The 88,500-nt window shown below is 35.6% G+C and carries 79 protein-coding genes; 40 read left to right on the forward strand and 39 right to left on the reverse strand.

All coding sequences use genetic code 11. The features are described from left to right. Window positions 1–263 precede the first annotated feature (263 nt). From ABD792_RS08610 to ABD792_RS08640, 7 genes are all read left to right on the forward strand, one after another. The gene (locus ABD792_RS08610; RefSeq protein WP_345005503.1) at window positions 264–1,592 is read left to right on the forward strand and encodes a glycosyltransferase family 2 protein; all 1,329 of its coding nucleotides are present in this window, start codon (window positions 264–266) and stop codon (window positions 1,590–1,592) included. Between the two features lie 5 nt (window positions 1,593–1,597). Continuing rightward, window positions 1,598–2,707, forward strand: a complete 1,110-nt coding sequence (locus ABD792_RS08615; protein ID WP_345005504.1) for a glycosyltransferase family 4 protein — start codon at window positions 1,598–1,600, stop codon at window positions 2,705–2,707. 818 nt (window positions 2,708–3,525) lie between these two features. Further along, entirely contained in the window at window positions 3,526–4,653 is a 1,128-nt protein-coding gene (locus tag ABD792_RS08620; RefSeq protein WP_345005505.1) for a glycosyltransferase, read from the forward strand. Next, window positions 4,650–6,029 (forward strand): O-antigen ligase family protein, encoded by a 1,380-nt coding sequence (locus ABD792_RS08625; protein WP_345005506.1) that lies wholly within the window; start codon window positions 4,650–4,652, stop codon window positions 6,027–6,029. Before ABD792_RS08620 ends, ABD792_RS08625 begins: the two co-directional genes overlap by 4 nt. Before the next feature lie 210 nt (window positions 6,030–6,239). Beyond that, on the forward strand, window positions 6,240–7,055 hold the full coding sequence (locus ABD792_RS08630) for a transglutaminase domain-containing protein (protein ID WP_345005507.1): 816 nt from the start codon (window positions 6,240–6,242) through the stop codon (window positions 7,053–7,055). 34 nt (window positions 7,056–7,089) lie between these two features. After that, complete coding sequence (locus tag ABD792_RS08635) at window positions 7,090–8,103, forward strand: glycosyltransferase family 4 protein (protein ID WP_345005508.1); 1,014 nt, start codon at window positions 7,090–7,092, stop codon at window positions 8,101–8,103. Between the two features lie 224 nt (window positions 8,104–8,327). Then, a complete protein-coding gene (locus tag ABD792_RS08640; RefSeq protein WP_345005509.1) occupies window positions 8,328–9,719 on the forward strand; it encodes a sugar transferase in 1,392 nt (463 codons plus the stop codon). 317 nt (window positions 9,720–10,036) lie between these two features. Here the strand turns inward: ABD792_RS08640 and ABD792_RS08645 are convergent, their stop codons facing one another. After that, a complete protein-coding gene (locus ABD792_RS08645) occupies window positions 10,037–11,167 on the reverse strand; it encodes a lipoprotein N-acyltransferase Lnb domain-containing protein (RefSeq protein ID WP_345005510.1) in 1,131 nt (376 codons plus the stop codon). Window positions 11,168–11,215: 48 nt separating this feature from the next. Next, the gene (locus tag ABD792_RS08650) at window positions 11,216–12,286 is read right to left on the reverse strand and encodes a putative type IX sorting system protein PorV2 (protein ID WP_345005511.1); all 1,071 of its coding nucleotides are present in this window, start codon (window positions 12,284–12,286) and stop codon (window positions 11,216–11,218) included. 370 nt (window positions 12,287–12,656) lie between these two features. Here ABD792_RS08650 and ABD792_RS08655 point away from each other — a divergent pair, with 370 nt between their 5' ends. Next, complete coding sequence (locus ABD792_RS08655; RefSeq protein ID WP_345005512.1) at window positions 12,657–13,409, forward strand: CDP-alcohol phosphatidyltransferase family protein; 753 nt, start codon at window positions 12,657–12,659, stop codon at window positions 13,407–13,409. Window positions 13,410–13,417: 8 nt separating this feature from the next. Next, window positions 13,418–14,194 (forward strand): TerC family protein, encoded by a 777-nt coding sequence (locus ABD792_RS08660; RefSeq protein WP_345005513.1) that lies wholly within the window; start codon window positions 13,418–13,420, stop codon window positions 14,192–14,194. Here the strand turns inward: ABD792_RS08660 and ABD792_RS08665 are convergent. The 7 genes from ABD792_RS08665 to ABD792_RS08695 all read right to left on the reverse strand — a co-directional run bounded on the left by ABD792_RS08665 (window position 14,191) and on the right by ABD792_RS08695 (window position 19,032). Beyond that, window positions 14,191–14,376 (reverse strand): type II toxin-antitoxin system antitoxin, encoded by a 186-nt coding sequence (locus tag ABD792_RS08665; protein ID WP_345005514.1) that lies wholly within the window; start codon window positions 14,374–14,376, stop codon window positions 14,191–14,193. The genes ABD792_RS08660 and ABD792_RS08665 overlap by 4 nt on opposite strands. Window positions 14,377–14,388: 12 nt before the next feature. Next, on the reverse strand, window positions 14,389–14,874 hold the full coding sequence (locus ABD792_RS08670; RefSeq protein WP_345005515.1) for a hypothetical protein: 486 nt from the start codon (window positions 14,872–14,874) through the stop codon (window positions 14,389–14,391). A gap of 2 nt (window positions 14,875–14,876) precedes the next feature. Then, complete coding sequence (locus ABD792_RS08675) at window positions 14,877–15,737, reverse strand: SPFH domain-containing protein (RefSeq protein ID WP_345005516.1); 861 nt, start codon at window positions 15,735–15,737, stop codon at window positions 14,877–14,879. A 390-nt stretch (window positions 15,738–16,127) separates the two neighbouring features. Beyond that, window positions 16,128–16,868, reverse strand: coding sequence for an LPS export ABC transporter ATP-binding protein (lptB, locus tag ABD792_RS08680; RefSeq protein ID WP_345005517.1), 741 nt, complete (start codon window positions 16,866–16,868; stop codon window positions 16,128–16,130). Window positions 16,869–16,941: 73 nt separating this feature from the next. Next, window positions 16,942–17,289, reverse strand: coding sequence for a carboxymuconolactone decarboxylase family protein (locus ABD792_RS08685; protein WP_345005586.1), 348 nt, complete (start codon window positions 17,287–17,289; stop codon window positions 16,942–16,944). Further along, complete coding sequence (tatC, locus tag ABD792_RS08690; RefSeq protein ID WP_345005518.1) at window positions 17,282–18,115, reverse strand: twin-arginine translocase subunit TatC; 834 nt, start codon at window positions 18,113–18,115, stop codon at window positions 17,282–17,284. Before tatC ends, ABD792_RS08685 begins: the two co-directional genes overlap by 8 nt. Next, window positions 18,115–19,032 (reverse strand): KpsF/GutQ family sugar-phosphate isomerase, encoded by a 918-nt coding sequence (locus ABD792_RS08695; RefSeq protein ID WP_425568137.1) that lies wholly within the window; start codon window positions 19,030–19,032, stop codon window positions 18,115–18,117. Before ABD792_RS08695 ends, tatC begins: the two co-directional genes overlap by 1 nt. Window positions 19,033–19,285: 253 nt before the next feature. Between ABD792_RS08695 and ABD792_RS08700 the strand changes: the two genes are divergently transcribed. The 4 genes from ABD792_RS08700 (at window position 19,286) to ABD792_RS08715 (ending at window position 23,720) form a co-directional block, all read left to right on the forward strand. After that, entirely contained in the window at window positions 19,286–21,490 is a 2,205-nt protein-coding gene (locus ABD792_RS08700) for a RecQ family ATP-dependent DNA helicase (RefSeq protein WP_345005520.1), read from the forward strand. A gap of 177 nt (window positions 21,491–21,667) precedes the next feature. Then, on the forward strand, window positions 21,668–22,600 hold the full coding sequence (locus ABD792_RS08705) for a peptidylprolyl isomerase (protein ID WP_345005521.1): 933 nt from the start codon (window positions 21,668–21,670) through the stop codon (window positions 22,598–22,600). Between the two features lie 67 nt (window positions 22,601–22,667). Next, complete coding sequence (locus tag ABD792_RS08710) at window positions 22,668–23,213, forward strand: YfiT family bacillithiol transferase (protein WP_345005522.1); 546 nt, start codon at window positions 22,668–22,670, stop codon at window positions 23,211–23,213. 3 nt (window positions 23,214–23,216) lie between these two features. Then, a complete protein-coding gene (locus tag ABD792_RS08715; RefSeq protein WP_345005523.1) occupies window positions 23,217–23,720 on the forward strand; it encodes a GNAT family N-acetyltransferase in 504 nt (167 codons plus the stop codon). 30 nt (window positions 23,721–23,750) lie between these two features. Here ABD792_RS08715 and ABD792_RS08720 read toward each other — a convergent pair whose 3' ends face one another. Beyond that, complete coding sequence (locus tag ABD792_RS08720) at window positions 23,751–24,308, reverse strand: thioredoxin family protein (RefSeq protein ID WP_345005524.1); 558 nt, start codon at window positions 24,306–24,308, stop codon at window positions 23,751–23,753. Window positions 24,309–24,353: 45 nt separating this feature from the next. Here ABD792_RS08720 and ABD792_RS08725 point away from each other — a divergent pair, with 45 nt between their 5' ends. Next, window positions 24,354–24,689, forward strand: coding sequence for a tRNA-binding protein (locus tag ABD792_RS08725; RefSeq protein ID WP_345005525.1), 336 nt, complete (start codon window positions 24,354–24,356; stop codon window positions 24,687–24,689). A 293-nt stretch (window positions 24,690–24,982) separates the two neighbouring features. Here ABD792_RS08725 and ABD792_RS08730 read toward each other — a convergent pair whose 3' ends face one another. Beyond that, on the reverse strand, window positions 24,983–25,381 hold the full coding sequence (locus tag ABD792_RS08730; RefSeq protein WP_345005526.1) for a PUR family DNA/RNA-binding protein: 399 nt from the start codon (window positions 25,379–25,381) through the stop codon (window positions 24,983–24,985). Window positions 25,382–25,536: 155 nt separating this feature from the next. Then, on the reverse strand, window positions 25,537–27,303 hold the full coding sequence (locus ABD792_RS08735) for an ABC transporter ATP-binding protein (protein ID WP_345005527.1): 1,767 nt from the start codon (window positions 27,301–27,303) through the stop codon (window positions 25,537–25,539). A gap of 517 nt (window positions 27,304–27,820) precedes the next feature. Here ABD792_RS08735 and nusB point away from each other — a divergent pair. From nusB to yajC, 3 genes are all read left to right on the forward strand, one after another. Beyond that, window positions 27,821–28,765, forward strand: a complete 945-nt coding sequence (gene nusB, locus ABD792_RS08740) for a transcription antitermination factor NusB (protein ID WP_345005529.1) — start codon at window positions 27,821–27,823, stop codon at window positions 28,763–28,765. Window positions 28,766–28,845: 80 nt separating this feature from the next. After that, complete coding sequence (locus ABD792_RS08745; RefSeq protein WP_345005530.1) at window positions 28,846–29,310, forward strand: DUF1573 domain-containing protein; 465 nt, start codon at window positions 28,846–28,848, stop codon at window positions 29,308–29,310. Between the two features lie 42 nt (window positions 29,311–29,352). Beyond that, entirely contained in the window at window positions 29,353–29,652 is a 300-nt protein-coding gene (gene yajC / locus ABD792_RS08750; RefSeq protein ID WP_345005531.1) for a preprotein translocase subunit YajC, read from the forward strand. A 297-nt stretch (window positions 29,653–29,949) separates the two neighbouring features. Here the strand turns inward: yajC and ABD792_RS08755 are convergent, their stop codons facing one another. Then, a complete protein-coding gene (locus ABD792_RS08755; RefSeq protein ID WP_345005532.1) occupies window positions 29,950–31,683 on the reverse strand; it encodes a M14 family metallopeptidase in 1,734 nt (577 codons plus the stop codon). A gap of 357 nt (window positions 31,684–32,040) precedes the next feature. On the opposite strand from ABD792_RS08755, the gene ABD792_RS08760 reads away from it, so the two are divergent. From ABD792_RS08760 to ABD792_RS08785, 6 genes are all read left to right on the forward strand, one after another. Further along, window positions 32,041–32,478, forward strand: a complete 438-nt coding sequence (locus ABD792_RS08760; protein WP_345005533.1) for a GNAT family N-acetyltransferase — start codon at window positions 32,041–32,043, stop codon at window positions 32,476–32,478. Window positions 32,479–32,522: 44 nt separating this feature from the next. Continuing rightward, window positions 32,523–32,714 (forward strand): hypothetical protein, encoded by a 192-nt coding sequence (locus ABD792_RS08765; protein ID WP_345005534.1) that lies wholly within the window; start codon window positions 32,523–32,525, stop codon window positions 32,712–32,714. Between the two features lie 28 nt (window positions 32,715–32,742). Beyond that, window positions 32,743–33,549, forward strand: a complete 807-nt coding sequence (gene proC / locus ABD792_RS08770) for a pyrroline-5-carboxylate reductase (RefSeq protein ID WP_345005535.1) — start codon at window positions 32,743–32,745, stop codon at window positions 33,547–33,549. A 1-nt stretch (window position 33,550) separates the two neighbouring features. After that, entirely contained in the window at window positions 33,551–34,321 is a 771-nt protein-coding gene (gene proB, locus ABD792_RS08775; RefSeq protein WP_345005536.1) for a glutamate 5-kinase, read from the forward strand. A gap of 308 nt (window positions 34,322–34,629) precedes the next feature. Continuing rightward, window positions 34,630–35,829: a glutamate-5-semialdehyde dehydrogenase gene (locus tag ABD792_RS08780; protein WP_345005537.1), complete on the forward strand. Its 1,200-nt coding sequence runs from the start codon at window positions 34,630–34,632 to the stop codon at window positions 35,827–35,829. A gap of 166 nt (window positions 35,830–35,995) precedes the next feature. Beyond that, the gene (locus tag ABD792_RS08785; protein WP_345005538.1) at window positions 35,996–36,469 is read left to right on the forward strand and encodes a hypothetical protein; all 474 of its coding nucleotides are present in this window, start codon (window positions 35,996–35,998) and stop codon (window positions 36,467–36,469) included. 312 nt (window positions 36,470–36,781) lie between these two features. Here the strand turns inward: ABD792_RS08785 and ABD792_RS08790 are convergent, their stop codons facing one another. From ABD792_RS08790 to pepT, 4 genes are all read right to left on the reverse strand, one after another. Next, entirely contained in the window at window positions 36,782–37,378 is a 597-nt protein-coding gene (locus tag ABD792_RS08790) for a YdeI/OmpD-associated family protein (RefSeq protein WP_345005540.1), read from the reverse strand. Window positions 37,379–37,389: 11 nt separating this feature from the next. Continuing rightward, window positions 37,390–38,883 carry a sulfatase gene (locus tag ABD792_RS08795; RefSeq protein ID WP_345005541.1) on the reverse strand — a complete coding sequence of 498 codons (1,494 nt, stop codon included), beginning with the start codon at window positions 38,881–38,883 and terminating at the stop codon, window positions 37,390–37,392. A gap of 104 nt (window positions 38,884–38,987) precedes the next feature. Next, a complete protein-coding gene (locus ABD792_RS08800) occupies window positions 38,988–39,587 on the reverse strand; it encodes a magnetosome magnetite crystal formation protein family (RefSeq protein ID WP_345005543.1) in 600 nt (199 codons plus the stop codon). Between the two features lie 183 nt (window positions 39,588–39,770). Then, window positions 39,771–41,009 (reverse strand): peptidase T, encoded by a 1,239-nt coding sequence (gene pepT, locus ABD792_RS08805; RefSeq protein ID WP_345005544.1) that lies wholly within the window; start codon window positions 41,007–41,009, stop codon window positions 39,771–39,773. 137 nt (window positions 41,010–41,146) lie between these two features. Here pepT and ABD792_RS08810 point away from each other — a divergent pair, with 137 nt between their 5' ends. From ABD792_RS08810 to guaB, 8 genes are all read left to right on the forward strand, one after another. Next, on the forward strand, window positions 41,147–42,175 hold the full coding sequence (locus ABD792_RS08810; RefSeq protein ID WP_345005546.1) for a quinone-dependent dihydroorotate dehydrogenase: 1,029 nt from the start codon (window positions 41,147–41,149) through the stop codon (window positions 42,173–42,175). Window positions 42,176–42,184: 9 nt separating this feature from the next. Further along, on the forward strand, window positions 42,185–42,802 hold the full coding sequence (locus tag ABD792_RS08815) for a LysE family translocator (protein ID WP_425568134.1): 618 nt from the start codon (window positions 42,185–42,187) through the stop codon (window positions 42,800–42,802). A gap of 126 nt (window positions 42,803–42,928) precedes the next feature. After that, window positions 42,929–43,792, forward strand: a complete 864-nt coding sequence (locus ABD792_RS08820) for a hydroxymethylglutaryl-CoA lyase (protein WP_345005548.1) — start codon at window positions 42,929–42,931, stop codon at window positions 43,790–43,792. 158 nt (window positions 43,793–43,950) lie between these two features. Next, on the forward strand, window positions 43,951–45,129 hold the full coding sequence (locus ABD792_RS08825; RefSeq protein WP_345005549.1) for a porin: 1,179 nt from the start codon (window positions 43,951–43,953) through the stop codon (window positions 45,127–45,129). A 106-nt stretch (window positions 45,130–45,235) separates the two neighbouring features. Further along, the gene (locus ABD792_RS08830; protein WP_345005550.1) at window positions 45,236–45,763 is read left to right on the forward strand and encodes an FMN-binding protein; all 528 of its coding nucleotides are present in this window, start codon (window positions 45,236–45,238) and stop codon (window positions 45,761–45,763) included. After that, entirely contained in the window at window positions 45,764–46,252 is a 489-nt protein-coding gene (locus ABD792_RS08835; RefSeq protein WP_345005551.1) for a hypothetical protein, read from the forward strand. A gap of 217 nt (window positions 46,253–46,469) precedes the next feature. After that, entirely contained in the window at window positions 46,470–49,235 is a 2,766-nt protein-coding gene (locus ABD792_RS08840; RefSeq protein WP_345005553.1) for an outer membrane beta-barrel protein, read from the forward strand. Window positions 49,236–49,361: 126 nt separating this feature from the next. Next, window positions 49,362–50,834, forward strand: coding sequence for an IMP dehydrogenase (guaB, locus tag ABD792_RS08845; protein WP_345005554.1), 1,473 nt, complete (start codon window positions 49,362–49,364; stop codon window positions 50,832–50,834). A 76-nt stretch (window positions 50,835–50,910) separates the two neighbouring features. Here guaB and ABD792_RS08850 read toward each other — a convergent pair whose 3' ends face one another. The 3 genes from ABD792_RS08850 to ABD792_RS08860 all read right to left on the reverse strand — a co-directional run bounded on the left by ABD792_RS08850 (window position 50,911) and on the right by ABD792_RS08860 (window position 53,275). Beyond that, window positions 50,911–51,495 carry a phosphatase PAP2 family protein gene (locus ABD792_RS08850; protein ID WP_345005555.1) on the reverse strand — a complete coding sequence of 195 codons (585 nt, stop codon included), beginning with the start codon at window positions 51,493–51,495 and terminating at the stop codon, window positions 50,911–50,913. A 158-nt stretch (window positions 51,496–51,653) separates the two neighbouring features. Continuing rightward, complete coding sequence (locus ABD792_RS08855; RefSeq protein ID WP_345005556.1) at window positions 51,654–52,988, reverse strand: alpha-L-fucosidase; 1,335 nt, start codon at window positions 52,986–52,988, stop codon at window positions 51,654–51,656. Window positions 52,989–53,038: 50 nt separating this feature from the next. Further along, the gene (locus ABD792_RS08860; protein ID WP_345005557.1) at window positions 53,039–53,275 is read right to left on the reverse strand and encodes a hypothetical protein; all 237 of its coding nucleotides are present in this window, start codon (window positions 53,273–53,275) and stop codon (window positions 53,039–53,041) included. Between the two features lie 221 nt (window positions 53,276–53,496). Between ABD792_RS08860 and ABD792_RS08865 the strand changes: the two genes are divergently transcribed. From ABD792_RS08865 to ABD792_RS08880, 4 genes are read left to right on the forward strand one after another with little or no spacing between them, the layout of a single operon-like run. Then, window positions 53,497–55,452: a peptidylprolyl isomerase gene (locus ABD792_RS08865; RefSeq protein ID WP_345005558.1), complete on the forward strand. Its 1,956-nt coding sequence runs from the start codon at window positions 53,497–53,499 to the stop codon at window positions 55,450–55,452. Further along, window positions 55,452–56,306 carry a peptidyl-prolyl cis-trans isomerase gene (locus ABD792_RS08870; protein WP_425568136.1) on the forward strand — a complete coding sequence of 285 codons (855 nt, stop codon included), beginning with the start codon at window positions 55,452–55,454 and terminating at the stop codon, window positions 56,304–56,306. The genes ABD792_RS08865 and ABD792_RS08870 overlap by 1 nt, the downstream gene beginning before the upstream one ends. Window positions 56,307–56,346: 40 nt before the next feature. Continuing rightward, the gene (locus tag ABD792_RS08875; RefSeq protein ID WP_345005560.1) at window positions 56,347–57,723 is read left to right on the forward strand and encodes a peptidylprolyl isomerase; all 1,377 of its coding nucleotides are present in this window, start codon (window positions 56,347–56,349) and stop codon (window positions 57,721–57,723) included. Between the two features lie 4 nt (window positions 57,724–57,727). Beyond that, on the forward strand, window positions 57,728–58,681 hold the full coding sequence (locus ABD792_RS08880) for an AAA family ATPase (RefSeq protein ID WP_345005561.1): 954 nt from the start codon (window positions 57,728–57,730) through the stop codon (window positions 58,679–58,681). 126 nt (window positions 58,682–58,807) lie between these two features. On the opposite strand, the gene ABD792_RS08885 is transcribed toward ABD792_RS08880, so the two are convergent. Both ABD792_RS08885 and ABD792_RS08890 read right to left on the reverse strand, forming a co-directional pair. Further along, complete coding sequence (locus ABD792_RS08885) at window positions 58,808–59,404, reverse strand: SCO family protein (protein WP_345005562.1); 597 nt, start codon at window positions 59,402–59,404, stop codon at window positions 58,808–58,810. Next, entirely contained in the window at window positions 59,394–60,539 is a 1,146-nt protein-coding gene (locus ABD792_RS08890) for a hypothetical protein (protein WP_345005563.1), read from the reverse strand. The genes ABD792_RS08885 and ABD792_RS08890 overlap by 11 nt, the downstream gene beginning before the upstream one ends. Window positions 60,540–61,014: 475 nt before the next feature. Here ABD792_RS08890 and ABD792_RS08895 point away from each other — a divergent pair, with 475 nt between their 5' ends. From ABD792_RS08895 to mqo, 3 genes are all read left to right on the forward strand, one after another. After that, complete coding sequence (locus tag ABD792_RS08895; protein WP_345005564.1) at window positions 61,015–63,282, forward strand: aconitate hydratase; 2,268 nt, start codon at window positions 61,015–61,017, stop codon at window positions 63,280–63,282. Between the two features lie 271 nt (window positions 63,283–63,553). After that, window positions 63,554–64,327, forward strand: coding sequence for a nucleoside triphosphate pyrophosphohydrolase (gene mazG, locus ABD792_RS08900; RefSeq protein ID WP_345005565.1), 774 nt, complete (start codon window positions 63,554–63,556; stop codon window positions 64,325–64,327). Window positions 64,328–64,497: 170 nt separating this feature from the next. Further along, on the forward strand, window positions 64,498–65,850 hold the full coding sequence (mqo, locus tag ABD792_RS08905; RefSeq protein ID WP_345005566.1) for a malate dehydrogenase (quinone): 1,353 nt from the start codon (window positions 64,498–64,500) through the stop codon (window positions 65,848–65,850). A gap of 75 nt (window positions 65,851–65,925) precedes the next feature. Here the strand turns inward: mqo and ABD792_RS08910 are convergent, their stop codons facing one another. From ABD792_RS08910 to ABD792_RS08970, 13 genes are all read right to left on the reverse strand, one after another. Continuing rightward, window positions 65,926–68,001, reverse strand: a complete 2,076-nt coding sequence (locus ABD792_RS08910; RefSeq protein ID WP_345005567.1) for a DUF349 domain-containing protein — start codon at window positions 67,999–68,001, stop codon at window positions 65,926–65,928. Between the two features lie 108 nt (window positions 68,002–68,109). After that, window positions 68,110–68,850 (reverse strand): shikimate dehydrogenase family protein, encoded by a 741-nt coding sequence (locus ABD792_RS08915; protein WP_345005568.1) that lies wholly within the window; start codon window positions 68,848–68,850, stop codon window positions 68,110–68,112. After that, window positions 68,843–69,862, reverse strand: a complete 1,020-nt coding sequence (locus tag ABD792_RS08920) for a DUF368 domain-containing protein (protein WP_345005569.1) — start codon at window positions 69,860–69,862, stop codon at window positions 68,843–68,845. The genes ABD792_RS08915 and ABD792_RS08920 overlap by 8 nt, the downstream gene beginning before the upstream one ends. Further along, window positions 69,862–70,782, reverse strand: a complete 921-nt coding sequence (locus ABD792_RS08925; protein ID WP_345005570.1) for a polyprenyl-phosphate transporter — start codon at window positions 70,780–70,782, stop codon at window positions 69,862–69,864. The genes ABD792_RS08920 and ABD792_RS08925 overlap by 1 nt, the downstream gene beginning before the upstream one ends. Window positions 70,783–70,984: 202 nt before the next feature. Then, entirely contained in the window at window positions 70,985–72,373 is a 1,389-nt protein-coding gene (locus tag ABD792_RS08930; RefSeq protein WP_345005571.1) for a tetratricopeptide repeat protein, read from the reverse strand. Window positions 72,374–72,526: 153 nt separating this feature from the next. Next, on the reverse strand, window positions 72,527–73,717 hold the full coding sequence (locus ABD792_RS08935) for an aspartate aminotransferase family protein (protein ID WP_345005572.1): 1,191 nt from the start codon (window positions 73,715–73,717) through the stop codon (window positions 72,527–72,529). A gap of 2 nt (window positions 73,718–73,719) precedes the next feature. Next, complete coding sequence (locus tag ABD792_RS08940; RefSeq protein WP_345005573.1) at window positions 73,720–75,510, reverse strand: OstA-like protein; 1,791 nt, start codon at window positions 75,508–75,510, stop codon at window positions 73,720–73,722. A 152-nt stretch (window positions 75,511–75,662) separates the two neighbouring features. After that, on the reverse strand, window positions 75,663–76,163 hold the full coding sequence (locus ABD792_RS08945) for a hypothetical protein (RefSeq protein WP_345005574.1): 501 nt from the start codon (window positions 76,161–76,163) through the stop codon (window positions 75,663–75,665). Window positions 76,164–76,467: 304 nt separating this feature from the next. After that, window positions 76,468–77,754 (reverse strand): adenylosuccinate synthase, encoded by a 1,287-nt coding sequence (locus tag ABD792_RS08950; protein ID WP_345005575.1) that lies wholly within the window; start codon window positions 77,752–77,754, stop codon window positions 76,468–76,470. A 12-nt stretch (window positions 77,755–77,766) separates the two neighbouring features. After that, window positions 77,767–78,219: a Fur family transcriptional regulator gene (locus ABD792_RS08955; RefSeq protein ID WP_199115104.1), complete on the reverse strand. Its 453-nt coding sequence runs from the start codon at window positions 78,217–78,219 to the stop codon at window positions 77,767–77,769. Window positions 78,220–78,245: 26 nt separating this feature from the next. After that, entirely contained in the window at window positions 78,246–80,459 is a 2,214-nt protein-coding gene (locus tag ABD792_RS08960; protein ID WP_345005577.1) for a RelA/SpoT family protein, read from the reverse strand. Between the two features lie 69 nt (window positions 80,460–80,528). Further along, a complete protein-coding gene (locus ABD792_RS08965; protein WP_345005578.1) occupies window positions 80,529–81,101 on the reverse strand; it encodes a non-canonical purine NTP diphosphatase in 573 nt (190 codons plus the stop codon). 69 nt (window positions 81,102–81,170) lie between these two features. Next, window positions 81,171–81,857 carry an SIR2 family NAD-dependent protein deacylase gene (locus tag ABD792_RS08970; protein ID WP_345005579.1) on the reverse strand — a complete coding sequence of 229 codons (687 nt, stop codon included), beginning with the start codon at window positions 81,855–81,857 and terminating at the stop codon, window positions 81,171–81,173. A 207-nt stretch (window positions 81,858–82,064) separates the two neighbouring features. Here ABD792_RS08970 and ABD792_RS08975 point away from each other — a divergent pair, with 207 nt between their 5' ends. Then, complete coding sequence (locus ABD792_RS08975) at window positions 82,065–82,721, forward strand: TrmH family RNA methyltransferase (RefSeq protein WP_345005580.1); 657 nt, start codon at window positions 82,065–82,067, stop codon at window positions 82,719–82,721. A 72-nt stretch (window positions 82,722–82,793) separates the two neighbouring features. Beyond that, on the forward strand, window positions 82,794–83,168 hold the full coding sequence (locus ABD792_RS08980) for a VOC family protein (protein ID WP_345005581.1): 375 nt from the start codon (window positions 82,794–82,796) through the stop codon (window positions 83,166–83,168). Between the two features lie 47 nt (window positions 83,169–83,215). On the opposite strand, the gene ABD792_RS08985 is transcribed toward ABD792_RS08980, so the two are convergent. The 4 genes from ABD792_RS08985 to ABD792_RS09000 all read right to left on the reverse strand — a co-directional run bounded on the left by ABD792_RS08985 (window position 83,216) and on the right by ABD792_RS09000 (window position 88,342). Then, on the reverse strand, window positions 83,216–83,992 hold the full coding sequence (locus ABD792_RS08985; protein WP_345005582.1) for a carboxypeptidase-like regulatory domain-containing protein: 777 nt from the start codon (window positions 83,990–83,992) through the stop codon (window positions 83,216–83,218). A 215-nt stretch (window positions 83,993–84,207) separates the two neighbouring features. Further along, complete coding sequence (locus ABD792_RS08990; protein WP_345005583.1) at window positions 84,208–85,983, reverse strand: DEAD/DEAH box helicase; 1,776 nt, start codon at window positions 85,981–85,983, stop codon at window positions 84,208–84,210. A 214-nt stretch (window positions 85,984–86,197) separates the two neighbouring features. After that, on the reverse strand, window positions 86,198–87,430 hold the full coding sequence (locus ABD792_RS08995) for a M48 family metallopeptidase (RefSeq protein ID WP_345005584.1): 1,233 nt from the start codon (window positions 87,428–87,430) through the stop codon (window positions 86,198–86,200). Between the two features lie 114 nt (window positions 87,431–87,544). Then, window positions 87,545–88,342 carry a TrmH family RNA methyltransferase gene (locus ABD792_RS09000; protein WP_345005585.1) on the reverse strand — a complete coding sequence of 266 codons (798 nt, stop codon included), beginning with the start codon at window positions 88,340–88,342 and terminating at the stop codon, window positions 87,545–87,547. Window positions 88,343–88,500: the final 158 nt, after the last annotated feature.

The following is an 88,500-nucleotide window of genomic DNA, read 5'->3' on the forward strand; positions in this document are numbered from 1 at the left end:
AGAGTAAAAAGAGGGACTTTAGTCCCTCGTGTAACAAACCTATGGACTTTCAGTCCATAGTGGTTTAGTCTTTTTGGAAAGTAGGGAAGCTGTTTGGAACTCCCCTTTCTTTCGCTTCGTGAAATTCATTCCCCTCTTTGGGAAAAGAGGGGAGCTTTAAAAAAAAGAGAATTCGTGGTTGTGCGTGTGCTGCTTTTACTATTTTTAACCACTAATACCACATAGAAAAGAAAAGCAAATGATTAAAAGAATACAATAGACTGATGTTGTTTGAGTTTTTAAAATATTTACAACCTACGCATTATTTTGGTTTACCAAGTGCAGGGCATAAGATGGTTTATCCCGATCCGGGGAGTTTGCCAAAAGCGATCTTAAATCAGTTAGAGCGCGATTTGGGTTTTGTGGATGATCGGTCTGTCCAATACGATTTGGCCTGGCAAGCCATCCATAAAGGTTATATTGGTAATGTAAATGCTTTAAGTGGTATAGAAAAGGTATCGGTGCAGGATGAATACCGTTTTATTAGAAAGTATTTTAATAGGGTTTGGGTAGCTTATGTGCTATTACTGCGTATTTTTAGTTTTAAGAACCCAATAAAGGAACTAAGCGCATGGATGGCAACCCGACATGTAAAACGCAGTGCCTATTTAAAGCAGCCTTTGCATTACCCGGATTGGGAGGGGGTTGCATCGAAGTTGCTGGAGTCTAACCCCATGGTTAGTGTTATTATTCCAACGCTTAACCGATATGATTATTTAAAAGATGTGCTGACAGATTTAGAGCAACAGGATTATAAAAACTTTGAAGTGATTGTGGTGGATCAATCGGAGCCTTATGACGTTGCTTTTTACAAGGCTTTTAAACTGAACTTAATGGTGAGTTACCAAAAGGAAAAGGCACTGTGGTTAGCTCGTAACACCGCCATTAAACAAGCACAAGGTGATTATTTATTGTTTTTTGATGATGATAGCCGGGTAGGAACGGACTGGATTAGGATGCATTTAAAATGTTTGGATTTTTTTAAAGCTGAGGTTTCCTCCGGGGTATCTATTTCTAAAGTGGGGGCAGAGGTGCCGGCGCATTATCGGTTTTTTAAGGTAAGCGATCAGTTGGATACGGGTAATGCCCTGGTAAAAAGAAAGGTGTTTGAACGTGTTGGATTGTTTGACCGTCAGTTTGAAAGGCAACGTATGGGGGATGGTGAGTTTGGTTTGCGTGTGTATTTGATCGGTTTTTTAAACGTGTCCAATCCTTACGCCAAGCGATTGCATTTAAAGGTAGATCGTGGTGGTTTGCGGGATATGGGTAGTTGGGATGCTTTTAGGACTAAGGCCTGGTTTGCGCCGCGTCCCATACCTAGTGTGCTGTATTTTTTTAGACGTTATTTTGGGAAAACACGATCCTGTTACGCTTTAATGCGTAGTGTGCCATTTTCTATCATGCCATACCGTTTTAAAAAGAATAAACCGATGTTGGTGTTGGGAGCCTTGGTGTCGGTATTTATTTTCCCTTTGGTAGTATTTCAGGTCTGTAAGTCCTGGTACTTATCGGGGAAAAAATTGAAGGCGGGACCACTAATCGAAAGCCTGTAATGCATTTGAAAGCTAAACATATTGTTTTGGTGTGTTCGGAGTTTCCTCCGCAGCCAGGCGGTATTGGTACGCATGCGCATCAGGTGGCACACCATTTGTACCAATCTGGATATGGGGTAACTGTTATTACGGATATGCGATCGAAGTCTGGGGAGATAGAACGGGATTTTGATGCTGGTTTGGCATTTAAAGTTAAACGGGTTAAGTGGCGAAGTTGGCGTATATTTATGTATTTAGAACGTTTGTTAACCGTTTTTAAGCATGTTAAAGGGGCAGAGGTGGTGTTAGCTTCTGGTAAGTTCTCCTTGTGGAGCGTAGGGTTTTTTAGTTTGCTTTTTAATAATAAATACATTGCTGTAGTACACGGTACAGAGGTTAACTATAAACCTATTTTATTGAAGCAATCCGTTACTATGGCCTTGGGTCGTTTTAATGAGGTAATAGCCGTATCGCATTTTACCAAGGAACTTATTTCCAAGCTTGGGATCGATCGTGTTACTGTGATCCCTAATGGTTACGATCCCAATGTGTGGCAACCTAAGGCAGCACGCGCCATAAGTTTGGTTGGTAGTCCTAAATTAATTACTGTGGGACGGGTTTCGGAACGTAAAGGGCAATTGGAAGTGATAAAGAGTTTGCCGACATTATTGGTGTTCTATCCTAATATACATTACCACTGTATAGGGCTAGCAGATGCGAATACTGATTGTTTGTATATGGCCAAACAGTTAGGTGTTATGGAACATGTAACATTTCATGGCGTTTTGGACATGGCGGTTTTGCCTGCTTATGTGGCTGATAGTGATATATTTGTAATGCTGAGTTCGGAAACAGATCAAGGTGATGTGGAAGGTTTTGGTATTGCCGTTATTGAAGCCAATGCCATGGGGATACCAGCTATTGGAGCTAGAGGAAGCGGTGTTGAGGATGCTATTAATGATGGTGTTTCTGGGTTGCTAGTGCCTACAAAGGATGCGACAGCTTTGAAGAGGGCGGTCGATGATATATTGCAGCATAAAGATCGGTTTGGGACTGGTGCTTTGGATTGGGCTGAGCAACATCAATGGAGCCATGTTATTAGGCGGTATGTTGATGTTGTGGAAGCAGAAAGTTAAAAGTTAAAAGTGAAAAGTTATAAGGTTTTTGCGTCTTTTATCTAGTGTCTAGTGTCTTTTATCTAGTGTCTTGGGTATTAATAATAGTCAACAGTCAATAGTCAATAATCAATAATCAATAATCAATCAGAAGAGATGCTTCGTTTCATTGCATTTTGCTCTGCATGACAGGGAGGTGTCAATCATAAGGAGGCAATGTCCGACTGAAGAATCTGTTGTTGGGAAGGGCAAAGTTGAAGGTGTTAGGTGATGGGTCTTAGGTTTTGGGTAATGGGGGTAATAATAGTCAATAATCAATCGTCAATCAGAAGAGATGCTTCACTTCGTTACGCTCTGCATGACAGGGAGGTGTCGTCATTCAGAAGGAGGCAGTGGTCGACTGAAGAATCTGTTGTTGGGAAGGGTAAAGTTGAAGGTGTTAGGTGATGGGGCTAAGGTTTTGGGTAATAGGTATTAATAATAGTCAACAGTCAATAGTCAATAGTCAATAGTCAATAGTCAATAGTCAATCAGAAGAGATACTTCACTTCGTTACGTTCTGCCTGACAGGGAGGTGTCGTCATTCAGAAGGAGGCAGTGGCCGACTGAAGAATCTGTTGTTGGGAAGGGCAAAGTTGAAGGTGTTAGGTGATGGGTCTTAGGTTTTGGGTAATGGGGATTAATAATAGTCAATAGACAATAGTCAATAGTCAATAGTCAATTAGAAGAGATACTTCACTTCGTTACGTTCTGATGACAGGATGCGTGATATATAAGTTTAAAAATAATTTTTAAGTTTAAATAAAAATAGCACCTTTGTTCTAATTCAAAGACAATAGATGAAGTTGGCGATTATTTCACATACAGAGCATTATACAACCGATACTGGGGTTTTAGTAGGTTGGGGGGCGACGGTGAATGAGATCAATCATTTGTTGGAGGTATTCGATACCATTTACCATATTGCTATGCATTACGATACTCCTGCTCCATTGAGTGCATTGCCCTATGTTTCTGATAAAATCGTTTTTGTGCCTGTTCCGGCTACAGGAGGGCGTACTATAGGGAGTAAGCTTCATACTTTGTTTAAGGCACCGACAGTAGTAAAAACACTTAGTAGGGTACTGAAGGAAGTGGATTGTTTTCAGTTACGTACTCCAACAGGAATAGGGGTTTATTTGGTTCCTTATTTAAGTTGGTTTGTAAAAAAACCGGGTTGGTATAAGTATGCGGGTAACTGGAACGAAAAGCATCCGCCCCTGGGGTATGCTTTACAGCGTTGGATGTTGAAGTTACAAGGAAGGAAAGTCACTATTAATGGTAAATGGCCCCATCAGCCCAATAACCATATGAGTTTTGAAAACCCTTGTTTAACTATGGATGATATAACCATTGGAAAAAAAATAAGGGCACAAAAAACCTATGCGGATAGCCTGAACTTTTGCTTTGTGGGACGTTTGGAAAAAGAGAAAGGTGTTGAGCGGATCCTTAATGCATTTAATGGTTTGTCGAAGGCCGATAGTTTGCGGGTGGGAACTGTACATTTGGTTGGTGAAGGGGTTGATATGCCATATTTTAAAGCTTTGGCTGCCCAGAGTTCAATTAATTACCTGTTCCATGGTGCACTGCCAAGAGCAGATGTATTTGAAATATATAAAGCTTGTGAGGTCTTTGTGTTACCCACAACGGCTTCGGAGGGATTTCCAAAAGTGATTGCTGAAGCCATGAACTTTGGGTGTTTGCCAATTGTGTCTGAGCTATCTGCAATTGGTCATTATATTAAAAATGAAGAAAACGGGTTTTTGTTGGATACGGTTACAACAGAGCACCTTATCGAGAAATTGCAGCGGGTTTTACATTTGAGACCTCCGATCTACAAAAAAATGCTGGGTACTTTTGATGCTGTGGTTTTGAAGTTCACGTATACCTATTATAACGAACACATTAAAAAGTTACTGTCGCTTTGAGTCCACGCGTACGGACATACCATGATTATTATATCCCCTTAGTGTTGGCGCATATAGGTATAGGGATTATGCTTTATGTTTATAAACCGTTATCGAAAATTTATTTTTTTGTTCTGTTGGGCTATTTTATGATTCGTATTGTTTTGTCTCCAGGTTTTAAAAAGGCTCAGCAGGTATTTTTAGCTTGTGCTTATTTTGCGGGTGCTGAAGTGTTGTTTCGTATGACCGACGGTGCTATTGCTTATGAGGCTTCCAAATACCTAGTTATTTTGTTTATGCTGCTAGGTATGTTTTTTAAAGGGATTAACGGTAAAGGTTATCCTTACTTTCTATATTTAATCTTATTGGTGCCGTCTATATTGATGGCATCAACTACTTTAAGTTTTTTTGCCAATTTTAGGACGAATATTGCTTTTGTATTAAGTGGTCCTGTGTGTTTGGGCATAGCTGCTTTATTTTGTTATGATCGAAAGGTGACTAATAAGCAATTATTGGATATTGTCATGTATGTGTCATTGCCTATTATAAGTATGACTGTCTATTTGTTTTTGTATAATCCGAGTATTAAGGACACTTTATCGGGTACTGCATCAAACGGTGCTATGTCTGGAGGTTTTGGACCAAATCAGGTGTCGACAGCTTTAGGGTTGGGGATGTTTGCTATGGTGGTGCGTTTGTTTATGAAGTCTCCAACATTGTTTTTAAGAGTACTAAATATAGTAGTCCTGGGGGGAATGACCTTTCGGGCTATTGTAACCTTTAGTCGGGGAGGGGTGGTTGCAGCCGTTATTGTAATTGCCGCTTTTTTAGGTAGTTTGTTTTACAGATCGTCGTATAGAATGAAAAACCAGATCTTGGTTTCTTTTGTTTTAATGTGTATTACTATTGCCATTACCTGGATGATAAGCTCGGATCAAACGATGGGGTTGATTGATAAACGCTATGCTAATGAAAATGCACAAGGGATAAAGAAGAAGGATATTACTACTGGACGTATCGATTTGTTTAAGGAGGAAATAGATGGCTTTTTAGGTAGTCCGTTTTTGGGTATAGGAGCCAGTCGGGTTAAGGATATTCGAGTTGAAAACAGTGGAACTTCTTTGCCCTCGCATAATGAGATAGGGCGTCTATTGTCCGAGCATGGCCTTTTGGGAATTGTTATCATTATGATTTTAATAATCAAACCCATGGGTTATAGAACAAGTAATAAGCGCAATTACTTTTTTTATGCTTTTTTGGCCTTTTGGTTTGCTACCATTAATCATTCGGGTATGCGTATTGCTGCTCCTGGTCTTTTATATGCTTTTGCCCTACTAAATGTGGTGCCAGAGGCGTATTATAGAAAATCATTAAAAAAAGCAGTAAAAAAACCTTAAGTTTTGGTAAGCAAATAAAAAAGAATATAATAACTTTATTTTAAAACGATTGATTTTCAGTTTGTTGGCTGGTTTAGTTGTGCAAACTATGTCATTCTGACGAAGTATGAGGAAGAATCTCATCATTATGAGATTTCTCATTTCGACTTCGCTCAGTGCAGGCTTAGTTCGTTTTTTTTTCTTAAATTTAAAGACACCCTACAGAAAGCTATGTTGAAACTGATACAAAAAATGCGTTGGATCGTTAAACGGCATCCCTATTTGTATTATACAAGGTTTAAATTATTGTCGAAAAAGGCAGCAGCAGACGAAGCTTGGGATTACAGTTACAATACCATTAATCAAAGAGAAAGTCTACCATCCTATTTCCAAACCATTAATTTAAAGATATTTGAAGATACTCCGTTTTTGAGTGATTTTGATAAGACATTGCATCTTGCAAAGTGGTTGCGCATGCATATTAAAGGCGGGTCGGGGCTTAGTTTGTCTTCCGAAAAAGCACTAAAAAAGATGCTTGAGGGTGAAGGAGGCGTGTGTAGTGATATTGCCCAGGTATTTAATAACTTTTGTGTGTTAAACGATATTCGGGTACGAGAATGGGGTATCACGTCGTTACCGTACAAGAACAAGTTTGGAGGACATGCAGTCAACGAATTTTATTCAGACCGACATAATAAATGGGTGTTAATAGATGTCGCTAAATCTTTAATGTTTTATGAGGGTGATTCAGAAGAACCCTTGTCGGTTTTGGAGCTGTTTGAAAATAATAAACAAAAGAAACGGATTGTTTTCAGATCGTTCTTAAACTCAAACCCCATAGATTATACGTTAATTAAAGATTATTATTTAAATACTGAACGGATGCCATTTTTAATATGTAATTACTGTAATAACACGTATGATTGGTATTTGGATAAATTTCAACCCTACCTTCCTATTTTTGTCATTCATTTTTGGCTATATCTGGCAAAGAAAAGTTATTATTATTTGTTTCCTTTGCAGCGTTATAAAAATAAGCTTGCGTAAATTCGCTTGAACCCGACACCCGACACCTAATTCTATGATACATATCCTTTATGTAGGAAATAAGTTGGCAAGCAAAACACGAAATGCATCTGGTATAGATCATTTGGGACCTCTATTGGAAGCTGAAGGCTATAAGGTTTATTATGCTTCTTCCAAATTAAATAAATTAGTGCGATTACTGGATATGCTTTGGGCTTGCTGGTGCTATAGGCGTAAAGTCCATTTGGTGTTGATAGATACTTATAGTACGTTGAATTTTTGGTATGCGGTATGTGTGTCGCAATTATGCAGGTTGCTTAAACTAAAATATGTACCTATACTTCATGGCGGTAACTTACCAAAGCGTTTGGAGACCAATCCTTACTTAAGCCGCTTGCTATTTGGTTATGCTTATAAGAATATTGCTCCCTCCGTTTATTTAAAAAAAACTTTTGAGGTGCATGGTTATACTAATTTGGAACATATTCCTAATGTGTTGTCGCTTGCAATGTATCCTTTTAAAGCAAGGCACTTTGAGCGTATTAATATGTTATGGGTGCGCTCTTTTGCTAAAATATACCACCCGGAGTTAGCAGTTAGGATATTGAAAAACATACAGGAACGAGGGGGGGGGGTATCACTGTGTATGGTTGGGCCTGATAGTGGTGATGGGAGTTTGCAGGCAACACAAACTTTAGCAGAAACGCTTGGTGTAAATGTGAATATTACAGGTAAACTGACCAAGGAAGCGTGGGGCGCTCTGTCTGAGAATTATAATGTGTTTATTAATACATCCAATTTTGATAATATGCCTGTTAGTGTTATGGAGGCTATGGCTTTAGGACTTCCTGTGGTTTCTACCAATATAGGTGGTATGCCATTTTTAATAGATCATAAGGTTAACGGCATTTTAGTACCACCCAATAATGAGGAAGCGTTTGCCGATGCATTACTGGATATTTGCTCCAGACCCCAAAAAGCTTTACGAATGGCCGAGAAAGCCCGTATGACTGTTGAAGCTTTGGATTGGGAGCAGGTAAAGCTACAGTGGTATAATGTTTTAAAGTAAACGTGTTTGCGTGATTTTTACTCCGTAATTCAAAAATGGTTTGTTATTAGTTTATGGTTAATGGTGCTTTTTTATAATTGTAGCTATAGTAAATAACTATTAACTTTTAACAAAAAAAAGAGACTGTTTTTGCTTTAATCCAAAAAGTTTAAATGAGTTAGGTAATAATAGGTTCTAATCAAATTAACTTATTATATTTATGTTGCTATTAATCTCATCTTATCATGTCTAACCAAAATATTCATTTTAACATTTCTGAGCGTAAGGTTTTATTGAGGGTGTTCGATATTTTATGTATTCTTGGTGTGCTCTACTTAGTTGGAAATCTATTTGCGTTCGATTACTTTATTATTACCAGAGCCAGTTGGACCTGGGTGTTGGTATTGGTGCTGTACATTTCTATTTTTGGTACGGTGTTCGAATTGTACGATCTCCAAAAATCCAGTAAGCTGGAAAGGGTATCGGCAAATATTGTTTTAACTGTATCTGTTACTGTATTGTTTTACTTTTTAACACCTTTTTATACGCCTTTTTTGCCAGATAACAGACTGCAGATACTTTATTTTTATTTTGCCATTCTGTTTGCTTTATTTTTTTGGCGCTTGTTGTACTTGGTTTTTATTGTGTCTCCTCGATTTTATAAGAAAGTCTTGTTGGTAGGTGAAATTTCTAATATGGAAGCTATTATCCATGCCTTTAATGTGGCGGATCCAAATTATAAAATTGTGGGATTTGTTAATTGTGAAATGGAACGGAGCGATGGTGTTAAGTTTTTAGGGGTAAAGGAGTATAGTCCCTATGAAATTGACAGCGTTGTTAAGGAAGAAAATATCTCGGAGATTGTAGTGGCTAGTTATAATTCAGAAACTATAACTCCTAGTATTTACCGCATTTTGATATCGCTTTTAGAAACGGGTTTTCCCATACGCGAGTATACGCAAGTATATGAGGATATGACATATAGGGTGCCCGTACAGTTTGTTGGTAAAGATTTTTATAAGTACTTCCCGTTTAGTAGAAGTAACCAGAATAAGCTGTATTTGTTCTTTCATCGCTTTTTTGATATTGTTATATCCTTAATAGGGTCTGTGTTTACAATAGCTTTGGTTCCGCTTATCTTTTTGGGTAATCTCATAGCCAATCGGGGGTCACTTTTATATACACAGGTGCGTGTTGGTAAAAATGGGGAAACCTTTAAAATTATCAAGTTTAGAACGATGATCGAGAATGCAGAGCCTTCTGGAGCGGTTTGGGCAATGAAGAATGACCGAAGGATAACCATGTTTGGTAAGTTTTTAAGGAACTCCAGAATTGACGAATTGCCCCAGTTTTTTAATATCTTAAAGGGGGATATGAGCTTAATTGGCCCGCGACCAGAACGCCCTTATTTTGTAAAAGAACTATCGCAACTATTGCCTTTTTATGAAACGCGCCATATTGTGAAGCCTGGTGCTACAGGTTGGGCGCAAGTGAATACCAGATATGGATCGTCTGTAGATGACAGTTTACTTAAATTGCAATACGATTTGTATTATATAAAACACAGGAGCTTTTTTCTGGATATAAACATTCTTATAAAAACCATTACTACCATGATCTTTTTTAGGGGGCAATAGGGAAATTAAAAGCTAAAAGTTAAAAGTGAAAAACTAAAAGTTAAAAGTTTGGGTTTTGGAGCGAATGCTTTAATTGAAGTGATTTTCAGTCAACAAATAATAATCAACAGACAATAATCATTCGTAAATTAGAAGTTGGGAGTAGTGTTCAATACCCAGTTTTCGGTAATCAGTGACCAGTAATAGGTGTGGCGTGTTTCGTGTGCGGTTTTGAAAGTGTTAGAAAGGGTTTACTATTAGTTAACAATTTACTTAAATAATACGGGAGGATTGATTGGGTTTAATTTTATAGTTTATTTTAACCAACAACCAAACAGCTATTTATAATAATGAACCAAAAACACATATCTAATCATTAGGGCGATTAGGAGCGGTATTAGTCCAATGGCAAAAACCTGGACACCTACAATCCAGTGTATGGTTAACAAGCATAGGAGTATAATTAAAAACTTTAAATATTTTATAAACCAAGTGCTTGCCTGCTTTTTTAAAAGTTGTGGGATTACCAGTAAGTTAAGTGCAAAGGCCCAAAGTAGGTTGTAATTTTGGTGTGTTCCGGTATGGTCGGTTGCAAACCAAAGTAGTAGTATAAAAACACCAATAATGCCTGTAAGGGCAAATAGTGTAACATTTAACCAAACACGGGGCTTGTTGGCTCTATAGTCTTTATAGGTAAGCCAAATGATGAGTAGCGCGAGTATACCAAAAATAAATAAAGGGCTCGTGAAAAAAGCATTGGATTGTAACGCAGGTTTTTGCTTATATAAAACATGGCTTTCTTTTACTAAAGGTTTGCCACTATCCTTAATGGTTGCATTTTGGAAGAATTTATAAATGTTCTCTGGTAAAAACATATGGTCTTCTGACTGCGCTTTTTTGTCGATTACAGAGCCTAAGGCTATGTCGATTCCCAGACTCCCCCAGGAATTTTTGTTGAGGTTGTTTTGAATTAAAGTTCTAAAACTAGCTTCTTTAAAATCTTTTGGAGTATTAAGCTCAACGCTATTGTTTGTGGCTATATTGATAACATCCTTGATCTTTGTAGCGCAGTTGTCATAGAAGAAATCATATAGGTAGTTTCTGTTTTCGGGTTTATTGTTTTCTAATAAATAATTGTAAAGAGTCTGCTTTTCCTTTTGCGATAAATTTAAAACCTGCTCTTTAATGCCTCTATTGTAATAACTGTAAAGTCTAAGGAAATCGTAAAAAGCACTGTCTCCTATAGAATAATTTAACTTGCCTTTGGCAAAGTTTAAATAGAAATTTGGGGCTTCAAAATCGAAGCGGCCATAATCGAAGGTTTGATCGATGTTAAAAGTAGGATCTTTAACCCGAAAGGCATTGTGTCCAAATGCATCATTTAAAGAGGGACCAGGGGCAACCGTTAACACGCTAATTTGGGCTTTTGGGGACAGTTTAATTTGTTGCGCATTTAGTAGGTTAAACATGCAAAGTAATAGGATGGGGAAAAGCTTTTTAAACATGGTCCTGTAAGATTATCTAAAGATACTGAAATCGAGTTTTAAAGAAAATACATTGGAGTATAAAGCTACGCTTTGGTCTCCAATATCGGTAAAGGCATAATCTATTTGAATGCCTTTGTAATTAAAGCCTACACCAAAACTGGGCTGAAAGCTGAGTTGCTCTGAATTTCCTATTTGCTCTTCGTACTGAAAGTTTCCCATGCCGGCTCTTAAGTATATCATGTCTATGTACCCAAATTCAAGGCCCAATGCTGGATTGATACTCGCAAATGAAGAAGAGATAACGTCATTATTTTCTTCGAACCGTACATTTAAGTTAATAGCGGTTAGTAGTGTGTAATCGTAGTGGAAGGTAAAGTATTTTGAAATACCTATTTGTAGTTTGGGAATGGTAATTTCGGTGGTTTCTGGAAGTTCTTGGTTTTGACCTTCTATGGCATTCTGTACTTTGGCAAATTCTTCTTTGTCAATGCTCCAAGCATTAAATGTGGTCGTGATATCTCGGGCCATAACACCAAATTTCCAGTCATTATCGGTTTTAAACTGTAAACCAGCATCGAAACCAAACCCCCATGAGGAAGCAAAATCACCAATAATACGCCTTATTACTTTAGCATTAACACCAAAACTAAGACCTTGTACGGGGAGGTCTCTGGCATACGAAAAGGTTAATCCATAATCGGCGGTAGAGAAGAGACTTATTCTGTCGTAATTGATATTGCCTTGGTCGTCTATGAGTTGCGTTGTATTTAAAATGTCGTCTACAGCAAAACGAATAAGTGAGAGTGCTAGACTACTGCGACTGTCCAATGGTTTCGCAAATGCGACATAATCGTAGTTTGCAATGTTTGCAAAATAGCTGGAATGCATCAAGGCCAATTGATTGTCTTCAAGATGCAATAGTCCAGCGGGATTCCAATATCCTGCATTTACATCGTTTGTATGCGCCGTAACAGCACTACTCATCCCTAAAGCAGCTGCATCAACCCCAATATTCATAAACTCATTGGAATATTTACGGGTAGTTTGCGCAAATAGGCTTAGTGAAAGCACGCAAAGCAGTATGGTTAAGTAAGGTCTCAAATATAATTTTTTACAAATATGCACATAATTTATAAGCTATAAACTTGAAATGTTAAGAGTTATTGTTTTATTCTTTGAAAGTTATGAAGTTAGAAGCTGGAAGATAGAAGTTAAAAGTGAAAAGTGAAAAGTTAAAAGTTAGAAGTTAGAAGGGGTCAAGTATGGGTAATGGGTTTTAGGTTTTGAAGTACTGTTGTCTGTCATTCCTGCGTATGCAGGAATCGACTATTAGAGTTAGTGCCTCCAATCCTTGGGAGCATACTTTTGAATCTCAGAAGGTTAGGAATTGTTGTTGGTTTTATTTAAAAACTGGAAATAAGTATTTAATATAGTTTACTATTTTTACAAAACTAAAATTATAAAACACTTTATGAAGCGTTACATTCCTAATGCCCTTACACTGTTAAATTTATTATGCGGGAGTATTGCAGTTGTTTTTGCGGTTACCAATAACTTTACGATTGCGGCGTTGTTTGTATTTACTGGTATCTTTTTTGATTTTTTTGATGGTTTTGCCGCTCGAAAGTTAGGAGTGCAGAGTCCGCTGGGCGTACAATTAGATTCGTTGGCCGATATGGTAACAAGTGGCTTGGTGCCAGGTATTATTATGTATAAATTATTGAGTATTGCTATTGATAGTCCTGAGATTGTAGCTTTGTCTGCCGAGTGGGATAACATGCTACATGGTGATGACTTTAGAGTGTCTGTTGTGCCCTTTTTAGGGTTGTTGATTACTTTGGCCTCAGCTTATAGGCTAGCAAAGTTTAACTTGGATGAGGAGCAGCAAAGTTACTTTAAGGGATTGCCAACACCAGCAAATACCTTGTTGATTATTTCTTTACCACTTATTATGGAGTATCAGAATAATGACGTTATGAATGCTGTTATTTTGAACAGCAGGTTTTTAATAGGGCTGACCTTATTGAGCTGCTATTTATTAAATTCATCTATTAAGCTGTTTGCGCTAAAGTTTAAGGATTGGAGCTTTAAAGCCAATGCATCGCGATATGTGTTTATGGTTTTGTGCGTTGTACTTTTAATTGTTTTGCAATTTGCTGCTATTCCAGCAATTATTCTACTATATATAGGTATGTCTCTTTTGGACACCGTAATGCCCAAATAATTTAGTTTATGTTAGAAAACATTTTTACGTTGTTAATGCTTGTGCTTTTACAAGCAGTTTTAGGATTTGACAACTTGTTGTACATTTCTTTGGAGAGTAAACGTGCTCCTGAGGATAAACAGGCTTATGTTAGAAAAGTGGGTATTTTAATGGCCATAGTCCTACGCATTATTTTACTGTTTGTACTGATTGAACTTATAGGGTATTTCCAAGACCCTGTGTTACAGTTTGCTTTTGAAGGTGTGGCTGAAGGGCAATTTACGATTCATAGTTTTATTGTGCTGGGAGGGGGTATATTTATTATTTATACTGCAATGAAAGAGATTTGGCATATGATTGGGACTAAAGATGTTAGTCATGCCATTGAAGGAGAAAGAAAGTGTTCGGTTAGTAAAGTTATAAGCATGATTGTTGTTATGAATGTTGTGTTTTCTTTTGATTCTATATTAAGTGCCCTAGCGTTGACAGATGTGTTTTGGGTTATGGCAACAGCTATTGTTATTGGTGGTTTGTTAATGATTTGGTTGGCAGATAAGGTATCTGATTTTTTAGCGAAAAATAGAATGTATGAAGTGCTGGGCTTGTTTATTTTGTTTATAGTGGGGATTATGTTGGTTACTGAAGGAGGTGAATTGGCGCATTTAACACTTTTTGGGAACCATGTCGAGCATATGAGCAAAACAACTTTTTACTTTGTGATAGCTATATTGGTCGTTACCGATATCGTACAAAGTCGCTATCAAAAAAAGCTGTTGAAAGAGCAAGAGGAGAAAATGAAGAATTAGCTTTTATCAGGGGTGTTAGAGCTGGAGCTCTTTTTGGGATTACGTTTTGCTTTTTTAAGACTTTCGTTGAGCATCCATTCTATTTGACCATTTGTGCTTCGGAATTCATCTGCTGCCCATTTTTCAATGGCCTTGAGCATGTCTTCATTAATTCGTAAAGCAAAAGCCTTCTTTTTGGCCATAATTAAAAAAGTTTATCTTAAATAGTTTGCTATAACACTATTGGCTTCATGTTTTTTTTGAGTGCCAATGAGTATTTTTTCTCCATTAACAAGTATTAATTGAATTCCTATATTCCCTTTTACGTTTATAGCAATTCCGTTTTTTCTCTTCCAAAGCCAAGTGCCTTTTAATCCCCAGCCACCGTATTCGGACAGGGCATTGTATTTTCTTGTTTTTGCCTGCTTTATGGTTTTCCAAAGTATGGTTTTCCTTTTTAAATGGAAAGGGAAAAATTGATAATGTATGCCGATGTCATCAATTCTGGTTTTTAATTTAAACAGGAATATGATACCAATAGCTATTAAAATTGTACTAATGATGCTGATATATTCAAGGAGCTCTATCTTGTTTTTAAAAAACGCATTGGTAACCATAATGATAGGGAAAATAGCAGAACTGCCTAATAATACAATTAGCCAGTTTTGTGTAAATCGTTGTTCTTCAATAAAAATCCTCATTATTAATGATTTAAGGTGCCAGTGTTTAATACGGGAGATGCGTCTTTATCGCCACAAAGTATAACCATTAGGTTGCTTACCATGGCTGCTTTGCGTTCTTCATCTAAATTTACAATTTCTTTTTTGCTTAGCTCTTCAAGAGCCATTTCGACCATGCTTACCGCGCCTTCAACAATTTTGTGCCTAGCAGCAACAATAGCTGTAGCTTGCTGTCGTTTAAGCATGGCATTTGCTATTTCTTGAGCATAGGCCAGATAGCCAATTCTTGCTTCTAAAACTTCAATGCCCGCAATGGATAACCTCTCGTAGATTTCTTTTTCTAAGGCTTCACTAACTTCATTAACGCTGGAGCGCAGGGTGATATCTTCGTCTAAACCATCGTCTGCAAAGTTATCGTATGGATACATACTTGCCAGTTTTCTAACGGCAGCATCGGTTTGTACCCTTACAAAGTTTTCATAGTTATCAACATCAAAAGCAGCTTTGTAGGTGTCCAGAACACGCCAAACCAATATGGTGCTTATCATTACGGGATTTCCTAGTTTGTCGTTTACCTTTAAGCGTTCACTGTCGAAGTTACTGGCTCGTAATGAGATTCTCTTTTTTGAATAAAATGGATTTACCCAGTAAAAACCATTTTTTTTAACGGTGCCAACATATTTGCCAAAAAGTAAAAGTACTCTGGAGTTGTTAGGTTGTACCATTATAAAACCTAAGGCGATTAATGCTGCAAGAATGATTGATAAAATAAATAGTGGGTCTTTTTTGCTAAAAACCATATAAAATCCGCCAATTAAAAGCGTAAAACAAATAAACAGCATTAGATAACCGTTTGCCGGAGTAATAACCTTTTCTTCTTTCATGATTATATGTATTTAATATGATATTATTATGATATCATAAAGATATATAATTTTTTGAATATGCAAAGCTTTAAAATGAAAATATTAAGAATGTTAGTTAGGAGCGTTCAATTGCTAAAGAATGCTCTGGTCTTAGATTCTTTATGCAATAAGAAGCAGAAAGAATATTAATGTTGTTTTGAGGGATACCTTTTGGTGAGATTAGTGTATCGAGAAGTACTTTTTTAGACTTTTTGCCTTAAAAACAAAAGTCTAGATAAGTTTAGAGTGTAAAGATGTGAATTCCTATTTGTAAAGGAATGGTGGTTTTAGAATAATGTAAACACATTGCTTAACAAACACAATAAGGCTTAATATGTTTGTGAATTATGTTCTATATACTATAAAAAACTAATCCCGAATCTTCTTTTTGCGTAGTTCGAAGTTTTGTCCTAGGTATACTTTTCTAACCATATCATCGTTGGCCAACTCTTCGGGTTCTCCAGCTTTTAAAATGCTGCCTTCAAACATTAAGTAAGTTCTATCTGTAATAGCCAGGGTTTCCTGTACGTTATGGTCGGTAATTAGTATGCCAATATTTTTCTTGGTTAATTGGGCTACAATACGCTGGATGTCCTCTACGGCTACTGGATCTACACCAGCAAAAGGCTCGTCCAACAAAATAAAGTTGGGGTCGGTAGCCAAGGCGCGTGCTATTTCTGTACGACGGCGTTCCCCACCAGACAACAAATCGCCACGGCTTTTACGAATATGCCCTAAACCAAATTCTTCTATTAAGGATTCCATTTTGTGGTGTTGTTCCTTTTTGCTAAGCTTGGTAAGTTGCAGTACGCTTAAAATATTATCTTCAATACTCAACTTTCTAAACACGGAAGCTTCTTGTGCTAAGTAGCCAATGCCATTTTGAGCGCGTTTGTACATAGGATACTTGGTAATGTTTTTATTGTCTAAATAAATGGTGCCACCATTGGGTTTTATTAAGCCAACAATCATATAAAAAGAAGTGGTTTTTCCTGCTCCATTAGGACCTAATAAACCAACAATTTCCCCTTGGTTAACTTCCAAAGAAACATCTTTTACAACTTTTCGTCCGCTATAGGACTTCATTAAATTTTCGGCTCTTAAGATCATAGATTATGTAATGAACGCTAAAAATAGTAAAATCGTACAGACTATCGTAGCGGAGATTAAATTTATATTTTGTTTAACGTTGTTGTTCCAGAGCGTCCCAAAATTCATAAGCACGCCGTAAATGTGGTATTACAATGGTGCCGCCAACCAATGTAGCGATGCTTAGGGCTTCCACAACTTGTTCTTTTGGAATGCCTTGCTTGTAGCACGTTTCCATATGGTACTTAATACAATCGTCGCAGCGTAATACCGTTGAGGCTACTAATCCTAAAAGCTCCTTGGTTTTAATATCTAAAGCACCTGCAGCATAAGCATTGGTGTCCAAATTAAAGATACGCTTTATAACCTTGTTATTGTCTGCCAAAATTTTATCGTTCATTTTTGAACGGTAATCATTGAATTCGGAAACAATATCAGGCATGTTGCTTGGCTTTTCGCTTTTCATTTCGTACAACTATTTTGGAAATGTAAATACTTACTTGGTAGAGGATCAAAATAGGAATGGCTACAATAACCTGACTGGCAATGTCCGGAGGCGTTATAATAGCTGATAATATTAATACAACAACCAAGGCATATTTTCTGTATTTTCTTAAAATATCTGGTGTTACCAATCCTATCTTAGTTAAAAAATAGATGATAATGGGCAATTCGAAAATGAGCCCAGAGGCTAAAACAGACGATCTTACCAAGCCTATAAACGAACCGATATCGATTTGGTTATCTACCGACTCGGAAATATTGTAATTAGCTAAAAAGTTTATAGATAAAGGTGTAATTACGTAATAGCCAAATACGACCCCTATAAAAAATAGTAAGGATGAAATAATGATGAAACCTCGAGAATGTTTGCGTTCGTTTTCATGCAGTCCAGGGCTAATAAACTTCCACAATTGGTAAATGGTATATGGAAATGAAACAATAAAACCAGCTAATATGGCAGTCCAAATATCGGCAGAAAACTGTCCGGCCATAGTTCTGTTTTGTAAGATCAAAGGTATTTTGTCATTACAAAAGCTGGTTTCTATACCAATGAATGTTGCAATTTCACATAAGTAATGGTAGGTAGGGAAGCTCATTTCTTTGGGCGCAAAAATAATCTGATCAAAAATGAATCGACTAAATATAAAGGCCAAACTAGCTACGATTACGATCCCTAAAACAATCCTAATTAAATGCCACCGTAAATCTTCAAGATGGTCTAAAAAAGACATCTCATTAATATTCTTCTTTTGTTTTTTTGCCATTATATAATTCCTTCTTTAATTAAATCGTGAATGTGAACAACGCCTGCATATAAACCATTTTCTTCTACAAGCAATTGCGATATATCGTTGTTTTCCATGAGTTCCTTGGCGTCTATGGCCATGGCGTCGGCAGCTATGCGTTTTGGGTTAGCACTCATAATATCCTTAGCCGTAAGGGACGAAAAGTTGTCTGCCTTGCTAAGCATTCTTCGTAAATCGCCATCGGTAATAATACCTATAATTTTATTATTTTCGATTACAGCTGTTACACCTAGCATCTTTTCTGATATTTCTATAATAACCTCTTTAATACTGGTGTTAGCAGTTACTTTTGGTTTTTGGTTAACAGATGAAATATCGTGAACTCTCAAGTATAATTTTTTGCCCAAAGCACCTCCTGGGTGGTATTTGGCAAAGTCCTTACTTGAAAATCCACGTAATTCCAATAGGCATACAGCAAGGGCATCGCCAATAACCAATTGGGCCGTTGTACTGGTTGTAGGGGCTAAGTTGTTGGGGCAGGCCTCTTTTTCCACAAAGGTGTTTAGAATGTAGTCGGCTTGTTGTCCTAAAAACGATTCGGTATTACCCGTAATGGCGATCATTTTATTATTAGCACTTTTAATAAGTGGTACCAATACTTTTATTTCGGGGGTATTGCCACTTTTGGAAATACAAATTACAACATCATCTTTAAGAATAAGGCCTAAATCGCCATGAATGGCATCGGCTGCATGCATAAAAATAGCCGGCGTACCCGTAGAGTTAAGTGTCGCTACAATTTTGTTGGCAATAATGGCACTTTTTCCTATGCCGGTAATAATAACACGTCCTTTAGACTTGTATATGAGTTCTACAGCTTCGGCAAAATCATTAGTCACTAAACTCGATAGGTTTGAAATGGCTTTGCTCTCCATGTCAATTGTGTGCTTAGCTGTATTGATAATCGTATTTTTGCTGTTCAAAATTTATTAATTTTTTTAGTTGATGCTTTTAAAGATTTTGTTACCTTTAGTCTTGCTCAAATTGCACGTAGGTGTAATTTGAAAATTCGTTACAAAACTAACGAAAAAAAAATGAGGGCTCTCTAATTACACAACTAAAATGATTAATAGCATATTGGAATATTTGTTGTGTTTTTAATAAGTAAATTAATTTTTTATAAAATTCATGTTAATAGCAAAAAGTGACCTGCATTCAGCACTAAAAAAATATTTTGGTTTTAATAAGTTCAAAGGGCTTCAAGAGGATGTAGTAGAAAGTATCATATCGGGAAATCACACTTTTGTGATTATGCCAACAGGAGGGGGGAAATCGTTATGCTATCAATTGCCAGCTTTAATGCAGGAAGGTACTGCCATAGTAGTATCTCCTTTAATTGCTTTGATGAAGAATCAAGTAGATGCCATTAGGGGAGTTTCTAATGAAGAAGGGATTGCCCACGTATTAAATTCTTCGTTAAACAAGACAGAGGTTAAGCGCGTAAAGGAAGATATCGTTAACGGTGTTACAAAATTGTTGTATGTGGCTCCTGAATCGCTAACCAAAGAAGAGAATGTTGAGTTTTTACGATCGGTAAAGGTGTCTTTTATGGCTATTGACGAAGCGCACTGTATTAGTGAGTGGGGGCATGATTTTAGACCAGAGTATAGAAACTTACGCCATATCATTGCTCGTATTGGAGATAATATTCCCATTATAGGTTTAACAGCAACGGCTACTCCAAAGGTACAAGAAGATATTATCAAAAATTTAGGGATAGGAAACGCAAAAACTTTTAAGGCTTCTTTTAACCGTCCTAATTTGTATTACGAAGTGCGTCCGAAAACAAAAAATGTAGACGCCGATATTATACGATTTATCAAACAGCATGAAGGAAAATCGGGAATTGTATATTGTTTGAGCAGGAAGCGTGTAGAGGAATTAGCTCAGGTACTTCAGGTTAACGGTATAAAGGCCGTGCCCTATCATGCAGGATTAGATGCCAAGTCGAGATCGAGTTATCAGGATAAGTTTTTGATGGAAGATGTCGATGTGGTTGTGGCTACAATTGCTTTTGGAATGGGAATCGATAAGCCAGATGTACGTTTTGTAATTCACCACGATATACCAAAGAGTATAGAAAGCTACTACCAGGAGACGGGCCGTGCTGGTCGCGATGGGGGTGAGGGCCATTGTTTGGCTTTTTATTCTTATAAAGACATAGAAAAATTAGAAAAGTTTATGTCTGGTAAACCAGTGGCCGAACAGGAAATTGGACATGCTTTATTACAGGAAATGGTGGCTTTTGCAGAGACTTCCATCTCCAGAAGAAAATTCATTTTGCACTATTTTGGAGAAGAGTTCGATAATGAAACGGGCGAAGGTGGCGACATGGATGATAATGTAAGGCATCCGAAGAAGAAGCATGAAGCTGAGGATGATGTAAAGTTGTTGTTGGAAACCATTCAAAAAACAAAGGAAAAATACAAATCGAAGGATTTAGTACATGTTATAACAGGTAAAGAAAATGCCCTTATAAATTCGCATAAGACCAACGAACAGGCTTTTTTTGGACAAGGTAAGCACCATGATAAAAAATATTGGATGGCCTTGCTAAGACAGGTTTTGGTAGCGGGTTATCTTAAAAAAGACATAGAGACTTATGGGGTTATTAAATTAACCAAAGAAGGGCTTGATTTTATAGAGAAACCAGAATCTTTTATGATGACTGAAGATCATGTTTATGATAACGGGCAAGATGATGGAGCAATAGTAACCTCTGCTAAAGGAGGAGGCGCCGTGGCAGATCAATTGCTAATGAATTTACTTAAGGATTTGCGTAAGAAGAATGCCAAAAAGTTGGGAGTCCCTCCATTTGTCATTTTTCAGGATCCATCGTTAGAAGATATGGCGCTTAAGTACCCTGTAAGTATGGGAGAGCTGGCCAACGTGCATGGTGTAGGTGATGGGAAAGCTAAAAAGTATGGAAAGGATTTTGTGGAACTTATTGCCAAATATGTGGAGGAACACGATATTGTTCGCCCCGATGACCTGGTTGTTAAGTCCACGGGAAGTAATTCTGCACTCAAACTATATATCATTCAGAATATAGACAGAAAATTACCTCTTGATGATATTGCTGATTCTAAAGGAATGGAAATGCAAGATTTTATAAAAGAAATGGAAGCCATTGTCTATTCTGGAACAAAATTGAATATTAGCTACTGGATTGATGAAATACTGGATGAGGATCAACAGGAAGAAATTCATGATTATTTTATGGAATCAGATTCTGATAGTATAGATGCCGCAATCGATGAATTTGATGGCGATTATGATGATGAGGAACTGCGATTGTATCGTATCAAATTTATTAGTGAAGTTGCTAATTAGTATTGAGTGTTCTGTTTTAGTAAGCAGTTTTAGAAGTTTAAAATAAAAGTAGTGGCAGTAGTTGGCTAGTGCGTTTTAAGGGTTGGTCTTTTTGGGTATACTTGAAACTTCTTGTTCTGTATTTCAAACTTCTAACAGACTTTCTTATCTTTGCCCTTTCTTAAAAAATAGAGCATTATGCAAGACGGATTATACGCAAAATTTAACACATCTAAAGGAGAAATTATCGTTTCTTTAGAATATGAAAAAACACCGGGAACCGTAGGTAACTTTGTTGCTTTGGCCGAAGGGAATCTTGAAAACTCAGCAAAACCCCAAGGAACACCATATTACAATGGTTTGAAATTCCACAGAGTCATTCCAGATTTTATGATCCAAGGTGGATGTCCACAAGGAACAGGAACCGGAAACCCAGGATATCAGTTTGACGATGAGTTTCATCCTGATTTGAAGCATGATGGTCCAGGGATATTATCTATGGCAAATGCAGGTCCAGGAACCAACGGAAGTCAATTTTTTATCACACACGTGGCAACACCTTGGCTAGATAACAACCATACCGTTTTTGGTAGGGTTACCGAAGGTCAAGATGTTGTGGATACTATAGGGCAAGGCGATGTTATTGAAAGCATAGAAATTGTAAGGTTAGGAGCAGATGCAGAGGCTTATAATGCTATTGAAGCCTTTAGGACCTTTGAAGGATCAAGAGAAAAGCGATTGGCTCAAGCCAAAGCTGAAGCTGAAGCTGAATTGGATAAAATTGCTGCTGGTTTTAATAAAACGGATAGTGGTTTACGTTATCAAATTATTCAGGAAGGTAATGGAACTAAAGCCGTAAAAGGAAAGACCGTATCGGTACATTATAAAGGGCAATTAACAGATGGTACAGTTTTCGACTCTTCGTACAAGCGTAACCAACCAATTGATTTTCCTTTGGGAATGGGACAGGTTATCTCTGGATGGGATGAAGGTATTCAATTGTTGAAAGTAGGAGATAAGGCGCGTTTGGTAATTCCAAGTAGCTTAGGTTATGGTAGTCGTGGTGCTGGTGGTGTGATACCCCCAGACGCTACACTAATTTTTGATGTTGAATTAATGGCCGTAAAATAATAGTTATAACGGTTTAAATTATATAAACTAGAGCACTTCAATTGAAGTGCTTTTTTTATATTTATATATGACAAATAAAGAACTTGAACATTTAAAGTATCCCATTGGGAAATTTGAGAGCCCAGCTATTATAACAACAAGTCAGGTAGAAGCATGGATTTCTGTTTTGGATCGTTTCCCTGACAGGTTGGAATCTCTTGTAGGTGATTTAACAGACGAACAATTGGATACTGCTTATCGTCCAGAAGGATGGACGGTACGCCAGGTAATACATCATCTAGCGGATAGCCACCTAAATAGTTACATTCGTTTTAAATGGACGTTAACAGAGGATACACCAGTAATAAAACCCTATAACGAAGCACGGTGGGCAGAACTGCCAGGTGCTAAAGATGCGCCTATTGCTATGTCGTTATTACATTTAAAAGTCATTCACTATAAATTGGTGTATTTGCTTAAGCAGTTGTCTGAAGAGGAATTGGGCAGAATATTTATTCACCCTGAAACCAATACGGAGGTGCCTCTTAATAGAAACATAGGTGTTTATGCCTGGCATAGCAACCACCATTACGCACATATTGAAAATTTACTGAAGCGTAATAATTGGCTTTAAATTATGGGAGCAATTCGACCTGTGCGCATTGAGGATAGCAAGGAGCTTTTGGGAATTTATAATTATTATGTGGTAAACTCTATAGTGACCTTTGATTTAGAGCCTTTGACATTACGTGAATTTGAAGAAAAAGTACGAACTATCATTACTTCTTATCCCTTTATTGTTTTTGAAGAAGAGGGGATAATTTTAGGGTATGCCTATGCTAGTAAATGGCGTAAAAAACCTGCTTACAATTTTACGGTAGAATCTACTGTATATGTTAGGCAAGATGCACATGGTAAACAGATAGGCTCCAAGTTATATGCAGAGCTGTTACGTTTATTAAAACAGGGCAGCTGTCATGTGGTAATAGGAGGTTTAACCTTACCCAATGAAGCCAGTGTAAAGCTTCATGAAAAATTTGGTTTTGAAAAAGTGGCCCATTTTAAAGCTGTGGGCTTAAAGTTTGGCAGGTGGCTAGATGTTGGCTTTTGGCAATTACAACTAGACAAAGAGACTGTTTAGATTTAAAATCGAATTATTAAACAGTCGTCTTTAAGGTTTCCATTTAATATTACAACCTATACTTGGCATTTGTGGCCTTGTGTTGGTCTCTCCCTGTAACAAGCAATCCATAGCATGTCTTAAATCAGAACCTGTTACTGGAAGACCGTTACCTGGTCTAGAGGCATCCAATTGTCCCCTGTAGTTTAGTTTTAAGTCTGTGTTAAACACGTATAGGTCTGGGGTACAGGCAGCATCATAGGCTTTTGCTACTTCTTGACTTTCATCGTATAAGTATGGAAAAGGATAACCTTCGGCCATGGCATGCTTTTTCATTTCGTTAGGGCCATCTTGGGGATAATTGTTTACGTCGTTACTGGAAATAGCAATAAAGCTAATGCCCTTCTTTGTATAGCTATTTGCTATTGAAACCAATTCTTTGTTAACATGAATAACAAAAGGGCAGTGGTTGCAAATAAACATAATAACGGTGCCATATTTGCCTTTAAGGGATTCCAAGGACATTAACGTGTTACTAACTGTGTCCAGTAATTTGAAGGAAGGTGCTATGGTGCCAAGAGGCAGCATGTTTGATGGTGTACGAGCCATAATAACTGTTTTAGCAAAGTTCGTGATTATTTATATTTTTGAAAAATGAATGATTTAATATCTTTTGAAGATTTCACCAAAGTAGATCTTCGTGTGGGAACCATAATTGAGGTAAATGATTTTCCCAAGGCAAGAAAACCAGCTTACCAGTTAACGATTGATTTTGGAGATTTGGGAGTGAAAAAAACATCGGCACAGATTACGACTTTGTATGACAAGGCTACGTTGTTAAACCGACAAATAGTGGCTATAGTTAACTTTCCTAAAAAGCAAATAGCTAACTTTATGAGTGATTGTTTGGTGTTGGGAGCCGTTAATGGAAAGGATGTTATACTTTTAAGACCTGAAGATAGGGTGAAGAATGGAACGCCTGTTTCTTAGGTGTCTGAGTTCGATTTTAAAACGATTGATTTTTAAGACATTGCCTTGCTCTTTCTCTTTAAAAGTTAATAATTCTCAAAGTAATTTATTTATCCTTTTAAATCCTTCTACAAACATAGGATGACAACATGTTAAAAATTAAGCACTTAATCATGTTTAATCTTGAACTATTAATAGAAACTCAGGTTTGGTATAATGGGTTTTGTTTTCTAGGCTTAAGGAAACATACATAAATATAAAAGCCGTTATCAAAATGATAACGGCTTTTGTTGGTTGTGTTAATTTCGGGTCGGTTATATATCGTCAAAATCTATGTCTGTAAAGCTTTCAGCTGGCTTGTGGGCATTTTCATTATTTGTGTTTACATTATTATACCCGTCTTGGTCATAATCTTTTTTAAAGTCCTTTTGATGACGTTCGCTAATAACTTCATCGCCTTTTTCCCTGATAATATAATCGGTCATTTCGGCTAGAATGGATTTAAACTCAGAGAAATCTTCTTTATAAATATAGATTTTATGCTTTTTATAATGAAAAGAGCCATCGTCATTAGTGAATTTTTTGCTTTCTGTAATGGTAAGATAATAATCATCTGCTTTTGTCGCTCTTACATCAAAGAAATATGTACGTCTTCCTGCTCTTAATACTTTTGAAAATATCTCCTCTTTCTCCATCATGTCATTATTGTTCATAGTTGTATTTAAATTTATCTATTATCATTAAGTTCCTCAAAAATCTAAAAAAATAGCATATTAACCAACAAATTATGAAAATTCTTTTATTTAAGTTGTTATTTAGTCAATTTAAAGTGTCTATAAATGTATATTTTATAAGCCTTTTTGAGGCATTAACCCATGTTGACCCCAGATTCGCTTAGTTGTTTTAAATACAGGTGTTTGTAGTAACCTTCTGTATTTATAAGGGTGTTGTGAGTGCCCGATTGTACAATTTCTCCATTATCGAGTACAATAATTTTATCGGCGTTTTTAGCAGAAGAGACCCTATGGCTAACAATAATTGTTGTCTTGTTTTGTGAAATCTTATTTAGGTTTGTCAATATTTTTTCTTCTGTTTCGGTGTCAACGGCTGAAAGGCAATCATCAAACAATAAGATTTTAGGCGATTTTATAATGGCCCGGGCAATAGAGACACGCTGTTTTTGTCCGCCGGAAAGTGTTATGCCGCGTTCTCCTAAAACGGTATCGTAACCATTATTAAATTTGATGATGTTTTTGTGTACGTGTGCTTTCTTAGCAGCATTTACCACATCATCATCGGTAGCATCTTCTTTTCCAAATTTAATATTGTTTTTTATGGTATCTGAAAACAAAAAGGCATCTTGGGGCACATATCCAATACCATTTCTTAAAGAGGTGAGGTTGTGTTGTATAATATTAGTTCCATTAATTGTAATGACTCCATGGTCAATATCATAAAGGCGGCCAATTAAATCCAGTATGGTAGATTTTCCCGATCCGGTTTTTCCTAAAATGGCAAGGGTTTCACCCTGTTTAACAGTAAAACTAACATTCTTTAAGGCCTGTATGTTGGTGTCGTCGTAGGTAAAGGATACGTTTTTGAAGCTAATATCTCCATCAATATTTGTCTGTTCATTAACGGTGTTCTTTATTTCGGGCTCAATATTTAAAAATTCATTAATTCGTTTTTGGGAAGCTTCGGCCTGTTGTACTATTGAAGTCACCCAACCTACCGTGGCTACCGGCCAGGTAAGCATGTTAACATAAATAATAAATTCGGCAATAGTACCCAAGCTTTCAATTTCACCATTAATATATTGCATGCCTCCTATATAAATGACCAATAAGTTACTGGCGCCAATAAGTAGTATCATCATAGGGAAAAACAGCGCTTGTACTCTTGCTAAATTAAGATGCTTGTTTTTATTCTCGGCGGCCAATGAATTAAAGTTTTTGGATGTTTCTGGTTCAATGCTATATGCTTTTATGACAGAAATACCACTAAAGGATTCTTGGGTGAAAGTAGATAGCTTTGAAAGGTATTCTTGTACTATGGTACTACGCTTATGGATTTCCTTACTTAATTTATAAATTGCTACCGATAGAATTGGTAAGGGCATAATGGTATAAAGGGTAAGTTTAGGCGCTTCGCTAAACATATATATTAATGCTATTACAAATAGTGTTATGGTATTAATGCTGTACATAATGGCTGGGCCGGCATACATACGCACACGGCCAACGTCTTCACTAATACGGTTCATTAAATCGCCAGTCCTATTTTTTTTGTAAAAATTTAAGGATAACTTTTGGTAATGCCCGTAGACTTCATTTTTTAGATCATATTCTATATAGCGGGATACATTAATAATGGTTTGCCGCATAAAAAATGTTAGTATGGCCGCAATAATAGCGGCTCCAATAATATAAAAGATGATCTCACCCAGTTCGGCACGTATACTAGTGGATATAGCATCGTTTCCATCTTCATGCTTTTCTACAATTACAAAAATTTCGCGGACAAGGCGTGGTGTGAAAAGTAAAAATATTCTAGCCACAATGGTAATAATAATTCCTAATAAAAGATACGTTTTGTATTTAAAAAAGTATTTATTTAAATGTTGTAATTCTTTCATTGGTTTCAATCGTTAGTTGAAACTATGCACTTCTAGTGCAAGACTTTCGGTTTCTAAAATTTTTATAAGCCACAAATTCACGAATGATTGTGTCAAAAATATTTGCGTATCCGTGGCAAAACAGACTCTAGTCTACATTAAACCTATAAACTTACTGTCCATAGTGGTTTAATTATATTGCAAAACTAATTTAAGAAAGCAAAGATACAGGATTAAAACAATACACAGTGCTAATATATGTTAAGGGAATTGTAATACTTGTATTGACTATGTAGCTCTTTTAGGGGGCTACTTTCTTAAGAATACCTTTCCTATTCTACATTTTTATTATGCTTGTTAATTGTTGTGCTTTTAAAAAGGTGTTCTATTAAAACCGAAAGGTGGAATTTAAACAGCCTCTAAGATTGGATCTAAAATAATAAGCTGTATTTTGTATATAATATTTTAAAATAGTTTTATTTTTGCAGCTCGAAAATACAACTAAGTTTTTGCTTTTTAATTTAAGTTCATTGTTATTATGCTAAACAGAAGACATATTCGTGTAAAAGTAATGCAAACCATTTATGCCTTTAAGGGCGGTGAGAGTGATGATTTTAGTAAGGATCAGAAATTTTTATTGTTTAGTATAGATAACATGTACAACTTGTACTTATTGGTGATTTCCTTGTTGCTCGAAGTTCTAAAGCGCGCAGAAAGTGATCTTCAAAAAAAACAGCGTAAGCATTTAGCGACTAAGGAAGATAAAGACCCGAATAGAAAGTTTGTAAACAATGAGGTTTTTAAAATACTTCAAGAGAATGTTGCACTAAAGGATGAATTAGAGACACATAGCGTTAATGACTGGCAGTTGGATAGCGAGTATGTAGATGTAATCTTTAAGGCCATTGTTAATAGTGATTTGTATAAAGAGTATATGCAAACAAGGGTCTCTGATTTTAAAGAGGACAAACTATTTATTATAGATGTCTTTAAAGAGATAATAGCGCCAAACGATAAGCTTTACGACTATATAGAAGATAAAAACCTTACTTGGCTGGATGATTTGCCAACGGTTAATACTACCATCCTAAAATTATTAAGAAAGGTAAAAAGAAATGTAGCAGAAAATCATTTTACACCTAAATTATATAAGGATATAGAAGATAAGCAGTATGCCATCGATTTGTTTAGAAAAACTCTTTTAAACAGAACGACTATAAACAAAGAAATTGAGCTTAAAACCCAAAATTGGGATTCTGAGCGTATTGCTAGTATCGATTTTGTATTGTTGCAAATGGCTATAGGTGAATTAAAATTTTTCCCTTCCATTCCTGTAAAAGTAACCATTAACGAATATCTGGAAATAGCCAAGGAATATTCTACACCTAAAAGTAGTATTTTTATAAATGGTATCCTGGATAAGCTAGTAAAAGAATACACTGAAGCAGGAACCTTAAACAAAGTAGGGCGTGGCCTGATGTAGGTTTTTTGTTAAGAAATTAATAAAACTTTTTAATGGATTAAATAATTCCTATTTTTATACCCGAACTAAAACGATCTATTATGAAAAAAATAATATTAGGAGTAAGTGTATTCTGTTTAGTGGCGTTTGCATCGTCATGTAAAGAAGATGCCTCAAAAAAGATTAACGAAAATAACGTAGCCGAAGCTGCTGTAAGAGATGCCAATGCATCCAAATTTCCAGTTATTGAGTTTGATAAAACAGAGCATGATTTTGGTGAGATTGATGCTAAAACACAGGTAGAAACTGTTTTTAAATATAAAAACACAGGAGATGCCCCTTTAGTAATTACCGATATAAAAAGTTCTTGTGGTTGTACTGTGCCTAAAGATTGGAGTAGAGAGCCATTGGCTCCTGGGGCAACTGGACAGTTCTCGGTAAAGTTTAACGGAAGCGGAACCAATAAGATATCAAAGACTATTACGGTTACTGCCAATACAGAGCAAGGAAGGGAAACTGTAAAAATTACGGCTTTTGTAAAGCCAGATCCAACAAAAACAAAGTAAAACAATCAGCTGAACAATTAATTCAGCATAATATTTAAAATAATGACCGAAGGAGGAGGAATAGGTAGTTTTTTACCATTTATATTAATGTTTGTGGTTGTGTATTTCTTTATGATTGCACCACAAATGAAGCGTGCAAAAAAAGAGAAAAAGTTTAATGCCGATTTAAAGCGTGGTGATAAAGTAATCACTAAAAGTGGTTTGCATGGTAAAATTTTGGAGTTAAACGATAAAGATGGTAGTTGTATTTTAGAAACTATGTCGGGTAAAGTTAAGTTTGAGCGCTCTGCACTTTCAATGGAGTTGAGTGCCAAATTAAATGCGGCTCCAGCTACAAAATAAAGAATAACTATTCCTGTTTAAAGACCGCTTAATGTGGTTAATTATTCATAAAAATTAAGAGACTGCCTTTGATTAAAGGCAGTCTCTTTTTAATTAAAAAGAATTCCTCGACGCTCAGCGTCGGGGTTTCCGTGTATACCCCTACGGTTCTGCCTCGGGGATAGTTCGTTTCAAGAAATTCTTTATTTTGGGTGGTATTAATAACGGCTTCATAATTCCTAATGTAGAAAAGGAGTAATTATTATGGTTAAAAGAAATTAATTGAAGACTAAATAAAAGTCAGGTAATTTGAAGTCATTAGTTAATTCTGTATACAGGATACTGTAAATGCGCTTTTTCGTAATGTTCACTTTGCTTATGTAGCCAATCTAATTGAGCATACCAATTGTTGTTAAACTCGGTTATATCTTTTTTTCTATGCTCAAAAGCTTCCTTTAGTTTAGGGTTGTCTTTTAATAATTTTAGAGCCTTGTCTTCCCATACATAGGGAGAAAACCCTTCCTTTTGTTGAAGAATTGTGTCAAAAAAGTTCCAATTAAAAAAGGAATCGAAAGCTTGCGGTTCTAGGGTTTCTAATAAATACCTAAAGGCATATTGATTGGTATCTATAATATAGTCGCCTTTTAAGAAGGTAATTTCTTTTTCTTCTTTTGTAATTTGAGTGTTGTAGTGAGGGTAGTGCCCCTCATAAGGCGTCTTTTGGGTTTCGAAAGACATAATTTTATAGCTCTCGACAGTAAGCGTTGTATCCTTTTTAAATGCTATCATTTCAACGCTATTTAATTTTAGTAAATCGATAATATTGTGCCAACCTTGGGGAATAACATAAGCGGTAGGGATTTTAACTTTAAGACTCGGTACAAAGTGGTTTTGATAAGGGGTGTCTTTTGTAAATGGTTGTGTTCTATAAAATTTGAGACGATTTTTACCCGTAATGTCACTAGGAATACGTTCGCCTTTAACCCCTTTAAATTTTAAGGTACTCTTTTTAGTTGTATCAACTTTCCAATTTAGCGCGTAATATTCGTTTTGGTACAAGTCAAAAGAGGCTTCTTTTCTAATAGTCGCAATTTCTTCACCGTCTTCCTCGGTAATTTCAATCATACTTTTTAAAAGTTCGTAAGTGCCTTCTACCCTTTGATGATATGGTTTTAGCATATGTGTTTCAACCATCATGCCCAAAGTGTTAAATAAAGTTGTGTAGCCAGTTGAATATCTTGGGTAATCCATAAATTGGGAAAAGCCTTTTTCGGGTAAATTATTGAAAACATTTACATAGGGAGTGATGTCCCAGTTTTTTTTAGCTAATTTTTGTTCAAGTTTTGGCATCATGCTATCGTTTAAATAACTGCCTAATTTACCACCAAGTTTATTGTGTTGCGTAAATAAATGTGTAAGTGTGTATTGGTAATCGGCTCCATTGCTCACATGGGTATCAATAAAAACATCGGGTTGCACTAAATGGAATATCTTTGCAAAAGTTTTTGCATTTTTGGTATCGCATTTTATGAAATCCCGATTTAGATCGTAGTTTCTGGCATTGCCTCTAAACCCATATGATTTAGGGCCATTTTGATTGGTACGGGTTGTAGAATTCCAGTTTAAAGCCCCTCCAACATTGTAAATAGGAATGGTTGCTAGAACTGTATTTTTTGGTGGGATAATGCGTCCGTTTACCAGATCTCTAAAAAGCATCATGGTAGCATCTATCCCGTCAGACTCACCTGGATGGATACCATTGTTTATCAATAAAATGCGTTTATTCTTTCTAATCTCATGGAAATTAAATACACTATCAGGATTTAGTGTGACTAAGTGCAATGGTTTGCCAGAATCGGTCTCACCAATGGTTTGAATGGTGATTTCGGGGTAGGCTTTGGCTAAGTCTTTATAAAATTGAATGGCTTGGTGGTAAGTTGCCGTTTCGACACCGTTGGATATTTCAAATTGAGTCTCAAAATTATAGTATGGTTTTTCATTGGATGCGTTACAAGACACTAGAAGAACAAAGACAATAACAATTATACGCATACATTCATTTTTTGATAAATCTACGATTAAAACTATTAACTACAAACAGGAAGAGGGAATCTAAAAGAAACTTGAAACTTGTTATTAACTAATGCTTTTCATATATTTGCACCTATGGGAAATGGATCGCATGTTTTGAAGAACAATAGACTTTACGATTTTAACTTTTTAGTTTTTAGAATCCAATCGGATAAATTCATTCCTCCTACACTCTAAACTTACCCTAGCAGTTACAGCTGCTGTTTTCACTAACTTATCTTAAGCAATGACACTTATTTTTAAGTGTTAGATGTCTTATTGTTTTTTTTGTAAAAATATGTTGCCTCCGCCATGTGTGGTAGGTCGAATTTTTATTTTATGACTATAAAAACCTTTGATGCTTATTCAAGGCTATCAATAATTGAAATAAATCGTTTAGCTAACTTTTTGTATGAACACTCGGGAGAATTTAGAGACAGTAAACGGGCAATTAAAAAATCGTTACGGTATGCTGTAAAGGATATAGCTGGATTGGGAGGCTATGTTTTTACCGTGGAGAAGCAAAATGAAATATTAGGAGCAGTGGTAGTTAATAAAACTGGAATGGATGAGTATATACCCGAAAACATATTGGTTTATATAGCTGTAAATGCAAAATACAGGGGACACGGTATAGCAAAAACATTAATAGATTATACCCTTAAGTACTGTAAAGGTGATATAACATTATATATCAACAAGGATAACCCAGTAATACGTTTGTTTGAAGAAAAGGGGTTTAAAAAAAGAAATATAGAAATGCGTTTAGTACGTTAATGTGCTGGTTGAAAGCATGCATGAATAATAATCAAAAAATGCGAATGAAAATTTTAAAAGTAAAAAGAGAAACTGTATATGAAAAGCGGTACAGTATAAAAATGGGAGAGCTTACAACAAAGGTTACTTATATTAAAAAGTATTTGTTTGGGTGGCCAATAAAAACACTACATAAGTATAGGGAAACGTATTATGGAGAAGTAAAAGACTGTAGTGATTGTTCACTGTTTATTTAAAGCTTACACTTAAAACAACTAAAATTATATGAGAGTATTAGTAATAGGAGCCGGAAATATGGGGCTTACTTATGCACAGGGTATGTCCAAATCGAAGTTGCTTAAAAAAAGAAACATCATGGTTTTGGATAACTCTGAAGAGAAACTGGAAGCACTTAACCAAATGTCACACTTTGATGCGTTTAAAGCATTAGACGATTGTGTGCCTCAAGCAGATATAATTTTCATAGCTGTAAAGCCGTACCATTCTGAGGCTTTGCTTCGTGCTATGCGGCCATTGGTAAACCCTGGGCAAATACTTATTTCAATTATGGCAGGCGTTACCATAGAATCAATGCAAGTGTTGACAGGGTTAAGTAAAATAGTTCGGGCTATGCCAAATTTGCCGGCAAAAATAGGAAAGGGCTTAACCTCATATGTGGCATCACATGAAGTATCAAGAATTGAATTGTTAACCGTTGAAAGTTTATTGGATACTACAGGAAAGTCTATAAGGGTGTCGAATGAGAACTTTATAGATGCCTCTACAGGGATTTCGGGTAGTGGTCCTGCTTATGTGTTTTATTTTATGCAGAGTATGATGGAAGCAGCCCTACAAATGGGATTCTCTAAAAATGACTCAACCGTTTTGGTAAGTCAGACCTTTACAGGAGCGGTCGAACTTTTTAACCAATCTAATTTATCGCCTAATTCCTGGATGGATCGTGTAGCATCAAAAGGAGGAACAACTAGAGCTGCTTTGGATTCTATGTCAGATAACAACGTAAACGAATTAATAAAAGAAGCTGCTTTTGCAGCCTTTAAACGAGCTACAGAACTTGGAAAAGAACATTAATATGTATAAAGAAAGGATTGTGATAAAAGTTGGCACGAATGTAATGACCAACAAAGACAATAGGATAGTTAGACCTGTTTTACGACGTCTTGTAAGGCAAATAGCCGAACTCTACGAAAGAGGTATTATTACCATATTAGTTTCATCGGGTTCTGTTATTGCTGGTAAAGAGGTTTTAGGACAATCTAATATAAAAGATAGGACACAGCGGCGCCAAGTATATTCAGCCATAGGTCAGCCTAGAATGATGCGTTTATATTATAATATATTTTACGATTACGGTATGAAATGTGCTCAGGTTTTGCCTACCAAAAGAGATTTTAGTCCTGGCGTACATCGTGAGAATATGATAAATTGTTGCGAAGGATTGCTATCGGAAGGTGTCATTCCTATTGCAAATGAAGATGATGCTGTATCGGTAACTATGTCGATGTTTTCAGACAACGATGAGCTCGCCAGTTTAATTGCACAGTTAATGGATGCCGACAAGTTAATTATCCTAACGGATATTGATGGTGTTTATACAGGGCACCCCGAGTCTGAAACAAGTGATTTGATAAAACATGTAGACCCCGATGAGAATTTGGATAAGTATATTAAAGATAGTAACAAAAGAGAAGAGGAAGGCAGAGGTGGTATGGGATCGAAATTAGATTATGCACAACAGGCTGCTGCTAAAAATATACCTACCTATATTGCCAATGGGAAACGAGACAATACGATAATTGATATTATAGAAGGAAAAAATATAGGTACAAAGGTCGCACTTTAAATAGACCTCATACCTTTTTTCTTTCTTAAAGAATGGCTGATTAGTCTGTTTTTGCTGTTCCTTTAACATTAATCCTCTGTACTTTCCAAAAAAAAGAGGGTGTCAAAGCAAATACCTTCTCGTTCTTGTTTAAAGAATCAAAATAACTTCATAATTAAAAAATAAACAAGTGAAACGAACATTAATAAATTTTAAGCATTTTTTACAAAAGGGAATGTTTAAAATTTTTAATGTGAGAGCGTAGTAATTGCATACGTTCTCAATTTTATAATTAATATAAAATCAATGAATTATCAAAATTTAAACCTATGAAATTAATACCAACAGATACAAAAAATCGTGTTTTATCCAGTATGGTTAGGTTATTGGAGGACAATCGTAATGCCTTATTAAAAGCGAACAAAAAGGATTTAGAAGCTTTTAATAAAGAAGATCGGGCTATGTACGACCGTTTAATTATTAATGAGAATAAAATAGACGGTATGGTGCAAGCCATTAAAGAGGTTAGGGCTCAAGATGATCCAGTGAATAAGGTTATTTCGGATAATACCTTATCCAGTGGTTTAAAAATAGTAAACAAAGCTGCCCCTTTCGGTACAATCATGATCATTTACGAATCGCGCCCCGATGTAACAATCGAAGCTGCATCGTTAGCCTTTAAAGCAAATAATAAGATTCTTTTAAAAGGGGGCAAGGAAGCTTTAAATAGCAATGTTTTTCTGGTAGGTTTGTGGCATCAAGCATTAGAGGAAAATGATTTATGTACGGATTACATTCAATTGCTTAAATTGAATAGGGAGTCAACACAGGACTTTCTTAAAAACCCTGCAGAACCTTTAGATTTAATAGTTCCCAGAGGAGGAGAGCGGTTGATTTCCTTTGTAAAAGAACATGCAAAATGTGCTGTACTGGTAAGTGGGAGAGGCAATAACTTTTTATACATAGACAGGGAGGCAAATTGGGAACAAACCATAGAAGTTATTCTTAATGCCAAGACCGATAAAATATCGGCCTGCAATGCCTTGGATAAAATTTTGATACATAAAAAGATTCCAAATTATGAGGCTAAACTTAAAGAGTTAAGTTCTATCTTAAAAATGAATGATGTAGCAATTATGGTCGATGAATGGACGCATGGTATTTTAAAAGAAGAAATGCTCATTGATAAAGAAGCCATATGGTACGAAGAATTCTTAGCTTTAAAGTGTTGTTTGGGAGCGGTAGATGGCTTAGAGGACGCTATCCAAAAAATAAACCAATATTCTGGAGGACATTCTGCTTCAATAATGTCAACCAACAATGAGGTGACAAATATGTTTATGGAACAAGTTGATTGTGCAGCCGTTTATAGAAATGCATCTACCCGATTTACCGATGGGGGCGCTATGGGAGTTGGCGCAGAACTGGCAATTAGTACAGATAAATTACACCATCGTGGACCTTTAGGACTTAAGCAACTAGTTACCAATAAATATTATGTTTACGGCGATGGACATGTACGTGTTTAATCAAGTTGCTTTTTAATCGGTTTTAAAAAGTTTGGACGATTTTCTACATCCCATATTAAAATTTTCAATGATTTCGTAGGGAAAAAAATAACTTAGGTGTCTTACTAACAAACAGGCCTGATAAAGGAAACAAATGTATTATTTAGTAACCCTAAATTTTAAAATTATGAAATCATTAAAATATGTAACCTTACTTATACCATTCATTTTTTCTTCTATGATTTATGCCCAAAAAGAAGAAACATCTAATGAAGTGAAGGAGACAAGCGCATCAGAATCAAAGGCAGATAAAGACTCTTATTATAAAAGACGTGCACTGGAAGATGCTAAGTATGAACAACAATTTAAAGCTGATAATGAAGCGAACGAACTTGCATTTTGGGAAGACCAAAAGGCTTACGAAGAGGAATTAAAAGCGAGGGATCGAAAAGCATATAGAGCCTACATGCGCAGAAAACGAAAGGCTTATGCCGAGCATTATGGTCATTGTGACCACCATTGCCATCACAGTGATCGTTATTATCACCATGCAACATTTTATTATTATGGTTATAACAGATACCATTATGGAAGCTATCCACGATCTAGCACTACAAGAGTAAGCATTGGAACTCCAAAAGTACGATTAGGATTATTTTAGTAATCTGACTTCGATTTTAAAACAATTGATTTTCAGTATTTTGACTGGGTTTATTGTGCAAACTATGTCATTCTGACGAAGTATGAGGAAGAATCTCATCATTGTGGGGTTTCTCAATCTCACTTTGCTCCTTTGGTGCAAGATTGGTTCGTTTCTTACTCTAAGTAAATTGCAAAGTGATGAAAATTAAATTATTAATTGTGTTTTGATCTTGAATTATTAATTGAGTTCAGGTTAGTAGTTAAAAGCGCCTGTCCTAGACAAAGTTTGCATAAACTAATATCCATTTGAAAATCAAACTTTTGGGCAGGCTTATTTTCTGTATCTGTCGTTTAGTCCAATACCTTGCATAATAAGAGAGATAATCTTTTTTAACCGTGTTTGCGCCGTGGTTGCTCTTTTAGCAGAACTAATGTATTCGCAGAATTCACGTTGTTTATAGGGCGTTAAGGATTTAAAACACTTATTTAGTACTTCGTCATTATCTAGACTATTTTTTAGAGCCTGTGGTATGATAATTTCTTTTTTATTCTTGATGGGCTTTAGAACACTCCACAATTTTTGATTTTCTATTGCTTCTTTTATATAGTTTACGACTATGGTTTCGTTAATGTCATCAATCGATTTAAACCGCATTTGTCGTAATGTCTTTGTTTTATTTTCTTGCGCATTAATCAATTGGTTATGTGTATCTTTTAAAAATACATCATTAAAGAACCAAAGCCCAAAGTGTTGTTTAAAAGCACTTAAACCAATAACATTTTTCCCGTTAATGGTATACACCGGGGCATTCCATTTGATAGTTTCTTCTAATTCTGTATTAGTTAAGATATTTCGCAACACATGTAAGGCTCTCGAAAAATGAGGGTGCAATTTAATATATGCTTCAACAGATGTTACTTTTTCCACACGTTTAAAGTTTATTTATAGAGCCCCGTATTTCCTTTTTCTAAAACAGGCATAAGCTTGTTTACGACATCGGGAAATTTTGAAGCAACATTTATACTTTCCAGAGGATCAGTGTCATGATCGTATAATTCGATAGTAGGCTCTGCTTTTCTAAAGTATTTAGTAAGTCTATAACGCTCAGTTCTTAGGGAAATACCGTTTTTAAAATAGCTGTAGGCAACATCATCTTGAGAAGAGGAATCGTTATTGTTTAACAAGTTTGTAAAACTTTCGCCATCTATGGTGTGATTAGTATTTACATTGCACAGAGCCATTAAAGTGGGATAAATATCAACTGTTTCTACAATAGATGTAATGGGTTTTGTTTGTTTGCTGTTAGGTACTTTTATTATTAAGGTACTTTTTAAGGCATTTTCAAAAATAGTATGCTTTCCCCATACTTGTTGATCGCCCAAATGCCATCCATGATCGCCCCATACCACAATAATGGTATTGTCGTCGAGTCCAAGTGTTTTAATTTGGTCAATTATTGTCCCTATGAGATGGTCTGTATAGCTAATACAGGCATAGTATGCATGTTTTAGTTGTTTTGCATAAGCATCTGATGCGGGTTGGTTAAGCGTAGGTTTTTCTTCCCCTAATTTATAACCGTTCAATTCGTGGCTGTTGTGTAAACTTTGCGGGTTTACATTTTGCGGCGTTGTGGGGTTAGCGGATATTGGAATGGAATCCCTGTTATATAAGTCCCAGTACTTTTTTGGGGCTGTAAAGGGCAAATGCGGTTTAAAAAGGCCTACACCTAGAAAAAATGGTTTGTTACTGTTTTTGAGTTCTCTTAATTTGTCAATAGCTAACTGTGTGGTTAGGCCATCAACATAACCAGTGTCGCTAACTTTTCCTTTTTCATAAGGTTTAACCTGCCTGTCCAGGCTTTGTCTGTTTTCACCATTGGCGTAGCCAAAGAAAGCGTTCCAACCTGTTTTCCATTTTCCGGGATTGAAAATTAACTCATCCCAACTGTAAGGCAGTTCCCGTTTGTTCGAAGGTTGTTCTGTATAACCATAGAGAAGACCGTCGGCAGAGTGACTGATTTTACCAATACCAACTGTGTGATAGCCATTTCTTTTTAGTTGATGAATAAAGGTTTCTGGAATGTCTGTTTCAGGTTGGTCAGAAAGGACGTGTTCGGTAATATCGTTTCCAAGATGGGCTTTTGTGGTTGGACGCATACCCGTAAGCAAACTGTGTCTGGAAGCGCCACAGGTAGGTACATTTACAAAGTGGTTTTCAAAAAGAAATCCTGTTGCTGCTAATTTATCTAGATTTGGTGAATGCACTACTGGGTTGTCATAACAGCCTAAATCCGTTCTTAAATCATCTACAGCAATGAATACAATATTGGGTTTCTCATTTTGTTTGCTGCATGATACCAATATGGTTGTTGAAATAATGAATAACTTAAGTAGTGTCTTAACGATCATATGGAGTAATTTGATTTTGAGCATAAATATAATGCATTATTAGATAAGCTATTGTGATAAAAAATAAAGACATGTTCTGTAAATTTAAGATCATGCCTTTAGTTATAAATACTCTTGGAAGTTTCTCGCTATCTCAAAATCCTTAGTGCAGGTACGTACCTAAAGGATTTATTCTTATAGATCCTTACGGTATTGATAATTGTTACAATTATATTATATAAATAGAGACAGATGAGAGGAATAAAAAATGTTAGTATACCAAACCGCCAATTGGGAAGTATATTAGAAAAAATATTTCCAAGCCCCAGTACTCCAGATATAATAAAAATGTAATAGCAACATAATAGAAGTACCCAGGAAATTTGAAAGTTCAATATCGATTTCCCCAGTTCGTTGACTCCTTTTAGTTTATCCTTTTTTAGTATCCATAGGGTTAAGGGAATAATAATACCCAGTAGAGGAAAAAATAAAAAGCCTAGGCCCGAAGCACTCATTAAAGTTAAATAACCTTGATCTTCCTGTATTTTCCAATCCACAATTTCGTCGGGCGATGTGTTTAGGGCGGTAGCCAACCGTTTTAGGGTATCACCTCTAGGAACGGTTTCATTGTTTTCAATCCTTTGGATGGTTCTTAAGCTAAGGCCTGATATTTCTGCCAATATTTCTTGCGAAAACCCTTTTCTGGTTCTCAATTCTTTTACGCGTTGGGCTAAATTTGAATGATTCATTTTGTGCGATTTTTATTTGCTGTAAAAGTATTTTGACTTAGCTACAGTTGATAGCGTCTTTACTGCGTCATGTTTACGTCATTAGTGTCAAACCCTTGGTATTGTTACAAAAAAAACAACTTGATATAAAATAAGGTATATTTCATATCAAGTTGTGGTATTGAAATGATATATTGTGTTGTTCTATTCTTTTTGAGCTGTTAACTTGGCGATCTTACAGATAACTTCGGTGGCTTTAAGTATACTTTCTACAGGTACATATTCATAACGTCCGTGAAAATTGTGTCCTCCCGCAAAAATATTGGGGCAAGGAAGTCCCATGTAACTTAATTGAGAACCGTCTGTGCCTCCACGAATGGCTTTTATTAAAGGCTTTATTCCTAGCTGTTTCATAGCTTCTTCTGCTATGTCAACAATATGCATTACAGGTTCTACTTTTTCCTTCATGTTATAATATTGGTCTTTAATTTCCAAAGTAATAACATCGTTACCATATTGGGCATTTATTTCATTGGTTATTTTTTGCATAACTTCTTTACGAGCTTCAAAATGTCCATGATCGTGATCACGTATAATATATTCTAAAACCGTTTCTTCGACCTTACCCGTAATGTCGCATAAATGAAAAAAGCCTTGGTATCCTTCTGTATGTTCAGGGGTTTCCAATCGAGGTAACGAATTAATAAATTCGGTAGCTATGTACATGGAGTTTATAAGTTTACCCTTAGCATATCCAGGGTGCACTATTTTTCCCTTGACGGTAACTTTTGCCCCAGCAGCATTAAAGTTTTCGTATTCTAGTTCTCCAATCTGGCTACCATCCATAGTATAGGCCCAATCGGCTCCAAACTTTTCAACATCAAATTTATGGGCGCCACGTCCTATTTCTTCGTCGGGAGTAAAGCCAATACGAATAGGGCCATGCTTAATTTCGGGGTGTTGTATAAGATATTCCATAGCAGATACAATCTCACAAACACCAGCTTTGTCATCTGCTCCCAGGAGTGTGTTACCATCGGTCGTAATTAAGGTTTGACCTTTATATAATAAAAGGTCTTCAAAATAATCGGGAGATAGAATTATGTTTTTTTCGGCATTTAATACAATGTCCTTACCATCATAATTATGAATAAATTGCGGTTTTACATTAGTACCCGTAAAATCTGGTGAGGTATCGAAATGAGAAATAAAGCCAATGGTTGGTACCTCATGTTCTACATTACTGGGTAGCGTTGCCATTATATAAGCATTTTCATCAATGCTAACATCTTGAAGACCGATAGCTTTTAACTCGTCAACCAGCTTGTTTGCTAAATCCCATTGTTTTTTGGTACTCGGTGTCGTATTGGACTTAGCGTCAGATTGGGTGTCTATAGTAACGTAGCTTATAAAGCGGTCTATAATACGTTGTTTGTCCATCATTTGATAGCGTTTTTTGGGAATTTTAAGTTACTTAAATAAATAACCTTTTTATGGGGTTAAAAATACGATTATTAATTTTTTTCCCTTTTGAATTGGTTGATTTTTTATTTAGAAGTATTTTTGCATAAATAATACTGATGTACAAATTATTACTTCGCCCTTTATTTTTTAAAATCGATCCAGAGAAGATTCATCATTTTACATTTTCATTAATAAAGAATACCTCTAAAATTCCAGGGTTTAAAGCTCTTTACAGAAGTTTGTATGTTGTTGACGATAAACGACTGGAACGTAAGCTATTTGGGATTACTTTTAAAAACCCCGTTGGACTGGCGGCTGGGTTCGATAAAAATGCTGTGCTATACAATGAATTGGCAAACTTTGGTTTTGGTTTTATAGAGATTGGTACCGTAACCCCTAAGGGACAACCTGGAAACCCCAAAAAACGTCTGTTTCGTTTAAAGGACGACCAGGGGATCATTAACCGCATGGGCTTTAATAATGAAGGTGTTGAAGCTGCTATTTCCCAACTAAAAAAGAATAAGGGAAAACTTGTAATTGGAGGTAATATAGGAAAGAACACAGCCACAAAACCCGAAAATTACACGAAAGATTATTTAGTGTGTTTTAATGCCTTGCATCCATATGTAGATTATTTTGTTCTTAATGTTAGTTGTCCTAATGTGGGAAGCCATGCCAAATTAAACGATAAAGAATACTTAGAAGAGCTGATAAGTGCTGTACAAAGGGCCAATAACACATTTGAAAATCAAAAACCAATTCTTTTAAAGATTGCGCCAGATTTGAATGATAATCAATTGGATGAAATTGTGGAATTGGTTAGCACTACAAAACTTGATGGTGTTATAGCCAGTAATACTTCTACAGACAGACGTAATTTAAAGGCCTCAAAAGAACAGCTCGAAGCTATAGGGAATGGTGGTTTGAGTGGACAACCTATAAAAGATAAAAGTACACGAACCATAAAATATTTGGCAGACAAGAGCAAAAAGACCTTTCCGATAATAGGTGTTGGAGGTATCCATTCTGCAGATGATGCTTTGGAGAAGATTAAAGCAGGAGCAGATTTGGTACAGATTTATACAGGGTTTATTTACGAAGGTCCCGGCTTGGTTAAAGCGATCAACAAGGCTTTGTTACAATAAAAGGTTAGGTTGGAATACTCCGTGTTAATATCATTTACTTTAGCATCGGCAGCTTTGGCTGTAAGTCCAGGGCCCGATAATGTTTATGTACTGATGCAGAGTATCGTTCATGGGAAGAAATATGGGATTGCAACGGTCTTGGGTTTAATGACAGGTTGTTTGGTACACACCACACTGGTAGCTTTTGGTGTCTCAACCATAATACAACAAAATGATAAGCTGTTTTTAATTATAAAATTATTTGGGGTTGGTTACTTGTTCTATTTAGCATTTAACGTGTATAGAAGTAACGCACAACTTGGTTTAGATATGCAAAGTGTGCCTAAAAAGAGCCTTATCAAGTTGTATAGGCAAGGTTTTATAATGAATGTCCTTAATCCAAAAGTTTCACTGTTCTTTTTGGCCTTTTTTCCTGGTTTTTTATTTAGTGATTATTTAAGCAATGTGAGTCAGTTTTATATTTTAGGGGGATTTTTTATAGTAGTATCCTTTATTGTATTTTCAAGTATTGCAATATTGTCTGATAGTATAGCTGTTTATATTAAAGGACATAAAAGAGCAGGTGTTTTTTTTAAGTGGTTTCAAATAATTGTTTTAGTGTGTATTGGCATTTTAATTTTAGTTTAGATAAACTATCTTAGATTAAGACGATGTACATTTGTAGAGACAACCATTTTAATTGCGAGGTAAGCCTCGTAACATTTAAAATTTGTTATTTATCAAATAGACTAATTTTTAATAGGTTTGAATTGTATGAGTGATCGTGTAAAAGTTATAGAATGCCCCAGAGATGCAATGCAAGGCATAAAAACTTTTATTCCTACAGCACAAAAGGTACAGTATATTCAGTCACTGTTAAGAGTTGGATTTGATACCATAGATTTTGGTAGTTTTGTCTCGCCTAGAGCCATTCCCCAAATGGTAGATACAGCAGAAGTTTTGTCTCAATTGGATTTATCGCATACTACGAGTAAATTGTTAGCAATAGTAGCAAACGAACGCGGTGCTTTAGAAGCTTCAAAATATCCAGAGATCGATTATTTGGGCTATCCGTTTTCTATTTCAGAAAACTTTCAGATGCGTAATACACATAAAACCATTGCACAATCGGTTACCATATTGGATACTATTTTAAATATAGCCGATCAAAATAATAAGGAGGTGGTTGTATACATATCTATGGGATTTGGAAATCCCTATGGAGATCCTTGGGATGTAGATATTGTGGGAGAATGGACAGAGCGATTAAGTACAATGGGTGTAAAAATACTGTCATTAAGCGATACCATTGGTAGCTCTACTCCCGAAAGTATAGCGTATTTGTTTTCTAATTTAATTCCAAAGTATCCCCGTATAGAATTTGGGGCACATTTGCATACAACACCCAGTTCATGGTTTGAGAAAGTTGATGCCGCTTATAAATCGGGTTGTAGGCGTTTTGATGGAGCCATCCAGGGCTTCGGAGGGTGTCCTATGGCAAAAGATGAATTAACGGGTAATATGCCAACCGAAAAGTTATTGTCTTACTTCACAACTGTTAAAAATAATAGCCTAAATGCACTGAGTTTTGAGAGTGCTTTTAATGAAGCTTCCAAGATTTTCAACGTCTATTATTGATGTAATTTTCTGTTTGTTAAATAGTTATGTTTACTTGTTGAAATTTATTTAAAATTAATCTAAATAAACTTTGTGTATCTCATAATGAGTTTTAAATTTGCACCTCGAAATCAATAATTATTTATAATAAATCTAAATAAACATAACATTTTTTGAAAATGAGAAAATTAACTTTACTTTTTACAGTTTTGATAGCTTCAGTTACTTATGCTCAAACTGTCCAAGATTCAATTACATTCGACCCTCAAAAACAATTAAATGCAGCTCAACGTATTTTATCAGGTAATTATGGGAAGGCTGTTACTGTTGGGGCCTATGGGGAAATAACATATAATCAGCAAGAAGCACAAAACGGAGAGTTAGATGTTCAGCGTTTGGTACTTCTTTTTGGTTATAAATTTAATGACAAAACACAATTTGTTACAGAGGTTGAATTTGAACATGTAGAAGAAGTGTATGTAGAGCAAGCTTTTGTTAACTATGCTATAGCTCCTAATATGAGTCTTAGAGGAGGTTTAATGTTGGTGCCTATGGGAATTGTTAATGAATTTCATGAACCAACAACTTTTAATGGTGTAGAGCGTCCTGCTACAGATAATGTTATTATACCAACTACTTGGAGAGAAATTGGGGTTGGTGTAACAGGTAGATTTAATGACTTGTCTTTGGGATACCAAGCTTACGTATTTAATGGTTTTAAGTCTACAACTTCTGATGGAGAAGGGGGCTTAAGTGGGTTTTTAAAAGGTTCTAATGGTTTACGAGGCGGTAGACAAAAAGCGATTAAGTCTACTGTAGATAGCCCAACATTGTCTGTGAAATTAGATTATTACGGTTTACCAGGGTTACGTTTAGGTCTTGCTGGTTATACTGGGAAAACACAAGCAGAAGATGATATAGAAGAACTTGATGGTGCTAATATAGGTGTTTCAATGCTAGGTTTGGATGCTCGTTATGCGTACCAAAGGTTTACAGCTCGCGGACAGTTTATTTATGCAAGCTTAAGTGATACGGAAGCGTATAATACTGCTACTGGAAAAGATTTAGGAAGTGCTTTACAAGGTTGGTATTTAGAAGGAGCATACAACTTATTGCCGCAAGAAAAGCAACAGCGTTTATTCGCATTTTTGAGATATGAGCAATATGATACGCACGCTGATACTGCAGGTACTTTAACCAGAGACGATGCTTATAATAGAACAGATATTACTACAGGATTAAGCTATCATATAGCTCCTGGTGTCGTATTAAAAGGTGATTATCAGTTTAGAGACAATGCTTTGTCTGGTGATAATGTAGACGACAGACTTAATTTTGGAATAGGCGTTTGGTTCTAAGGAATATTCTTTAAGTGTTAAGGCTAAAGCAGGGAAAAAATTTCCTGCTTTAGCTATTTGGCATTTTAGTTGTTTATAAAAGTAAATAATTCAATATTTTTGCCACATGAAATTTAAACAGGTTTATATATTACTTTTAGTAGTTGTTATGTGCTCTTTTGGCTTGCCAAAAAATATTCAAAAAAGAGTGGATGCAGCAATAAAGGATACATTTAATATTGAAACGTTCCATTTTACGAATGTTCGAATTCCTGATGCGGATACTAAAGACTTACCATCTCAATTTGGTGAAGATAATCTGTTTAAAATAACTGTTGATGATATGCTTTTAGGCTATGCCTATGTGGCTAAAGCTCCAAGTAAAACAGCACAGTTCGATTATTTGGTATTATTGGATAAAGATTTAATTGTCCTAAAGTCTAAAGTGTTGATATATAGGGAGGAATATGGTGGAGAAATAGGTAGCAAACGTTGGTTAAAACAATTTATAGGTAAAAAAGAAGGAGACGACCTCAAATATGGAGATAATATCGTTGCTATCTCGGGAGCCACTATTTCTGTGCGTTCCATGACCAATGCCATGAATAATTTATTACAATCATTAAAAATACTTCACTCTAAAAACATCTTGTAAATGCAGCTTAACGGATTAATACATGTGCTTCCAAAAGAGATTAAATTATTAATTGGGGCATTTGTTATTGTCTTGAGTGTCGGTTTTTACACGGGTTTATTATTTGTTGGAGAAACATCAACAGCCCATCCCAATGGAATAGAAGAGCAGTATTTAGGAAATGAAGACGACGAAAATGCAACTGTAATGCGTTTTAAAAAGAGTGATAAGGAAATGCTAACCTTGGTCCATAACCATATTTTATCGCTGTCTATTATTTTCTTTTTATTAGGTATTATTGTTTCTATTACCCAGCTTACAAATAAATTAAAACTATTTTTAATTGTAGAGCCTTTTATATCCGTTATACTTACTTTTGGAGGACTTTACTTCTTGTGGAAGGGGGTTTTGTGGATGAAATATATCGTTATGCTTTCGGGGCTTTTAATGACACTTGTATTTACAATGTCGATAATTATTGTTCTAAGGCAGTTACTGCAAAAAAAATAGTTTACGCGATAAACAAGATTTAAATACCCTGTTTACTTGCACTGAGGTAGTTTATTGCCCTTTTTCTTAAATTTGGATTAGTCATGCCCTTTATAATCCAACAGTATAACTACAAAATATCTTTTTAAGATAAAGCTTTAGGCTTTTTTTAACAACCGTAAGTTAAACTTTTAGGGATAACTGGTGTCTAAGAGCAAACCACTAATTAAAAATAACATTGAAAAAAAACTTATTACTCCTTGCGTTTCTTTTTTCTATATCATTATACGCTCAAAAATTCACATTAGAAGGGATTGTTAAAGATAATACCTCTTTAACCCTGGAAGGCGCTTCAGTTTACTTGCAAAGTATTAAAGATAGTGTTGTAATGGCCTATGGAATAACGAATAAAGATGGTGCATTTTCTATTCGGGTGAATGCAGAGGAAGCTTCAAAAATACGCTTTAATATTGCTTATTTGGGTTATAAACCTTATAGTAAAGATATATTGGTGCCAGAAGGAGATAATTTAAACATAGGAACGATTGTATTAGAGGATCAAGTAGAAGCATTGGATGTTGTTTCTGTTATAGGTAAAGCACCGCCAGTAGTAATAAAAAAGGATACCATTGAGTACAATGCCGATAGTTTCAAGACACTTCCTAACGATAAGGCTGAAGACTTATTGAAAAAGTTACCAGGTGTAGAGATAGATATGGATGGCAACATTACTGTAAATGGCGTAGAAGTTGAAGCTGTTAATGTAGACGGTATGCAATTTTTTGGCGAAAAAAGAGGTGATATCGCTTTAAAAAATATACCAAGTAATGTGGTTAGTAAGGTACAGGTTACCGATTATAAGACCAATATGCAGAAGTTTACAGGAGAAGAATCCGATTCGGGAACCAAAGAAATTAACCTTAAAATAAAAAAAGGTAAAAACAGAGCGTATTTTGGAGATGTTAAATTGGGTTATGGTACAGATGATAAATATCAGGCCAATGCTAATATATTTCAACTTATAGATGGTAAGCAATTGGGGATAATTTCTGGTACTAATAACATTAATATGTCTAGAGGTTTTAATGCATTGCCAGACACCAACACGAGTAATGGACATATAGACTCCGATTTTTTAGGAGCTAATTATACTAAAGGGAGATGGGATGAAACCAGGGTAAATGGTAATTATAGGTACAGTTCACAGCAAACGGATACGGAGCAGAAAACCTATAGGGAAAACTTCTTGCCCAATTTAAATTATATAACCGATTCCAAAAGTAGCGGGTTTAACGATTCAGAAAGCCATAATGGAGGCATGGATTTAAAGTTCATTATAGAACCTAAAAATAAAAGCTCCAATAAACGCGTACAGTTGTCTAACGATATAAATTTTAGCGGGTCAAATAGCGAGTCGGTTTCTGATGTGGAGACAAAATCGGAATACAGTAATGGGGATTTGGCAAGTGATTATAACTCACATAACGAAACTACAAGCTCTAATTATTCATTAAATAATACGCTTAGGGTAACACCACTTACAGGTAACTGGAGGGATTACATGAACTTTGAATTAAGTACAAACTTTACTAAAGGTAATTCCGATAGCAAACGGTTTTCAGAAAATGTTCTGTACAATAAAAACACAACGGTTGTACAGGATCAGATAAATGATATTGAAAATGGAAATACAAACATACGGTTTAGTGCTATTTGGAGTAAAGAGATCTGGTCCAATTTTAGAATTATTCCCAGATATTCGGTTACCGTTAATTCTCAAGAAAATGAGAAATATGTTTATGACTATAACGAAACAACCGAAGTTTATGATGAATTCAACGATTTGTTAAGTACAGATAGTAAGTATGTTTCCCTTGCCATAAAACCATCTTTAAGATTTAGATATGAATACAACTACTTTAGATTTGAAGTAGAAGGAGCCTATACCGATACCTATCGTAACAATAAGGACAACTTGGTAGCAGCCAGAAATTTTAAAACGGATTTTAAGTATTTTACCTATTCAGGTAGAATTCGTTATAGAGATAAGAATGGTTATAAGAATATTTCATTAAGATATAATCAGGATGTAAATGTGCCATCAGCAAATCAATTACAACCAATTGAGGATGTTAGTAATATAACGCATATTCGTAAAGGGAATCCGTTATTGGAACCAGAAGTTAATCATAATATAAGTTTTGAATACCAGAACAATTTGGCATTTCATCACATAAACATTAGTGGGGATGCAAGAGCAGGATTTGTTCAGGATAAAATTATTTCCTCTACAATAACCGATGCAGATTTAATTAGATATACTACTTACGATAATATTAATGGCGATTATTCACTTTCAGGGAATGCAGCTATCTCAAAATCGTTTTTCAATAAAAAAACGAACATTAATTTAAATGCCAGAATACAAGGTGCGTTTAGAAATATTTTATCTATCCAGAACAATGTAAAGTTTACGGCGCAAACAACTACCATAACGCCTTCGTTTTCGTTTAGGTATGCCTACGATAATAAGATAGAATTAAACGCTTCATATAACTATTCTATGAACAGAAGCATTTATGATACAGATGCTTTTAACGATAATGATTATTTTGTCCAGAACATTAGGGTCGATACACAAGTCTTTTTCTTTAAAAATGTTTTTCTGTCCAATAAGCTATCTTATCGATACAATAGTAGAGTTGGAGATGATTTTGATGGTGATGCCGTATTTTGGAATGCCGGTATTGGAGCCGAGTTGTGGAACAATAAGGCAACAGTAACATTGGTAGGTTACGACATGCTTGGCAAAAATAACGGTTACCGTCGTACCGTAGCAGAAAGTTATATTCAAGATGTTGAAAGCAAAATATTAAAGCAGTACTTTATGCTTAACTTTACCTATAAGTTTGGTCGGTTTGCTGGTCAAAATATGAATGTTGGCCGAGGCGATTATAGAGGAGGAAGAAGCAGTTATAGATCCAGAGGAAGTGGGCGTGGTTAATTCGTAGAATATAGAAAAAATAGAATCATTCGGACTTCCAGTTAATTGTTAAAACTGATAAAACTTATACATCATATCTTAGATATTAATTGTATATTTGCACGCAATTATAATCGTAATTGCATCATGACTGCACATCAAAACAAAATAGTAGGAGAAGGATTAACTTATGATGATGTCCTTTTAGTTCCAGCTTTTTCTGAAGTTTTACCAAGAGAAGTAAGTATTAAAACAAAATTTACGCGTAATATTTCCATTAATGTCCCAATTATTTCGGCAGCAATGGATACCGTAACTGAGAGTAAAATGGCTATTGCCATGGCACAAGAAGGAGGTATTGGTGTTTTACATAAAAACATGACTATTGAAGCACAAGCTTTAAAAGTAAGAAAGGTTAAGCGTGCAGAAAGTGGAATGATTATCGACCCTGTTACCTTGCCACTTACGGCCAATGTAATTGATGCTAAACAATATATGGCAGAGCATGGCATTGGAGGTATTCCTATTGTAGATGAAACAGGAACATTAAAAGGTATTGTTACCAATCGGGATCTGCGTTTTGAGCATGATAACAGGAAGCCTATTGTTGAGGTTATGACTAGCGAAAACCTAGTAACTGCAGCTGTTGGAACTTCATTAAAGGATGCAGAAGAAATTCTTCAAAAGCATAAAATAGAAAAACTACTTATTGTAGACGATAATTATAAATTATCTGGACTTATTACATTTCGGGACATTACCAAACTTAGCCAAAAGCCAAATGCCAATAAAGATGAATATGGTCGCTTACGCGTTGCCGCAGCAATTGGTGTAACAGCCGATGCCATTATAAGAGCAGAGGCTTTGGTAAACGCAGGTGTTGATGCAGTGGTTATTGATACGGCACATGGACATACAAAAGGTGTTGTGGGAGTCCTAAAAGAGATAAAAGCAAAATTCCCAAGTTTAGAGATTGTAGTAGGTAATATAGCAACCGGAGAAGCTGCCAAATATTTGGTAGAAGCTGGAGCTGATGCTGTAAAAGTGGGTATTGGGCCAGGGTCTATTTGTACAACACGTGTAGTGGCAGGAGTTGGTTTTCCTCAGTTTTCTGCAGTATTGGAAGTAGCTGCAGCTATTAAAGGAAGTGGTGTTCCTGTAATTGCCGATGGTGGTATTCGTTATACAGGTGATATCCCTAAGGCTATTGCTGCAGGAGCCGATTGCGTGATGTTAGGGTCGCTTTTAGCAGGAACAAAAGAGTCTCCGGGAGAAACCATCATTTACGAAGGAAGAAAATTCAAATCGTATCGAGGTATGGGATCGGTAGAGGCTATGAAAGAAGGTAGTAAAGACCGTTACTTCCAGGATGTAGAAGACGATATTAAAAAATTAGTGCCAGAAGGCATTGTAGGACGTGTACCATATAAAGGCGATTTGTATGAAAGTATTCATCAATTTATTGGTGGTTTGAGAGCAGGTATGGGCTATTGTGGTGCTAAAGATATTGAGACTTTAAAGGAAACGGGACAGTTTGTTAAGATTACTGCCAGTGGTATTAACGAAAGCCATCCACACGATGTAACGATTACAAAAGAATCGCCTAATTATTCAAGGTAGTTTCTTTTATAAAAAATGATATTCATAAAAGGGCATCTAATGGTTATAGTTTGATGCCTTTTTGCTTTTTTAAATATTAGAACCTCATTCGAAAACCAATCATATAGTTGCTGTTGTTGGTGGAATAAGTGATTTCCATGTGTTCTGTAGTGTATGGAGAAGTAAATATATAAGTGCTTCCAATACCAACAATGGCACCTCCTAAAACATCCCATATATCATGCCAGCCATCAGGCCCTTCCATGCGACTAATACCAACGGTTATAGCTCCTAAGTAGGCCCATTTTCCATATTTCCAACCATAACGGCGCTGTATAAAAGATGCTCCAGAAAATGCTGAAGAGGTATGTCCCGATGGAAAAGCATCAAATAAGTTTCGATCTTCGGGGCGTTCTTTCCGAATTATTTTTTTTAATGAATGCGTAATAATTAAGCTGGTGCCGAAAGATAAGGCAAATTGCTTGGAGCCTTCCCAATCCTTCTTAATTAATGTCGTAGTACATGCAATGGCTGGAATTGCTAATTGCAGTATGTCTCCAGTACCTTCTAAAACATATTCCCATTTTTCATGGGTTCCGGTATTCATATCTTGCGAAAATACTATCTGTGCTGAAAATATATATACAACAAAAGCGAAGACGTATAATAAATTCAGCTTCATAGCATTATCGAATTGTTTTTTATAGAAACTTTTTTTGATATGTTTTATTGTACATTAATTTGTTGCTTTCAATGATTTTTAGGTTCTAATGATTTAAAATAAAAAGCAGAGACCAAACATAATGAGATCCCTGCTTCTTTTTAATTTTTTAATGCTATTTAATTACTTTCAATTTTTTGTCCAGCTTCACTATAAAGATCAACTTCACCATCTAAAAGTACCGCTATAACTGTAACATCCTTGTCTTGCACCGATTCTGGTAAATCGATGTAAAGTAATCCAGGAACAGCGCTCCAATATTGTTTGCCCACTACTTTGTAAGGAAGTTTAGTGCCATTACCTACAACCCAAATACGATTTACTTTATTCTTTAATCCTTTAATTAGTAAAGGCCCATTCGGTTTGTTATCTACATATAGATATAAAATCTTTTTATCCTTAGATAAGGCTGTATACCCGTTAAAATGCCCATGTGGTATACCGGCGCGAGTTCCATAAATAGCAGCTTTGTGTTTGTTTGTCCAACGTCCTAAGCCTTTTAATATTTCAACTTGCTCTTTAGGAATGGTGCCATCTGGTTTAGGGCCAATGTCCAAAAGTAAATTGCCCCCCATACTAATACAATCTACCAATATTCTAATTATTTGGTTAGTGCTTTTGTAGGCAGTGTCATTAGGTTGGTAGCCCCACGAGTTGTTCATGGTCATACAAAGTTCCCAATATTCGTTGTCTGGTTTGGCGATAGGGACTCCTTGTTCAGGTGTTGCATAATCGCCATAACCCTGAAGTCGCGAGTTTATAATAGTGTGCGGTGTTTTAGAGAGTAATAAATTACGGATTTCTTTGGCTTTCCAGTTTTCAGCCGATTGTTCCCAGTCTCCATCAAACCAATATAAATCTGGGTTGTAGTGGGTTAATTCTTTTAATTGCCCGAAATTAAATTTTCTAAACTTTTCCCAACGATCAGCATCGTCGTTATAACGCTTTTTGTTTCTTGTAAAATTTGGATAATTGGGATGAGACCAATCCAATAAGGAGTAATAAAGCCCCAATTTTAAACCTTCATTTTTAACAGCCTTTGCAAAAGGACTTATTAAATCACGTTTAGCTTTTGCTTTATCAATCGTATTCAAGTCGCTTTGTTTTGTATCCCATAAAGCCACTCCATCGTGGTGCTTGGTTGTAATGACTGTATATTTGGCGCCACTTTCCTTAATTAAGGAAGCCCAATAGTCTGGATCATAATTTTTTGCATTAAATCCATTAAGCTGTTTCATGTAGTCATCATGGGAAATATAGCCATTAAAGAAAGACCAAGATTCGTCAATACCATTTACAGCATAAATACCCCAATGTATAAAAATACCCAGTTTGGCATCTTTAAACCACGCAAGGCGTTCTGCCTTGGGTATTTCTTGCTCTTGGGCAGTTATTTTATATAAAGAACAGGAAATCAGTACAAAAAGGAGTAAGAAAGAGTTTTTATAAGTCATTTTTTAAAATTTAAAGTATAAAGATACAATTCAAATTTCGAATTGTTAAACTACTCTTGATATATCTGACCACGATGAGGCCTCAAAGCATCACGTATAGGTTTCATGCTATCTTCGTTAACAACCAAAAAAGCTATTGCGTGTGTGTCGTTTAAACTTTCAAACCCAGTAACAGATATGTTTAAGTTTTTAATTTGGATGTACTCTTTTAAATGAATTTCATGATGCTCGGCAATTTTCAGGGCCTCAGGCCCATAAAAATCCCAAATAAGTTTGAGGTTTCTCATGGTACTTTATTAAGAGTGTTATAAGTGCAAAGATATGTGTTTTAACAACGTAATATTTTTGCTTTTTAACCGTTTATTAAATCAGCTTGTATTATAGGTATATATTAGTATTTTTGTAGCTATTGTATGGTTTTTTTAATTCTAAACAGTATTGGTCTTAGATTAAAATATTTAATAATCGTTAAATAAATGTTGTCTAACCCTAAAAGAGATAGATTTAAATGAAGTTAAGGTATTTACTTGTTATATGTGGTGTTCTGTTTTTGTCAAACCTTGAAGCGCAAAAGCAGCAAGAGGATATACTATTTATGGTGGACGATACACCAGTTTACATTTCTGAATTTTTGAGGGTTTATAACAAGAACCTAGATTTGGTTCAGGACGAATCCCAAAAGGATGTTGACGAGTATTTAACCCTTTTCACTAATTACAAGTTAAAACTCAAGGAAGCAAGAGCACTGGGGTTGCATAAAAAGCCATCTTATATAAGAGAACTTAGAAATTATAAAAAGCAGTTGGTGCAGGGCTATATAACAGATGCTAAGGTTACCGATGCTTTGATAAGCGAGGCTTACGATAGGATTTCTTACGATGTTAAAGCTAACCATATTTTAGTTAAGGTTTCTGAAAATGCAAGCCCCAAAGATACATTGGCAGCCTTTAACGAAGCTGTTAACTTACGTAACAGGGCTTTAAAGGAAGGATTTGAAAGAGTTAGAAAGGAAGTTCACAATGGTCAAACTATTTTTGGTGAATCTCTTGGCTACTTTTCTGGTTTTAAAATGGTTTATAAATTTGAAAATGTAGCATATAATACCAAAGTAGGCGGCATATCACAAGTATTTAGAACCCGTTTTGGCTATCATTTTCTAAAAGTATTCGACAAACGTAAATCCCGAGGCGAAGTAACCGTAGCCCATATTATGATTGCTAACAAGCAGAAGGATACGATTAATATGACGCCCGAACCCCGTATCCAAGAAATATATAAAAAGTTTGAACAAGGCGAAGATTTCGAATCATTGGCCAAACAATTTTCTGATGATAAAAGTACAGCATCCAGAGGCGGAATGCTAGAACCATTTTCTGGAGGACAATTAACTTCTCAGGAGTTTGAAGATCAAGCTTTTGGTTTGGCTGATATTGGAGATGTGTCATCTCCTTTTAAAACAGAATTTGGTTGGCATATTGTAAAACTTTATGACAAAAAGCCTATTCGGCCTTTTGAGCAACTTAAGTCAGAACTGGAAATGCGTGTAAAAAGAGATGATCGCTCTAGACTAATAGATGAAGCACTAATAGAAGACCTTAAAGAAAGGTATAACATAAGCGATCATCAGCCCGATTTAAGTTATTTTGTTTCTATTTTAAATGAGGATTATTTTAAGCGTACATGGACACTGCCAAGCGATTTTATAGCTAATAAACCCTTAGTTAAAATTGTTGACAGACAGTTTACTTATAAAGATTTCGCAGAGTATTTATTGAAAGCGCAAAGACAAATGGAACCAAGGATGCCATTTTCTACTATTGTGTCCAAAAAATACAATAACTTTTTTAATAGTCAGCTTATTAAATATAGAGAGGATCATTTAGAAGAAGAAAACGAAGAGTATGCTTTTGTGGTTAGTGAGTATAGGGATGGACTTCTATTGTTTGATTTAATGGAATCTAACATTTGGAACATATCAGAATCAGATTCACTTGATCTACAGAATTTTTACAATTCACATAAAACTAAGTATGTATTGCCCAAACGAGTAGATGCAATTGTTGCGACGTCAACAAACCAAAAGGCTTTAAAAAAGGTTGCTAAATTATTGCATAAGGGCTTACCAGTGGATCAAATAAAAAATCTTGTAAACAGTAACAATACTATCCAGGTTATTTTCACTTCAGGAGTTATGGATGCATCACATCAGGCACTACCAAAGGGCTTTGTGTTTAAAAATGGAATGTCTAAAATATACAGTCACCATGATGCCTTTGTTGTAGTTCAGGTAAAAGAAGTTTTGCCAGAAGCCCAAAAAACTTTTGATGAAGCTAAAGGGTCGGTAATTTCAGATTATCAGATTTACAAAGAATCTAAATGGGTTAAGGAGTTGAGGGATAAGTTTAAGGTAACCATTAATCAAGAGGCATTAAAAAAAGTAAAACTTCAAATTAAAAGTCAATAGTGCAAAAAAATATAACCATTGTTGTTTTCTTATTGCTAGCAGTAACATCCTGTACTTTTTTTAAGGAAACAGATGACCGTGTTCCTGTAGCTAGAGTGAATGAAACCTATTTATATTATGATGATATAAAGAATTTGGTTTCTCAGGGGACGCCGAAAGCAGATAGTACACTTATGGTGCAAAATTTTATTAATCGTTGGGCGACAAAACAATTGTTTATGGATGGCGCGAAGCTTAATTTAAGTGAAACTAAGCAGGAAACCTTTAATAAACTGGTAGAACAATATAAAAGTGATTTATATACAAAAGCATATATAGAAGCCTTGGTAAAACGAAGCATCGATACATTAGTTACCTATGATGAAGCAAAGACTTATTACGAAAGCAATAAAGAGGTTTTTAAGTTAAACGAAGAACTTATAAAGTTTCGTTACATTAATGTTGATGAGAAAATTATCGATTTTAAAGACATAGAGAAAAAATTTAAACGCTTTAGTCCTGACGATAAAAAAGAACTGGATTCCATATCAATTCAATTTAAATCCTATTCGTTGAACGATTCCATTTGGATAAAAGTAAGTCAGGTAATTGATAAAATTCCAGTCATAACTTCAGAAAATAAAAACCAACTGTTAAAAAAAACTAATTTTATACAGCTCAAAGATTCATTAGGAGTATATTTGATGCAAATTAATGATGTTTTGATGCGAAACGATACGGCTCCGTTGGAATATGTAAAGCCAACCATAGATCAAATCGTTATTAACAAAAGAAAGCTTGAACTTATTAAGGAATTAGAAAAAGACATTACAAAAGATGCAATTAAAAATAAACAATTTGAAATCTATAATTAATTTGAAACATTTCATTTTTTTATGTGTTACCTTATTGGGAATGCACAACATATTAGCTCAAGAGGTTATTGAAGAAGCTGCTGAAGAAGATAGTATGGAAGCAAAAGCTACCGTTAATGCGCTACAAGGGCAAAAAGTAGATGGTGTAGCAGCTGTAGTGGGCGATTTTATTATTTTAGAGTCTGACATTCCTAAGGAATTTGAACAGATAAAAGCGGCAGGAGGCTCTGTAGAAGGCCTTGATAATTGTCAGATAATGGGTATGCTCCTTGAGAACAAGCTTTACCAACATCATGCTATTCAAGATAGTATTGTTGTAGCCGATGCTGAAGTTCGTAGAAGTGTCGATTACCAGATCGAACAGTTTTTGACTCAAACCAACGGGTCTATGGAACGGCTTTTGAAGTTTTACGATCAAGAAGATGAAAAGAGTTTTAGGGATGAAATGTATGAGATTAATAAAGCAGGGATGTTGGCACGAGAGATGCAGTCTAAAATTATTGAAGAAGTTGAGATAACCCCCGAAGAAGTTAGGGTATTCTTTAATAAAATACCAAAAGAAGACCGCCCTGTTTTTGGTACAGAGCTTAAGGTAGCGCAAATTGTAGCAGAGCCAAAAGTGTCGGAAGAAGAAAAGCAAAGAATTGTAGATCGTTTACAGCAATTTAAAGCCGATGTTGTTGAAAATGGTGCCAGTTTTGCATCTAAAGCTATATTGTATTCCGACGATCCCGGATCGGCAAGTAAAGGAGGTAAGTATACTCTGGACAGAACCAAACCTAGAATGGTTAAAGAATTTAGGCAAGTTGCTTTCTCCCTTCAAGAAGGCGAGGTGTCCGATCCTTTTGAGACAGATTATGGATTTCATATTATTTACTTGGAAAAGGTAAGAGGACAAGAGTACGACGTTAGGCACATTCTTTTAATACCTAAAGTTTCGAGCGAAGCTGTTAAGGAAGCTAAAGATCGCCTTGAAAAAGTAAGACAACGTATTGTAGATGGTGATATCTCTTTTGCCGATGCTGCAAGAGAAGCCAGTGATGAAAAAGAAACCAGAGGTGACGGTGGGCAACTTATTAATCCGAAAACACAAGATTATAATTTTGAATTAACTAAAATGGATACCGAGCTGTATACACAAATACAGAATTTAAAGGACGGTGAGGTAAGTTTGATTCAAACAGAAACAGGTAATTCAGGTAATGTTAAATACAAAATATTAATGGTTACCGATAGGATTGATGAACATGAAGCAGATTATGCCCGTGATTATTTAAAAATTAAAGAGCTTGCCTTAAGGGAAAAACAGTTAAAAGCAATTGAGAAGTGGCAGAAGGAAAAGATCATGGATACTTACATTAAGATATCGGGAGATTACAGAGATTGTGAGTTTTCTAGTAACTGGTTAAAAAAGTAAGCCTATGTCTGATGTAGCAGCCGTTAATCAATTTGTAAAACGTTATAAAGATTTAAAAACAGAAGTAGCTAAAGTAATTGTTGGTCAGGAAGATGTTGTAAACCAAATATTGATCTCTATTTTCTCTGGAGGGCATTCGCTACTTATAGGAGTTCCAGGTTTGGCAAAAACACTTATGGTAAATACTATAGCCCAAGCTTTAGGACTGGATTTTAAACGTATTCAATTTACACCCGACTTAATGCCTAGTGATATTTTAGGCAGTGAAATTTTAGACGAAGACAGGCATTTTAAGTTTATTAAAGGGCCCGTGTTTGCCAATATCATTTTAGCAGATGAGATTAATAGGACACCTCCCAAAACACAGGCTGCTCTGTTAGAAGCTATGCAAGAAAGAGCTGTTACCGTTGCAGGTCACCATTATAAATTGGATTTGCCTTATTTTGTGTTGGCAACACAAAATCCAATTGAGCAAGAAGGTACCTATCCATTACCAGAAGCCCAGTTAGATCGTTTTATGTTTGCAATTAACTTAAACTATCCCACTTTTGATGAGGAAGTAGAAGTTGTTAAAGCAACTACAACAGACCAGCAAAGTAAAATCAATGCCTTGTTTACCGCTAAGGAAATAGTTGATTTTCAGCATTTAATTCGGCGTATTCCCGTAGCCGATAATGTAATTGAATATGCTGTAACTATGGTTGGCAAAACACGCCCCGATGGTAAAGCAGCAACCGATTTGGTAAAAACATATATCGATTGGGGAGCCGGACCAAGGGCCTCGCAGAATTTAATTTTGGCGGCAAAAACACATGCAGCTATTCACGGTAAATTCTCCCCAGATATTGAAAACGTACAAGCGGTTGCCCATAGTATATTAAGACACCGTATCATTAAAAATTACAAGGCAGAAGCCGAGGGAATCAGCGAAGATCAAATCATTAAAGATTTATTTTAAAGTGAACGATGTTTAATTGTTCTGATGTCACTTCGAAATTCTGGAAGAATTTAGTATCGAAAATAAGTTTTTGAATATTTGTTTGACTATATCTGTTTACGCTAAAATAGAAACAGTTTCTTAATCTCAATTATCGAGTAAAAAGTCGATAGCCTCCATAAGCTTGGTAATAGATTGTTGATCTAAAAGGTTGTAAAAACCTCTTATTTCTTGGTTTTTATCAACCAACGCGGCAAACGAAGAGTGGTAAAAATCAATACCGTAATTTAAAGGTTCAAAACTAGTTCGAAATAACTTCGCTACGTGGTCAAGCTGATTTTTATTTCCATTAAGAAAATGCCATTTTAGATGTGGTATTCCTGTGCTATTGGCATAAGCTTCTAATATAGGAACGGAATCGTTTTTAGGGTCTATGCTAAATGAAAGTATTATAAAATCATCAATGTCTTTATATGTATGGGCAATACCTGTTAAAGCTGTTTTCATTTTTGGACAGATACTAGGGCATCGGGTGAAGAAAAAGTTAGCCACATAGACTTTTTCCTTGGTGTTTTTTTCTGTAACCTTAAGGTTTAATTGATTTTTAAATTCAAAGTTTTCAATGCGGTAATTTACCTTTTTACCATTATTGTCAATATAATTGCTTAGAACTGGGAGCTGTGTTTTTGAGGTACAGGAAAGATTTAATGACACCATACAGATAAGGAAGCTTCTAATTAACATTCAAGTAGTTCTTTGTTTTTACAGCCATTTCCTTATCGTAAAAAAATAAAAACATACTAGCCATCATGTCCTGTATTTCATCGGAGGTATTGTTGGTAGTAAGTATTAGCTCATAGATATGATCGGGAAACATTAACACCCCTTCTTTACTAGAGAATACAGGCGTATCACTAAGCCCTACGCGATTCCTGTGGTTTGTTACAATACAATTATATAGTATTTCATTGGTTGTTAAATCTTTTAAAGTAAACTGTTCAGCAAAAGGGTGTAGATGAGGTGTTATTTGATGTAGCCTTAAAGTATCCTTAAGAGAAAGTTGCTTAGTAACGTTGCATGTAAACACCTGTTTCCCTTTGTTTATTTTCCAATGCCCAGAGAGTATTTGACCCTTTTTGTTAAAATAGGTTAGGTTTTTTGTTTCAACAGGAATACAAGAATTAGGTTCTATGTCATTTATATCGGCATCATCGAGCTTATTGATATCGAATGGTAGCTGCATAAAAATTGTTCTGGGCATTAAAGGTTTTAATTTTTTGGCAGTATAACCAATCGATATATCATGTTTAACCTGAAAAATAGAATCCTTAACATTATGATTTAATGTTTCTGTAGTAATAAAAAACTGTTCATCACCAAAAAAGGGAAACCCAAATCCATCTGGAAAGCTTATCGATTCAACCCCATGAGATAATGAGATGAGTCTAGGGAATTGCATGTTTATCCTATCTAAAAGATGCCATCGACCATGATGTTCTTGTTCTATGTAATTTATGTTCATATGGCAAATAAAATCATTGGAAATAGTTTTGTTAGCTAAGTTTTTGGCAGAGACTTTAAAATTTGTCATCCAAAATAATTGAGGATTGGATTTATCAAAGTAAAAATATTCCAAGGCTTTAGGTCCTTCCATGGATTTATAGATATTGTCGATCAATAGAGCAGGAGATTCTAGTGTTAAACTTTTGTCACTTAGTGTTTGATCCCAGTCCGAATCTATTACATTAAAGAAATGGAGCAGCTGCGTTTTTACGATAGCTTTATGCCTGTTAGATAGATTAAAATAGTATATAATACCTCCAGTACCTATTACAATTAAAATGATTATAGCGGTTTTATACCATGTCTTTAAAGCCATACGGAATGCAATTGGGATTTAAAATTACTAATAATTTTATGATAAATTGTTTTTATAACAAGACAAAGCAAAGCATTATTTTTATAGAATTCTAAGGCCGTTATAGCTTTGAGTTTTCACCGTATCATGTCTTGCTATAAAATTTTAAGACTTTAGGCCTGTCGTACCATCTTTTATGTATTTGCTTTATCTATTTGGTATCTGTATTGTCCAGATTCACTTGTCTTTATTTCTGAAAATCAATAACTAATTTACGGGATGACAGGAGATGGAAGAGCATATTGGTTAAACGTGTTGTTAATTAATTAATTTTCATTAACAAAAAATAACAAAACGTTAATTTATTTCTGTTAAAATCCCCCTTTCTTAAATTAAATTCATCTTTTAATCTATATAGCTTTATAACCCTTTATAGTTTGTATAAATTTTGTAATTTGCAAAACTTTTAAAAAATAGGAAATTTAAAATATATTATATGGCATTTGACATCGATATGATTAAGGGTGTATACACCAAAATGGCAGAACGTGTAGATATAGCACGTGATATTGTAGGAAAACCATTAACATTGTCTGAGAAGATTTTATACTCACATCTTTGGGATGGAAAACCTACTAAAGCACTTGTTAGAGGAAAAGATTATGTAGATTTTGCTCCAGATAGAATAGCATGTCAAGATGCGACAGCTCAAATGGCATTGTTACAGTTTATGCAAGCAGGAAAAAGCAAGGTTGCTGTACCTACAACTGTACACTGTGACCACTTAATCCAAGCCAAAGAAGGTGCTGCGAAAGATTTAGTACATGCAAATAATGTAAGTAGTGAAGTGTTTAACTTTTTGGAGTCTGTTTCCAATAAGTATGGTATTGGATTCTGGAAACCAGGAGCAGGTATTATACACCAAGTTGTATTAGAAAACTATGCTTTTCCTGGTGGGATGATGATCGGTACAGATTCCCATACAGTTAATGCAGGTGGTTTAGGAATGATAGCTATAGGTGTTGGTGGAGCTGATGCGGTAGATGTAATGGCAGGAATGGCTTGGGAATTGAAGTTTCCTAAATTAATAGGCGTTAAATTAACAGGTAAATTATCTGGTTGGACAGCGCCTAAAGATGTTATTTTAAAGGTAGCAGAAATACTAACTGTAAAAGGTGGTACAGGTGCTATTGTAGAATATTTTGGACCTGGAGCAACATCCATGTCGTGTACAGGAAAAGGAACCATTTGTAACATGGGAGCAGAAATTGGTGCAACAACCTCTACTTTTGGTTACGATGAGTCTATGGAGCGTTACTTGCGTTCTACAGATAGAGCCGATGTTGCTGATGCTGCCAATGCTGTAAAAACCTATTTGACTGCTGATGCCGAGGTTTACGAAAATCCTGAGAATTATTTCGATCAAGTTATTGAAATTAATCTATCTGAATTAGGCCCTCTTTTAAACGGACCGTTTACTCCAGATTTATCAACAACTGTTGGTGAGGAAATGTCAGAAAAAGCAAAGGCTAACGATTGGCCATTAGCAGTAGAGTGGGGCTTAATTGGGTCGTGTACTAACTCATCATATGAAGATTTATCACGAGCCTCGTCAATAGCACAACAGGCGTTGGATAAAGGCTTGAAAATGAAAGCAGAATTAGGAATAAATCCAGGGTCCGAGCAGGTGAGATATACTGCAGAGCGTGATGGTATCCTTGATGTTTTCGAAAGATTAGATGCCAAAATATTTACAAATGCTTGTGGTCCATGTATAGGGCAATGGGCTAGATATAGCGATCCTAAAAATGCGCCAAAGAATAGTATTGTACACTCGTTTAACAGAAACTTTGCTAAACGTGCCGATGGTAACCCGAATACTCATGCATTTGTTGCTTCACCAGAACTAACGGCTGCAATAGCTATTTCGGGACGTTTGGATTTTAATCCGTTAACCGATAAGCTCATCAACGAAAATGGAGAGGAAGTAATGTTCGATGAACCAACAGGATGGGAATTACCTCCAAAAGGTTTTGAAGTACAAGATAATGGTTATTTGGCCCCAGAAGAAGATGGAAGCAATGTACAGGTTAATGTGGCCGATGACTCAGAACGTTTACAGTTATTGACTCCTTTTGAGCCTATAGGAGATACTATTACGGGTGCCAAATTATTAATTAAAGCCTTAGGAAAATGTACAACAGATCATATTAGTATGGCTGGTCCTTGGTTGCGTTTTAGAGGACATTTAGATAATATTGCCAATAACACATTTATTGGGGCGGTAAATGCTTTTAACGAGAAAACAAATTTTGTTAAGAACCAATTAACGGGAGAATACGGAGGTGTGCCAGATGCACAACGTGAATATAAAAAAGCGGGTATTAAAACGGTTGTGATAGGAGACCATAACTACGGAGAAGGTTCTTCAAGAGAGCATGCAGCAATGCAACCAAGACATTTGGGAGTTGCAGCTGTTATCGTAAAATCGTTTGCCCGTATACACGAAACAAACCTTAAAAAACAAGGTATGTTAGGTTTAACCTTCGCAAATGAAAATGATTATGATTTGATTCAGGAAGATGACACCTTTAACTTTTTGGATTTAAATGAATTTACTCCAGGTAAGCAATTAACGCTTGAAGTGGTGCATGCCGATGGAAGCAAAGACATTGTTAAGGTTAATCACACCTATAACGAAGCTCAGATTGAGTGGTTCAAGGCTGGTTCTGCCCTTAACTTAATAAAACTTCAAAATGCCTAGTAATTGTGCTTGCATTTATTGATAAAAAAATCCAGTTAGAAATAGCTGGATTTTTTGTTTTATAACGAACTCATCTTGACTTTTTCTGTTTCCTAAAAAATGACTCAAATCTGCTCATATTTCGTTACTTTTTTTACTCGTAGCAATGCTATGACTTTCAAAAAGTGCCTCATCTGAACAAATTTGATATCATTTTCGGTTAAAAACAAAAAGTCAAGATGAGTTCAACATACTGAATCAATATAATTGTATTTTTACCAAAATTTGATATATGAATTCAAGAGCAGATCAATTAAAAGCCTTTGATAGATTGTTAACCATCATGGATGAGTTGAGAGAGCAGTGTCCCTGGGATAAAAAACAAACAATGGAAAGTTTACGACATCTTACCATTGAAGAAACGTATGAGCTTGGTGATGCTATTTTGGACAACGATTTACAAGAAGTTAAAAAGGAACTGGGAGATGTTTTGCTTCATATTGTTTTCTATGCAAAAATTGGTAGTGAAAAAGCTGATTTTGATATAGCCGATGTGTGCAATAGTATTTGTGAAAAGTTAATAAGTAGGCATCCTCATATTTATGGAGATGTTACAGTTAATAACGAAGAGGATGTTAAACGTAATTGGGAAAAATTAAAATTAAAAGAAGGGAAAACAAGCGTTTTAGAGGGCGTTCCCAATAGTCTTCCAGCATTGGTGAAGGCAAATAGGATTCAAGAGAAGGTTGCAGGTGTAGGTTTTGATTGGGAAGCACCGCATCAAGTTTGGGAAAAGGTAGAAGAAGAACTCAGTGAATTAAAAGCGGAGGTGCAAATAGGAAATGCAGATCGTATGGAAAGTGAGTTTGGAGATGTGCTATTTTCAATGGTAAACTATGCACGTTTTTTAAATATAAATCCAGAGAATGCATTAGAGCGTACAAATAAGAAATTCTCAAAGCGATTTCAATATCTGGAATCTAAAGCTAAAAGTTTAAATAAACCACTAAAAGAAATGACCCTTGCCGAAATGGACGTGTTTTGGGAAGAGGCGAAAAGACTTTAGGAAGCTTTAAAAAAATGATTCGTGAGTGGGTATAATTTTGTCATATTTTTAAATATTGTCCCACATTAATTTTAATACCTAAAAATAGAAAATATAGCGATAAGTATCGATTCTAATAGTTTTGTAAAGGACTATCTTTGCAGCCGATTATAAAAAACAAGGTTTCAAAAATGGCTAAAACAATAAAACATTCAGAATTTGTACTTATAGGTGGCGGCATAATGAGTGCCACATTGGCAATATTGCTTTTTGAAAAATTTCCTGGAAAAAAGATCACAGTTATTGAAAAGCTTCCCAAAATGGCAGAGGAAAGTTCGGAGGCGTGGAATAATGCCGGAACAGGACATGCTGGTAATTGTGAATTGAACTATACACCAGAGAAAAAAGGAATAATAGACTCCCAAAAGGCGATTACAATAGCCGAACAATTTAAAGAGACCTTGGGTTTTTGGAGGGATTGTGCCGAGAAGGGATATATTAATAATATCTCTAAATGTATACATGCCGTTCCCCATATTAGTTTTGTTCAAGGGAAAAAGGATGTGGCTTTTTTAGAAAAAAGATGGCAAATTTTAAAAGAAATCTCTCATTTTAAGGAGATGGTTTTCTCTAAGGATATTGAAGAAATAAAGCAGTGGATACCGTTGATGATGGAGGGAAGGCCGAGCAAAACCAAAGAAGTAGCTGCAACTTATTTTGAGGATGGTTATGATGTGAACTTTGGGGAAATTGCCGATCAAATTTTTCGTTTTTTGGCTAAACAGGATAATGTACAATTACTAAACTACAGTAATGTTTACAATTTACAGCAAACAAACAATAAACGCTGGTTATTAAGCATTAAGGGACAGAATGTTGGTAAACATTGGAAATTGGTTACGAATTATGTTTTTATAGGAGCAGGAGGGGGCACTTTACCGTTACTTGAAAAGTCGAACATAAAGGAAGCCAAAGGTTATGGAGGTTTCCCAATAAGTGGTTTGTGGTTACGTTGTACAAATCCTGAAATTATTGAAAAACATGAAGCCAAGGTATATGGAAAAGCTAAAAAAGGTTCGCCACCTATGTCGGTGCCGCACATGGATACCCGAATGATCAATGGACGTAAGGAGTTGTTGTTTGGGCCTTTTGCAGGCTTTACTACCAAGTTTTTAAAGCATGGTTCTATGTTTGATTTGCCTCGATCTGTTGAATTCGACAATATTATGAGTCTTTTAGGAGCAGGGTATCAAAACTTACCATTAGTTAAATACCTTGTTAAACAGGTAAGCCTGAGTTTTAAGGACCGTATGGAGATGTTACGCGAATTTTACCCTGAAGCTAACGATGATGACTGGAAAATGGTCGTGGCCGGACAACGGGTGCAAATTATTAAGCGTAATAAAAAAGGTTTTGGTAAGTTGGAGTTTGGTACTGAAATTATAGTATCCAAAGATAAAACGATTGCTGCACTTTTAGGAGCATCGCCAGGAGCCTCTACGTCCTACTCGGTAATGAAAAATGTTCTTGAAAAATGTTTCTAGTTAAAAGAGGTCTTAAAAGTTTATTCTGAATAACAAAATAAATAGCTTTTTAAGACCTCATTCGACATGCTTGTTCTAATAAAGTTCTTTAATCTTTTTAAGTTTGGATTTCCACAGCTTTAAAGATTCTTTGTGGGCTTTAATATTATTTAGCACTTCCTTAACCAATGGATTGTCGTCGTCCACGTTAGTAAAAAATTGCAGATTGTTTTCCAATTGATTGATCTGGTGCTTGGTTTCGTCTATTTTCTTACGAATAAACGAACGTTCGTTATCCAAGTTACTTGTGTCGTCAGAATCACCGCTATTTAAGTTTTCTAATTTATTTTCAAACTTGATCATTTCAATTTCATTCTTGTCCATATTTAAACTGGACAACAATTCATCTATAGTTTTGTTAAATTTGCCTTCAATATAGCGCTTGTCGTTTGGTACGCGTCCTAAATTTTTCCACTCATTTATATGGGCCTTTATTGTATCCAAGTTTGCGGATTTGTCACCAGTTAATTTTAAAACCTTTAGCGTTTCCAGAAGTTCATGTTTTTTGTTAAATGCCTCTAAGTGTTCCTTGCTAGCTGCATTTTTTAAGGCATGTAACCTATCAAAGTAGTAGTTGCAGGCAGTTTTAAATTGCTTCCATATCCTATCGCTGTCTTTGCGGGGAACATGACCAATTTTTTTCCAGTCACTTTGGATTTTTTTCATCAAAGAGGTGGTTACCTCATAGTCTTCACTGTCTTTATTATCTTCAGCTATTTTAACAAGTTCTAATTTCTTCTGGAGGTTGTTGTACTGTTCCTTTTTTAAGTTTTTATAAAAGGCATTTTTTTGACGGTTAAAACGCCTTACGGCATCTTTAAACTTTGCCCAAGTACTTTCGTTTACTTTCAAGGGGACTTTTCCAGCATCAAAGAAGTCGTTTCTTAAACTTTCAATTTCTTTAATTTTCTTTTGCCAACCATTATGGGAGCTGGCTCCTTGTTCATTTATTGTTTCAATATTGGCAATAATTTCAAGTTTTTTATCGAGGTTTTTTTCATAAACTTTATCAAGATCTTGAAAGTACAATTGCCGTTTGTCGTTAATGGCCTTTGTAGCAGCTTTAAAGCGTTGCCATATAATTTCACGATGTTCTTTGCCAACTGGACCTAATTCTTCTTTCCACATTTTGTGAAGCTCTTGAAGCTCCCTAAATGCACGCATCACATTGTCGTCTTTAGCTAATTCTTCAGCTCGCTCAATGATTTTGAGCTTTTTCTCTAGATTGTGTTTAAAGTCTAAGTCCCTTAAATCACGATTTAAATGCAAAAAGTCATAAAACATTTCTACATGATGGTGGTAGCTGTTCCAGGCATTGTTGTATTTATCTCTTGGAATGGGACCGGTGTTTCTCCAGCGTTCTTGTAGCTCTTTAAAGTGCTTATATGTTGTGTTTATGTTTTCTTCAACGTTTATAAGCCCTTTAAGTTCTTCAATAATTTCAAGTTTAGTAGCTAAATTTTGTTTAAGGTTCTTTTCGATGTTTTTGTAGTGCTCATTAAGTTTAGCACGGTAATCCCTGTAGGCCTCTTTATAACGTTTTTGGATAGGAGATGAATAGTAAAAATCAATTTCGTTTCCACCGTCATTTAAAAATTCTTCTTTTTTTTCGTCGAGCAGTTCCTGAAATTTAGCTTTAAACTCAGAATTTATACTTTCTACATGCGATTTTATAGCTTGTACTTTTTCTTTTTTTAGAAGGTTTTCAAGCTCAATTGCCAAGGATTCGAGAGACATTTTGTCGTATTCCTTAACTTCAATGGTATGACGTTCTTTATTGCCTTCATCTTCAGCATCTTCGGCATTCGATTCATCTATTTCATTAAGAATTTCATCGTGTCCTTCTTCGTCTTTAGCTTCCTCTGTATTATTGGTTGTATCGGGCACATCGGAAGTACTTGAACTAGGTGTAGGATCTGTCTGAGCAGTATCGGCAGAAGTACTAGTCTCAGGTACAACTTCAAGATGGTTTTCTGTGGTTGTATCTGTTTCTGCGTCCTTCTTCTTGTCAACTTGGGAAGTATTCGTTACATCGTCATTATTAGATGGATTTGCAGGGGGATTAACGCTCTCGTTTTCTTCTGCTTTATGCGTATTATTTATCTCAGACATTTTAAAAATGTTTAGGTTCGTTAAGTTTCTTCAAAGTTTAAATATACTAACAACTCTATTATTTACAAAGGAGTAGTAGCGTTTTAATAGTTTATTTATTTGTTTTAATTAGGAATTCCATATAGACCAGGCTTTTTCGGCCTGAAATTGCAACATGGCCAAACCGTTAACGGTCGTAGCATGAGCCATTTTTCCTAATTTAAGAAATTTAGTTTCTTCGGGATTGTATATTAAGTCAAATAATATATGTTTTTCGGTAATGGCTTTATATGGAATATCTGGGCAATTGTCGATGTTTGGGAAGGTGCCCAAAGGTGTACAATTTATGATTAATTGATGCGATTTAATATCGTTTTCTGTCAATGAAGTATAGGTGTAATCCACACCTTTAGAAGCTTTTCGGGATACATAGCTAATGTCTATGCCTAGCTTTTTAAGGCTATAGGCAATAGCCTTGCTAGCACCACCGGTCCCTAATATTAAAGCTTTTTTGTGATGTTTTTTTAAATAAGGTTTCAAAGATTTTTTGAAACCATAGCAATCGGTGTTGTAGCCAACAAGTTTACCTTTTTTTGTGATCTTAATCGTGTTTACTGCACCTATGGCTTTTGCCTTTTTATTTACTTTGTTTAAATAAGGGATAACTTGTTCTTTATAGGGAATGGTTACGTTTAGACCTTTTAGTCCTTCCGTATTTTTAATGATTTCTGGAAATAAGTCAATAGATTCTATATCGAAATTCTCATAGGAGGTGTCTGCTATTTGTTCTTCTTCAAACTTTAGTTTAAAATATGTCTTTGAAAATGAATATGAAATATTCTTACCTAAGAGCCCTAATTTTTTAATCATGTATTTTTCTGGTTTTTTGTCCGTAAATTTCTAGTGCTAGTACAATGGCTATCCCCAGTATTATAAAGCCAATGGCGTAATAGGTTTCACCCTGTAAATCTGGGACATAGCGTTTGTAGTTCGCTATTATTTTTTCTCCAGCAGAATCCAGCAGATAGCTGCCGTCGTTCTGCATTTTATAAATTGTTTTTTTCCATGGCCATACCACGCCTAGAGAGCCTATAATGAAGCCTATAATGACGGAAAGTGTAATGCTTTTATAGTGTTTTAAAATGTAGTTTAACAGATGGGAAAACGTTACTAGTCCTGTAACTGATCCTAATGTGAAAACAGCTAAAACTTTAAGCATTCGCAAGCGTTCTACATTGTCAATAAAGCCAAAGTCACCTTTAATAATCTCGTAGAAGGTATCATATAGTGCGTTAACGGAATCGACCAATAGAAGTACATAGTTTCCCAGAAGAATTAAGATAAAAGAACCAGAAAACCCAGGAAGGGTCATGCCCGATACACTTATTATGCCACAAAAAAATACAAACCATAGATTGTCATTTTCTTTGGCTGGATTCAAAAAGCTGATACTCAATCCAATTATTATACCAATTGCCAAGGAACTGTATGTTTTGTAATTCCAATCCCTAAAATCTTTGTTTATATAATAGATAGAGCCAATGATCATACCAAAAAATACGCTCCATACATAGAGTTCATAATGTTTAATAAGATAATCTAAAGCTTTGGATACGCTAAAGTAGCTTACAATCATGCCAAAGAAGAGCAGGCTTAAAAAACGACCATTAACATAGTTGTAAAAGCTTTTAAACCGTCCGTTAAAAAGTAGTTTAAAGGCTTTTCTGTTTATTTTTTGCAGAGAATAAATAAACTCTTCATAAAAACCAGCAACAAAAGCAACAACACCACCAGAGACACCAGGAACCTTATTGGCCGCTCCCATACCCAATCCTTTGAGAACAAGAAATATTCTATCGGTAAGTGTTCTAGTACTTTGCATTATTGTTTTTTAGATCCTAATTTTTCAAGAATAAAAATAGTTAAAAATCCCAGAACCATTAGTGTTACAGCAAATCCAATTTGGTGTTCTCCACTAAAAGCAAATGGAGACACACTTTCCTGTAAAAGTGGCGTTTTAATACCTTTTGAGTTGGTGTGCCAGCTAAGGGTTTCTTTCCAGGGCCAAACTTTATTTAAAGAACCAAAGATAAAACCTGTGAGTAAAGCCAGTGTAATATTGTGGTAGTGTTTGAAAAGCCATTTTAAGATATGACTAAAACTTAGTAATCCAAAAACTGCACCTGTAATGAAAATGAGTAGTTTTTTAATGTCAAAATCATGAATAGCATCACTAAGTGTTTTATAGGCGCCAAGGATGATAAGGATAAAAGACCCGGAAATACCTGGTAATATCATTGCACAAATAGCAATTGCCCCGGCAAAAAACAGGAATGAAGTACTGGTGCTTGCACTAATTATGGGAAGGGCACTTATATAATAGGCTATGGCACTGCCAATAATTAATGTAATTATAGTGGAGATATTCCATTTAGTAATTTGTTTACCAACAAAATAAATACTTGCGATAATAAGGCCAAAAAAGAATGACCAGATTAAAACAGGGTGGTATTCTAATAAATATTTTGCAATCCTCATGAATGAAACGTAACTGGCAATAATTCCTATTAGGAGAGCTACAATAAAGCTTCCGTTTAACTGTATCCAAAATGATTTAAAGCCTTTGTTGAACAGTGTTTTAAAGAGTGACCCGTTTACATTGCTAATAGTCTCAATAAGTTCTTCGTAGATGCCTGATATAAAGGCGATTGTTCCTCCTGAAACACCCGGTACAGCATCGGCAGCACCCATTGCCAATCCTTTTAAAGTAATGGTTAAGTAGTTGGATAAACGTCGTTGCATATTTTGATTTTAACAAAAATCAAAGGTATGCATTTTAATGAAACCTTAGAGACAGTTTGTGGCGCGTTTTTCAAATTTGTTATAGATATAAACTAAGGCTTAAAACCAGAATTTAACAGAGCCAGATAAGGATTTTCATAACGAAAAATGCCCAAAAAAAAGCATAACAAAACTGAAAGGAAAATCTAAACAGTCTCTTAGTTTATAGATTCGCTTTTAGTAGGTTTTTTACGAGCTTTTTATTGGAAACTTTTGGAAAGAGCTCGTCGATAATAAAACTGTACTCTCTGTTGTAATCGAGTGCGTTTTTTAAATGAAATGTACCCTTGTCAATTTCATTTAACGATAAGTAAAGACCGGCCAAACGAAATTCTAATTCAGCATTTTCAGGGTAAAACTCAACAGCCTGTTCAAAATTGTAAATAGCTGCTTCGGGTTCACCTAGTTTAATAAGCAAATCGCCTCTGGATAACCAAGTGTTTAGTTCGTAGTTTCCCAGTTCTAATGTTTTTTTATAGCCACGTTCGGCTTCTTCATAATAGTTGAGCCTATGGTTTATTTGCGAGTATAATTTCCAGTAGATAACATTCTCTGTATCTATGTTAATTGCCTTGTTTATGTAGTATAGTGCTTTTTTATAATTTTTTCTTCGGTTATAAAACTTGGTAATGGCTATCCATCCTTTATCTAATAAAGGGTCTTCGTGAACAGTTTTATAAAAATATTGAACAGCTAAATCGTCTTTTCTTAATTTTTCGTAACAATGTCCTATACGTAGCAGTGCAAAGGATGTTGGGTCCTCTAACTTTAATGTTATACTATAGTTTTCTATGGCTTCTTCAAAGCGGTTTAATTTTTCAAGTACTTTACCGCGTTCAAGATATGCCCCTACAAAAGTGTCGTCTGAAATAATGGCAAAATCGAAGGCAGCTAACGATTTTTTATAATTTTTCAGATTGTAATATTGTTTGCCAAGTTGGTGCCAAGCAACTTCACTGTAAGGACTTTTGTCCAAAAACATATTAAGGTAGCTAATGGCCTCATCGCTTTGGTCCAAATACTCAAAACAGTAAATAACATTGTAAAGAGCGGAGTAATCCTCTATGTCTTCTTCTAAGCACTTCATGAAAGCCATTTTAGCCTCTTCAAACTGATCCAGAAATAAATATTCCATACCAATTAAAGAGTAAAGGTCTGCAACGTCATCAGTTAAATCTAATGCTTTTTTAAGCACATTGATAGCCTGTTGGTGTTCGTCTTTTTTCGATAATATATTGGCTTTTTGAATAAAGATCTCATCGTTGGTTGGATCTAAATTATAAAGTTCGTTTAGTAACGTATCTGCTTCTATAAGCTTATTTTCAAAAACATAAACTTCAACTTTAAAAAGTCTCAGGTTAATAGACGACGGGTGTTGATCTAAGCCTAACTTAATAGCTTTTTTTGCTAAAGCTATCTTACCTTGGTTTAAGTAATGATGTATTATGTTCTCAAACTCTTCGGAATCGAAAAACAAAACGTGGTTTGTTTTTAGCATAGATTCGAACTTGGTAAGAGGCAAATTATTGTTGTCTTCGGGACTAAACTCCATAGGCACAATGGTATTGTTTCTACCTTAATAAATTTAAGGTTCTAAAGCATTTTTTTAGAAGAATTACTCAAATGTTTTTAACAAAGTAATGAACAGGTGTTAGTTTTATTTTTACTTTTCTTTGTTTTTGTTTGATTGTTAGTGTGTTATGTTTTATTGTTGCTTTTGGTTTATTGTGTTTAGAATAGCAATAATGATGCCACACCCTTTAATAATTTCATCATTTGAGACGGTAAGAGGCGGGGTAATTCTTACGGCTTTAGGCTCGAAAAGTAACCAGAATAATATCAATCCTTTATTTTGAGCGTTAAGAATTAAGTCATTTACAATAGTAGATGAAGGCATAATAAGAGCCAACATTAATCCTTTTCCTCGTATTTCTTTAATGAGCGGGTGGATTAAAAGTTTACGGATAAGTGCTTCTTTTTCCTGAGCTTTCTGCATTAGGTTGCTGGTTAGGACTTCTTGAAGCGTAGCATGAGCTGCGGCGGCTATAAGCGGATGTCCTCCAAACGTGGTAATATGCCCTAGTTTGGGGCGGTCTTGAAGTAAGTCCATAAGTTTGCTCGAAGCTGTGAAGGCTCCAATAGGTAGTCCGCCTCCTAAACCTTTGCCACTAACTAAAATATCAGGGATACAATTGTAGTGTTCAAAACCAAAAAGTTTTCCAGTACGACCTATGCCTGGCTGGATCTCATCTAAAATGAGTAACGCTCCAACTTTTGTACACTGTTCTTTAACCTTTTCCAGATAGTCATTTTCTGGTACTATAAAGCCAGCTCCACCTTGAATGGTTTCTAAAATAACACAAGCGGTTTGGGATGTAATGTGTTTTAAATCGTTTGTATCATTAAAAGCGATGAAGCGTGTGTTTGGTATTAAGGGCCTAAATGCTTGTTTGCGCTCTTCAAACCCCATCACACTCATGGATCCCATTGTATTGCCGTGATATGCTTTATGTGCAGCGATTACTTCGCTTCTGCCCGTAGCTCGTTTGGCTAGTTTTAATGCGCCTTCGATGGCTTCGGTTCCGGAATTTGTTAGGTAGGTTTTTTCTAAAGGAGCTGGTAAATTTTTAGCTAATAGTTTGGTGAGCTGCACAGCCGTTTTTTGGATGTACTCGCCATACACCATAACATGTAAATATTTGTCTAGTTGCTCCTTGATAGACGCGTTTACTTTTGGGTGTTTGTGTCCCAGGGTACAGGCAGAAACACCAGCGACAAAGTCCAAATAAGCTTTGTTATTGGTATCGTATATGTAAGACCCTTCTGCATGGGAGATCTCTAGAGAAAGGGGATGAGGGGATGTTTGTGCTTGGTATTTAAAAAAGTCTGAGGTCATGGCTATTTGCTCGTTTTGTTTTTTAAGGAGTCTTTAGCCTTTTGTTGGTCTTTAATATGTTGCGGCAACCTTCGTGAGGCCTTTGGGTCTTCATCTTCTTTGGTTTTAGCTTCACTATCGGCTTTTTCCATACGTTCTACCATAGCGTCGTCAAAGAATTCCTCTTGAGGTACATAGTCTTCTAAACCTTTTATTTTAGGAAGGTTTAATGGCGGATCGTCTTTAAATAAATCGTCGACACTTTTTGGGCGTTCTTCTTCACGCCAATCAAAATCTTTTAGTAGCTTGTCTTTTTCCTGATATTTGGACTCTGGGTATAAGCCTCCGTCAGTTTGATTTAACCTAGTATATTCCTCGATGTCCCCTTCAGAAAATAGCATGTAAATGCTTCCCGATTTGGCTTTGTCTATCCCTATTAATTCTTGTTTTTCGTTTCGCGTGTAAAAGATAGACTCGGCATTTTTGTTGATGTTAACTTTGCGCAAGGTGTTTTCGTCATTAAATAATCCAACCAATCGAAGGCCTTTTATTTGGTTGTACCCATCGTCACTAAGGGTGTCTTTACTTATAATAAAGGCGTTATTAAAAACAATCAGGGAGTCTAACTTTTCCGTTTTGGTATTGGATATTAAATGAATGGTGTCTCCAGTCATTTGGTTTTCTAAGTTCCAAAGAACGGGTTTGCGTTTTTTGGTAAAGGCATCATTGGCTGCAGAACGGGAAATATTAATTAACTGCATTAAACCTGTTTGTTGGTTAAAATGGATAGAATCTGCCTTACCACTTAAATCAGATTTATAAATTTTTACATTTCTAAAGGCTCTGGTAATGCGTTTTTCTGGTTTGCCAGTAACCATCAAGGTGTCGCCGTGTATGTAAATGGAATCTTTTTCCTGAACACTTATGGCTAAGGCTTTTTTTGTAATGAAGACGGAGTCTTTTTCTTTAAATACTTCAGCGTAATGTCCTTTTATGATACTATTGTTTATGGTGTCTGTAACGGTAATGTTGTTAGTAGCCGAAGCAAAACTTTTGGTATTGTCAAAATATAAACTATCACCCTCTACAATACGGTTGTCGTAGTCTATCCGGGCTTTTTTAATAGCGTGACCTATTTTGGTTTTTGTGTCGTAAAATCCTTTTTCACAGTAGGTATGGCTCTCTTTTGTTGTTATGGTTGATGGCCCGTATAAATATGCATGTCCAGTATCGGAGTAAAAATCGAAAAAGTTTGATTTTACTGTTGCTTCTTCATTAACTAGTACCACATCGGTAACAAACTGGTATTTTTTTTGATTCATGTAGTAGCGCCCTATTTTACTGGTTATGGTTCCAGATGAATCTTTTACTACTTTGCCTCCTGTTCTATAGTATGCTTGTTGTTTTACACGGTCAAAATACAGCGTGTCTGATGTTACCGTAGAGTTGGGATCCTTTAGTACTACTTCTCCACTAGCATAGGCTAGTAGAGACTTGCCACTGTATTCTATATATTTGGAGGTCATGGTTATGGTATCTGCTTGAATCATTTTTACGTTGCCATAGGCTTCTATAAATTTTTCAGAGCCGTAGTGTATAGCTTTATCGCACCATAGATTAATGCTTCCGTGTACAATATGAACTTGTTGTGAGTCGTCTCGGGTAAAAACATTGGCACCGGGATATTTTTCTTCATCAAAGGTTAAAAAACCCGAATACGGGATTTCAATGACTTTCTTTTCCTGTGCATCAAGTTTAATAGAAAGAGTTAGGCTAAGGATTGTTATAACGTAAAAAAGATATGATAGTTTCAAAGTATACTTATTTGTGGCAACAAAAATAACGATAATAATAATTTATAATTGTATGGTTACAAAAAACGCTCCAAAATATTTTGGAGCGCTTGGTCACATTAGTTACTAATAGATGTTTAAATACTTTAAACGGGTTTTCCTAAGATTGCTAATTATTTTGACCAATCTGTCTTTCCTTTTTCTTTTTTTACAAAAACAATCTTACTTGCAATATAAATACCTTGGTTAAAAATACCGTCTGAGTCTTCAATAAGGTTAGGTATTTCTTCTCCCTTAAAAGCAACGTGTATTTTTTCTTTTTCTCTATTTAAATTTTTAAGTTTTTCAGACAGTTTTGAGAATTCTTCTTCACTAGTGTATACATTAATTATTCTGTCGTTCTCTATTTTTAATTTGAAATAAGGGCTTCTTAATATATTGTTTTTGCTTAATATTTTAAAGTAGTCATAAGATTTAAGTTCTGAATTTGAAAGGTCATTTTGGTTTGCAGAATTAATTGCATTTTCAAATTCAATAGCTTTATCTTCAGGGTATCCATGAAGACTTTTGAAATCAATTAGTTTAATATAAATATCACCTTCATGATAATTTTGATTTTTTTTGTTACAGGCTAAAATGCATAAAAGAAGTAATGCTAACGGTAGTTTTTTCATAAAAATTCGAAAGGGAAGTATATTGTACGATTTTGTTCGTAATAATATCTTGCTTGATGTTAAATTAGTATCGATGAGGAAAAGCTGTAAGTTGCTTAGAGTCAATAAAAAATGATTTTAAAAATGTATTTGACCTTAGTTTCTTGTTGATAAAAACAATATAAGCTAAAAATTAATTCGTGAATAATTTCAGTAAGAATATTTACTTTAAAGATATTAAAATTTATGGCGTTTATAAAGGTTAATATAAAAAAAGACTACATTTTAAGTAGTCTTTTTTTTATATAGGATTATAGAGAGGTTTTTACTTAACCAATTGCTGTCTAAAAATAGTTTGCTTTCTATCTGGTCCTACAGAAACAATTGTAATAGGGATTTCCAGTTCTTTTTCCAAAAAAGCAATGTATTCGTTTAGAGCTTCCGGAAGTTGTGATGCATCATCCATGGCCGTTAAATCTTCATTCCAACCTTTAAATTCAGTATAGATAGGTTCTACATTTTCTGGTTCGATATTGTACGGGAAATGTTCTATTGTTTCTCCTTTATATTTATAAGCGGTACATACTTTAAGGGTTTTAAAACCAGAAAGCACGTCGCCTTTCATCATCATTAACTGTGTTACGCCATTAACTTGACAAGCGTATTTTAAGGCTACAAGGTCTAACCAACCACAGCGTCTGGGACGTCCTGTAGTTGCACCAAATTCGTTTCCTACACGTGCCATGGTTGCTCCATCGTTATCGAACAATTCGGTAGGGAATGGTCCGGAACCAACTCGGGTAGTGTAAGCCTTGAAGATACCGAATACTTCACCAATTTTATTAGGAGAAACACCCAAGCCTGTACAAGCACCGGCCGCTGTTGTATTACTGGAAGTAACAAATGGATAGGTTCCAAAATCAATATCCAATAAAGAGCCTTGAGCGCCTTCGGCAAGAATGGTCTGACCTGCTTTTTGAGCCTGGTATACATACTCTTCGGAGTCAATAAACTTAAGTGATTTTAAAGTTTCTACTGCTTCGAAGAACTCGGCTTCCAGTTCTTTTAAATCATATTGAATGTCAACATTGTAAAACGAAATCATGGATTCGTGTTTGTCGGCTAGGGCTCTGTAGCGGTCTTTCCAGTCGCTTAATTCTAAATCGCCAACACGAATGCCATTTCTACCAGTTTTATCCATATATGTTGGTCCAATACCTTTAAGGGTGGATCCAATTTTTGCTTTTCCCTTAGCAGCTTCACTGGCAGCATCTAATAAACGATGCGTGGGTAAGATTATATGTGCTTTTCGGGAAATAAGCAATGATTTTCTATAGTCTATGTTTTGCTCTTCTAATTTGTCAAGTTCTTTTTTAAAGATAACAGGGTCAATAACAACGCCATTACCAACTAAATTAGTGGCATCTTCATGAAAGATTCCTGATGGAATAGTATGCAATACGTGTTTTTTACCATTAAAAACCAGTGTGTGACCAGCATTTGGTCCGCCTTGAAAACGTGCTATAATATTATAGTTCGATGTAAGTACGTCAACAATTTTTCCTTTGCCTTCGTCTCCCCATTGTAATCCTAGTAGTAAATCTACTGCCATTGTAAAAAATAATTAGTTGGTTGATTTTCTGTTTCCGTAAAAGTAGAGTGAGTGATTGTTGATTTCAATATCAAAAATCTCTTCGATTGTTTTTTTTATTGATTCGATCCTGGGATCGCAAAATTCTATAACTTCTCCTGTATCTGTAAGGATGACATGATCGTGTTGCCTGTCGAAGTACGATTTTTCGTAGTGCGCTTGGTTTTGACCAAATTGATGTTTCCTAACCAAGCCACATTCTAAAAGCAACTCTATTGTATTGTACAAAGTAGCACGGGAAACGCGATACTTTTTATTTTTCATGCTAAGATATAGGGATTCTATATCGAAGTGTTCTGTATTATTATAAATTTCTTGCAGTATAGCGTAGCGTTCGGGTGTTTTTCTGTGCCCGTTGTTCTCTAAGAAACTTGTAAATACGCTTTTTACTATTTCTTGATTTTTTGTATCTGCCTTTGCATTCATAATTTCGTCGCAAATTTACACTTTTTTTACACTCTGGAAACCTTATCTATACCATTAATTTTTTTAAGTTTCTCCAAAAGCTTTTTTAATAGTGTCTTGTTTTTTACAATTACGTTAATTTTCCCCGAAAACAATCCGTCATCACTTTCAAAACTCAGGCTTTTCATGTTTACGTGCATATTGGACGAAATAATTTGTGTGATGTCGTTAACCAGTCCAATATGATCGATACCAGATACAGCAATTTGAGCCAAAAACTCTTGTTGTGTTGAATCGATCCATTTGGCAGACATAATCCGGTATGCATAGTTGGATTGCATACTTAAGGCATTTGGACAGTTCTTTTTGTGTACCTTAATACCTTCGGTAACAGTTACAAAACCAAATACTTCGTCTCCAGGAATTGGGTTGCAGCAATTTGCCAGTTTATAGTCAAGCTTTTCTTCTTCTTTGCCGAAAACAATAGAATCGTAGTTAGCAGTTACTTCTTCTTTTTCGAGTTCGTCTTTGCTTATATGAGGTTTTCGGGATATTTTATTCTTGATAAAACTCATTAAGACATTGCTCCTGGATGCAGCAAAATCCTTAAGCATCGTATTGTCGATGGTGCCAATACCAACGCGATAAAATAAATCTAAACTGGTTTTAAGTTTAAAATAGTTTACCAGCTCGTTAACGGAAGATTCGTTAAGGGTTATTTTAAGTTGTTTTAATTTTCTTCGCAAAATTTCCTTGCCTTCTTCTCCAATATGCTTTTTGTCTTCTTTTAAAGCAGATTTTATTTTGCTTCTGGCTCTTGCAGTAGTGGCATAGTCCAACCAATTGGCATTGGGTTTTGCCGACTCCGAGGTTAGTATGCTAACTTGGTCACCACTGTGTAGTTCATGACTTAAGGGAACCAGTTTGCCATTAACTTTTGCGCCCCTAGTTTTCATCCCTACTTCGGTATGGATACTAAAGGCAAAGTCGAGAGATGTGGCTCCTTTAGGCAATGATTTTAGTTCGCCGGCAGGTGTAAAAACAAAAATCTCTTTTGAGTAAAGATTTAGTTTAAATTGTTCTACAAAATCTACGGCGTTGGTATCAGGGTTTTCTAATGCTTCCTGTAGTTTGTTAATCCAGCTCTCTAAGTTATCTTCTTTCTCGCTTGCTTGTTTGTATTTGTAATGCGCAGCATAGCCTTTTTCGGCGATTTCGTTCATGCGTTCACTGCGTATTTGTACTTCTACCCAACGTCCTTTGGGACCCATAACGGTAATGTGTAAGGCTTCGTATCCTGTCGATTTAGGAGATGATATCCAATCGCGTAACCTAATAGGGTTGGGTCTAAAGTGGTCGGTTACAACCGAATAAATCTTCCAAGCTAAAAATTTCTCGTTTACATCTTCACTCTTATAAATAATCCTAATGGCAAACTTATCATAAACTTCGTCAAATGAAACGCCTTGTTTAACCATTTTCCTCCGAATGGAAAAAATGGACTTGGGTCGTCCTTTTATGGTATATTCAAGTTGTTCTTTGTCTAAGGATTTTTTTATAACGTCGCTAAATTCTTTAATATACAGGTCTTGTTCTTCTTTACTTTCTTTAATTCTGTTAAGAATGTCGAAGTAAACATCGGGCTCTGTATATTTTAAGCCTAGATCCTCAAGTTCTGTTTTTATGTTGTAAAGTCCAATACGATGGGCTAAGGGCGCGTAAATGTATAAGGTTTCCGAAGCGATTTTAACTTGCTTGTCTGGCCGCATGGAATCCATAGTTTGCATGTTATGGAGCCTGTCAGCTATTTTAATGATGATAACGCGTACGTCATCATTCAATGTTAAGAGCATCTTTCTAAAGTTCTCTGCTTGTAAGGATACGTCCATATCTTTTTTAAGGGAAGATATTTTGGTGAGTCCGTTTACAATGCGTGCAACTGTAGCACCAAACAAGCGCTCTATATCGTCAATAGTATAATTTTTGCTATCTTCTACAACGTCGTGAAGTAATGCAGCAGCAATGGATGTCGCATCTAAACCAATTTCTTGAGCTACAATTTTAGCTACTGCCAGTGGGTGGAAAATATATGCTTCTCCTGATTTTCTACGTTGATCTTTATGGGCATCCAATGCCACGTCAAAGGCACTACGAATAAGTTTTTTGTCGTCGCTAGTAAGTGTGGTATAGCTAACTCTTAATAACTCTTTGTAGGCTTTGGTAATGGCTGCGTTCTCTTTTTCTATGGCTTCCTCTGTCATAAATTAAAAATAACATAAAGAATGTTAATTACCAATAGGTTTATGGTTTTTATAGTGTGTTTTTAAGGTTTAAGGTGTTAAAAACTTGACAAGCTGCGAAATAGCTTTTCCTCTGTGTCCTATCTTGTTTTTTAGGCTTAAATCCATTTCAGCAAATGTTTCACTATAGTTTTCGGGTTTAAAAATGGGGTCGTAACCAAACCCCTTGTCTCCTTTTTTACTCTTGGTGATACTACCTGGACAAATTCCGGTAAAGGTGTGAAGGGTATTGTTAAGGTACAAGGCAATTACGGTTTTAAATTGGGCATTTCTGTTGGATTTAGAATCCAGTTCCAAAAGTAATTTGTTCATATTGTCATTGGCATTACGCTGATTACCAGCATAACGTGCTGAGTAAACGCCAGGAGCGCCATTTAAAGCAGCAACTTCTAGTCCCGTGTCGTCGGCAAAACAATCCAAGCCGTAATGGTTCTTTATGTATTGGGCTTTTTGAATGGCATTCCCTTCAATAGTGTTTTGGGTTTCAGGAATATCATCCAAACAGTTTATGTCTTTTAAACTTAAAAGTTTAATGTGTTCTGGCATTAAAGCTTGTACTTCTTTAAGCTTATTTAAATTATTGGTAGCAAATACAAGTTGCATAGAATCGTTAGTTTTAGGGGGCAAAAATACAACTATTTGGGGCAAACAAAAGCCGTTGAAACTGATTAGTTAACAGATTATCTTTATTTTTTGTATGGCTTCTTTTATGCCAGTCGTGGCAGGTTTGGCAATTACTGTTAAGTTGTGTTTGCTTTCTATGGCAGGTTTAGGGTCGATAAAATAAATGGGAGTATTGGTAGGGACATAATGTATCAATCCAGCAGCGGGGTATACTTGCATGGACGTGCCAATAATTATTAGTATATGGGCTGTCTCACAAATGTTAATGGCAGACTGCATCATGGGAACATCTTCACCAAACCATACAATGTGTGGGCGTAATTGGTAGCCCTTTTTACATGTGTCGCCTAGGATAAGATCTGTTGTCCATTTTTGAATATCTAATGCGTCGTAGGTACTTCTTACCTTTAACAGTTCGCCATGTAGGTGGATTACATTAGAGCTTCCTGCACGTTCGTGAAGATCGTCGACATTTTGGGTAATGATGCTTACTTTAAATTCCCTTTCTAAGGTTGCCAAATCCATATGTGCTTGATTTGGGCTAACTTCAAACAATTGGCGTCGTCGCTGATTGTAAAAATCGAGTACCAATTCTGGGTTTGCCCGAAATCCTTCGGGAGTAGCAACTTCCATAACATCATGGCCTTCCCATAGTCCGTTGGCATCCCTAAAGGTCTTAATCCCGCTTTCGGCGCTCATACCCGCTCCAGTAAGTACAACAATATGTTTTTTCATTTATTATTCGTTAATGGCTATTGGTAGTTAGTTGATTGTGCAATGGTAAAGAACTATTAATTTTAAACCATCTCAATTAACAAAAACAACTTGTGCCGTTCAGGCGGACAATTTTAATAACAAAGTTAAAGGTAATCATCTTGTTGCTTTGAACAAAATAAAGAGATAGATCATTTATGTGCCTAAAAACTTTAGTAGTTTTGTGTTATGATAGATGTAAAACTACTAGAGTACCTTGAAGGTTACCTGACCGGTAATCGTAAAGCGCGTTTTGAATCGGTTTTATCACAGCGTACAAAGCATTTTACCGTAGCCACCGAAGATGTATACCAATTACATAATACCAGCGCTGTGATACGAAGCTGTGATGTTTTTGGTATTCAGGAAGCAAACATTATCGAAGAGCGTAATACCAAACGTATCGATAGAGAAATAGCTATGGGAGCACAAAAATGGGTGGATTTAAATCGCTATACGAGTGTGAAAGATTGTATAGTTGATTTAAAGCAAAAGGGGTATCAAGTTGTAGCCACTACACCGCATACGGATGATTGTTTATTGCACGAGTTTGATATTCGTAAAAAGTCATGCTTTTTCTTTGGTAGGGAAACCGAAGGCGTGTCGCAAGAAGTACTGGATGCGGCCGATTGCTATTTAAAGATTCCTATGGTAGGGTTTACGGAGAGTTTAAATATTTCTGTGTCTGCAGCCATCATTTTACAGCATGTTACAACTAAATTGAGACAAACGGACATTGCCTGGCAACTAACAGAAACTGAACAGTTAGAGAAACGTTTGGATTGGTGCAAGAAAACAATTAAGCGTTATGATGATATTATAGCTCGTTTTTATAGTAAGGGGTAAGCAATATACTTAGGGGAATTTTACTCATTTATTGGTTAAATGGTTATATTTAAGGAACATAAAAGTTACGTCATGGAACATAATATGGTAGGTTGGTTCGAAATTCCTGTAAATAATATGGAACGGGCTAAAGCGTTTTACGAAGCTGTTTTTCAAGTAGAGATAAGTATACACGATTTTGGAGGTATGCTTATGGGATGGTTCCCTGATAGAGGGGAAGTGCCTGGAGCGCAAGGTACTTTGATTAAACAAGATACTTATGTGCCAAGTAGAGAGGGCACGCTTGTTTATTTTATAAGTGCGAATGTTCAAAATGAATTGGATAGGGTTAAAGTTGCAGGTGGGGAAATATATCAACAAAAGACCCAAATATCACCCGAACATGGGTATATGGGGGTTTTTATAGATAGTGAGGGTAACAGGGTTGCTTTGCATTCAAGGAATTAAGCGGTTGACCTTAATTCTAATGCGTAATCTTTTAGGCTAAAAAGAGGTTATAGCCTATTGCTTCGGCTTTTACTTAGAAGTTTGAATTCTTCATAGCATTCACTAATGGCATCTAATATTTGCAAATCGTTGGCGGTTTGTATAAAGCCTTTGGAATAATTACACTGGCTAACGATTTCATCAAGGTCTACACGATCTACATTTAAAAGTACGGTAAGCATTTCCCTATCAAATCGGGAAGCAAGCAAGTTTCTAATTTCATCGTCCTGCTTCATCTTTTTAAGCTTGCGTAATTCGTTAGGTTTTTTTCCGAACATACGATGTAAAAAGTCGGCTGGGTTGAAAATAGAGCCTAAAACCTTACTTACGGTACCTGGAGAGCTGGCTTCGTAACCTGTATTTGGAAGCCCGGAAATACTGTATCTGTAATTATTGTTAATGTCAGGAACTTGCTCAATGTCTACCTCTAAATAACCAGTAAGCCTTAATTGGTTAACCACCACTTCTTCGAGTGCCAATGCTAGTTCTGTTAGTTCTATTTTGGAATCTCCAAACTTTATCCAGTCATTAGTAACGCGTACTTTTATGGATTTAAAGCCTAAATAAGAAAAATGAAGGGTATCGTTTGCCTTGGCAGAAATTTGAAATTCCCCTTCTTTGTTGGTTGTTGTACCTATAACTTGGTTAAGGTTTACGATGTTCACGCTTTCAAGAAAGCTACCATCTGCTGCATTAACTACTACACCTTTTATTTTACTAGAGTTTTGCCCCAAACATAATGTAGAGGTGGTAACAAATAAAAAAAGTAGCAGATAATATTTCATGCGTTTATATTTACTGTTGTTCAAAAGTTAATGATGCATCCATATTGTCTCATTGTTATATCACAATTGAAAAGACTATGGATGCTTCATTGTTTTGATATGAAATTCTTAATTTGTTATAAAAGTACTAAACAAAATAACAAGATGGAGAATCTAAGTTTCATTTTTGACTTAAAATTAACAAATCCAAGAAAATTAAACGATATATTTAAATTCTATCGTCTGGATCTTCTGGGTCTTGAAAGGCCCGAACCTCCTTGGGTTGACTTAAAATCGGAACCAGAACGTCTTGGTTTTGAATTTGAAAATCGTTTTTCACTATTTTTTTTACGATCTCTTTTTCCACCACGACCTTTGCCGTCACGTTTTCCACCACGACCTCTATTCTCTGATACTTCAACATTTACAAATCGACCATTATGTTTAAAATCTGTAAAGAAAGTAAGTACTTTTTCTTGTAATTCATTTTCGGTATTAAAAAATGAAAAGCTATCTTTTACTTCAACTTTAAAGACATCGTCTCTGCCAAAGTCTAACATTTCTTTTAAGAAATCCTTTAGCTTCATCCAATCGTAGCCATCTTTTCTACCTACATTTATAAAGTAACGGGTAGAATTCGAACTTTCTTTATAATCACGACCACTATCACTTTCGCGGCTGCTGGATTCTGAGACGTTTAAATCTCTTGATTTTTGGTAATAGTTATAAAAACGTGTGAACTCAACCGAGAAGAATTTTTTTATCAGTTCGTCTTTGGTAGTGTCTTCAAATAATTCATTAATACTGCTTAAGTACTTGTCAATTTCATGATTGACTTCGGTGTTATGTACTTTATTGGCTAATGACATTAATTGCACTTCACAAATTTCCATTCCGTTTGGAATGTCTTTTTTATCGAAATTTTTCTTGATGATACGTTCGATACTTTTAATTTTTCGAACTTCACTTTTAGAAACAATAACCATAGAAACCCCTGTTTTACCGGCACGACCTGTACGGCCAGAGCGGTGGGTATATGTTTCAATTTCGTCTGGTAACTGGTAGTTTATAACATGTGTAATGTCATCTACATCAATGCCCCGAGCAGCCACATCGGTAGCGACCAGCATTTGTATTTGTTTGTTTCTAAAGGATTTCATTACTAAATCCCGTTGATTTTGACTTAAATCGCCGTGTAGAGCAGCAGCACTATAGCCATCTTCGATGAGTTGTTCTGCGACTTTTTGAGTGTCGCGTTTGGTACGACAGAAAACTACCGAGAATATATCGGGGTTTGCATCAGCCAAACGTTTTAGGGCCTGGTAACGGTCTCTTGCGTTTACCAAAAAGTACTCATGGGTTACATTGCTAGTACTTTCATTTTTGTTACCTACAGTTATTTCTATAGGTTGGTGCATGAAATTTTTAGCAATGGTAGCGACTTCTTTGGGCATTGTTGCCGAAAATAGCCAGGTGCTTTTGTCTTCTGGCGTGTGCGATAAAATGGATGTTATGTCTTCATAAAAGCCCATGTTTAACATTTCGTCGGCTTCATCTAGAACAGCATATTCTATCTTCGAAATGTCTACCAAGCGTCTACTTATCATATCTTTCATACGACCAGGCGTGGCAACGATTATTTGGGCTCCTTTTTTTACGTCCCTTGCTTGTTCTGTGATACTTGATCCTCCATAGATCGCAACAACATTAAGTCCTTTACAATATTTGCCATATTGTTTCATTTCATTGGCGATTTGTAAGCAAAGCTCACGGGTAGGTGATAGGATGAGCCCTTGGGTGGTACGGCTATCTACATTTATTTTTTGTAGCATAGGAAATCCGAAAGATGCTGTTTTTCCAGTTCCTGTTTGCGCTAAAGCAACTAAATCGCCTTCTTTTTCTAATAAAATTGGAATAGCTTTGTTTTGTACTTCACTTGGTTTTTCAAAACCTAAATCGGTAATAGCCATTAAAAGGTCTTCATTAAGACCTAAATCTTGGAATGTGTTCATTCTGGTATAAGTATTCGATTATGTTTATGCGGTGTTACATTAGAAGCGAATCGACATACTTAAACCTTAAACTTCCAGTAACACATCCTCACTCTGAGGAATTTAAAGCGGCAAAGATACATAAAAGTTTTAAGTTCTAAGTTTAAAGATTAAAAGTAGCGATTTTTAAAACTCAGGTATTACTATAAATACTTATGCGTAGGTTTTCTGGAGGCTATTCCCTTAGGTTCTTGATGCGCTGCAATAGGGTAGGATGGGAATAGTGCATAAACACATAGGCCTTGTGTGGTGTTAAATTGCTTAAGCTGTTTTTAGATAATTTTTTAAGAGAGGAAATTAAAGGTTCGGCTTTATAAGTGTTTTTGGCATAATCATCAGCCTGATATTCAAATTTTCTAGAAAAGCCATTCATAATAAGGCCAGTAATTTCACTTATGGGGCTGTACAATAGCCCAAAGGCAATAAGTCCAATGTGAAAACTTGGTGTTTCTACTCCTAATGCGTTTGATAACAGAGGATTTGAAATAAAGAGCGATAGTATATAAAGCATGATTCCTGTGAGCAAAATTGAAGCGCAGAGGTTAAAAATAATATGTTTCCTTTTGTAATGGCCAACTTCATGGGCTAGCACGGCAACTATTTCGTCTTCTTCTAAATCGTTAATTAGGGTGTCGTAGAGTGTTACACGTTTTTCTCTGCCAAATCCCGAAAAATAGGCATTTGCTTTGGTACTTCTTTTAGAGCCATCAATCACAAAAATCTTGTCTAACTTAAATCCTACTGTTTTAGCATATTCGGAAATGTTATCCCGCAAAGATCCTGATTCTAATGGAGTTTGCTTATTAAATAATGGAACAATAAGTTTTGAGTAAAACATATTCATGAATATGGTAAAAACAGCTATTAGCCCCCAAGCATAAAGCCAGAATTGTGATTTGGTAAGCTCATAAAACCAAATGATTAAAGCTAGTAATCCACCGCCAATAATTATCATCATTAGCCAAGCTTTTAATTTGTCGAGTAAGAATGTCTTTTTAGTTGTTTTGTTAAATCCAAAGCGTTCTTCAATAACAAAAGTACTGTAATAGGAAAAAGGTGTTGTAATAATATCACTTCCTATCATGATAATGCCAAAAAATACTAAAGCAACAATAATATTGTTGTTACTGTAACTTCTAGCAATAGTATCAACGAATTCAAAGCCGTCAAAAATTAAAAACCCTAATGTTAATAGTAATGAAAATGTTGAGGTAATTATACCAAATTTGTAGTTTGTTAGTTTATAGGCTTGCGATTTTTTGTATTCGGTCTCATCATAAACATCTTTCAGGTCTTCTGGTAGGGTGTCGTTAAAATGTTTTGCGTTTAGTGCATTAATGATTTTGTCGATTACAAAATTGATAACAATAATTCCGATGATAATATAGAAAAGGGTGTTTGCGGTCATATTTATTTTTCTGTTGTCATTGCGAATCCCGATTACTTGAGAGACGAGGCAATCTGTTTAAATTAAGTTGAAATCATAAGATTACTTAGGTCATAATTCCTTCTTAATGGAAGTTTATTTGAAATCCCGTTGTCTTTTGGCTTCAAAAATAAGAATTCCTGCGGCAACAGAGACATTCATGGAATCTATTTCTCCTTGCATGGGGATAATAATATTTTGATTGGAGTTGTTTAGCCACTCTTCACTTAAACCAGTAGCTTCTGTTCCAACAATAATGGCTGTAGGTTTTGTGAAATCTTGCGTGTGATAATGTACGGATGCTTGTAAGGCCGCACAATAGATTCTGATGTTTTTTGCTTTTAAAAATTGAATAACTTCTGTAGTGTTTCCCAAAGCAATATGTTTGGTAAATACACAACCAACACTAGAGCGTATAATATTGGGGTTATACAAATCTGTTTTAGGGTTGGCTATAATAACGGCATCGACATTGGCTGCATCGGCAGTTCTTAATAAAGCTCCTATGTTGCCTGGTTTTTCGGGAGCTTCTGCAACTAAAATGAGCGGTGTTTCGGTTTTGAATGCAAGTGCGTTGACATTATGAGCTTTACTCTTGGCAACTGCTAAAACGCCCTCGGTAGTATCTCGATATGCTAACTTTTGATAGACTTCTTTTGAGACCGCAATGGTGTTTATTGGGGTACTTGTTAATTTATTTAGCTGCGCCATCGAAAACAACTCTGAATAAAACAAAATTGTTTCAATCTCATAACCGCCTTTAATAGCTAAAGATATTTCGCGTTCCCCTTCAATTAAAAACAATCCGGTCTTTTTACGTTCGCGAGATTTGTCCTTTAACTGAACCAGTTGGCGAATATATGTGTTATTGGTACTGGAAATTTGTTTGTTCATTGTAAAGGCAAATGTAATTTAAATTCGTGTAATTTTATTTCTGATAGTGCGACAAAACGGTTTTATTGAATTATTATGAAATATTTTTATTTGAATATCCGTTTTTCGTCATAATCCTGTGATATTAGCAATAACCAACCTATCGAAGAGTTTGTCCT

The organism is Snuella lapsa (genome assembly GCF_039539345.1).
Classification (GTDB): Bacteria; Bacteroidota; Bacteroidia; order Flavobacteriales; family Flavobacteriaceae; genus Snuella; species Snuella lapsa.

Excerpts from the sequence above, each read along its gene's own strand:
- ABD792_RS08610 (WP_345005503.1), top strand. The coding sequence starts at position 264 with ATGTTGTTTGAGTTTTTAAAATATTTACAACCTACGCATTATTTTGGT.
- ABD792_RS08620 (WP_345005505.1), top strand. The coding sequence starts at position 3,526 with ATGAAGTTGGCGATTATTTCACATACAGAGCATTATACAACCGATACT.
- ABD792_RS08630 (WP_345005507.1), top strand. The coding sequence starts at position 6,240 with ATGTTGAAACTGATACAAAAAATGCGTTGGATCGTTAAACGGCATCCC.
- ABD792_RS08635 (WP_345005508.1), top strand. The coding sequence starts at position 7,090 with ATGATACATATCCTTTATGTAGGAAATAAGTTGGCAAGCAAAACACGA.
- ABD792_RS08640 (WP_345005509.1), top strand. The coding sequence starts at position 8,328 with ATGTCTAACCAAAATATTCATTTTAACATTTCTGAGCGTAAGGTTTTA.
- ABD792_RS08645 (WP_345005510.1), bottom strand. The coding sequence starts at position 11,167 with ATGTTTAACCTACTAAATGCGCAACAAATTAAACTGTCCCCAAAAGCC.
- ABD792_RS08655 (WP_345005512.1), top strand. The coding sequence starts at position 12,657 with ATGAAGCGTTACATTCCTAATGCCCTTACACTGTTAAATTTATTATGC.
- ABD792_RS08660 (WP_345005513.1), top strand. The coding sequence starts at position 13,418 with ATGTTAGAAAACATTTTTACGTTGTTAATGCTTGTGCTTTTACAAGCA.
- ABD792_RS08665 (WP_345005514.1), bottom strand. The coding sequence starts at position 14,376 with ATGGCCAAAAAGAAGGCTTTTGCTTTACGAATTAATGAAGACATGCTC.
- ABD792_RS08670 (WP_345005515.1), bottom strand. The coding sequence starts at position 14,874 with ATGAGGATTTTTATTGAAGAACAACGATTTACACAAAACTGGCTAATT.
- ABD792_RS08675 (WP_345005516.1), bottom strand. The coding sequence starts at position 15,737 with ATGAAAGAAGAAAAGGTTATTACTCCGGCAAACGGTTATCTAATGCTG.
- lptB (WP_345005517.1), bottom strand. The coding sequence starts at position 16,868 with ATGATCTTAAGAGCCGAAAATTTAATGAAGTCCTATAGCGGACGAAAA.
- ABD792_RS08685 (WP_345005586.1), bottom strand. The coding sequence starts at position 17,289 with ATGCCTGATATTGTTTCCGAATTCAATGATTACCGTTCAAAAATGAAC.
- tatC (WP_345005518.1), bottom strand. The coding sequence starts at position 18,115 with ATGGCAAAAAAACAAAAGAAGAATATTAATGAGATGTCTTTTTTAGAC.
- ABD792_RS08695 (WP_425568137.1), bottom strand. The coding sequence starts at position 19,032 with ATGGAGAGCAAAGCCATTTCAAACCTATCGAGTTTAGTGACTAATGAT.
- ABD792_RS08700 (WP_345005520.1), top strand. The coding sequence starts at position 19,286 with ATGTTAATAGCAAAAAGTGACCTGCATTCAGCACTAAAAAAATATTTT.
- ABD792_RS08705 (WP_345005521.1), top strand. The coding sequence starts at position 21,668 with ATGCAAGACGGATTATACGCAAAATTTAACACATCTAAAGGAGAAATT.
- ABD792_RS08710 (WP_345005522.1), top strand. The coding sequence starts at position 22,668 with ATGACAAATAAAGAACTTGAACATTTAAAGTATCCCATTGGGAAATTT.
- ABD792_RS08715 (WP_345005523.1), top strand. The coding sequence starts at position 23,217 with ATGGGAGCAATTCGACCTGTGCGCATTGAGGATAGCAAGGAGCTTTTG.
- ABD792_RS08720 (WP_345005524.1), bottom strand. The coding sequence starts at position 24,308 with ATGGCTCGTACACCATCAAACATGCTGCCTCTTGGCACCATAGCACCT.
- ABD792_RS08725 (WP_345005525.1), top strand. The coding sequence starts at position 24,354 with ATGAATGATTTAATATCTTTTGAAGATTTCACCAAAGTAGATCTTCGT.
- ABD792_RS08730 (WP_345005526.1), bottom strand. The coding sequence starts at position 25,381 with ATGAACAATAATGACATGATGGAGAAAGAGGAGATATTTTCAAAAGTA.
- ABD792_RS08735 (WP_345005527.1), bottom strand. The coding sequence starts at position 27,303 with ATGAAAGAATTACAACATTTAAATAAATACTTTTTTAAATACAAAACG.
- nusB (WP_345005529.1), top strand. The coding sequence starts at position 27,821 with ATGCTAAACAGAAGACATATTCGTGTAAAAGTAATGCAAACCATTTAT.
- ABD792_RS08745 (WP_345005530.1), top strand. The coding sequence starts at position 28,846 with ATGAAAAAAATAATATTAGGAGTAAGTGTATTCTGTTTAGTGGCGTTT.
- yajC (WP_345005531.1), top strand. The coding sequence starts at position 29,353 with ATGACCGAAGGAGGAGGAATAGGTAGTTTTTTACCATTTATATTAATG.
- ABD792_RS08755 (WP_345005532.1), bottom strand. The coding sequence starts at position 31,683 with ATGCGTATAATTGTTATTGTCTTTGTTCTTCTAGTGTCTTGTAACGCA.
- ABD792_RS08760 (WP_345005533.1), top strand. The coding sequence starts at position 32,041 with ATGACTATAAAAACCTTTGATGCTTATTCAAGGCTATCAATAATTGAA.
- ABD792_RS08765 (WP_345005534.1), top strand. The coding sequence starts at position 32,523 with ATGAAAATTTTAAAAGTAAAAAGAGAAACTGTATATGAAAAGCGGTAC.
- proC (WP_345005535.1), top strand. The coding sequence starts at position 32,743 with ATGAGAGTATTAGTAATAGGAGCCGGAAATATGGGGCTTACTTATGCA.
- proB (WP_345005536.1), top strand. The coding sequence starts at position 33,551 with ATGTATAAAGAAAGGATTGTGATAAAAGTTGGCACGAATGTAATGACC.
- ABD792_RS08780 (WP_345005537.1), top strand. The coding sequence starts at position 34,630 with ATGAAATTAATACCAACAGATACAAAAAATCGTGTTTTATCCAGTATG.
- ABD792_RS08785 (WP_345005538.1), top strand. The coding sequence starts at position 35,996 with ATGAAATCATTAAAATATGTAACCTTACTTATACCATTCATTTTTTCT.
- ABD792_RS08795 (WP_345005541.1), bottom strand. The coding sequence starts at position 38,883 with ATGCTCAAAATCAAATTACTCCATATGATCGTTAAGACACTACTTAAG.
- ABD792_RS08800 (WP_345005543.1), bottom strand. The coding sequence starts at position 39,587 with ATGAATCATTCAAATTTAGCCCAACGCGTAAAAGAATTGAGAACCAGA.
- pepT (WP_345005544.1), bottom strand. The coding sequence starts at position 41,009 with ATGATGGACAAACAACGTATTATAGACCGCTTTATAAGCTACGTTACT.
- ABD792_RS08810 (WP_345005546.1), top strand. The coding sequence starts at position 41,147 with ATGTACAAATTATTACTTCGCCCTTTATTTTTTAAAATCGATCCAGAG.
- ABD792_RS08820 (WP_345005548.1), top strand. The coding sequence starts at position 42,929 with ATGAGTGATCGTGTAAAAGTTATAGAATGCCCCAGAGATGCAATGCAA.
- ABD792_RS08825 (WP_345005549.1), top strand. The coding sequence starts at position 43,951 with ATGAGAAAATTAACTTTACTTTTTACAGTTTTGATAGCTTCAGTTACT.
- ABD792_RS08830 (WP_345005550.1), top strand. The coding sequence starts at position 45,236 with ATGAAATTTAAACAGGTTTATATATTACTTTTAGTAGTTGTTATGTGC.
- ABD792_RS08835 (WP_345005551.1), top strand. The coding sequence starts at position 45,764 with ATGCAGCTTAACGGATTAATACATGTGCTTCCAAAAGAGATTAAATTA.
- guaB (WP_345005554.1), top strand. The coding sequence starts at position 49,362 with ATGACTGCACATCAAAACAAAATAGTAGGAGAAGGATTAACTTATGAT.
- ABD792_RS08850 (WP_345005555.1), bottom strand. The coding sequence starts at position 51,495 with ATGAAGCTGAATTTATTATACGTCTTCGCTTTTGTTGTATATATATTT.
- ABD792_RS08855 (WP_345005556.1), bottom strand. The coding sequence starts at position 52,988 with ATGACTTATAAAAACTCTTTCTTACTCCTTTTTGTACTGATTTCCTGT.
- ABD792_RS08860 (WP_345005557.1), bottom strand. The coding sequence starts at position 53,275 with ATGAGAAACCTCAAACTTATTTGGGATTTTTATGGGCCTGAGGCCCTG.
- ABD792_RS08865 (WP_345005558.1), top strand. The coding sequence starts at position 53,497 with ATGAAGTTAAGGTATTTACTTGTTATATGTGGTGTTCTGTTTTTGTCA.
- ABD792_RS08875 (WP_345005560.1), top strand. The coding sequence starts at position 56,347 with ATGCACAACATATTAGCTCAAGAGGTTATTGAAGAAGCTGCTGAAGAA.
- ABD792_RS08880 (WP_345005561.1), top strand. The coding sequence starts at position 57,728 with ATGTCTGATGTAGCAGCCGTTAATCAATTTGTAAAACGTTATAAAGAT.
- ABD792_RS08885 (WP_345005562.1), bottom strand. The coding sequence starts at position 59,404 with ATGTTAATTAGAAGCTTCCTTATCTGTATGGTGTCATTAAATCTTTCC.
- ABD792_RS08890 (WP_345005563.1), bottom strand. The coding sequence starts at position 60,539 with ATGGCTTTAAAGACATGGTATAAAACCGCTATAATCATTTTAATTGTA.
- ABD792_RS08895 (WP_345005564.1), top strand. The coding sequence starts at position 61,015 with ATGGCATTTGACATCGATATGATTAAGGGTGTATACACCAAAATGGCA.
- mazG (WP_345005565.1), top strand. The coding sequence starts at position 63,554 with ATGAATTCAAGAGCAGATCAATTAAAAGCCTTTGATAGATTGTTAACC.
- mqo (WP_345005566.1), top strand. The coding sequence starts at position 64,498 with ATGGCTAAAACAATAAAACATTCAGAATTTGTACTTATAGGTGGCGGC.
- ABD792_RS08910 (WP_345005567.1), bottom strand. The coding sequence starts at position 68,001 with ATGTCTGAGATAAATAATACGCATAAAGCAGAAGAAAACGAGAGCGTT.
- ABD792_RS08915 (WP_345005568.1), bottom strand. The coding sequence starts at position 68,850 with ATGATTAAAAAATTAGGGCTCTTAGGTAAGAATATTTCATATTCATTT.
- ABD792_RS08920 (WP_345005569.1), bottom strand. The coding sequence starts at position 69,862 with ATGCAAAGTACTAGAACACTTACCGATAGAATATTTCTTGTTCTCAAA.
- ABD792_RS08925 (WP_345005570.1), bottom strand. The coding sequence starts at position 70,782 with ATGCAACGACGTTTATCCAACTACTTAACCATTACTTTAAAAGGATTG.
- ABD792_RS08930 (WP_345005571.1), bottom strand. The coding sequence starts at position 72,373 with ATGGAGTTTAGTCCCGAAGACAACAATAATTTGCCTCTTACCAAGTTC.
- ABD792_RS08935 (WP_345005572.1), bottom strand. The coding sequence starts at position 73,717 with ATGACCTCAGACTTTTTTAAATACCAAGCACAAACATCCCCTCATCCC.
- ABD792_RS08945 (WP_345005574.1), bottom strand. The coding sequence starts at position 76,163 with ATGAAAAAACTACCGTTAGCATTACTTCTTTTATGCATTTTAGCCTGT.
- ABD792_RS08950 (WP_345005575.1), bottom strand. The coding sequence starts at position 77,754 with ATGGCAGTAGATTTACTACTAGGATTACAATGGGGAGACGAAGGCAAA.
- ABD792_RS08955 (WP_199115104.1), bottom strand. The coding sequence starts at position 78,219 with ATGAATGCAAAGGCAGATACAAAAAATCAAGAAATAGTAAAAAGCGTA.
- ABD792_RS08960 (WP_345005577.1), bottom strand. The coding sequence starts at position 80,459 with ATGACAGAGGAAGCCATAGAAAAAGAGAACGCAGCCATTACCAAAGCC.
- ABD792_RS08965 (WP_345005578.1), bottom strand. The coding sequence starts at position 81,101 with ATGCAACTTGTATTTGCTACCAATAATTTAAATAAGCTTAAAGAAGTA.
- ABD792_RS08970 (WP_345005579.1), bottom strand. The coding sequence starts at position 81,857 with ATGAAAAAACATATTGTTGTACTTACTGGAGCGGGTATGAGCGCCGAA.
- ABD792_RS08975 (WP_345005580.1), top strand. The coding sequence starts at position 82,065 with ATGATAGATGTAAAACTACTAGAGTACCTTGAAGGTTACCTGACCGGT.
- ABD792_RS08980 (WP_345005581.1), top strand. The coding sequence starts at position 82,794 with ATGGAACATAATATGGTAGGTTGGTTCGAAATTCCTGTAAATAATATG.
- ABD792_RS08985 (WP_345005582.1), bottom strand. The coding sequence starts at position 83,992 with ATGAAATATTATCTGCTACTTTTTTTATTTGTTACCACCTCTACATTA.
- ABD792_RS08990 (WP_345005583.1), bottom strand. The coding sequence starts at position 85,983 with ATGAACACATTCCAAGATTTAGGTCTTAATGAAGACCTTTTAATGGCT.
- ABD792_RS08995 (WP_345005584.1), bottom strand. The coding sequence starts at position 87,430 with ATGACCGCAAACACCCTTTTCTATATTATCATCGGAATTATTGTTATC.
- ABD792_RS09000 (WP_345005585.1), bottom strand. The coding sequence starts at position 88,342 with ATGAACAAACAAATTTCCAGTACCAATAACACATATATTCGCCAACTG.